Source organism: Streptomyces sp. Ag109_O5-10, assembly GCF_900105755.1.
Classification (GTDB): domain Bacteria; phylum Actinomycetota; class Actinomycetes; order Streptomycetales; family Streptomycetaceae; genus Streptomyces.
Genome location: NZ_FNTQ01000001.1, coordinates 736245 through 846013, shown reverse-complemented (window position 1 = coordinate 846013; position 109769 = coordinate 736245). Strand labels below are relative to the sequence as shown.

The following is a 109769-nucleotide window of genomic DNA, read 5'->3' as shown; positions in this document are numbered from 1 at the left end:
AGGTCCGCTACATGGCCAGCTACGGCGCCGAGTTCCAGCACGAGTCGACCAGCTTCAGCCTCGCGCTGCTGCTCGCCACCCAGCGCCTCAAGGTGATCGCCGCCGTCCACCCCGGTCTGTGGCACCCCGGTGTCCTCGCCAAGCTCGGCGCCACCGCCGACCACCTCTCGAACGGCCGGTTCGCCGTGAACGTCGTCTCCGGCTGGTTCAAGGGCGAGTTCACCGCGCTCGGCGAGCCCTGGCTGGAGCACGACGAACGCTACCGCCGCGCCGAGGAGTTCATCCGGGCGCTGCGCCAGATCTGGACCGAGGACCACACCGAACTCGCCGGTGACTTCTACCGGTTGCGGGACTTCTCCCTCAAGCCCAAGCCGCTCAACACGCCCGAGCGCCCGCACCCCGAGATCTTCCAGGGCGGCAACTCCACCGCGGCCCGCGCCATGGCGGGCCGCGTCTCCGACTGGTACTTCTCCAACGGCAAGGACTTCGACGGGGTCGTCGAGCAACTCGCCGACGTCCGCAAGTCCGCCGCAGAAGCGGGGCGTACGCCACCGAAGTTCGGCCTCAACGGCTTCCTCATCGCCCGCGACACCGAGGCCGAGGCTCGCGACACCCTCCGCGAGATCATCGCCAAGGCGGACAGCGAGGCCGTCGAGGGCTTCGGTGCCGCCGTCAGGCAGGCCGGCCGGTCCGCCGCCGACGGCAAGGGCATGTGGCAGGACTCCACCTTCGAGGACCTCGTCCAGTACAACGACGGCTTCCGCACCGGCCTGATCGGCACCCCGGAACAGATCGCGGAACGGATCGTCGCCTACCGGAAGCTCGGCGTCGACCTCCTCCTGCTCGGCTTCCTGCACTACCACGAGGAGGTCCAGTACTTCGGGAGGCGGGTGCTGCCGCTGGTCCGCGAACTGGAGGCGCAGCTCCCCGACCCGGAGCCTAGGTCCGCCCGGTCCCGCGCCTGACCCTCCCGCCCCGCGAAGCCACGAAAGAGGCAGCCCCATGGCCACCGTCCTGTCCGTCTCCGGCAGTCCCTCCGCCTCCTCCCGCACCGGCCGCCTGCTGCGCCACCTGGACCAGCGGCTGACCGCCCAGGGCCACGAGGTGATCCCGCTCGACGTCCGCACCATCCCCGCCGAGGCCCTGCTCGGCGCCGACTTCCGGCACCCGGCGATCGTCGAGGCGACCGGGCTGTTCGCCCGCGCCGACGGGGTGGTGGTCGGCACCCCCGTCTACAAGGCCTCGTACTCCGGAGTCCTCAAGGCCCTGCTCGACCTGCTCCCGCAGTACGCGCTCACCGGCAAGACCGTGCTGCCGCTGGCCACCGGCGGCTCCGTCGCACACGTCCTCGCCATCGACTACGCGCTGCGCCCGGTCCTCAGCTCCATGGGCGCCGCCCACATAGTCCAGGGCTGGTTCACCCTCGACAAGGACATCTCCGTGGGGGAGGACGGCACCCTGGTCCTGGCACCGGCCGCCATCGAGGCGCTCGCCCCGGTCGTCGACCGGTTCTCGGCCGCGCTCCCCGGCCGCACCCCCGTCCTCGCCGCGGCGAGCTGACCCGATGGCCGCCCACGTCATCGCGGATGCCGCCGAGGCCCTCGCCGTGGCGGCGGCCCTGGCCGACGAGTTCCGGGCCGGGGCCGCCGAACGGGACGCCGCACGCAGGCTGCCCCGAACCGAGCTGGCGCGTCTGTCGGCCTCCGGTCTGCTGGGTGTCACGGTGCCCGCCGAGTACGGCGGCGCCGACGTCGACGCCCTGACCCTCGCGGAGATCTTCCGGCTCCTCGGCTCGGCCGACGGCAGCCTCGCCCAGATCCCGCAGAGCCACTTCGTGTACGTCAACGTGATCCGGCGTCAGGGCACCGAGGACCAGCGGAAGTTCTTCTTCGCCGAGCTGCTCGCCGGCAGCCGCTTCGGCAACGCCCAGTCCGAGGCCGGCACCAAACACGTCCAGGACATCCGCACCCGCCTGGAGCGCCAGGGCGACGGCACCCTGCTGCTGACGGGGGTCAAGCACTACTCCACCGGCGCCCTCTTCGCCCACTGGATCCCCGTCCTCGCCCGCGCCGAGGACGGCAACCTGCACGTGGCGTACGTCCCCCGGGACGCGCCCGGCCTCACCGTCGTCGACGACTGGGACGGCATGGGGCAGCGCACGACCGCCAGCGGGACCGTCCGGCTGGACGGGGTGGCCGTACCCGCCGACCGCGTGCTGCCCCACCACCTCACCTTCCAGGGGCCCCAACTCCATGGCGCCGTCGCCCAGTTGCTGCACGCCGCCATCGACGTGGGGCTCGCCGGGGGAGCGCTGGCCGAGGCCGTGGAGTTCGTACGGACCAAGAGCCGTCCCTGGTTCGAGAGCGGGGTCGAGTCCGCCGCCGAGGACCCGCTGCTGATCCAGCGGTTCGGTGAACTCGCCGTCAGGACGCGGGCGTCCGAGGCCCTGCTGCGGGAGGCCGCCCGCGCGGTCGACGCGGCCGGCGCCGACCTCACCGACGCGTCGGCCGCCGAGGCGTCCGTCGCCGTGGCCGCCGCGAAGGTGCAGGCGGCCGAGACGGCCGTGATCGTCGCCGGGGCGCTCTTCGAGGTGTCCGGCACCCGCTCGGCCCTCGACTCCCTCAATCTGCACCGGCACTGGCGGGACGCCCGGACCCACACCCTGCACGATCCGGCCCGCTGGAAGATCCAGCACATCGGCCGGTACGTCCTCAACGGCACCCGGCCGCCCCGCCACGGCCTCCTGTGACCCCACGCCCCCCTTTCGATCGGAGACCCCCGTGTCCCTCACCTTCCACTGGTTCCTGCCCACCAACGGGGACAGCCGGCACGTCGTCGGCGGCGGCCACGGCACCCCGGCGACGGCCTCCGGACGGGACCGGCCGCCCACGGTCGCCTATCTGAGCCAGATCGCCAAGGCCGCGGAGGACCTCGGCTTCGAGGGGGCGCTCACCCCGACCGGCGCCTGGTGCGAGGACGCCTGGCTGACCACGGCGATGGTCAGCCAGCACACCGAGCGGCTGAAGTTCCTGGTCGCCTTCCGGCCGGGCTTCGTCTCACCCACGCTGGCCGCGCAGATGGCGTCCACCTTCCAGCGGCAGACCGGCGGACGGCTGCTGCTCAACGTGGTGACCGGCGGCGAGAGCCACGAACAGCGGGCCTACGGGGACTTCCTCGACAAGGACGCCCGGTACCGCCGGACCGGGGAGTTCCTGGAGATCGTACGGGGACTGTGGGAGGGCAAGGCGGTCGACCTGGACGGGGAGTACCTGCGGGTCGAGGACGCCAGGCTCGCCCGGGTGCCCGAACCGGTGCCCGAGGTGTACTTCGGGGGGTCCTCGCCGGTCGCGGGCGAGGTCGCGGCCCGCTTCGTCGACGTGTACCTGACCTGGGGGGAGCCGCCGGCCCAGGTCGCCGCCAAGATCGCCTGGATCCGGGGGCTCGCGGCGGAGCAGGGGCGCACCCTGCGGTTCGGCATCCGGCTGCACGTCATCACCCGGGACACCTCCGAGCAGGCGTGGGCCGAGGCCGGCCGGCTCCTCGACGGGTTCGACCCGGAGACCGTGCGGTCCGTGCAGTCGGGGCTCGCCCGCAGCGAGTCCGAGGGGCAGCGGCGGATGCTGGCGCTGCACGGCGGCCGGCGGGACGCGCTGGAGATCCACCCCAACCTCTGGGCGGGCATCGGCCTGGTCCGGGGCGGCGCCGGGACCGCTTTGGTCGGCTCCCACGACGAGGTCGCCGAGCGGATCAGGGAGTACGCGGCGCTGGGCATCGACGAGTTCGTGCTGTCCGGGTACCCGCATCTGGAGGAGGCGTACTGGTTCGGCGAAGGGGTGCTGCCCCGGCTGGCCGGGCAGGGCGTGTGGCGGCACCCTGCCGGGACGGGCGAAGTGGCCTCTGCGCAGGTGCCGTTCGCGTCCTGAGGGCGGGGCACCGGCTCGGTCACCCGAAGAGAGCAGCAGAACGTGCGTCACTCGTCCGGCGGGCCTGGCGTGCAGTCGGCCGGCGCGGCCGGGAGCCTAGGATCCATCACCGGACGTACGGGGCATCTGCGGCCTTGTCGGCATGGTCGGGTCCACCTCACGACCGAAGGAGACGGGATGTCGCACCGCGGCGGAAGAACCCGCTGGAGGCGCTTCGCGGTGGTCCTGGTGCCCGGTGTCGCCGCCTGTGCCGCCGTGGGCGTCGCCATGGCGCAGGGGGCGCTCGCCGCCTCGTTCTTCATCTCCGGACAGCGGTTCCAGGTCTCCGCCGACAGACTGACGGCCCGCGGGTTCAGCCTCTACGGCATGGTGGACGTCACGAGGAAGCACGAACTCGTGCCCGTCGTGGTCTCCGGGTTCCGGCACGCCACGGTCGACGGGCTGTGCCAGTCCGTCGTCGTCGACGTCCCCGTGCTGGGCACCCAGACGCTGCGGCTCACCGGTGGCGGCGGCCGGCCGGCCGAGGCCTCGAACCTGTTCATCGACGCGACGAGCGAGTCGGTCGCCGAGGCGAACTTCGGCAGCCTCGACATCGGCGTCGCACAGGGGGCCGTCACCAAGGGCCCGATCAGGCCGGGCGACCGGGACTCGCGCTTCTTCGATCCCGACGGCGTCGCACAACAGGCGCTGACGACCACCCTCGACGACGTACGGGTGACCGCGGCCGCGGTCTCCGCCGGCACCTTCAACATTCCCGGTCTGCGATTGCGGGTCGAGCACGGCAACCACCCATGCTTCTGACCCGGGCGGCCGCCGTGCACGGGGACCGTACGTTCCGGCGCACCGCCTTCCCGCGGCACCGTATCCGCACTCATCAGGACAGGACGCGTGATCACCAACCCTTTCGGCAGAGGACGTGAACTGCTCGCCAGAGCGCCGGAGTTCCGGCCGAGGTTCCGCAACTGGCGTGGCGAACGCCCCTTCTGGGCTGGGCTGTTCACCTTCGCCGCCGGCCTGCCCATCCTCTACTGGCCCTACGCGAACCTGAACCCGGGCGGGATTCCGCTCGCCCTGTCGACCACCTCCGGCGCCGGTTCCCTGCTGATCGGAACGCTGCTCCTGACCCTGGGCATCTCGCTCTGCTGGCGCCCCCATCTCCGGGTGTTCGCCGGAATCGCCACCCTCCTGCTCGCCGTCGTCTCCTTCCCCGTCGCGAACTTCGGCGGCCTCTTCCTCGGCGTGGCCCTCGGCCTGGTCGGCGGCTCCCTGGCCTGTGCCTGGCTGCCGCCCCCGGCCGGCGAACCGCAGGCGGCACCGGACGACCGGCCCGCGCCGACGGCCGCGGCGGGGGAGGAGCGCGGTGCCACCTGACCCGCGCGTTCTCACGCCCGGCCGCGTGCTCGGTCGTGCGGCCCGGCCCCTGGCGGCCGCGCTGGCCGTGGTCGCCGTGACCGTGCTCCCGCGCGTCGACGTCCCGCACGTGTCCGCCGGCGGCGCGCGGCTCGGTTCGTCGCCTCCGGTCCGTCCCGCGAAGGGCCCGTGCGTGCTCCGCGCCGACCGGCTCGTACTCCGCGGCGCACGCTTCCGCGGGGTGGTCTCGCTGCGCACCGGGACCGGAAGCGTCCGGGCCCTGAAGTTCACGGTACGGTCGCTGGACGCCGTCAACCTCGATCTCACCGCGGGCCGGGGCCGCGCGGCGATGCGCCTGCGGGCGAGGCCGGCGACCACCTCCACGCTGAAGGGACCGGGCACCGGCGGGGTGGCGACCTTCTACGTCCGCAGACTGACCGGCAGGGTCACGGGCCTCGGCGGCAGTCCCCTCCCGGCCGACCGCACCGTCTCCGTCACTCCCGACGCCGTACCCCGCTGGCTCTCGCACCCGGCCACCCGAACCCGCACCATCACGCTCGCCGCCGCCACCGCCTCCCAGATCACCCAGTCCGGCGGCCGGCTGTCCGTCAGGGGCCTGCAACTGCGGACCACGGCGCGGGTCCCGCACGGTGCGTGACGCCGGGCGGAGGCCGGGCGGGGATCGGGCGTCCTGGCCGGGTTCCGTCGGCCGGCCTTCGGGCGCAGGTTCACGGCCGCGTTCCGCCACGGTGCGCGGCACCGCCCTGAAGGCGGCGTACCCCCGCCGTCCGCGGCACCGTCGCGGCCGGTCGCGCAGTTGCTCCACCGGCCTTCGGCCGGGGCTACCCCCGGCGCCACTTGGGGGCCCCTCGCGTCACGCCGTTCGCAGAACGGCGTGGGCGATGCCCGTGAGGTTGCCCTGGACGACGAGGAGCTCGTGGCGGTCCGATCCGTCGAGGGCGGCCGTGTAGACCGATCCGCCCAGGTCGGTCACGTACATGCGGTCACCGTCCGGGTCGAGGGCGATGCCGATGCCCTCCATGAGGTGGGTCATGAGGATCTCGGACGTCCAGCGGCCGTCCGGCGGGTCCAGCGGGGCCCGGTTGACGCTGTTGCCCCGCGGCGGGTCCCCGCGGTCCGTCCAGTACAACATCCTCGCCTTGAGGTCGAGTTCGAGGTCGATCGGTTCCGGCAGTCCGCCGAACAGCACCTCGACGTCGTCGCGCAGGTCCGGTGCCTGCCCGGCGGGCAGGGCGATGCCGGCCCGCAGGATCCGGCCGGCCCCCGCGTCGCTCGGGCCCTTCTGGGACCAGTACAGGTGTCCGCCGACGGGGTCGACGGCGACGCCCACGCACCATCGGGTCTCGTCTCGGCGGTCCTCGTCGCCCTCGCCGGTCCGGACGAGGGTCTCGACGTCCGAACCGTCCAGGCCGCAGCGCATCACGCGCATGCCCTCGCGGTCACCCCAGTACAGCTTTCGGTCGGTGGCTTCGAGATGCAGCTGCTTCGGCGTGTGCGTGGTGCCCTCGGCGACGATCGTCGTCCGGTGGGCGCCGTCCAGGTCCACGCGCTCGACAGAGCCGTCGTTCTCCGCCGGGACCCCCATGTTCGTCCAGTACACGTGCCCGGCGCCGGCGTCCACGGCGATGCCGTCGGGGATCCGGCACCCGGTGACGAGGACCGTCTTGCCGGAGCCGTCGGGCCGCACCGAGAACAGGCGGCCACCGCCACTGGCCTCCAGCACGAACAGTCTCTCCCGGCCCGCCATCACGGCCCCTTCTCCGCGTCCGGCCCGCTCGCGGCCGCGGCCCCGGCCGGGTCGTGCCGCACGCGCACGGCCAGCAGGGCCGCGAGCATGGCGTCACGGCGGGCGGACAGCTCGTCGACCGAGTGCCCGTCCGCCTCCTTGAGGACACCGTCCACGATCGTGTCCCTGAGCTCGGGCGTGAACTGAGGGGAGCGCAACTGGTCCCAGGACGCGACCATGCGCGGCATGAGGGTCTCCATGAAGTGCTGGATACCGCCCTCGCCGCCACCCAGGTGCCACAGCAGGGACGGGCCCATGACGCCCCAGCGCAGCCCCGGCCCCCAGGACACCGCGTCGTCGGCGTCGGCCACGTCGAGCACGCCCTCCTGGATCAGGTACACGACCTCGCGGTACAGCGCGGCCTGGATGCGGTTGGCGACGTGCCCGGGGAGCTCCTTCTTCAGGTGGATAGGCCGCTTGCCGATCGCCGCGTAGAACGACATGGCGTCCCGTACCGTCTCCGGGGCGGTCCCGGTGCCGCCGACCACCTCCACCAGGGGGATGACGTGCGGCGGGTTGAACGGGTGGCCGATGACGGTCCGCTCCGGGTGCCGGCAGCCGGCCTGGATGGCGCTCATCGTGATGCCCGACGAACTCGACGCGATGATCGCGTCCGGTGGCGTGGCCTCGTCGAGGTCGGCGAACAGTTCGACCTTGAGCTCCGGCCGTTCGGGCGCGTTCTCCTGCACGAAGTCGGCGTCCCCGACGGCCTGCCGCGGGTCCGGGGTGAAACCGAGACGGTCGGGTGAGGCGCCGGGGGCGAGCCCGATCGCGGCGGCCGCGTCCCAGGCACCCGCCACGTACGAGCGCAGGGCCGCCTCGGCGGCGGGCGCGGGGTCGGTGGCCGTGACGTCGAAGCCACGGACGAGATAGTGCGTCGCCCAGCTTGCACCGATGGTGCCGGTCCCGACGATCGCCACGCGGTGGACGGGCCTGTGCGATGTCATGGCTGATCACTGCTCCCGATCGTTGGCCGCGGGGGTCTGTGGAGGTGCCGTGCGGCGTCCACGCGACCACCCTCGGACCGGGGACGGGCCGGCGCATCGGGCTGCGCGCCCAGGAGCCGGGCGGGTTCTCGGTCCCGTGGTGCAGCACCCTCCGGCCATGGTCGGAGGCCTCCGAGCCCCGGTGCCTCGGCGACGACGTGGTCCCCGATGTCGCGGCCGGCCTCCAGGAGAGGTGACCCTGCGTTCTCCGCGACCACGGACAGCTGTCCCGCCGCCTCTGGATGCTCCGCAGCCATGTCTCAAAACTAACCGCAGAGGGGTGCGGCGGCACCAATTCGGGCTCCGGGGCCGTACGGGAGCCCCGTGATTTCGCCGCGTTCCGGGTCTGGTCGCGTTCATGCTGCCGAACATTTCGGAGTACGCCGTCGTCTGCCACGGCGTACTTCGGGCCGGCGTCGTCGTCGTGCCGACGAACCACCTGCCCGAGTCCGGTGAGGTCCGGTACCACCTCGGCGACCCCGGGGCCCGGACGCGGAGGCGGACGTCGTCCGTCCCGGTGCCCTCACGGCGGGCGGCCGGTCGCTCCGCACGCGCGACGCGTGAACCGGCCGGTCGCCGCGGGCCGTCAGCCCTCGATCCAGCCGTGGTTCTTCGCGAACTGGGCGAGCGCGCCCCGGACCCGCACGATCTCCTCGGCGGTGAGCGTGGGCGCCGACGCCAGCAGCGTCTCGGTGACCTCGCGGGTGAACTCGTCCGCGCTGAGCAGGTCGCACAGCGAGTCGTCGTCCGGACCGAGCGTGCGGACGTCGGCGCCGCGGGCGAGCCGGACACCGGACGCCTTCGGGCCGCGCTCGCCGGCCTCGATCTCGAACTCCACCGCCACGCCCGGGCGGACGTACGCCTCCGACATCTGCATGTCGTTCACGTGCAGGAAGACGTCGTCGCCACCGCCGTCCGGAGCGATGAACCCGTACCCGCGCGAGCTGTCGAACCGCACCACACGACCACTGACCATGAGAAACCCCCAACCAAACCGGGCCACCTGCCCGGACACCTGGGCCCGATGGTAGTCAGGTCCGGCCCGGCCGTGCGACCCGGCCCGCCCGGTGCGGTCGCCGAGGGCGGAACTCGGTGCGCCGACAAAGAAGTTGATGTGGAAAGCTGTCGCCAGCCGTCGGTGAGCCAAGGGGGGCCGGGACGGTCGTTGAGAGGAGCGCACGTGACGCAGGACGGCACCGGGTCCGTGGAGATCGACACCAGCAAGCCGCATCCCGCGCGGATCTACGACTACCTGCTGGGCGGCAAGGACAACTACGAGGTGGACCGCAAGGCCGGTGACCAGCTCGCCTCCGTCGCGCCCGAGGTGTGGATATCCGTCCGGGCCAACCGCGGCTTCCTGCAGCGCGCGGTCCGGTACGTCATCGACAGCGGCGTCCGCCAGATCCTCGACATCGGCACCGGGCTGCCCACCTCGCCGAACGTGCACGAGGTGGCCCAGGCGCTGGCGCCGGACGTCCGGGTCGCCTACGTCGACAACGACCCGATCGTGAAGGCCCACGGCGACGCGCTGCTCAGCAGGGCCGGCACCACCAGCATCGTCCTCGCCGACCTGCGCGACCCGCAGGCCGTCGTCGAGCACCCCGAGGTCCGCCGGATCATCGACTTCGGCGAGCCCGTCGCCCTGTTCCTCGTCGCCATCCTCCACTTCGTCCGCGACGAGGAGGAGCCCGAGCGGATCGTGGCCGCCCTGCGCGACGCGCTCCCGGCCGGCAGCTTCCTGGTGCTCTCGCACGCCACCGACGACTTCGCCGAGCGCAGCGAGGCCAAGGCCGTCTACAACAACGCGACCGCCTCCATGAACCTGCGCCCCCGGGCCCGGATCGAGCGCTTCTTCGACGGGTTCGAACTGGTCGAACCCGGCGTCACCCAGGTCCCGTTCTGGCGCCCGGAGACCACCCCGCCGGCCGGCTCGGAGGAGATCGGCTTCTACGGCGGAGTGGCCCTCAAGAAGGCCTGAACCGGCGTCAGGGCACTCCGAGTTCGAACAGGGCGTAGCCCGCGTACGAGCCGGAGGCCAGCGCCGCGATGCCCAGCACGAGGCACAGGCAGGGCAGGCTCACGCGGCGCAGTGCGACCGCCAGGGGGAGGAACAGGGGAAAGGCGGGCAGCAGATAGCGCGAGACGTTCGCGAAGTACTGCTGGCTGCCCAGCACCAGGGCGACGGTGAGCACCGTGTGGACGACCAGCACCACCGGCGGCCGCAACCGGCACAGCAGCGGCAGCAGGGCCAGGTCCAGCAGGACCACCCCGACCCCGATGACGTCGGCGAAGGGGAGCGCGAAGAGGTAGCCGAAGTGGCCCACGGGGACGGAGGTCAGAACGTCCAGGGTCTGGCTGCCGTAGTCGAACTCGTGCCCCCACGCGCCCGACTGGAGCGCGAAGTAACCGCCGTAGTCACCCATGCGGTGGCCCACCCAGCCGAGATAGCCGAGCAGGCCCAGCGGGGCCACGAGCATCGCGGTCAGCGGCCGGGCGACGCCGTCCTCGCGGCGGCGCAGCGCCAGGACCGCGGCCAGGGCGAGCGCGGCGACCAGGGCCGCGGCGGTGGGCCGGTTGAGACCGGCCGCGAAGGCCAGCACCCCGGCCGTCAGCCAGCGCCGGGTGAGCACGGCGTACAGGGCCCAGGCGGCCAGGGCCACGTACAGCGAGTCCGAGTAGACCGCCCACTCCACGCCGGAGCCCGGCCACACGGCCCACAGCCCGGCCGCCGCCAGCCCCGCCCGGCGGCCGCCGAACCGGGCGGCGACGGCGAAGATCCCCAGCGCCGCGGCGAACGACGCCACGACCGACACCAGCAGCCCGGCTCCGAACGGGCCGAGACCGGTGACCTCCATCGCCACCCGCATCAGCGCCGGGTAGAGCGGGAAGAACGCGGCCGAATTGCCCTGGAGGGTGATCAGTCCGGTGGCGCCGGGCACCGGGACCAGCGCGGGGTGGTAGCCGTGCAGGGCGATCTGCTGGTACCACCAGCCGTCCCAGGTGCCCAGCACGTCCCAGACGTGCGCACCGCCGCCGAACCGCGGATGCTTCCTGCGGAAGTCGCCCGCCGAGTCAAGCAGATACATGAAGGAGCCGAAGCCGACGAGCTTGAGGACGCCGTACATCGCGAGGACCGGGCCGTAGCGGGTTGCGGTGTCGCGCAGGCGCCGTCCGGGGCCCGGCGCGGTGGTCCCGCAGGCGGCGGGCGGGGGCGGGGCGGTGCTTCTCAGGGGCGTGGTCATGAGGCCGCGGACCCCGTCCGGCACCGCCGTCCGCCCCGGGCCGACCGGGCGACGGCGACGGGCAGGGCGAGGGACAGATGGGCGGCGGCGAGCACGGCGAGTTCCGCGCGGAGCCCGGCGCCGGGGGCCGCGTGCCGCAGGAGGGCGAGCGACCCCGCGGTGACGGCCAGCCGGGCGGCCAGGGCGGGCAGGGCGGGCGGCGCAGGCAGCGGGGGCCGCCCGAGGACCGGTTGCGCGAGGACCCAACAGGCCATCAGGGAAAGCGCGTTGACCGCCTGCGCGGCGGCGGCCGGGCGCAGCGCCGCGTACAGGAGCAGGTGGGCGAGGGCCATGACGGTGACGGGGACCGCGTACGAGCGTGACGGCCGCCCCGACGGCAGCGCGCCCCGGGCCAGCGCCAGGCCGACCCTCGCGATGCCGCGCAGATCGGCGAGGGCCGTGGGCAGCAGGTCGACCCGGCTGTCCGGGTCGTCCACCCAGTCGACCGGCACCTCGTGGATCCGCAGCCCGGCCCGCTCCGCGATCACCAGCAACTCGGTGTCGAAGAACCATCCCGTGTCCCGCACCAGCGGCAGCAGCCGCGCGGCGGCGTCCCGTCGTACGGCCTTGAACCCGCACTGCGCGTCCGAGAACCCCACCGACAGGGTGCAGCGCAGCAGGACGTTGTAGCAGCGGGAGACGGCCTCCCGCTTCGGGCCGCGCACCACCCGGGCGCCGGGCGCCAGCCGGGTGCCGATGGCCAGGTCGGAGTGGCCCGAGAGCAGCGGGGCGACGAGCGGCAGCAGCGCCGTGAGCCCGGTCGACAGGTCCACGTCGAGGTAGCCGACCACCGGCGCCGACGACGCCGACCAGGCGGCCCGCAACGCGCGGCCGCGGCCCTTCTCGGCCAGCCGTATCCACTCCACCTCGGGCAGTTCGGCGGCGAGCCGGGCCGCGATCAGCGGGGTGGCGTCGGTGCTGGCGTTGTCGGCGACGGTGATCCGGAAGGGGTAGGGGAACGTCTCCCGCAGATGGGCGTGGAGCCGCCGCACGCTCGGCTCCAGGTCCGCCTCCTCGTTGAACACCGGTACGGCCAGGTCGAGGACCGGCTCGGCGCGGTGCGCCGGAGGCGGCGGCGCCGGGACCGGCAAGATGACTGGTAGACGATTCATGATGTTTTTTCGCATTCGTACTCGATTTCGAGGCGTGCCGAAGCCACGCCGGTGGGGGAGGGGAACGGCCGACGGGCCGCGGTCTACGTGCCGTTCGACGGGTCGGGGGTGTCGGTCACGGGCGCCGACGGCGGGTGGGCGGTGGCGGTGGAACTCCCGGCCGAGCTCTCCGCGGCGCTCCGGGTCGTGCCCGCGTCCGGGGTGGAGCTCGCCGTCGAGGACGAGGCCGAGGTCGGGGTCGACGAGGGGGACCCCCCGCTCGTCGGCGTCGGGGTGTTCCCGGGCGCGGTCGTGCTCTCGGGCGGCGGCGCCGAGGTCGTGGCGCCGGAGGCCGGCGCATTGGGCGTCAGGCTCCGCGTCGGTGCCGGAGCGTTGGTGGGGCTGGTCGCGGGCCAGGGGTGCGGCGCACCGGGTTCGTCACGGACGTCGGAGTGGGGCCACAGGAACAGGCACAGGCCGAACCCCGCGGCCGTCAGGACGGCGCCCGCCGCCCGCCGGGCCGCCCGGACCCGCCGCCGCGCCTGCACACCGGCCCGCAGCCGCTCCCGGTGCCGGGTCTCGAACGCCGTGGGCTCCCGCTCGTCGTGCATCAACTGCGTCAACTGCCGCTCGAAGTGATCCATGGCCTCTCCCTCACCCCACCGGCTCGATGGCGTCCGCCAGCAGCTCCCGCAGCCGGGCCACCCCGCGCGCCGCGTGCGACCGGGCGGTGCCCACCGGGCAGCCCAGCACCTCGGCGACCTGCCGGTCGGGCAGATCCTGGTAGTAGCGCAGGACGACCGCGGCCCGCTGGCGCGGGGTCAGCAGCGCCAGCGCGGCCTCCAGCCGGGAACGCTCGGCGACGACCGCCGACATGTCACCGGCCGCCGCGACCTCGGGCAGCTCCTCGACGGGGCGCTCACCCCACCACCGGCGCCGCGCCGAGCGGGCCGCGGCGCGGGCCAGGACCTTGCGGACGTACGCCTCCGGCGCCTCGTCGGCGACCTTCGGCCAGACGAACCACAGCCGGACCAGGGACTCCTGCAACAGATCCTCGGCCCGATGCCGATCGCCACCGGTGAGCAGACGGGCCAGGTGGCACAGGCCCGACCAGCGGGCCGCCACGAACTCGTCGTACTCACCGGCCCGAGCCTGCTCCATTCCCACGGTCCCCGCTCTCGCCGACTGCCTACACCTGGGAAAAGGCGCTGGGGGCGGCAGAACGCTGCACCCCGCGGGAGTGATCCGCGTCACGTGCGAGCCGGGTCCGAAATCGCCTGGCCGATCCGGGCGGAGCCGTCGTATGCTCCCGGTGATGACCACTCACTCTGCTGTCAGATTGGGGGTCCCGTCCACGTCAGGTGAGTGCTGATGGCCACTCACCTCACGGACGGGGACACCCGCCTCTCCCTGTGGCGGCGCGTGCGCGAGTACGCCGTGCCGCTCGCCATGATCGAGACCGCGACCGCCCGCCGCACCGCTGGGGACTGGGCGGGGGCCTGTGCCGCCGCCGGTTTCGACGTCGACCTCGACCTGCGCGAACTGGCCCGCGCGCGGGGCCGGGACGTCCGGGAACGGCTCCGCGCCGACCTGCGCCGGCTGGCGCCCGACCTGCTGCGCTGGCATCTGCCGAGAGTCGCCCCCGACGGGTTGCTGCGACCGGGCCTGACGATGCCGCTCGCCCGTTACGACACCGGGGAGGGCCCCCTGTGCCTCGTGGTCCGGACGCCGCCCGCCTGGGCGGACGCCGGACAGCGGATCGGCCTCGCGCTGTGGGACGGCACACCGGGCGGGCCCGCCGCCCGGGGGCATCCGCATCCGCACCCCAGCCGGCGGTTCCGCTTCGACCTGCACCGCCATCTGTGGGACGCGGGTGCCGCGGGCGAGCTGCGCACCCGGTCGGGCGCCGACCTGGCGGCGGGCGGCGAACGGTGCACGTTCTCCAGCCGACTACCGCTCCTCGAACGGTCGTTGTGCGCCGTGGACCGATGGGCGGACGAGGCGCGGATCGTGCTGGGCGCCGCGGGGCGGGACCGCGGGGCCGTCGTCGTACGCCTGGGCGGCCGGCAGCGGTTCGCGGTGCACCTCGCGGCCGACGGGACCGCGACCGCCGGCCCGGACACCGACGCCCGCGCTCCCGGCAGCGGTGCGCGACCCGTCCTGCCCGACGCCGCGACCTGGGTCCTCCCCGATCTGGAACTGCTGCGCGCCGGGCTGGTCGACGCCGGCCGGCTGCATCCGCTGGTCGCCGAGGCGCTCGTCCCCGGGCACCCGCCGGCCCCCCGGGACCCGTACGCCGGACCGGCCCGGCAGCCGGGCCTGGTGGAGTGCCGGGGCGCCCGGCACCGGATCGGCCTGGTCGACGGCGTGCTGTCCCCGCTGGACCACTCATCGGACGAACTGCGGCGCGAGGAACTCCTGGTGGCGCTCGGCGGGCCGCCGCTGCCCTGCCTGCGCGTCATCGACGAGGCGCACCGCCGCCCCGACTGCCTCACCGGCGTCCGCGAACGCCTCGACCACGGGGACCTCGCCGGCGCGCTGGCCGTCGTCGAAGGACTGCTGGGGCCCGAAGCCGTGCTGCGCGACGGGCCGTTGAAGGACGAACTGGAGGCGGCCGCGCAACGCCGGATCGCGTACGGCCTCTACCGGGCGGGCCTCGCCGGATCCCGCGGCGGGCCCGTCCGGGCGCGCCGCCTCCGGTCCGTCCACGACCCGCGCCTGGGCCCGCGTCCCGCCAACCGGCGCTGACACCGCTGACTTGCCATCCACTTGCCCTCTCACACCCCTCAGGTGATCCCTCATGGCCACTCATGCCCCCGACCAACTCGCCGTCGCGGACACCCTGTCGGCGCTGCTCGGCGACTCCACCACCGAACTCCGGCCCGACCCCCAGCTGGAGGCGCTCACCCTGGCCGTCGCCGCCGACCTGCCCGTCCTGCTGTGGGGGGAACCCGGCATCGGCAAGACCGCCGCCCTGAACCGGCTGGCCGAGTCGCTCGGCCTGCCGCTGACCACGGTGATCGCCAGCGTCCACGAGCCGTCCGACTTCTCCGGCCTGCCCGTCGTGGGCGACGACCCCGCCGTCCAGGGCGTCCCGATGGCCCCGCCGGACTGGGCGGTACGGCTGGTGCAGGCCGGCCGGGGCCTGCTGTTCCTGGACGAGCTGTCCACCGCGCCCCCCGCCGTGCAGGCCGCCCTGCTCCGGCTGGTCCTGGAGCGCCGGGTGGGCGCGCTCCGGCTCCCGCCCGGCGTACGGATCGTCGCCGCCGCCAACCCGAGGTCCTCGGCCGCCGACGGCTGGGAGCTGAGCCCGCCGCTGGCCAACCGGTTCGTGCACCTCCAGTGGGCGCACGACCACGAGGTCGTCGTCCGCGGCCTCGGCGGCACCTGGCCCCGTGCCACCCTGCCCCGGCTCGACCCGGACCGGCTGCCCGCCGCCGTGGACTTCGCGCGCCGCGCGGTGTGCGGCCTGCTCGCCACCCGCCCCACGCTGGTCCACCGGCTGCCGAACGGCGAGATGCGGCGGGGCGGCGCCTGGCCGTCGCCCCGCAGCTGGGACATGACCCTGCGCCTGGTCGCCTTCGCACACGCCGCCGGCTCCTCCCGGGACGTGCTCTCCCTCCTGGTCAGGGGAACGGTCGGGGACGGTCCCGGGCTCGAACTGCTGGCGAGCGTCGACCGGATGGAACTCCCGGACCCCGAGACGCTGCTCGCCGACCCGGCCGCGGCCGACCTGCCCGAGCGTGGTGACCTGCGCCAGGCCGTGCTCGACGGCGTGGTCGCCGCGGTCCGCGAACGGCCGGACCGGGCCCGCTGGGACGCGGCCTGGGCCCTGCTGGTGCGCGCCCTGGACACCGGGGCGCCCGACCTCGTGGTCGTCCCCGCCACCACCCTGGCCTCGCTGCGCCGGGACGACTGGGACGTCCCGGCGGCGATCGAACGGCTCGCCGGTGCGGTGTCCGTGTCCAGGCGCGCCGACCGGGCCGCCGAACGCGTCGCGGCCAAGGTGCGCCCATGAGCGCCGGTCCGGGCATCGAAGCGACCGGGGCGCTGGACCTGGACAAGCTCTACGCCGCCCGGCTCCAGGCCGCCCGGGCCCGGCCCTACCTCGCGACGGCCCTGTTCGCCCTGCACGTCGTGGCGGACCGGCGGGTGCCGACCATGGCCGTCGACAAGCACTGGCGGTGCTACGTCTCGCCCGCGTTCGTGGACCTGATGCCGGAGGAGGACCTGGCCGGGGTGTGGGTGCACGAGGTGTCGCACCTGCTGCGCGACCACCACGCGCGCAGCGACCGGGTCGCGAGGGAACGCGGGCTGACCGGGGCCGGCGAGCGGCTGCGGATGAACATCGCGGCGGACCTGGAGATCAACGACGACGCGTACGGCGACGGGCTGGCGCAGCCCCGCGGCGCCGTCCGGCCGTACATGCTGCGCCTGGACGAAGGCCAGTTGATGGAGGACTACCTGCGGCAGTTCCGGCTCGGGCCGCTGACGCAGGACCTGACCTGGCTGGACTGCGGAAGCGGGGCCGACGGCCGCGACCGGGAGTGGGACCAGGGGCCGGACGGCGCGCACGGCCTCAGCGAGCAGGAACGGGACGGCGTCCGGTTCCGGGTGGCACAGGCCATCACCGGCCGCCCGGGCAGCACCCCGGACGGCTGGCGGCGCTGGGCCGAGGACGCCTTTCATCCGCCCCAGCCCTGGCGGGAGCTGCTGGGCGCCGCGGTCCGCTCGGCGGCCTCGGCCGCGGGCGCCGGCGACGACTACAGCTACGGCCGCCCGTCGCGCCGCTCGGCCGGGCTGCCCGGCGTCGTCCTGCCGAGCCTGCGCCGGCGCCCGCCCCGGGTCTCGGTCGTCATCGACACCTCGGGCTCGGTCAGCGACGCCGAACTGGGCAGTGCCCTGCTGGAGGTGGCCGCGATCGCCCGCGCCGTCGGCGGTCGCCGGGACCTGGTCTCCGTGCTGTCCTGCGACGCGGCCGCCCGCACCGTGCAGCCGCTGTGCCGGGCGGAGGGCATCGCGCTGGTCGGCGGCGGGGGTACCGACCTGCGCGCGGGCTTCGCCAGGGCGCTGCGGGCGCGGCCGGCCCCGGACGTCGTGGTGGCCCTCACCGACGGGCAGACACCGTGGCCGGCGACCCGGCCCGCCTGCCGGACGGTGGTGGGCCTGTTCCCCCGGCAGTACGGCGGCACGGGGTGGCGGGAGGACGACTCCGACTACGTGCCGGAGGCACCGCCCGCCTGGGCGCGGGTGGTCGAGATCGGGTGAGTGCGCGGCTGGAAGGGCCGCGGTGTGCCGTGAGCCGTGAGCCGTGAGCCGTGAGCCGTGAGCCGTGAGCCGTGAGCCGTGAGCCGTGAGCCGTCAGTCGTCAGTCGTGAGCCGTCATCCGTCAGTCGTCAGTCGTCAGTCATCTGCGGCGCCGTCGTGGCCGGGCGCGCGGTTCCCCGCGGCGCTTCGGGGGCGGTTCGTGCCGCGGCCAGGTAGTTGTAGGCGGAGGCGCGGGAGATGCCGAGGCGTGCGGCGATCTGCTGGACCGCGCCGCGCACCGCGAAGACGCCCTGCCGGTCCAGGTCCCGGAACAGCTCCAGCCGTTCCTCGCGGCTGAGCTGGGGCCACGGCTCGGGCCGGCGGAGCCGACCGGCGTCGACGATCGCGTCCAGGACGGCGGTGATGTCGTCGCCGAACGTGGTGGTCGGCGGCGCCTCAGGGGCGGCGGCGACCCCGGCGAGGCCGCCGACCAGCGCGTGCACCTGGTGCACGGCCGTGACGTCGAGGTTCACGCACAGCGCCCCGAACGCCGTACCGCCCGAGTCGCGCAGCACCATCGTGGACGACTTGACCAGCTTCCCGTCCCGGGTGCGGGTCAGGTAGTTCAGCTCGTCGCGCGCCTCGTCGCCGGCCGCCAGCAGCTTCATGCCGATCTCGCTCATCGCCCCGCCGACACCGCGGCCGGTGACCGATCCCGCGAGGGCCACCACGGAGCGCTCCGGGCGGCGGAAGTCGTGGACGACGACCTCGCAGAAGGAGCCGAAGGTCGCCGCGATCCCGTCCACGACCGGGGACAGCGCCGCGATGATCGCGTCCTGCTCGGCCCGCGCCGCGTCCGTGCCGCTCGCCGCTGCCGGTCCGTCTGTCATCGGTGCCCCCGCCTGGATCGGGTCTGGACTTCCAGTCCAGATGATAGACAATAAATCCAGACCGTCGACGCTCATCCGGCGTCCGGCGGCGCCCGGAACGGAGGACGAACATGCCCGACACCCCGCCCGTCACTCTTGAGGACGTGTACGACGCGGCGGCGCGGATCAAGGGAGTGGCTCACCGCACCCCCGTGCTGCGCTCGCGCACCCTGGACGAGCTGGTCGGTGCCGAGGTCTTCCTGAAGTGCGAGAACCTCCAGCGCATCGGCGCGTTCAAGTTCCGGGGCGCCTACAACGCCGCGTCCCGGCTGTCGCCCGCGCAGCTCGCCCAGGGCATCGCCGCCTACTCCTCCGGCAACCACGCCCAGGCCGTCGCCCTCGCCGCCCGCGAACTCGGCACCACCGCCGTCATCGTGATGCCCGAGGACACCCCGCGGGCCAAGCTGGAGGCGACCGCCGGATACGGCGCGGAGATCGTGACCTACGACCGCTACACGGGCGACCGGGTCGCGATCGGCGAGGCCCTCGCCGTCGAGCGCGGGCTCGCGCTCATCCCGCCGTACGAGCACCCGCACGTCATCGCGGGGCAGGGCACGGCCGCTCTCGAACTCATCGAGGAAGTCGGCGAGTTGGATGCCCTGGTGGTGCCCGTCGGAGGCGGCGGCCTGATCGCGGGCAGCGCCACCGCGGCCAAGGGGCTGCTGCCCGGGATCCGGGTCGTCGGGGTCGAGCCCGAGGCCGGCGACGACACCCGGCGGTCCCTCGCGGCCGGGCACCGGGTGTCGATCCCGGTGCCCCGCACCATCGCCGACGGCCAGGCGGCCGACATCCCCGGCGAGCTGACCTTCTCCGTCAACCAGCGTCTGGTGGACGACATCTCGCTGGTCTCCGACGACCAGATCCGGGATGCGATGCGGTTCGCCTTCGAACGGCTGAAGACCGTCGTGGAGCCGAGCGGCGCCAGCGGCCTGGCCGCGCTGCTCGCCCACCGGGTGGCGCCGCTGCCCCGCCGGATCGGGGTGGTCCTGTCCGGGGGCAACGTCGGCGCGGAGCGGTTCGCGGAGATCATCGCCGGCTGACCTGGAATCGGGGGCAGCCCTGTTCGTCCTCCGTCGGCTTCGGCCGTCGCGGGACGCCGGCGCGCACAGGGCGCCGAAGAAGACCACCGCGACGCCGACCCGGAAGGGTGTTCAGGACGGCGACGCCGAGCGCGCCGTGGATCTCGCGGACCGGGGTGCCGGCGTGTGCCGGTCCGCCGAAGGCCTGCACGGCGCACACCGCACCGACGGCGCCGTGCCGGAAGGCTCGCTGTCGAAGGTGCGCCGGGAGGGGCGCACCTTCGTGCGCGGCCCGCTCACCGAGGACCGCGGCGGCCTCGGGAGGCCGGTGCGCGCCCCCGCGGTGCCGTGGTCGCCGCCGCGGGAGCGTTCGGCCCGGTCGAGACCGGCCGGCCGCTCGGACTCGCCCCGCAGGTCCGAGCGGCCGGCCGGTCTCCCGGAGCCTGCGGGCCGACCTGGAACTCAGCAGTCGCGGAACTCCGGCGACTGGTTGAGGATCTGGGCGCGCGTCGAGGTGAAGCGGGTGTGCGTCTCGCCGCCCCGCGCCTGAGGCGGGAACACCGCGACCCGGTGGCAGTTCTGGAAGGCGAGGGCGACCCCGAAGTGCCGTTCCAGGCTGCCCCGGATCGCGTCGGAGGACAGCGCCCGCAGCAGCTGCCCGCGCTCCCGCTCCGAGGGCGGCGGGGTCTGGTTGTCGGCGAACTCCGCGCTTCCGCCGTGCAGTTCGGCCGAGAGGCGGGCGACGAGGTCGTACGCGTACGGCAGCGAGGTGCGGACGGTTTCCACGAAGTCCTCCTCCCGCACCGCGCCGTTCTCGGCTTCGGCGAGCAGCTGCGGGGAGACGTCGAGCGACATGTGACGGTGTCCTGTTCTTCTCAAAGCGGTTACGGAAAAGGGGTGTTCGAAGGCGGAACGGGCCGCAGGGGAGGGCGCCGGCTCTCAGGCGAAGGCGGGCAGCGCCGCCGGCCCGTGCCGGAAGTCCGGGTCGACCTGGGCGGCCAGGTCCCTACCCGTCGCCGCGTCGGCCCAGGCGGCGGCATTGCGCAGATGGAACTCCACGGCATGTCGCTGGAAGGCCTCCCAGTCCTTGCCCCGCGCGTCCACCGCGGCCCGCAGCCGGTCCAGGGCCCGGGAGTTGGGCCGCTCCAGCGCGCCGCCGCCGCGCCCCTGTTCCTGGGCGCGGACGTACGGGGAGAGCCCGCAGTGGGCCAGCAGGTCGTCGCCCACCCGCTCGCGCAGGAAGGCGAGATCGTCCGCTCCGGTCACCTTGTTGCCGACCACGGCGACCGGGATCCCGAACTCGGCGGCGTGGTCCCGGTACTGGCGGTACACGGAAAGGCTCTTCCGGGTCGGCTCGACCACCAGGAAGGTCATGTCGAAACGGGTGAACAGACCGGACGCGAAGGCGTCCGCGCCCGCCGTCATGTCGACGACCACGTACTCGCCGGGACCGTCCACCAGGTGGTTGAGGTACAGCTCCACCGCACCGAGCTTGGAGTGGTAGCAGGCCACCCCGAGGTCGCTCCCGGCGAAGGCGCCGGTGACCATCAGCGGTACCCCGCCGACCTCCTGGACGTGCCGGGAGTGCACCTCGTCGTCGCCCAGCAGCCGCAGCAGCCGGGAGCCGCGCCCCGGAGGGGTCGTCTTGACCATGGCCTCCCGGGACGGGATGCGGGGGTTGGTGCCGCGCAGGTAGTCCATGATCTCACCGGTCCGCGCGCTCAGCGGCGGCGCCGCGAAGGGTTCGTCCTCGTCGAGGCCGAGGGCGTGCGCCAGGTGCTGGTTGATGTCACCGTCGATGGCGACGACCGGCGCGCCGGACCGTGCCAGGTGGCGGGTGAAGAGGGCCGACAGCGTGGTCTTGCCGCTGCCGCCCTTGCCGACGAAAGCCACACGCATCGCTAGCGCTCACCCCCATTGTTGAAAATGGATTTCATGAGCACAGATTGGAGGGGGTGGACCGCGGTGTCAAATCGAGGTCGCCCAACCGGGTCGCGGGCCCGCGCCGTTGACGGAGCCGCAGGTCCGGAGGGCCCTTGACCCCCGTCACCGGGCCGACCTAGCCTCCGGTCAACACACCCGGACGGATGGGCCGACGATGGCGGACGCACGGGCACCCGGCAGACAGCTCCGGGTCGAGACGCACGGGCTCGACGTGATCGGCGACGCCGACCGCAAGGGCACCCCGCGCACCCTGTTCTGGCCCTGGTTCGGCGCGAACGTCTCCGTCCTCGGGATCAGCTACGGAGCCTTCGCGCTCGGCTTCGGCATCTCCTTCCGGCAGGCGCTGGCCGCAGGCGTCCTCGGCATCCTGGCCTCGTTCCTGCTCTGCGGCCTCGTCGCGGTCGCGGGGAAGCGGGGCTCGGCCCCCACCATGGTGCTCAGCCGGGCCGCGTACGGCGTCCGGGGCAACCGGCTCCCGTCGGTGGTCTCCTGGGTGCTCACCGTCGGCTGGGAGACCGTCCTGGTCGCCCTCGCCACCATGGCCACCGCGACCGTCTTCGCCCGGCTCGGGCGGGGCGGCGGCACCGGGACCGAGGTGGCCGCGCTGATCGCGGTCTGCGTGCTCACCGTGGTCGGCGGTGTGGCGGGCTTCGACCTGATCATGCGGCTGCAGACCGTGATCACGGTGGTGACCGGCGTCCTCACCGTCGGCTACGTGGTCCTCGTCGCCGGCCACATCCACTGGGCGACGGTGCGCGCCATCCCGTCCGGCTCCGCCCAGCAGTTCATCGGCGCGCTGGTCTTCGTGATGACCGGCTTCGGACTCGGCTGGGTCAACGCGGCCGCGGACTACTCCCGTTACCTGCCGCGCGCCGCCTCGAGCCGGGGCGTGATCGGCTGGACCGCCGTCGGCGGCTCCGTCGCCCCGCTTCTCCTGCTGGTCTTCGGCCTGCTGCTCGCGGGCTCCTCCGCGTCTCTGGACAAGGCGATCGCCGCCGACCCCATCGGCGCGCTGACGACCATCCTCCCCACCTGGTTCCTGATCCCCTTCGCCGTCGTCGCCGTCCTCGGCCTGGTCGGCGGCGCGGTCCTGGACATCTACTCCTCCGGACTGGCCCTGCTCTCCGCGGGCCTGCCCGTGCCCCGCTACCTCGCCGCCCTCGCGGACGGCGTCCTGATGACCGCCGGCGCGGTCTACATCGTCTTCTTCGCCGACGACTTCCTCGGCGAGTTCACGGGCTTCCTGACCACCCTCGGCGTACCGATCGCCGCCTGGTGCGGGATCATGCTCGCCGACCTGGCGCTGCGCCGCCGCGACTACGACGAGGCGGACCTCTACCGCCCCGCCGGCCGCTACGGTGACGTCCCCCTCCTGCCGCTGCTCCTCACGCTCGCGGCCACGGCCTTCGGCTGGGGCCTGGTCACCAACACCGCCGCGAGCTGGCTGACCTGGCAGGGCTACCTGCTGGCCCCGCTCGGCCTCGGCGGCAGGTCCGGCGCCTGGGCGTACGCCAACCTGGGCGTCCTGGCCGCCCTGGTGCTCGGCTTCCTCGGCACCGTCGCCCTCGGCCGCGCCCGGGTCCGGAGCCAGGAGAACCCGCCCGCGCGCGCCCCCTAGTCCCGGCGCGACACCTCCACGTTCTCCAGGATGCCGAGGGCGTCCGGGACCAGAACGGCGGCCGAGGAGTAGGCGGTGACCAGGCAGGAGGTGACCGCCTGTTCAACGGGAACTGCCCCCACACCACCCCCCACACCACCCCGCACTCCGCGCGAACACCCCGGCCGCCGGTCTTCCGGGGCGAGGGACAGCCCCCGGGGTCGCGGGTGCATGCCCTGGCCCCGACCGGGTACGCGGGCCGTGGCCGCCCGGCGACCTGCCGGACCCGCGGCCCGTACCACCACCGCTACCTGGGGATCTGCCATGGAGACACCCGCACACGACGACTTCCCGACGCCGGCCCAGCGGGCGCTCGACACGCTGGCCGTGAACGCCGAGGACACCACCGCCCTGGACACGCTCGCACACAGCGACGTGCTGGTCCCGGTGCCGGACGACGCCGCGGAGTCCGCCGACCCCGCGATGATCGCCCTGCCCGTCCTGGAACGCCCCGACGGCGACCCCGTCGTCCCCGTGTTCACCTCGGAGGGGGAGCTGACCGGCCTGCTGCCGACGGTCTCCCGCTACCGCGTGGTGCCGCTCGGCGCGCTCGCCTCGCAGTGGCCCGAGGACAACCTCTCGCTCGCCATAGACGGCAGCTCCGCACACGCCCTGACCCTCACCTCCGAGGGCGTGCGCACCCTGCTGGCCCGCCCGGCGGGCTGAACGGACCGCTCCGGTCACCGGGAGGGCGGCGCCCGGGCCAGAATGGCGCCATGGAATGGATCTCCGGGGTGGCCGGAGGACTGGTACTGATCCTGGTCCTGCGCAGCATCCTGCGCACGCTCGTGGTCCCCCGGGGCCTGTACTCCGTGCTGGTGTACCGGCTGTGGTGGGGCCTGCGCCGGGTGCTGTGCTTCAGCGCGCACCGCGGCGGTTACCGCGCGATCGACCGCGCCCAGACCTGGCTCGCCCCGCTCATGCTGGTCGGCATGCTCGCCGCCTGGCTCGGCGGGGCGTTCCTCGGCTTCGGGATGCTGCTGTACGCGTTCTCCCCGCTGTCCTGGAGCACCGCGTTCCGGGAGGCGGGCTCCAGCCTGTTCACCCTCGGGTTCGCCAGCGGCGCCCGGCTGCGGCTGTCCGCGCTGGACTTCGTCGCCGCCGCCACCGGCCCGGTCTTCATCGCGCTGCAGATCTCCTACCTGCCCACGCTGTACGCCGCCTACAACCGCCGCGAACTGGAGGTCACGCTCCTCCAGTCCCGGGCCGGCGAGCCCGCCTGGGGACCGGAGATCCTCGCCCGGCAGTGGCTGGTCGACACCGAGACCGCCCTGCCCGAGCTGTACCGCTCCTGGGAGCGGCTGGCCGCGGACATGGGGGAGAGCCACGCCACCTACCCGGTGCTGCTGGCCTTCCGCTCGCCGCGCCCCTACCGCAGCTGGCTGGTCGGCCTGATCGCCGTGATGGACGCGGCGGCCATGCAGCTCGCGCTCGCCCCGCGCTCCGCCCCGCCGGAGGCCCGCCTGGTGCTGCGCGCCGGGTTCACCGCGCTGCGGGACATCGCCGCCTCGGTGCGGGCGAGCTTCGACACCGACCCGGCCCCGGACGCCCCCATCGAGCTGACCTACGCCGAGTTCGAGGAAGCCGTGACCATGCTGGAGAAGACGGGGTTCCACGCCGAACGCGGCACCGCGGAGGCCTGGCCGCACTTCCACGGCTGGCGGGTCAACTACGAGGCGGTCGCCTACGAGCTGTGCCGCCGCTGCGACGCCGTACCCGCGCTGTGGACCGGCGGACGCGACTTCGCGTCGGAGCCGATCCCGCCGCGCCGCCCGGTGGACCGGCGACCGCCCGAAGGACGGCCGGAAGTTCCGCCCGAGTGCGGGTAGCACGGCGCATCCTGAGGGAAGATCCCAGCAGGGGACGGGGAGACCGAGAGGGGCGGATCGTCGTGAGGGTCGTCCTGCTGGGCACCGCCGCCGGGGGCGGGTTCCCACAGTGGAACTGCGCCTGCGCGCTGTGCGCCGCCGCCCGGGACGGCAAGCTGCCCTCCCGCACCCAGGAGTGCGTCGCGCTGACCGGCAACGGCCGGGACTGGTGGCTGCTCAACGCCTCCCCGGACATCCGCGTCCAGCTGACCGCCACGGCCGCGCTGTGGCCGGGACCCGGCCCCCGGGACACCCCGGTGCGCGGCGTGCTGCTCACCGACGCGGAGGCCGACCACGTCACCGGCCTGACCGTGCTGCGCGGCGCACCGGGACTCAAGGTGTACGCGGCCCCGCCGGTACGGACGGTGCTGGCCCCCGCCCGGGGCGCCCTGGACCGCTACGCGCCCTGGGAGTGGGCCGACAGCCTCGCGGACGGCGGCTTCGTGCTGGCCGGCGGTCTGGTCGTCACCGCCCACCCGGTCGGCGCCAAGGTCCCGGCGTACGTCCCGGAAGCGCTCGCCGAGGCCGACGGCCGCTGGGTCACGGCGTACCGCGTCGAGGACCTGGCCACCGGGGGAGTGCTGCTCTACGCCCCCTGCGTCGGCTCCTGGAGCGAGGCCCTGGACGACCTGTGCGCCGAGGCCGACTGCGTCCTGCTGGACGGCACCTTCTACACCGCCGGCGAGATGGGCACCAAGGTCCGCTCCGGCCCCCGGCAGGCCAGGATGGGCCACCTACCGGTCTCCGGCGCCCGCGGCAGCCTCGCCGCCCTGGCCCGCCACCCCCACACCCGCCGGATCTACACCCACCTCAACAACACCAACCCGCTGGTCGACCCCTCCTCCAGGGCCCGCGCCCAGGTGGCCGCGGAGGGCGTCGAGGTCCTCCCGGACGGCATCGCGTTCGCGCTCTGAGCGGGCAGCGCAACGGAGGGGCGCCGGCGGAGGAACTGCGCGACCGGCCACGACGTCGGGGCGGACCGGGGGCGGCCCGTCGCGGCCATTCCGGCGGAGCGCCCGTTGCCGCGCAGGACGACGAAATCCGCCCTGTCGTGCGCGCGGGTCGCCGGCAGCCCACGGCGGCTCACCTCCCTGCCGCTCTAGCCGTCCGCTCCTTCGAGCATCCGTCCCAGCACCGCCCGCTGCAGCGGGCGTACCTCGGCGTGCAGGGCGCGGCCCTTCGCGGTGAGCGCGACCCAGACGCCGCGGCGGTCCTCGGCGCAGACCGAACGTTCCACCAGGCCGTCCTTCTCCAGCCGTCCGATCAGCCGGGAGAGCGCGCTCTGACTGAGGTGGACCCGGCCCACCAGGTTCTGCACCCGGCAGTGGTCGCCCTCGGCCGGGGTCTCCGCGGCGAGCAGGTCGAGCACCTCGAAGTCGCTCGCGCCCAGTCCGTGCGGATGCAGCGCCCGGTCGATCTCGCACATGGTGCGCGCGTGCACCGACAGGATGTCCCGCCACTGTTCTTCGAGCCGGGCCTCGGCCGTCTTCACTGCCATACCCGCACCGTAACACCGATCAAGCCGATTGTTGAGTGCGCAACTAGTGCGGGTGCAAGCAGTCGGATCGGGCCGCCCTCAGCCCACCGGGTCCTGGAGCAGGCCCACCATGTTGCCGTCGGCGTCCTTCACCGAGGCGACCAGCCGGCCGTTGCCGACGTCCCGCGCGTCCTGGACCAGCTCGGCGCCCGCCGCCAGCAGCGCCGCGAGGCGCTCCCGCAGATCGGTGACGTGCCAGAACGGCGTCGGCCCTGTCAGGCCCTGGGCGTGCCCGTTGGGGTCGAGGCCGACGTCCTGCCCGGCGGCCTTGAACCCGACGTAGTACGGCTCGTCGGCATACGGCTCGACGCCCAGCAGCGCGCCGAACAGCGCCTTCGCCCGGGCCGCGTCCTTGACGGGGTAGATGATCGTCTGCACGCCTTCGCTCATGGCGCTCGCACTCCTCGCGATAAGGGAACCGGCGCTTTCCGGCCGGTGATCCCACGCTAGGACGCCCGAGCCCACCCCGGCTTCTCCGATCCTGACCGGTTGGCGCCCCGAAGGCCGGGGGAGGAACTGCACGACCGGCCCCCGCCCGGCCGCAGCCGCCCGACGCGGCGCCCCGGCAGCCCCGACCTGCGCACGGCTCACGCGGACCCGTGTCGCACCACTTCCGTAGGCAGATCACCGCCGCCGGGTCCTCGCCCCCTATCGGGGCGAGCGGCATCCGGACCTCTCGGTGCTGATCCGGTCCCAGGGCTGCCGGACGGGGGTGAGCCGCGGGGTCACCGCGGTGGCCGCCCGGTAGTCGTCGAAACCGGCGACCGCGATGTCGTCCGGCACCCGCCGGCCGGCCCTCCGCAGTACCGCCGGCACGCCCTGCGCCATCAGGTCGGAGGCCACGAACACGGCGTCCAGGTCCGGCGCCCGGGCGAGAGTGGCGCCCCAGCGAGGGCCACGACCCGCGAGAGCGCGCCGACGCCTTCCACGACCACCACCTCACCGTCGACTTCGCCCACCCCGAAAGCGACTTGTCGTCCTATCCCCTCATCGTCGAGGCCGTCCCGAACGGCCGCGGCTCCCCTCATCGTCGAGGCCGTCCCGAACGGCCGCGGCTCCCCTCATCGTCGAGGCCGTCCCGAACGGCCGCCCCCTCGGCGTCTTCTACTGGGAGGTGACCCGGACCGCCGTCACCGGCAACGGCTGGGACCCGACCGATGCCACGTTCGCCAACGGCTGGGAGAACCAGGCCCAGTTCGGCTACGTCGACAAGGCGCTCTCCTCCATGGGATGGTTCAGCCACCGCTGACCCACCACTGACGGGGCCCGGCCACAAGCGGACGGCCGGGCCCCTCCGCCGCGTCCCGCAATTGCTCCGCGGGCAAGGCGCCGACCGGCCGAACTCGTAGGGCCGTTCGGTCTCGGACATCGCGCCGCGACTCCCTCACGTGAGGGCTTCGTCCTGCGCGACAGTGGGAACAGACACTGCGAGGAGGCAGGGGACGGGAGGCCGGTCGGATGCTGAGGAACGCCGCGAGCGCAAGCCGCCTGGAGATTCTGGACTGGCTCAAGGACCCGGTGGCCCACTTCCCGCCCCAGCGCCACGCGGACCTCGCCGAGGACGGCGTCACCGCCCGGGCCGTCGCCGCCAAGCTCGGGGTCTCCCGCAGGGTCGCCGGCACCCACCTGACGCTGCTGGCCCGCCTCGGCCTGCTCCGCACCAAGCGCATCCGGCACCGCGTCCACTACCGGCGCGACGAGGTCCGGATCGCCGAAGTGGCCCGGATGTTCGAGAAGGGCTGGTGAGAGCGGTTACTCCTGCCACCATGGGTCTCATGGACCGACCCACGCGCCTCGTCCCCCTCCACTACGTCGCCGTCGGCGGCCGGGGCCCGGAGGATGTGGTGACGGATCCCGACGGCGGCGTCCTGACCGGCGTCGAGGACGGCCGCATCCTGCGCCTGGACGACCTCGGCGACCCGGACACCGCCCGGGTCCGGACGCTGGCCCGGACCGGCGGCCGCCCGCTCGGGCTCGACCTCCTCCCCGACGGCGACCTGCTGGTCTGCGACGCGGAACGCGGCCTGCTGCGCGTCGATCTCGCCGACGGCACCGTCCGCGTCCTCGCCGACACGGTCGAGGGAGAGCCCCTGCGGTTCGCGAGCAACGTGGTCGCCCTGCCCGACGGCACCGTGTACTTCACCGCCTCCAGCCGCCGGTTCCCCCTCGGCCAGTGGATCGGCGACATCGTCGAGCACAGCGGCACCGGCCGCCTGCTGCGCCTCGCGCCGGGTGCGCGCACGGCCGAAGTGGCCTGGGAGGGCCTCCAGTTCGCCAACGGGCTGACCGTGAGCGGCGACGGCACCTTCCTGATCGTCGCCGAGACCGGCGGGTACCGCCTCATCCGATACTGGCTCACCGGCCCGCGCGCCGGCCGCGCCGAGTTCTTCGCCGAGCTCCCCGGCATGCCCGACAACATCTGGCGCGACGGCGACCTGGTCTGGGTCGCCTTGGCAGGCCCGCGCAACCCCCCGCTCGACGCCTTCCACCACAGCCCCCTCGCCGTCCGCCGGGCGGCCGCCCGCGCCGCCGTGCACGCCCCCTACCGCCCGGTCGGCACCATCGCCGTCCTCGCCCTGGACGACCAAGGCCAGGTCGTCCACCACCTGTCCCGCCGCAACTCCGGCTTCCGCATGGTCACCAGCGTCTGCCGGACCGGCCGGCACCTCGTCCTCGGCAGCGTCTGGGAGCCCGGCGTCGCGGTCTGCGCGGCCCCCACCGCGAAGTGACCGCCGGGTACGCCCGGCGGTACCCTGAGGCACCCGTCAGGGGCGGTGCCGAACAGGAGACGTACGACCATGACAGCCCCGGAAGCCGAGAGCCTCCGCGTCCAGCCGACCCCCCGGCGGCGGTCCGAGTGGCGTGCCCAGGCCCCGGTCGTCGTGGTGGTCGCCGCCGGCGGCGCGCTCGGCGCCGTGGCCCGGTACGCCCTCGCCCTGGCCCTGCCCACGGCCGCCGGGGGATTCCCCTGGGCGACCTTCTGGACGAACGTCAGCGGCTGCGCCGTGATCGGCGCGTTCCTGGTCCTGATCACCGAAGGACTCCCCGCGCACCGCCTGGTGCGCCCGTTCTTCGGCACCGGCGTCCTCGGCGGCTTCACCACCTTCTCGACCTACGCCGTCGACATCCAGAAACTGGTCGACCACGGCCGGCCCGCGGTCGGGCTGGCCTATCTCGCCGCGACCCTGTGCGCGGCCCTCGCGGCGGTGTGGTGCGCGGCCACCGTGACCCGCCGTGTCCTCACCCGGAGGCAGCGATGACGAGACTGACCGGCCGCGCCCTGCGCCTGACCGTCTACACCGGCGAGGACGACATCTGGCACCACAAGCCCCTCTACACGGAGATCGTGCACCGCGCCCACGCGGCCGGACTCGCGGGCGCCAGCGTCTTCCGGGGCATCGAGGGCTTCGGCGCCTCCTCCCGTATCCACACCTCCCGGCTGCTGTCGCTGAGCGAGGACCTGCCGGTGGCGGTCGTCGTCGTGGACACGGAGGAGCGGATCCGGGCGTTCCTGCCGCAGCTCGACGAACTGGTGACCGAGGGACTCGTGACCCTGGACGACTGTGAGGTCATCAGGTACGTCGGCCGCACCGACGGCGCGGGCACAACGGATGTGAAGGGTAAGAAGTCGTTGTGAACTGGCTGTTGGTGGTCCTCGGCGCCATGGTCGGTGCTCCGCTCCGCTATCTCGCCGACCGCGCCGTCCAGGCCAGGCACGACTCCGTCTTCCCCTGGGGCACTTTCGTGGTGAACGTCACCGGATGCCTGATCCTGGGCCTGCTGACCGGCGCGGCGACGGCGGGTGCGGCGAGTCCGCATCTGCAGCTGCTCCTCGGCACCGGGCTGTGCGGGGCGCTGACGACGTACTCGACGTTCTCCTACGAGACCCTCCGGCTGACCGAGACCGGCGCCGGGCTCTACGCTGCCGCCAACGTCGTCGCGAGCCTCGCGGCGGGGCTCGGGGCCGCCTTCGCCGGGGTCGCGATCTCCCAAGCCGTCTGGGCGTAGGACTTGCTTATCAACTACGCCTGTAAGACTGTCTACAGCACTGTCGACCAAACTCTGCAGAACTGGATCTCATGAGCGCCATCTCCGTCGGCCAGGCCGCCATCCTCGGGGTAGTCGAGGGGGTGACCGAGTTCCTCCCGGTGTCCTCCACCGGCCACCTCAAGATCACCGAGGGGCTCATGCACATCCCCGTCGACGACCAGTCCGTCGTCGGGTTCTCCGCCGTCATCCAGGTCGGCGCCATCGCCGCCGTGCTGGTGTACTTCTTCAAGGACATCAAGCGGATCGTCTCCGCCTGGGGCCGGGGGCTGACCAACAAGAACGAGCGCTACCACCACGACTACAAGTTCGCCTGGTGGGTCATCTACGCGACCATCCCGATCGTCCTCGTCGGCCTCGCCGCCAAGCGGCTGATCGACGGCCCGCTCGCCTCCCTCTGGGTGGTGGCCGGCTCGCTGATCGTCGGCTCCGGCGTGATGTGGTGCGCGGACCAGATGGGCCGCCACAAGCGCGGTGAGGACGACACCTCCTTCAAGGACGCGATGCTGGTCGGCTGCTCGCAGATCCTCGCCCTGCTCTTCCCCGGCTTCTCCCGCTCCGGTGCCACCATGTCCACCGCGCTCATCCTGGACCTGGACCGGGTCGCCGCCACCCGTCTCTCCTTCTTCCTCGGTATCCCGGCCCTCACCGGCGCCGGTATCTACGAGCTCAAGGACGCCCTCGGCGCGGGCGTGGGTGCCGCCCCGCTGGCGGTCGGCACCATCGTCTCGTTCGTGGTCGCCTACGCCTCCATCGCCTGGCTGCTGAAGTTCGTCGCCAAGCACTCCTTCAACGCGTTCGTGATCTACCGGATCGTGATCGGCCTGGCGGTCTTCGGCCTCCTCGCCACGGGCACCGTCAACGCCTGACCGGCCGCGTCCACGGGTCACCGCTCCGCCACGGGGTGTGATGCCTGCATTCAGGCGTCGCACCCCGCGATTGTTTCCTTTCTCGAAATCTTGACAGCCTCGTCCCGCACCCCGGAACATCTCATCCGTGAACCTGTCAGACAGCCCGACAGCCGGACAGCCCCTGCGACGCGTGAGCGCCATGGAGGCGGTACTGGCGCACCTGCGCGGCGCCATCGAGCGCGGCGAGTACGCCGTGGGCGACAAGCTCCCCTCCGAGGCGGAGCTCTGCCGCACCCTGGAGATCAGCAGGCCCGTCCTGCGCGAGGCCCTGCGGGCCCTGCAGACGATGGGCCTGACCGTCTCTAAGACCGGCAAGGGCACCTTCGTGGTCGCCAGCGCCGTCGAGGACCCCACCTTCGGCGACTACGCGGCCAGCGACCTGCTGGAGGTTCGGCGCCACATCGAGATCCCGGTCGCCGGGTACGCGGCGCTGCGCCGCACCCCGGAGAACCTGGACCACCTGGCCCACCTGCTCGACCGCATGGAGCGGGAGACGGACACCACCGCGTGGGTCGCGATGGACACCCTCTTCCACCTCGCCGTGGCCGAGGCCGCCCAGAACCCGGTCTTCCGCCGGGTCATCGAGGAGATCCGCGACGCACTGGCGCGTCAGTCGGCCTTCCTCAACGAGCTGGGCGGCCGCCGGGAGCAGTCCAACCGGGAGCACCGGGCCATCGTCGAGGCCCTGGTCGACGGTTCCGAACCCGACGCCGTGGACGCCATGAGCCACCACCTCGACCGCGTCGAGACCACCCTCACCCACATCGTGCGCCCCGCGCGCACGGACCAGCGCCAGGAAGGCGGAACCGAGGCGTGAGCGAACAGCACCTCAAAGACGAGACACGCCCCTCGTCCCGTCACGTCGACGCCGGGGACCACGGCTACAGCAAGTCGCTGAAGCACCGGCACGTCAACATGATCGCCATCGGCGGCGCCATCGGCACCGGCCTCTTCCTCGGCGCCGGCGGCCGCCTCGCGCGCCCGTCCACCGGAACCGACGCGTGACCCGCGAACCGGTCCCTCCCTCCTCACCCGAGACCAGGCAGTGATGTACAGCAGTTCCCCCGCGGCCGCCCCCGTCGTCCGCGAACCCCTCCACGCCCCCGTCGCCCACCTCGTCCGCGGCGGGGTCGTCGAGGGCATCCACTACGGCTCCGTCGTCGTCCTCGGCGCCGACGGGCAGGTCCAGTTCCAGCTCGGCGACATCGAGGCCGCGTTCTACCCGCGCTCGGCCCTCAAGCCCGTCCAGGCCGTCGCCATGCTGCGGGCCGGGCTGCCCCTCGACGGCGACCTGCTCTCGCTGGCCGCCGCCAGCCACTCCGGCGAGGAGCGGCACCTCGCCGGGACCGGGCGCATCCTCGACCTCGCCGGACTGACCGAGGCCGACCTGCGCAACGTGCCCGACATGCCGTACGGCTCCGCCGTGCGCGACGAGTGGATCCGGGCCGGCCGGCAGCCGTCGCGCCTCGCCCAGAACTGCTCCGGCAAGCACGCGGCGATGCTGTGGACGGCGAAGCTCAACGGGTGGTCCCTCGACGACTACCTCGATCCGGCGCACCCGCTGCAGCAGGCCATCGCCGAGATCGTCGAGGACCTGACCGGGCAGCGGGTCGCGGCGACGACCGTGGACGGCTGCGGGGCACCGCTGTTCTCCGTCTCCCTGCACGGGCTCGCGCGCGCGGTGTCGCGGATCGTGTCCGCTCCGCCGGGCACGCCGGAGGCCAGGGTCGCCGACGCGATGCGGGAGCACGCCGAGATGGCGTCCGGGGCCGGGCGTGACGTGGCCGCGCTGATGGCGGCCGTGCCGGGGCTGCTGGCCAAGGACGGCTTCGAGGGCGTCGAGGTGGCCGCGCTGCCGGACGGCCGCGCCGTCGCCGTGAAGATCTCCGACGGGGCGGACCGGGCGCGGGTGCCGGTCGCCGCGGCCGCTCTGGCCAGGGCCGGCGTTGATCCGGAGCTGCTTGCCGGGTTCGCCGGTGAGGCGTTGCTCGGGGGCGGGCGAGAGGTCGGGCGGGTGCGGCCCGTTCGATCGCTGGAGCCGGTGGAGGCGGCTGTGTGCGCCTAGTGGGGCGGGCCGACCCGCCGGTCGGCGGCTGCGCGGCCGTTGTGGCGGGTCGCGCAGTTCCTCCCCCAGCCTGCGGCCGGGGGTGCCCCCAGCTCCCCTTTCGGGGCGCCTCAGTCACGGTCCTGACATATCACTCCCTCCGACAGAGGAATCACCGCCCTCATGACCACCCGAAGCGAACACGACCTGCTCGGCGACCGTGACGTGCCCGCCGACGCCTACTGGGGTGTGCACACCCTGCGGGCCACGGAGAACTTCCCCATCACCGGCATGACGATCTCCGCCCACCCGCATCTGATCGACGCGCTCGCCGCCGTCAAGGAGGCCGCCGCGCTGGCCAACGAGGAACTGGGGCTGCTGGCGCCGGAGAAGGCCGCCGCGATCGTGGCCGCCTGCCGGGAGATACGGGCCGGGAAGCTGCACGACCAGTTCGTCGTCGACGTCATCCAGGGTGGTGCCGGGACATCGACGAACATGAACGCCAACGAGGTCGTGGCGAACCGGGCGCTGGAGCTGATGGGGCACCGCAAGGGGGAGTACCGGTACCTACACCCCAACGAGGACGTCAACCTCGGTCAGTCCACCAACGACGTCTACCCGACCGCCGTCAAGATCGCGACGGTGTTCGCGGTGCGCGGGCTGCTCGGGGCGATGGCGGTGCTTCAGGACTCCTTCGCGCGCAAGGCCGTCGAGTTCCGTGACGTGCTGAAGATGGGCCGTACGCAGTTGCAGGACGCGGTGCCCATGACGCTCGGGCAGGAGTTCTCCGCCTTCGCCGTGATGCTCGACGAGGACCGCAGCCGGCTCGCCGAGGCCGTCGAGCTGATCCACGAGATCAACCTCGGCGCCACCGCGATCGGGACCGGCCTCAACGCGCCCGCCGGGTACGCCGAGTCGGCGCGCCGGCACCTCGCGCAGATCACCGGGCTGCCCCTGGTCACCGCCGCCAACCTGGTGGAGGCGACCCAGGACTGCGGGGCGTTCGTGCAGATGTCCGGCGTGCTCAAGCGGATCGCGGTCAAGCTCTCCAAGAGCTGCAGCGACCTGCGGCTGCTGTCGTCCGGGCCGCGGGCCGGGCTCGGCGAGATCAACCTGCCGCCCGTGCAGGCCGGTTCGTCGATCATGCCGGGCAAGGTCAACCCGGTGATCCCCGAGGTCGTCAACCAGGTCGCCTTCGAGGTCATCGGCAACGACGTCGCCGTCACCATGGCCGCCGAGGCCGGGCAGCTGCAGCTGAACGCCTTCGAGCCGGTCATCCTGCACTCCCTGTCGGAGAGCATCACCCACCTGCGCAACGCCTGCCGCACGCTGGCGGAGCGGTGCGTCGACGGCATCACCGCCAACACCGAGGTGCTGCGGGCGACGGTCGAGAACTCCATCGGCCTGGTCACCGCCCTCAACCCGTACATCGGGTACACGGCGGCCACCGACATCGCCAGGGAAGCCCTCGTCACCGGCCGGGGTGTCGCCGAACTCGTCCTGGAGAAGGGCCTGTTGCCCGCCGAGCGACTCGCCGGCCTGCTGCGTCCCGAGGTCGTCGCCGGCACGGGCTCACCCCTCGCCTGACCTGCGGCTGCGCGCCAGGACCGGTCCGGCGGCACAATGGTGATCATGACAATGACGTCGTCCCAAGCCTTCCTGCCGGTCCTGGAGCGGATCGCCGAGGAGATAGGCCGTACGCCGGGCCGCGGCCGTCCCGCCGACTACATCCCGGCGCTCGCCGCCTGCGACCCCCGCAGCTTCGGCATGGCCGTGGCCGAGCTGGACGGCACGGTCTACGGCGTCGGCGACTGGCGGCAGCCGTTCTCCACGCAGTCCATCACCAAGGTCTTCACCCTCGCCCTCGACCTGGCCCGCGAGGGCGACGAACTCTGGGAGCACGTCGGCCGCGAACCCTCCGGCAACCCCTTCAACTCCCTGGTCCAGCTGGAGTACGAGAACGGCATCCCGCGCAACCCGTTCATCAACGCGGGCGCGCTCGTCGTCACCGACCGCCTCCAGACCCGTACCGGCGACGCGGCCGGCGAGCTCCTGGCCTTCCTGCGCGCCGAGAGCGGCAACCCGTCCCTGGACTTCGACAAGGAAGTGGCCGCCTCGGAGTCCCAGCACGGCGACCGCAACGCCGCGCTGGCCCACTTCATGGCCTCCTACGGCAACATCGACAACGACATCCCGGTCCTCCTCGACCAGTACTTCCGCCAGTGCTCCGTCGCCGCCTCCTGTGCCGACCTGGCCCTTGCGACCACGTTCCTGGCCCGCCACGGCATCCGCGCCGACGGCACCCGCCTGCTCACCAGAAGCCAGGCGAAGCAGGTCAACGCCGTCATGCTGACCTGCGGGACGTACGACGCGGCGGGCGACTTCGCCTACCGGGTGGGCCTGCCGGGCAAGAGCGGGGTCGGCGGCGGGATCATCGCCGTGGTACCGGGCCGGTGCACACTGTGCGTGTGGAGCCCCGGTCTGGACGAGCGGGGGAACTCGGTGGCGGGGGTGGCGGCGCTCGACCGCTTTACGACGTTGACCGGCCTGTCGGTGTTCTAGTGCCGCAACAGGCAACGTTCGCCCCGTCACGACGCCCGGCACGCACTCTCGCCGCACCGGCCGAAAGCCCAAGTACATCCAGTACGAGGACTTCCGGCCGGCACGCCGAGAGCACGCACCGGACGCCGCTCCTTGACGGGCAAACGTTGCCTGCCGCGGCACTAGGAACGGCCCTGGTGCGCCCTTCAGGAGCGCCGGGGGTACCCCGGGCCGAAGGCCGGGGGAGGAACCGCGCGGCCAGCCCCCACCGGACCCGCAGCCGCCCACGACCCACTGGTCGGTCACAGCCAGGTCTCTCGCAGGAAAACACCCCGTCGCTTTCCGGCCACCCGCAATGGACACGCTGACCCAGTGTTGGCCATGGCTTTCCCCGTCGATCTACGCCGCTGCCAGGTGCTTGGCCTGGCCGGCACCGCCTTCCTGGCCCTGGGAGGTGAGACAGCCGGCGCCCTGCCCGTGGCGGATCTGCTCGCACCCAGCTCCGCGCAGGCGGCGTTCGGCCTGGTCGGCGTCTACTTCGGCGTCGTGCTGCTGATCGCGGCATGGCTGCTGCTGGGCCGCCTCGTGCGCGGATCCGAACCGCCCACCCCGCGACAGCTGCTGCTGGTCCTCGCCGTCTGGGCGGCGCCGCTGCTGCTGGCACCCCCGTTGTTCAGCCGGGACGTGTACAGCTACCTCGCGCAGGGCGCGATGGTCGACGCGCACATGGACGTCTACACGTCGGGGCCCGCCCAGCTCGGCGGCCCGCTGGCCGACGAGGTCGCCCCGGTGTGGCAGAACACCGCCGCACCCTACGGCCCCGCGTTCATGGGCGTGGCCTCGCTGCTGTCGGGGCTGACCCGCGGTGAACTCCCGGCCGGGCTCTTCGGGATGCGGCTGGTCGCCCTGCTCGGCGTCGGCCTGATGGCGGCCGCGCTGCCCCGGCTCGCCCGGCACAGCGGCGCCGACCCGGCCGCCGCGCTCTGGCTCGGCGCCCTCAACCCGCTGGTGCTGCTCCACTTGGTCGCCGGCGCCCACAACGACGCCATCATGCTCGGCCTGCTCGGCCTCGGCCTGGTCGCGGCGCTCGGCCGCTGGCCGGTCCTGGGAGCCGTGCTCGTCACCCTCGCGGCGCTGGTCAAGGCGCCCGCCGCCCTAGGCCTGCTCGCGGTGGTCGTCGTGCAGGTGCGCAAGGGCCACAGTCCTGTGCGGGCCACCCTGACGACGGCGCTCGCCTCCGGGGCGACGACGGTGGTCGCGACCGCCGTCGCCGGGACGGGGTACGGGTGGATAAGGGCGCTCGACACGCCCGTCTCCCCGCACAACTGGGCGCTCAGCAGTCTGCTCGGCCGGGCCACGGGCCGGGTCCTCGAACACTTCGGCAGCGATCTCGCGCCGCTCGCCGTACCGGCCTGGCACCTGCTCGGGCTGGCGCTCACCACGGTGACCGTGCTGCTGATATGGGTCCGGCTGCGGCCTCGCCCGGTCTACGCCCTCGGCCTGAGCCTGGCCGCCGTCGCCGCCTTCGGTCCTGCGATCCGCCCCTGGTACGCCCTCTGGGGCCTGTTCCTGATAGCGGCCGCGGCGCCCAGCACCTCGGTACGGCACCGGGTGGCGGCGGTCACCGGCGTGCTCGCCCTCGCCGTACTGCCCAGCGGCGGCCCCGCCGACATCGGCCAGCTGGTCCTCGCCGTCTCCGGCGGGGTGCTCGGCGTGGTCGTGCTCTGGCAGGCCCACCAGGCCGCGCAGGCCCCGGCCGTGGGGCGTACGGCATGAGGGGGCCGACGAGACCGACGACCGGCCGGGGGCGGCTGCTGCTCGTCCTGCTCCTCGTCGCCGCCGTGACCGTGTTCACGGCCACCGTGCCGCTGCTGCGCGACTGGTTCGACCTGCGCGTGTACTACGGCACCGTGCACACCTGGGTGCACCACGGCGGGCGGATCTACGACTACCGGGTGCCCGGCACGGAGTACGGGTTCACGTATCCGCCGTTCGCCGCCGTCGGCATGCTGCCCATGGCGCTGGTGGGACTGCACCTGGCCATCGCGGCCTCGCTGCTGCTGAACCTGGCCGCGCTGGCGTTCGTGCTGCGCATCCTGGCCGGGCCCGGCTGGCGGCGCTGGGGCTGGTACCGGTGGGCGCTCGCGCTGTGCGGGCTGGCGCTGTTCGAGCCGTTGCGGGACACCTTCAGCTTCGGCCAGGTGAACCTGATCCTGCTCGCCCTGGTGCTCGCCGACTGCTGCCTGCTGCGCAGCGGGCGGGGCCGCTGGGCCGGGATCGGGACCGGGCTCGCCGCCGCCGTCAAGCTCACGCCGGCCCTGTTCATCCTCATGCTGCTGATCGGCCGCAGGTGGCGGGCGGCCGGTGTCGCCACGGCCGTGGCGCTGGCCGCGACCGGGCTGGCGGCCTGGGCCGACCCGAGGGCGTCCCGCTTCTACTGGACCCAGGCGCTCTGGGACACCGGCAGGGTCGGCCGGCTCGACTACGTCTCGAACCAGTCGCTGCAGGGCGTGCTGGCCCGGCTGGGCCATCCGGACAAGCCGCTGTGGGCGATCCTGGTGCTGCTCACCCTGGCCGTGTGGGCGTGGCGGACGCGGAAGGCAGTCGCGGCCGGCGACTGGACGGCCGCCTTCGCGCTCACCGGCCTCGCCGCCTGCCTGGTCAGCCCGATCACCTGGGTGCACCACCTGGTGTGGGTGCTGCCGTCGTTCGTGCTGCTGGCGCGCGCCGGGCACCCGCGGATCGCGGGCACCCTCTACGCGGTGATGTGCACCAGCGTGGTGTGGCTGTGGTTCGACGACGCGTCCGGCATCGACGGGTTCCTCGGCAGCAACATCTACACCTGGATCACGCTCGGCCTGCTCCTTGGCCTGCCGGTGGGTCAGTCCCGGTCGGCGCGTTCGCCCCTGAGCCGTACCGCCAGGGTGAGGGCGCCCGCGCCGAGCACCGCGAACCCGGTGACGAGGGCGGTCTCCCACCAGTCGGCGTCGTCCCCGGGGGCCGTGGCCGCCACCATCGGTACGGTGCTCGGGCCCGGCCGGGGCCGCGGCTTGGGCCGCAGGCCGTCCAGCGAGCCGACCGGGTCGACTCGTCCGGCCGCCTCGAAACCCCAGTCGAGCAGCTGACGGGCCTCGTCGTACACGCCGCCGTCCTGAGGGTTCATCACCGTCACGAGGAGGGTGCGCCCGCCGCGCCGGGCGGCGGCGACGAGGGTGTTGCCGGCGTTGGTGGTGTAGCCGTTCTTGATGCCGATCAGGCCGGGGTACCGCCCCACACCGTCCGCGCCGGTCAGCAGCCGGTTGGTGTTCTCGATGCCGAACGACCAGCCGGCGCCGTCCGGGAATCGCGCCTCGGCGGTGGAGCAGTACCGCGCGAAGTCGGGGTTGTGCAGCCCCTCCCTGCCGAACACCGCGAGGTCGAAGGCGGAGGAGACCTGCCCCGGTGCGTCGTAGCCGTCGGGGGACCTGACCTGCGTGTCGAGGGCGCCCAGGGCGCGGGCGTTGGCCTGCATCCGGGCGGTGGTGCGCTGCCAGCCGCCGTCGAGCGCGGCCAGCACGTGCACGGCGTCGTTCCCGGAGCTGAGGAAGACCCCGCGCCACAGGTCGGACACCTGGTAGGTGTGGCCCGCCTCGACGCCGACCACGCTGCTGTCCTCGGGGACGTCCGCCAGTTCCCGGGACGTCACGCGGTGCGGGAGGTCGGCGGGCAGGACCGGCAGCACGGTGAGCGCGAACAGGGTCTTGAGGGTGCTGGCCGGCGGAAGCTGGCGGTGTGCGTGGCTGGCCGCCAGCACCTGGCCGGTGTCCGCGTCGGCGACCAGCCAGGAGAGCGCGGAGAGGTCCGGGAGCTCCGGGGCACCGGGGTGCGGGCGCACCTGCGTGCCGGAGTGGTAGAGCAGCGACGGTCCGGGCACCACCGCCCGCGGGGGCGGGGCCGGGTCGAGCACCGCGGCGCTGGCGGCGGCCGTGCCGGGCGCCAGCGCCAGCAGACCCGCCAGGCAGAGGGAGCAGGTGGTCACCGCCGCTCGCCGCGGGAATCGGTCAGGGAATCCGATCGTCATATGATCAACGTAGGAATGGGGGCGGTGTCCGGCGCGCTGCCAGGGCCGGTCGGAGGCAGTGAGCAACCCGGATGCCGCATGCCGGGCCCCGCGTGCGCCTCCCGGCAGGGGTGCCCGGGTGTCAGCCCGCCGGCAGGGTCGGCTGCACGCGCCGCAGGAAGGTCGCGTTGTCCGGGGTCTCCCGCAGCCGCTCCAGAAGCGTCTCCAGGCCGCCCGGGGCGCCCTCCCGGCTCTGCAGGGCCCGGCGCAGTCCACGGAGGGCGGTCAACTCGCCCGGGGTGAGCAGGAGTTCCTCGCGGCGGGTGCCGGAGGGGGCGATGTCGACGGCCGGGAAGACCCGGCGGGAGGCCAGCTCGCGGTCCAGGCGCAGCTCCATGTTGCCGGTGCTCTTCAGCTCCTCGAAGAAGTAGCCGTCGGCCCGGGAGCCGGTGTCCACCAGGACGGTGGCGAGGATGGTGAGCGAGCCGCCCTCCTCGGCCGTGCGGGCGGCGCCGAAGAACCGCTTCGGGCCGAGCAGCGCGCCGGCGTCGACACCGCCGCTGAGGGTACGGCCGTTGGAGGCGGCCGCGTTGTTGTGCGCCCGGCACAGCCGGGTCAGGGAGTCGAGAAGGATGACGACGTCCTTGCCCTCTTCGACGAGCCGTTTGGCGCGCTCGACGACGAGTTCGGCGAGGGCGGTGTGCTCCTTGGCCGGCCGGTCGAAGGTGGAGGCGTACACCTCGCCGCGCACGGAGCGCCGCATGTCGGTGACCTCCTCCGGCCGCTCGTCGAGCAGCAGCACCATGAGGTGGCACTCCGGGTGGTTGCCGGCGACGGCGGCCGCGAACTGCTGGAGCAGCACGGTCTTGCCGGTCTTCGGCGGGGCCACGATCAGCCCGCGCTGCCCCTTGCCGACGGGCGCGAACAGGTCGGTGACCCGTCCGGCGAGCCCGGCGGCGGGGTGTTCCAGGCGGATCCGCTCGTGCGGGTGCAGCGGGGTCAGGTCGCGGAAGTGGCGGCGGCCGCGCAGTTCGTCGGGCGTCCGGCCGTTGACGCGCGTGACCTCGGTCAGCGTGCGCCGGTCGCCGCGGACGCCCTCGACGAGGTCGCCCTTGCGCAGGCCGTGCCGGCGGATCAGCGCCGGCGAGACCTGCGGGTCGGCGGGGGAGGGCAGGCAGCTCGGGGCCCGCAGCTGCCCCTTCCCGCCCGCGTCGATGTCGAGGACACCGGTGACGGGCCGGGTGACCGGCCGGTCCTGCTGCTGTACCGGGGGTTCGAGTGTGGTGGTCATGGGAGGTGGTCCTTTCGAGGACGGAAGACAGGGGTGAAGGGGGAGTGGGCCGCGAGCGGGAGGGCGTGTGCGCAGGCCTCCGTGCGGCGGGGAACGGCACCTCGGGAACGGCGGGATCACCCTGGTCACGAGGTGGTGCTGAGAAGCCGACGGGCCGGTCGGAGAGCGACGGGCGATGCGGCTGGAGGAGTGGAACCGGCACTCGGCGCCCGATGGAAGGGCGCTCACACGCGCTGATCGCACTATACCCGGGGTTCCGCCACCGTCAACACGGCACCGGGCGCCGGTATTCCCGCCGCCTGCTTCGCGCCGCCTGCTTCGCGCCGCCTGCTTCGCGTCGCCCGCTGTCTGTGGCGCGCTGTCTGCGGCCGCCCGCTCCGTGCCGGGCCGCACTGGGCGGGAAAAGCTCCTTCCCGCAGGCCCGCGGGCGCCTACGATCGGCGGTGCCCGTGTCGTACCGCTGTCAGGAGCCGCTGGTGGAGATCCCGCCCGTGCCGTATCGCCCGGACCCCGCCGGCGGCTGCCCGCACGCCGACAACGCCCGGCTGCTGGCGCGCGGTGCCGTCGCCCCGGTCGTGCTGCCCGGCGGCGTCGAGGGCATGGCCGTGCTCGGGCACGAAGCGCTCAGGGAGTTCCTTCAGCATCCCGGAGTCGCCAAGGACGCCCGGCACTTCACGCAACTCCGGGAAGGCCGCGTCCCCGCCGGCTGGCCGTTGCTGACCTTCGCCACCGTGCGGGGCATGACCACCGCCGACGGTACCGACCACCGCAGACTGCGCGGACTGGTCAGCCGGGCTTTCACCCCGCGCCGGGTCGAGGAACTCCGGCCCCGGATCGAGGTGTTGACCGAGACCCTCCTCGACGGCCTCGAGCGGGCCGCCGCCGACGGTGACGGTGTCGCCGATCTGCGCCGGTACTTCGCGCTGCCCTTGCCCCTGGGCGTCATCGGTGAACTCCTCGGCGTGGAAGCAGAGTTCCGCGACAAGCTGCACCACCTGACCAACCAGGTCGTGGCCACCGACATCGGACCGGACGAGGCCGTCGCCGCCAACCGTGAACTGGTCGGCGTCCTCGCCGCCGTCGCCGCCGCCCGCGCCGAACACCCCGGCGACGACCTCACGAGCGCCCTGATCGCCGCCCGCGACGAGGACGGCGACCGGCTCGGCCAGGAGGAGCTGATCGGCACCCTGGTGCTGATGATCATCGCCGGGCACGAGACCACCCTGAACCTGATCACCAACGCGGTGCGCGCCCTGTGCGGCCACCGCGACCAGCTCGAACTCGTCCGCAGGGGCGACGCGAGCTGGGCGGACGTGGTGGAGGAGACGCTGCGCTGGGACGCGCCGGTCAGCTACTTCCCCTTTCGCTACCCGGTGCGGGACCTCACCGTCGACGGGACGGTGATCCCCGCGGGCACCCCGGTGCTGGCCGGCTACTCGGCCGCCGGCCGCGACCCGGCCGCGCACGGCGCGGACGCCGACCGGTTCGACGTCACCCGGCCCGGCCGCCCTGACGCCGTCCGCCACCTCTCCCTCGGTCACGGCGCCCACTACTGCCTGGGCGCCCCGCTGGCCCGCCTGGAGGCCACGGTCGCCCTGCAGCGGCTCTTCGACCGCTTCCCGGCCCTGGACCTGGCCGTCCCCGAGGGCCGGCTCGCCCGGCAGGCCAGCTTCGTCGGCAACAGCGTGCGCGCCCTCCCGGTACGGCCGCGCCCGCGGCCCCGCGGCTGAGCCGCATACCGGCCGGCACGGCGAGCGGCGCGACCAGCCTGGTCCGCGAGGTCGGCCAGGGCCTCGGCCCGGCCGTGACCAGCACCGTCGCGATGAGCACGGCGTCCCCCGCGCTGGTCGGCAAGCCGTCCGGCGCCGACGCCGGGACGGAGGCCGCGGCCGGTCCGCTCGCGGTGGTCAACGCGGGCAGTGGCAGCGCCAGGGCCGCCGCGCAGGACGCCCTCGTGCAGCCGGCGTCGGCCTGACCGCCGACGTACCGGGAAGGCCGGGGCCGCTGCCCCGGCCAACCCGTCGCTACCGCCCAACTGGCTTGTAGAAAAGGGTGTTTGGCGGGTAACGGTTGTTCCCGGACCATAACGATCCCTGTCCTGACGGGGACTTGACGTCCGGTTATGCCGTATCTTCACGACATGTCCACGCCACCGCAGCAGCCGCCGTCCTCCTCGGAGCCGCCGCCGTCGTCGTCGGCCGCGCAGCAGTCCCCACCGCCCCCGCCACAGCCGGACCAGCCCCCGGCGGCACCGCCGCCGCCCCAGCACACCCAGCCGACCGCGTACCCGTACCCGAGCCCGCAGTCGCCGCCCGCGCAGAACCCCTACGCCCAGCCCACCACCGCGGGCCAGTCCGTCCCGCCGCCGGAGGCCAACCCCTATGCGGTGCCGCCCGGTTACGGCTACCCGCCGCCGGCCGCACCGCCCGCGACGGGCGGCAACGCGGCCGGAAGAGCCGTGCTGTGGGCCCTCGTGGGCGCGGTCGTCGCCTCCGCTGCCTGGGCGGGCGGACTCCTCCTGACCGGAGCCTTCGGGAGCAGTGCGGACCTGCGCGGCTACCGGGCGCCCGCGAACCTCTGCTCCAGCGCGGACTACTCGTCGTTCAAGGACGAGTACCCCGTGGACGACTCGTCCCCGACGAAGAACGTGATGAAGGACCCCGCGCTGGACCAGAGTTACTGCAGCCTCAGCCTCAAGAAGACCGGCTCCAGCTACGGGGACGCCTACCTCTCCCTGGAGATGGACCTGCACCGGAAGACCGACCCGGCACCCGAGTTCACGGCCACCTGGAAGAACTACGGCGACAGCCACAGCGACTACGACGTGACGCCGGTCCAGGGCATCGGCGACGAGGCCTACCTGGTCACCCAGGACACCAGCAACGGCTCCACCACCAGCGGCTCGCGGTACGCCACGCTCGCGGTGCGGGACGGGTGGATGACGTTCACCATGTACTACAGCGCGTACTTCTCCTCGTACGACAGCGACACCGACCCGCCGACCCTCGACGACGTGACCGGCTGGCTGAAGACCGACACCAAGTCCACGCTGGAGCAGCTCAAGGACTGAGGCTCAGTCCTGGCCGAGGGCGTCGGTGATCGCCTTGACCGGTCCGTGCGCCGCGTGTCCGCCGGCGACGGTGATCTCCGCGCCGTCGACGTACCAGGCCTCGTCGGAGAGCAGACGGACGACCAGCGGCGCCACCTCGTCGACCGTGCCCGGGCGGCCCTGGGGGACATGGCGAGGTGGGCGGCGACGAACACGGGGTTGGGCGGGGGACCGACGGGCCCCCGCCCGCGCCGTGTGCTCCCGTAAGCTGGCAGGATGTTCAGCCCCGAAGGCCCGAGCCTGCGTGAACTCGCCGTCCAGGCCCTGTCCTCGGTCGAGCGCGGCTACGACCTGCTGGCCCCGAAGTTCGACCACACCCCGTTCCGGACGCCCGACTCGGTGCTCGAGGCGGTCGCGAAGGCGCTCACCCCGCTCGGCCCCTTCGAGGACGGCCTCGACCTGTGCTGCGGGACGGGCGCGGGCACCGCAGTCCTGGCCCAGGTGTGCCGGCACGGCGTCACCGGCGTCGACTTCAGCGCCGGCATGCTGGAGATCGCCCGCCGGCAGCCCTCGCCCGAGGGCCCGGACGTCACCTACGTGCGCGGCGACGCCCGGGCCCTGCCGTTCCGGCCCGCCTTCGACCTGGTCGTCAGCTTCGGGGCGTTCGGCCACTTCCTGCCCTGGGAGCTGCCCGGCCTCTTCGGCCAGGTCCACGCGGTGCTGCGGCCGGGCGGCGCCTTCGCCTTCCCGGTGCTCGCGCCGCCGCGGCCCAGCAGCCCCGGATACTGGATGCTGCTGGGCTTCGACGCCGTGATGCGGGTCCGCAACGCCCTGTGGCGGCCTCCGTTCGTCATGTACTACCGGGCCTTCCGGCTCGGTGCCGTGCTGGCGGAACTGGCGCGGGCGGGCTTCTCCGTGGAACTGTCCGCGCTGCCCGAGTTCGGCGAGCGCGGCGACGGCAGCCCGCGCGCCCGGCTGGTGGTGGCCCGGCGCGGTCAGCCCGCGGCGGGCACCGTGAACTCGTAGACCAGCGCGTCCTGCTGGGCGTCCACCACCAGGTCGGTGATCTCCAGCGGGCGGGCGTACTGGTCGTGCACCCGGCGGGTCACCCGCACCGACGACGCGTCCGCGACCTGGGTGATGGAGTCCCGGTGGTGCAGGGTGAGGCCCGCCTTGCGCATCCAGTCGTAGGTCCGGCGCAGCTGCGCGGCGGCAGAGCCGTCGGCCCGGTCCCGGTAGCGGCCCAGTTCCTCGACCTCGGTCAGGGCCACGACCGAGAACGACGTCACGGCGGTCCGCAGGGCGTGACCGTCGGGGGAGGCGGACTCGTAGCGGTGCACCAGGGTCGGCCGGTGCGGGGCCAGCCCCAGCGCCGCCGCGTGCTCCGGAGGCGGCTCCTCCCAGGTCACCGTGGCCCGGTCGACCGCACCGTGCTCCGTGGGCCCGGCGCCCACCGGGAAGGCCAGGGAGACCGGGCTCTCCACCGGACGGCCGTGCAGCGTGGCGTGGCTGCCCCGCCGGTCGGTGGCCACCAGTCCGCTGTGCCGCAGCACCTCCAGCGCCTGCCGGACGGTCTCCCGGCTGACCCCGAAGTGCCGAGCCAACTGCCGTTCCGCCGGGAGCCGTTCTCCCGGCGGTAGGGTGCCGTCGCGCAGTTCGCCGAGGAGTTGTGTCGCGATCTGCCAGTAGAGGGGCTGTCCTTCGCTCTCGGAGTGGTCGTGGGGGGTGGTGCGGGCCATGCCGCGCCTCCTGAGGGTGACAGGGCTTGGTCACCGGGCCCGGCGGCGAGCAGGCTGGGGCTCGCCGCCGAGCCGTGATGACAAGACGTAGCCGTGCGGGTTCGTTCCGCGACCACATCTAGCATTGGTCTAAACCATCAGGGAAGAGCGGACGGCGGGTTCGGCCGAAACCGTGCGGGCCTCACAGACACGCGTAAACGGCGTTGACCAGGGCCGTCTTCCGCGGATCGTCCGCGATCCGCGGCCCCATGCGGTTCATGACATAGCCGAGGGAGACCCCCGCTTCCGGGTCGGCCAACCCGCAGGAGCCACCGAAGCCGTCATGCCCGAAGGCTCGCGGGTTCGGCCCGTACGAGCCGTTCGCCCCGCTCAGCCAGAGCCCCAGCCCGATCTCGGTCTCGTGCTCGAAGCCCGCCCCCAGCACCAGGTCACGGCAACTGCCCTGGCCCTCCCGCACCCGCTCGGCGGCCTCCGGCGACAGCACCCGCAGGCCGCCGTACTCGCCCAGGCCCGCGAACACCCCGTACAGCGCCGCGACCGCCCGGGCCGTGCCGTGCCCGTTGGCGGCCGGGATCTCGGCCGCCCGCCACCCGGGGGTGTTCGCCGCGCTCGCACCCACCCCCGGATTGGCCAGGGCGGCGACCGCGGCGGGCGCCAACTGGCTGAAGATCGCGGCCTGTTCGCTGTCCGACACGACCCGGGGATGCACCAGCTCGGCCGCCCGGCCCGCCTCCTTCTCCGGCAGCCCGACCGTGAAGTCGATGCCCAGCGGCCCGGTGACCTCCCGCTCCAGGAACGCCCCCGGCAGCAGCCCCGACACCCGCCGCACCACCTCGCCGACCAGGAAGCCGTAGGTCAGCGCGTGATAGCCGGACCTGCTCCCCGGCTCCCACCAGGGCTCCGTCGCGGCCAGCCGCGCCGTCGTCAGCTCCCAGTCGTACAGGTCGTCGAGCGAGTGCGGCTCGCGCAGCCCGGACAGCCCGGCCCGGTGCGAGAGCAGGTGGCGGACCAGGACCCGCTCCTTGCCTGCCGCCGCGAACTCGGGCCAGTAGTCGGCCACCGGCGCGTCGAGATCGAGCAGCCCCCGGTCGGCGAGGACGTGCGCACACAGGGCCACCGGGCCCTTGGTGGTGGACCAGACGTTGACCACGGTGTCCCGCTCCCACGGCCGGCTGCGCGCCGGATCCGCCCAGCCGCCCCACAGGTCCACCACCGTCTCGCCGCCGGCCGTCACCGCGACGGCGGCACCCAGCTCCTCCCTGTCCCGGAAGTTCTCCTCGAACGCCTCCCGCACCGCCGCGAAACGCGGATCGCAGTGGCCGTGGACCTGGACTTGGGGCTGGGGCTGGGGCTGGGCCTGGGACCGGGGCTGTGACTGCGGCTGTGGCTCGTGCTGGGACATGCGCCCTCCGTGGTACGCCGGAAAACCCGGACCGCGACGCTGCCGCCCGGGCACTCCGAACGTACCGACTGGTCGGACTGGGGGGAAGGTCAGAGCAGGAAGAGCCGCCCGGCCGGCTCCTGGTGCCCGTCCGCGGTGTGCCAGTAGTCCCGGCTCTCCACCGCGAGCCCTCGCCCGTCGAAGCGCACGAACACGCACCCCGCCAGCGTGGCCGCCGCACCCCTCTCCTCGGACCGCACCCGGAACTCCGCCGCCGCACCCCTCTCCTCGGACCGCACCCGGAACTCCGCCGCCGCACCCCTCTCCTCGGACCGCACCCGGAACTCCGCCGCCGCGACCCCGTCCGGGCCCACCAGCGGCGCCGAGAACCTGACGTCCGTCACCCGCTCCGCCTCGAACGACCAGCGCAGATAGGCCGCGAGTTCGTCCCGGCCCCGGTGCGGGGCGCGGAACGGCATCGAACGATGCACACAGTCCTCGGCGTACAGGGCGAGCAGCGCGTCCACGTCGTGCGCGGCCCAGCCCCGCGCCCAGACCCGGACGAAGCGCTCCGCGGCCTCCCACGTGTCCAATTCCAGCGCCTCCTCAGACGTACGAGCGCAGCCAGCGGGCCTTCGCTGCCTCGTGGTACGGGCCGCCGCCCTCGTGGTCGTTGAAGTCGTACACCTCGATGGTCTTGTCGTCGTGTGCCCAGGAGTTGAAGGCTGCGAAGACGGTGGAGGGCGGACAGGTCTGGTCCTCCAGGGCCGCCGAGAACAGCGCCGGGGCCCGGCCGCGCGCCGCGAAGTGCACCCCGTCGAAGTAGGACAGGGTGCGCCGCACGTCCGCGGAGCGGCCGCGGTGCGTCTTCAGGAACAGGGCGATCTCCCGGTACGGGTGACGGTCGGTCAGCGTGGTGGCGCGCGGGAAGTCGCACAGGAACGGCACGTCGGGCGCGACCGCGACCAGGTCGGGCACCAGACCGCCGACGGCGATGGTGATCCCGCCGCCCTGGCTGGCGCCGAGCGCCACGGTCCGCGTCGCGTCGGCCAGCGGATGCGAGCGGGCCGCCTCAACCGCCCGGACCGCGTCCGTGAACACCCGGCGGTAGTAGTAGTTCTCGGGTGCGTCGATGCCCCGGGTCATGAACCCGGGGTACGCCGGGCCGCCGCCCACCGGGTCCGCGGTGCCGCCCCCGCCGCCCCAGGCGCTGCCCTGCCCGCGGGTGTCCATCGTGAAGTGCGCCCGTCCCGTCGACGCCCAGAGCAGGTTCTCGTGCGCCAGCCCGCGTCCGCCGCCGTACCCGACGAACTCCACGACCAGCGGCAGCGGTTCGCTGGTGCCGGCCGGCAGCCGCAGCCAGCCCTTGACCGGGTGGCCGCCGAACCCGGCGAACGTCACGTCGTAGACGTCGACCGTGGACAGCCCGGCGTCGACCGGCTCGAAACGGGCGTCGAGATCGTGTGCGCGGGCTTCCTGGAGCGTCTTGGACCAGAAGGCGTCGAAGTCGTCGGGCGCCACCGACGTGCTGCGGTGCTCGCGGAGCTCGTCGAGAGGGAGGTCGAACAGGGCCATCATCAACCGCCTTGGAGAAGAGGAGGCGCGGATGATCACACCGTACGTGGGTGATCCGATGAATCGCCAGGCCTCTGCCCCGTCCGAAAACTGCCGAACCGTCCAGCCGTCGGCTGTGGAGCCGCTGGTCAGTGGTGCCCGGTCGGCGAACGGGGACGACGGGCGGATGAGCCCTGGGCCGCCGACTGGTGGGGGCGGGTGGTCGGGTCACCTCGGCCGCGGGTGCGGGCGCAGAGTCCGCGGCCCGGGTGCGGACGAGGGCGGGACAGGGGACGGGCGGTGCCATCGGCACAAGGGCGTGCGGTCGGTACAAGGGGGTGCGGCCGGCACAAGAGGGTGCGGTCGGTACAAGGGGTGCGGCCGGCACAAGAGGGTGCGGTCGGCGCGGGCGGGCGTCTCAGGCGCGGCCGCGGGTCCAGTCCGGTCCGGTGCGCGCCCACTCCTGCTCCCACTCGGCGAGCCGGTGGCGCAGCGCCACCCGGCGCACGATGCCGTGCCCGAGCAGCACCACGGCCGCCGCGGCGCTCGCCCCGCACAGGCCCACGGTGACGGTGTGCTGCCAGACGGCGACGTCGTCGGGCGGCGGGGCGACCGCGTGCTGCTGCCGGTCGAACCACACGTCCACCGCGTCACCGGTCCTGGTGCCCGCGGGCACCCGGGCCAGGGCGGTCTGCGTGCCCTTGCCTGGCACGGTCCAGCGGACATTCGTCTGGTAGGCGTGCGCCTGGTCCCCGCCCTGCACCGACGGCAGCTGCTCCGGGGTGCCGCCGACGACCACGGCCCGGACCATGTGCCGCTCGGCGCGCTGCACCGCCGCCACCGACCGCGCCTGATCATGGGCCCAGAGCCCCGCCATCGCACCGACCAGCGGCGCACCCGCGCACAACAGGACCGCGACGGCCAGCGCGATCCACGCTTCCACCACGTCTGACCTGCGCCGCAGCGGGTTGTACCGCCAGCGCCAGCCACGCACCCGGGTACGCATGTCGACCTCCTCGCCGCCACAAGAGCTGGAGGGCCGGACAGCCGGTCCGCAGCTCCCAGCGTGCCCCCGCTCACGTGCGAGCGTCCACACGGGGACTGGTACCCCGTCCGGAGTACCTCGCCCACCGTCCGGAGGGACGGATGCGGCACCGGCTGAAGCACAGGTTCCGGCGCGCGCCGCCCAACGGGTCCCGGCGCCCGGGGCCCGCCGCACACGCGCGCCCCGGACCACGCGCCGCGGCGCCGAACCCACCCGCTGCGCACCCCGCGCCGGCCGCCCTCGCCGCACACCACGCCGGACGCCCGGGGCGCCGCCGGTCAGCCGAAGCGCTCGATGCGGATCCGCTCCACCGGCTGCCCGGCCGCCACGAGCAGCCGGGAGGCATGCTCCGCGAACCCGTTGGAGCCGCACACATAGGCCTCCCACCCACCCGCGGGCTGTTCGGCCAGGAGCGGGGCCACATGTGCGGCGGACATACGTCCCACCGGCACACCCTGGGGTGCGGCGCGGGTGAACACGGTCGTGGTCTCGGCGCCCAGCTCCCGCGCGTAGATCAGCTCCGCGGGGGAGCGTGCCGACACCACCATGCGCAGCGGCACGTCCAGGGTCAGGTTCCGGTGGTGCCGGACCATCGACATCAGCGGTACGACCCCGGAACCGGCGCCGAACAGGAGTGCGGGCCGGTCGCCGGGCCAGGCGAAGAAGCCGCTCAGCGGGCCGCGCACCTCGACGGTGTCGCCGGGCCGGGCCACCGTGTGGAACCAGCCGGAGACCTCGCCGCCCGGTACGTGGTCCAGCGTCAGCTCGATGTGCCCGGAGCCGTCCGGCGCGGAGGCGAGGGAGTAGTGGCGCTGGGCCGTGTAGCCGTCGGCGGCGGTCAGCCGCAGCATCAGGTGCTGCCCCGGCAGATGCCCCGCCCAGGCCGGCACCGCGAACCGGAAGGTCGCCGCGTGCGGGGTCTCACGCCGTATCCCGGTGATCGTGGCCCGCTGCCACACCGCCGCGGCCTGGCCGCCGACCTCGATGCGGCCGGGGACCGCGAAGCGCGTCGGGGGAGCGAAGGCGGTCCCGGTCGTCGTCTCAGTCACCGGCGTACCTCTGCTCCTGCCACGGGTTGCCCCGCGCGTGGTAGCCGTTGCGCTCCCAGAACCCGGGCTCGTCGTGGTCGAGGAGGGTGAGGCCGGCGATCCACTTGGCGCTCTTCCAGAAGTACAGATGGGGCACCAGCAGCCGCGCCGGGCCGCCGTGCTCGGCGGGCAGCGGTTCGCCCTCGTAGTCGAAGGCGATCCACGCCCGGCCGCCGGTGAGGTCCGCGAGTGGCAGGTTGGCGGTGTACCCCGTGTGCGAGTAGGCGACGGCATGTGTGGCGGACCCATGGGGGCGCACCACATCGAAGAACGCGTCGAGCGAGACGCCGCCGAACCGCACCCCGAACTTCGACCAACTGGTCACGCAGTGGATGTCACCCTCGTAGGCCGACGCGGGGAGCGCCTGCGCCGCGTCCCAGTCCCAGGTGCGGGGCTCGGCCACCAGGCCGTCGACGCGGAACGACCAGTCGGCGGGCGCGAGTTCCGGTGTCACCTCGGCGGAGAGCACCGGCCAGTCCTCGCCCGCGTCGTACTGGCCGGGCGGCAGTCCGGCGTTGTGGACTCGGGGGCGGCCGACGAAGCCTCGGGTGACGTTCATGCGTCCACCGTACGGTGTCCGGTCGGGTGCTCCCGCCCAGGTCAGGCCGCCGATCATTGCGGCCGTATGAACGATCCGCGGATGCGGGAATAGCCGCCGAGCGCTGATCCTTGCCGCTGAGTGCCGCTGCCGGGACACCGGCGACAGCACCAGAGAGCGAGGAAAACGATGCCCAAGGCGTACGTCTACACCAGGCACGGCGGGCCCGAGACCGAGGCATTCGCCGAGCTGGACCGGCCCGTTCCCGGCCCCGGTGAACTGCTGATCGCGGTCCGCGCGGCGGGGGTCAACCCCGTCGACTGGAAGCTGCGGGGCGGCTTCCGCCGCCCCGGCGAGGGGGAGGCACGCTTCCCGGTCGTCCTCGGCAGCGAGGCCGCGGGTGTGGTCGAGGCGATCGGTGAGGGTGTCACCGGCTTCGCGGTCGGCGACGAGGTCTTCGGCAACACCTCCGGCGGCGCGTTCGCCGAGTACGCCCTGCTGGCGGCGTCCGTGACGGCGCACAAGCCCGCCTCACTGTCCTTCGCCGACGCCGCCACCCTGCCGGTCGCAGGGGCCACCGCCTACGACGGCGTGCGCCAGCTCGACCTGCCCGAGGGCGCGACCCTGCTGGTCACCGGCGCGGGCGGCGGGGTCGGCGCGGCGGTCCTGCAGATCGCGCACGCCCGGGGCCTGCGGGTGGTCGGTGTGGCGAGCGAGGCCAAGAAGGACCTCGTCGAGTCGCTGGGCGCCCTGCACGTGGCCTCCGGCCCCGGCCTGGCCGAGCGGGTGCGGGCCGTCGTGCCCGGCGGCGTGGACGGCGTCTACGACCTGGTCGGCGGCGAGGTGCTCGCGGAGGCGGCCGGCCTGCTCGCCGACCGCACCAAGCTGATCACCGCGGGTGCCGCGCCGGACGCGGTGGCCGCCCTGGGCGGGGCCCGGGTGGCACGCGCGCGCACCGCCGCCGTCCTGGACGAGGTGGCCGAGCTCGTCGTGGCCGGCGAACTCGACCCGCATGTCTCGCGGACCTTCCCGCTGGACAGGGCCGACGAGGCGCTGCGCGCCGTCGAGGAGGGACACGCCCTCGGCAAGATCGTGATCGAGGTCGGCATATGAGCGTCCCGCAGGGCCGCGAGGGCGCTCCGCACGTCCTGGACAATCCGGCCCGCGCCTCGCTCACCGGCCCGCACGCCCGGTTCGCCGAGCGGCGCGGCCGGATCCTGCGCTATCCGGTCGACGTCTCCCCATGGCTGGCGCTGCCCGACGATCCCGGCGCCGACGACTGGGCGGACCTCGCCGCCCTGGCCGGCCCCGGCACGGAGGTCCCGCTGCCCGGCTACCGCGGTGCACTCCCGGAGGGCTGGGAGCTCACGATGAACATCGCGGGGGTGCAACTGGTGGACGAGGGCATGGACGCCGTCCCGGAACCGTCCGCGGTCCGGCTCGGACCGGCCGACGTACCCGAGATCCTCGACCTGATCGAGCGCACCCGCCCCGGCCCGTTCCTGCCCCGCACCATCGAGCTCGGCACCTACCTGGGCATCCGCCGGGACGGCAGGCTGATCGCGATGGCAGGGGAGCGGCTGCACCCGCCGGGCTGGACCGAGATCAGCGCGGTCTGCACCGACCCCGCCCACCGCGGCGAGGGCCTCGCGACCCGGCTGATCCGCGCGGTCGCGCACGGCATCCGGGAACGCGGCGAGACGCCCTTCCTGCACACCGGCGCCGAGAACACCACCGCGATCCGGCTGTACGAGTCGCTCGGCTTCCGCCTGCGCCGCCGTACCGCCTTCATCGCGGCCAGGGTGCCGGAGCCGCTCGGTCAGTCGTCGGCGGAACCGGCCGGGGTGCCGGCGTTGTAGCGCTCCAGGTATGCGGCGAACCTGATCAGGTCCGCCTCCGGCCAGTCCGCCAGCCGCTCCTGGAAGGCGGCCCGGCGGCTGCGCGTGACCTGGGCCAGGATCTCCTCTCCCGCATCCGTCAGGTGCAGTACCTGGACCCGGTGGTCCTCCGGGTCCAGGCGCCGCTCGATCAGCCCCGCCCGCTCCAGTGCCGCCACCTGCCGGCTGACCGTCGACTTGTCCAGCGCGTAGTGCGCGGCCAGGTCGGTGGCCCGGCAGCCGCCGCGCTCCTCCAGGTGCCCGAGCAGCGTGTACGACACCAGCGACAGTTCGGGGTGCATGCGCCCGGCCGACGCCCGGGCCCGGCGCGCGAACGCCGTCATCTCGCGCTGGATGGTCTCCACCGCCGTCTCCGCCGTCGTCACGGGAACACCTTCGACGGCCGCGCCCTCCACAGCAACGCCCTCACGGGGATACCTCCTCCGACGATCTAGTTGTATAGTACAACTTGACTGTGAGTTGTATAAGCCAACTAATTTGGCCGGAAGGTTCTGGAGGTCGTACGCGATGAGGTCGCCGGCGCTGCGCCATGTACTCACGCACCTGATCACCCCGCTGCTGATGTGCCTGGGCATGGGGCTCGCCTACATGGGCGCGTTCGTCCACCCGGAGCCGAACCACATGCCGGTGGCCGTCGTCGGTGCCGGACCGCGAGCGAAGGTGTTGGCGCAGACCATCAAGGACACCGCAGGCGACAAGCTCGACGTCCGAACCGTGCCCACCCGCGCGGCGGCCGTCGGCCTGCTGAGGTCCCGTACCGTGACCGGCGCCTACGTGCCGAGCGCCAAGGCCCCGGAGCTGATCGTCGCGATCGCCGCCTCGGACACCGGCGCCACGGCCGTCGAGCAGGTCTTCACCACGGTCGCCGCCAAGGAGGGCGTCGCCCTCAAGGTCACCGACGTCGCCAGGCCGGTCGCCGACGACCCCACAGGACAGGGCCTCTTCTTCCTGCTCATCGCCGTGAGCATCGGCTCCTACGCCTCCGTCGCCGCCCTCGGCGCGGCCGGCGCGGCGCTCCCCATGCGGATACGCGCGCTGCTCGCGCTCGGCGTCTCGGCCGTCGTCGGCGGCATCGGCACGTTCCTCGCCGGACCGGTCTTCCACCTCGCCCAGCACGACCTGGCCGAGGTCTGGGGCATGGCCTGGCTCTACTCCGCCGGCATCCTCCTCGTCGGCGTCGGCCTGCACACCTTCCTCAAGCGGTGGACCACGCTGACCATGATGGTGCTCTTCGTGATGCTCAACTTCACCAGCTCCGGCGGGTTGTTCCGCCCCGAGCTGCAGAACGGCTTCTTCGGCACCCTGCACGCCTTCTGGAACGGCGCCGGCTTCGTCGAGGGCGTCCGCAGCCTGCTCTACTTCGGCAGCGACGGCCTGAGCCGCAACGTGTGGACCCTCGCGGTCTGGCTGCTGGCCGGCCTCACGGTCACGGCGATCGCGGCGGTCCACGAGCGGGCCAAGGCGGCGCCGGACGCCGCCGTCGTCGTACCGCAGTTTCCCGCCGGACTGGCCGACGAGATGGCGGCAGCCGAGGAGGAGGCCGAGGAGACGGTCGGCGTCTGACCGGCAGGCCGCCCGGCCGGCGGACCGTCGGCAGGGCGGCCCACCGGCCAGGCGGTAAAGCGTCTGACCGATGCGCCCGGCCCCGGATAGGCTCCCCGGTGATGACCTCACTCTCCGATTCCGACACCACCGCCGCCGTCGTCTCCGCGCTGCGCACCGCCGGCTGCGTCTTCGCCGAGGACGAGGCGGAGCTGATCCTCGCCACCGCCCGCACCCCGGACGAGCTGGCCGCCATGGTGGACCGGCGAGCCGCCGGACAGCCCCTCGAACACGTCCTCGGCTGGGCGGAGTTCCACGGGCTGCGCATCCTGGTGGAGCCCGGCGTGTTCGTGCCCCGTCGCCGTACCGAGTTCCTCGTCGACCAGGCCCTCGCCCAGGCGCCCGGCGCGTCCGTCGTCGTCGACCTGTGCTGCGGCTCCGGCGCGGTCGGCGCGGCCCTCGCCGCCGCGCTCCGGGACGCCGAACTGCACGCCGCCGACATCGACCCGGCCGCGGTCGCCTGCGCCCGCCGCAACATCGCCCCCTACGGAGGCCACGCCCACACCGGCGACCTGTTCGAGGCCCTGCCCGCGGCTCTGCGAGGGCGGACCGGCATCCTCGCCGCCAACGTGCCCTATGTCCCCAGCGGCGAGGTGGGACTGCTGCCCGCCGAGGCCCGTGAGCACGAGCCGCTGGTCGCCCTCGACGGCGGCGGCGACGGACTCGACGTACTGCGCAGGGTCGCCGCGGGAGCCCGCGAGTGGCTGGCGCCCGGCGGTTGCGTCCTGGTGGAGACGAGCGAGCACCAGGCCGATGACGCCGTCCGCACCTTCCGGCGCGCCGGACTCGCCACCCGGCTCGCGGTCTCCGACGAGCTGTACGCGAACGTCGTGATCGGCGTGCGCGCCGACTAGACGCTGCGCCGGGTGCCGCGATCTGCTCGAAGGGCCTTGATCTGCGGTCTGCGGTCTGCGGTCTGCGGTCTGCCGTCTGTCGTCTGTCGTCTGCGGTCTCCGGTCTGCCGTGTGCGGCGCCGTCGTGGCTGGTCGCGCAGTTCCCCGCGCCCCTTAGGGGCGCGGGCCGGCCGCAGGGGACGAGGAGGGGCCGCTACGCAGCCGTGGCGGCCCAGGGGGCGCGGCCCGGCCGTGGCGGCCCAGGGGGCGCTGCCCGGCTGTAGCGGTTCAGGGGGCGCTGCCCGACGGTAGCGGCTCAGGTGGTGGCTCCGTTCCCCGACGCGTTCGGTGACGGTGTGCGGTCGCCGGGGCGGTGGTGCCACGGGCCGCCGTGGTCGTGCATGCCGCCGCGGGGGCCCATGCCGGCGAAGTCGCCCGAGAACGCGCCGGACGCGGTCCGCTTGCCGTCGGCGCCGTGGGTGCCGATCAGGAAGGCTTTCGCGTCCTTCTTCAGCGTGTCGGAATCGCCCCGCACCTTGACGTTCGAGCCCACGGTCCACGTCCAGGCCGTGCCGTCGTCGCTCTGCACCGTGACCTGGTCACCGTCCACGTTCTCGACCGTGCCCCGCTGCCAGATCCGCACGACGTACTTGCCGGTGTGCGGGTCCTTGACGGTCGCTTCGCCGTGCACACCCATGCCGCCCATGCCGCAGCCGTGCCCGGGTCCGCGCCCGTCCGGCGCGGAGGGCGCCGACGATGCGCCGGAGACGGCCGGGGACACGGCGGGGCCGCCGCCGGAGCCCGCGGCGAACGCCACGGTGCCGCCCAGGGCGAGCGCCCCGGCGACGAGCGCCACGGTCACCGCGCGCACGCGGAAGGACTGGCGGCGCCACCGGTCGCGCAGTGGCGCGCCCGGCTCCCGGTCCTGTCTCGGCCCCGACAGGACGTCCGGCGGGGCGCCCCACTCCGGGGCGGCGGCCTGCGGGGGGTGGTCGGGCATCGGCGGGATCGGCGGTTTGGTTCCGTCGACGTCACGGCGGTTTTCCTGCTCCGGTTCGTGCGTCACGGCTCGCTCCCATCGGCGAACGGCGGCACGCGGCATCGCGCTACGCGTGCCTCTCTGTCAATTGTGGGTGGTCGCCGGTAAGAACCCGGTAATCAGTTCCTGTGAATTCGATGCGTCCGCACCGGGGCAGGGGGCCGCATCCGGCGCGTCCCCGGCTACGGCAGTTCCCGGGCCCGCGCGATGAGCAGTGCCACGTCGTCGTGGTTGTCGGGGTGGTGCAGTTCCCGCAGCAGCAGGTCGCAGACCTCCTCCAGCGGGCGGGCCGGGCCGTCCAGCAGGGCCAGCAGTTCGTCGAGGCGTTCGTCCAGGGAGTGCGTGCGCGTCTCCACCAGGCCGTCGGTGTAGAACACCAGCTCGTCGCCGGGCTCGAAGTCGACGGACGTGGTGGCGAAGGCGACCCCGCCGACGCCCAGCGGGACCCCGGTGGGCAGGTCGAGGAGTTCCGGCGGGCGGCCGGGGCGGACCCGGGCCGGGGGCAGGTGGCCGGCGTTGGCGATCCGGCACCGGCGCTGTTGCGGGTCGTACACGGCGTAGACGCAGGTCGCGATGGAGTGGTCGAGGCCCGACGTGGTCTTGTCCAGGTGTTCGAGGAGGACCGCCGGGTCGAGGCCCAGTGCGGCCAGGGTGGTGGTCGCGGTGCGCAGCCGGCCCATCGTCGCGGCAGCGTTGATGCCGCTGCCCATCACGTCGCCCACCACGAGAGCGGTTCGCCCGCCGTCCAGCGGAATGACGTCGAACCAGTCGCCGCCCACCTCGACCGTGGCGCCCGCCGGCTGGTAGCGGGAGGAGACCTCCAGGCCGGGGGTGAGCCGGGGGTGTGCGGGCAGCAGGCTGCGCTGGAGGGTCAGGGCGGTGGTGCGGGCGTTCTCGTACCAGCGGGCGTTGTCGATCTGGACGGCCGCGCGCGCCGCCAGTTCCCGGGCCAGCAGCAGATCGTCGTCGTCGAAGGACGCCGGATTGCGGGTGCGCTTGAGGTCGAGGGCACCCAGCACCTCACCGCGCGCGATGAGCGGCACGGCCAGATACGAGTGCACCCCGGCCCGGTCCAGCAGCACCGCGGCCTCGGGGGAGGGGGCGATCCGCGCCAGGTGCTCGCCCTTGGCCCGCGGGACGACGACCGACTCCCCGGTGCGTACGCACGCCGTGACCAGCCGGTCCGGCGCGTACCTGGCCACCGCCCCCGGCGCGTCTGCGGCCTGGACCGCGTCCGCCTTCTCCTCCGCGCGCACGGCGAGGGTCCGCAGCACGGCGGGCTCGGCCGGCCCGAGGGTGCCGCTGCGGCCCTCGACCACCGCGTCCAGCAGCTGAACGGCCGCCACGTCGGCCAGCTCCGGCACGGCGACGTCGGCCAGCTCCCGGGCGGTGCGCTCCAGGTCCAGGGTGGTGCCGATACGGGTGGAGGCATCGGCGATCACGGCCAGCCGGCGGCGCGCGTTCTCGGCCTCGACACCGGCCCGGTACGGCTCGGTGATGTCCACCACCGAGGTGGCCACCCCCAGCACGTTCTCCAGCGCGTCGTCCAGCCGGTAGACCGACACGGACCAGATGTGCTCCACGTCCGGATCGGCCGGTGTTCGGCCCACCGCGGACTGGTCGATGACCGGCTCACCGGTCTGCAGCACCCGCAGGTAGGCCGACTCCAGCGCGTCGGCGTCCAGCGCGGGCAGTACCTCGCGGATCGTCCGTCCGACGTGCTCCTCGGCCGGGACCCCGTTCATCCGCTCCATCGCCGGGTTGACCGACATGAAGCGCAGGTCGGTGTCGAAGACGGCAAGACCGATCGGCGACTGCTGCACGATCCGTTCGGACAGCGCGACGTCCTGCTCCAGCCGGCGCACCGTCGACTGGTCGGCCGCCAGACCCAGCGCGAACACGTCGCCGTTGTCGTCCATGAGCCGCATGTTGCGGAACTCGACCACATGGGTGGAGCCGTCCTTGTGGCGGATCGGGAAGCCGCCGGCCCAGCTCCGCCCGGTGCTCATCACGTCCGCGAACAGCTTGCCGACCAGCTCGATGTGGCGCTCGTGCACCATCAGCCGGGCCGCGTACTGGCCGAGCGCCTCCTGCGCCGAATAGCCGAACAGCTCCTCGGCCTGCGGGCTCCACAGCACGATCCGTCCCTTGGCGTCCAGCACGACCGAGGCCACGTTCAGGACGTCCAGCAGCCCGCCCGGGCGCACGGGTCCGCGCACGGGCTCCCGGCCCTCCGGCACCGAGGCCTCGGCTGGACTCATCGCACGCACCGCCTTCGGACTTCCGCACGGCACGCCGTCCCCCGTGCGGACTCCCCTTGTTCTATCGCGCTCACACCCGACTCTCCGACGTCACCGCCGACTTTTCCACCATCTCTCAACACGACGGCTTCCGTACCGCGAAGCGACCTCAGGTGCGGCAGGGGCGTGAGTTCACCTTCCCGGCCTTCCGTTGGTATGTACATGTCCATCGGATCCGCGCGAGACTGACCGGCGCACGCGCGTCCCACCCCCCGATACCGAGGAGTAGGCTTCCATGCCCGCGTTCACCCGGCAACGTTGTCACGCAGGCCTGACCGCCCTGGTCGCCCTCGCCGCCACCCTGGTCCTCGCGACCGCCGCCCCGGCCTCCGCGGCCGACACCTGGACCGAGACCGGCTCGGACCACGCCGATGCGCTCAGTGAGAGCCAGGGCCTGACCTCGGTCGAGGTCCCGGCCGGCAGCCCCAACCGCTACACCGGCGTCGGCACCATCCCGCTCGACGTCCACTCCCGCGGCTGGAACCACGTCGGCGACCCCGACGAGTCCTACGACGGTTACTACGTCGAGCCGTACCAGGCGGACTCCGGCACCTACAAGATGTACCGGGTGCAGGCCCCCGACGGCACCTGGTCGGAGTACGTCCACACGCTGGTCTCCGGCGAGGCCCTCAACAACTCCTGGTCCGCCATCACGCCGGACAGCCAGTACATGCTCTCCGGCGAGTACGGCACGATGACCCGCTTCCTGGTCTTCCCGACGCCGGGCGCCAACAAGAGCACCTCGCCGTCCGCGAACCTCCCGCTGGCCTCCGTCGTCAACCTGGACCACGCCGTGCGCGACGTGCAGGGCTGCGACTTCTCCGGCGCCACCACGCTGCTGTGCTCGTCGGACGACCCGGACGGCAGCCTCTTCGGCCACACCAAGCCGCTGCTGCAGATCGACCTGTCCGCCCGGCCCGGCACCACGAACGTCACCGGGCACGTCACGGCGCTGCGCCAGCTCCCGCTGCGCAGCTCCTGCTCGGGCACCTTCGAGGCCGAGGGCATCGACTACGACCGGCGCACCGGCATCCTGCGGGTCATCGTGATGTCGCCCGGCTTCTGCGTCCTCACGGACAGCATGACCTACAAGTTCACCCGGAGCTGAGCCCGCGGCCGCCCTCGACGGGTGGTGCAGGGCTTGGAGATCGGTGCTTTTCTGTTGGCATGGCGCGGTTCGCGGGGGAACCCGTGACACCGCGCCATCGCCATGAGAGGAGCCAGCACCATGGACCGTGTTCCCACGCACGAGGAACCCGTCTCGCTCGAGATCAGTGGATGCAACAAGGAGGACGCCCGGATCGTGTTCGACGCGTTGCGCCAGTGCTTCGAGTCCGACCGGGCCGCCGACGACGTGCCGCAGCAGCTCCACGAGACCCGCCCGATGGTGTGGCTCGGCACGTTCGACGTCACCGCCACCCACGAGTGCACCCCGCCGCCCCGGCTCTCGGCCACGGTCGAGGCCGACGCCCAGGGCGGCTACTGGGCGATCAGCCGGCTGCACCGGACCCTCGACTCCCTTTTCACCGTGCGGGACCTGTCCTCCGCGTCCGGGGACCAGGAGAAGGAACTGCACGTCCTGCTCGAAAGCCGGTGACAGGTGATCTGGCACACGTAACCCCGAGGGTGTTGTGCAACTAGTTGCACAATCCGTGCGCGGTCCTCTACAACTACGGAGACGACACCGCGCACGGAGGCCCCCATGAGCCGTTACCCGAACCTGCTGAAACCCCTCGACCTCGGTTTCACCACACTCCCCAACCGGGTGGTCATGGGCTCCATGCACGTGGGCCTGGAGGAGGCCGAGCGCGGCTTCGAGCGGATGGCGGAGTTCTACGCGGCCCGGGCCCGCGGGGGCGTGGGCCTGATCGTCACCGGCGGCATCGCGCCCAACGACGAGGGCAGGCCGTACGAGGGCGGCGCCCGGCTCACCACCGACGAGGAGGCCGCGCAGCACCGGGCCGTCACCGAGGCCGTACACCGCGCGGGCGGCCGGATCGCGATGCAGATCCTGCACTTCGGCCGGTACGCCTACCACCGCGACCTGGTCGCCCCGAGCCCTCTCCAGGCCCCGATCAGCCCCTTCGCGCCCCGCGAGCTGACCGACGCCGACGTCGAGCGCACCATCGGCGACTACGCCCGCGCCGCCCGTCTGGCCCGGCAGGCCGGTTACGACGGCGTCGAGATCATGGGCTCCGAGGGCTACCTGATCAACGAGTTCATCGCCGCGCAGACCAACCACCGCACCGACCGCTGGGGCGGCTCGTACGAGAACCGGATGCGCTTCCCCGTCGAGATCGTCCGCCGGGTGCGCGAGGCCGTCGGCGACGACTTCATCATCGTCTACCGGCTGTCCATGCTGGACCTGGTCCCGGGCGGCTCCTCCCTCGACGAGGTGATCACCCTCGCCCGGGCCGTGGAGGCCGCCGGGGTGACCATCATCAACACCGGCATCGGCTGGCACGAGGCCCGCATCCCCACCATCGCCACCTCGGTCCCGCGCGGCGCCTACGCCTGGGTCACCAGGAAGCTGATGGGCGCGGTGTCCGTGCCGCTGGTCACCACCAACCGCATCAACACCCCGGAGGTCGCCGAGGAGCTGCTCGCCGGGGGCTTCGCCGACATGGTCTCCATGGCGCGCCCGATGCTCGCCGACCCGGACTTCGTCAACAAGGCCGCGGCCGGCACGCCCGAGGCCATCAACACCTGCATCGGCTGCAACCAGGCCTGCCTCGACCACACCTTCGGCGGGAAGATCACCTCCTGCCTGGTCAACCCGCGCGCCTGCCACGAGACCGAACTGGTCCTCGCCCCGACCCGGCTGAGGAAGCGCGTCGCGGTCGTCGGCGCCGGACCGGCCGGCCTCGCCTGCGCGGTGTCCGCCGCCGAACGCGGCCACGAGGTCACCTTGTTCGACGCGGCGGCCGAGATCGGCGGCCAGCTGAACGTGGCCCGCAAGGTCCCCGGCAAGCAGGAGTTCGACGAGACCCTGCGCTACTTCCGCCACCAGCTCGACGCGCACGGCGTGGACGTACGCCTGAACACCACCGTCGAACCGGGCGACGTCACCGGCTACGACGAGGTCGTGGTCGCCACCGGCGTCACCCCGCGCACCCCCGACATCCCCGGCGTCGACCATCCCCGCGTGCTCGGCTACCTCGACGTGCTGCGCGACGACGCGCCCGTCGGTGACCGGGTCGCGATCCTCGGCGCCGGCGGCATCGGCTTCGACGTCGCCGAATACCTCACCGACGGCGGCGACAAGGCGAGCGAGGACCCGGAGACGTACTTCAGGCAGTGGGGCGTCGACATGGAGTACCAGGGGCCCGGGGGCCTGGCGGCCCCGGAGCGCCCGGCGCCGCCGCGGATCGTGCACCTGCTCCAGCGCAAGGCGAGCAAGGTCGGCGCGGGCCTCGGCAAGACCACCGGCTGGATCCACCGCACCGAACTCAAGCACCGGGGCGTCATCATGGTCCCGGGGGTGCGGTACGACCTGATCGACGACGCCGGGCTGCACGTCACCGTCGACGGCGAGAGCACGGTCCTGGAGGTCGACACCGTCGTGCTGTGCACCGGGCAGGAACCGCGCCGGGGCCTGTACGAGGAGCTGGTCGCCGCCGGCTGCAGCGCGCACCTCATCGGCGGTGCCGACGTCGCCGCCGAGCTGGACGCCAAGCGGGCCATCAAACAGGGCACCGAGCTGGCGGCCGCCCTGTAGCGCCCGTCCCTAGGATGAGCCCATGTCACTCCCGCACGCGATCCTCACCGCCCTGCTCGAACGGCCGTCGTCGGGGCTTGAGCTGACCCGCAGGTTCGACAGGTCGATCGGTTACTTCTGGTCGGCCACGCACCAGCAGATCTATCGCGAGCTCGGACGGCTGGAGGCCGAGGGCTACATCCGCACCCTGCCGGCCGAGCAGCCGGCCCGTGGGCAGAAGAAGAGCTACGAGGTCCTGCCCGCGGGCCGCGCAGAACTGGCCCGCTGGACCGCCGTCTCCCAGGATCCCAAGCCGCAGCGGGACGTGCTGCTGCTGCGGCTGCGCGCGGCCGCCGTCGTCGGCACCGCCGGCATCGAGGCCGACCTGCGCCGCCATCTGGAGCTGCACCGGCGGCAGTTGGCCGAGTACGAGGAGATCCAGCGCCGCGACTTCCCGCCGGGCAAGGACGCCCCCGAGGACCGGCTGCGGCACCTGGTGCTGCGGGCCGGCATCGACCTGGAGACGTTCTGGACGCGGTGGCTCGGTCATGCCCTGGAGGAGTTCGGCGAACCGCCCGGCCCGTCGGCGTCCTAGAGCCGGTAGGGCTTCGAGCGCTTGCGCAGGTACCAGCCGGTGGCGATGACGCCCGAGCCGACCAGCGCGGCGCCGATGCCCAGGGTGAGCGGCCCGTAGTCGCGGGCGGCGCCGCCCAGGCCGCCCATCACGCCCCGGGCGGGCGCGGGCACGGCCGGCTTGGTGGCCGAGTTGACGGTCGAGTTGGCGGTCGAGTTGGCGGTCGAGTTGGCGGTGGGGTAGGTCGTCGGCGCGGCGGGGGCGGACGAGACGATCACCGACTGCGTGCCCGCCGTACCGCCGTTGGAGCAGACGACGACCACCGTGTAGGTGCCCGGTGACACCCCCGACCAGGCGGCGGACTGGCTCACCGAGGTGCCCGCCAGGGCCACCTGCCGCCCCTGGGCGAAGGCGGTCTGGCCGCTGTTGAGCAGCGAGGCGTTGCCCCAGCTGCCGTTGGACTGGGTGCAGGCGCTGGTGACCACCGACACCGTGCTGCCGATGGTGCTCACCGAGATGCCCGAGAGTGCGGCGGACGGGCCGGCGAGCCAGGTCGGGACAGCGGCGGCGGCCGCCAGGGTCAGGCCGGAGCGGAGGAGGAGTCGGGTAGTGCGCATGGTCTGCCCTCCGGCGGCACGGTGGCGGAACGTCCCGTGCGCCGCCGAGGGTGGGGAAACGTCCGTGCCGCCTCAGGTTCAGCGAAAGGGTCCCCGGCGGGTCCCGCACCCGGAGGGCGACCGGCCAGGTGACTTCTTCCTCCGCCCGGCCCAGGCCGGGACGCGCGCCCGCTCTCGTCAGGCCCCGGTCGCCACGGTCCGCTCCGCCGACCAGCCGCCCCAGGTGCCGTCCGGCAGCCGCGCCCGGAGCCGCACCTGGTGCCGGACCCCATGGTCCCGGCCCACATAGAAGCTGTAGGTCGACCGTCCCTTCGGCGGAGTGCCGCCCCACACCAGGGAGGTGGTCGTCCCGGAGTCCAGCTGGATCTGGTATTCGGTGACCACACCGTCCACCTGTGGCGGGTCCCACGCCAGATCGAGGTACCAGGCCCCGCTCTCCTCGTGGGTCCGCGCCGTGAACGCGGTCGGCTCGGTGTCCCGGCCGTCACCGCTGCCGGGCGTGCTGAGGCGTACCGCCGCGCTCGCGGGCGAGAGGTTGTCGGCCGCGTCCCGGGCCCGGACGGTGAAGACGTAACGGGTGCCCGGCCGCAGCCCCATGACCACGGCCGCGGTCTGGTTCCCGCCCACACTGTGGATCTTGGCGCCGCCCTGCCAGATGTCGTACGACACCACGGCCCGGTCGTCCGTCGAGGCGTCCCAGGACAGCTGTACGGCACGGCTGCCCACCGCCCGGCCCACCGGCCGCGCGGGCCGGGTCGGCGCCGCTCGGTCGGCCGCGACCATCGCGGGGGTGGTCGCCCGCACCGCACGGCTGCGCGGCCCGAGGCTGCCGTCCCCGCTCCGGGCCCGCACGGTGAACACGTACGCCGTGGACGGCCTGAGCCTGGTGACGTCCACCATGTGCTGGGAGCCGGGCACTTCCTCGACCTTCGTGGTGCCGCGATACACCTCGTAGCCACGGATCCCGGAGCCCTCCGGCAGCCCGTTCCACATGACGTGCACGCTGGTGGCGCTCCCGGCGGCCGCGGTCACCCCTGTCGGGGCACCGGGCAGCCGGCCGCTGTCGCCGTCGGCGGCCCGCCCCCGGCCGCAGGACGTCACGCACAGCAGGGCGCAGACCACGACGGCAACTCGGCGCACGGTTCCGCCTCCCCTGGGACGGCAGCACGGCAATGGTCCGGACCAATATGGACCGCCCGGGATGCGGACATCAAGAGGGCCGTATTGCGGACGCCGGGGGAGGGTTACGTATGCTGAGGATCCTGCGGTCGAACTCCCCGGAAGGACAGGGGAGTTCGCGCTTGCGGCGCGGAACGCTGTCGTCGCTGATCCCGCGCCGGCACGGGCGGCCGGGGCAGTCCGGGCCGATACCGGCCCGGCGCCCCGGTCCTCGGCGGCCGCTCACGAAGTGTCAGTTTCGTTGCGCCGAACGGCCCTGTACAGCCTCCATGTGCTGGCCCGGCCGCCGGACCCGCACCATCTTGTTCCGGGTGACTCCATGTCCCCCACGAAAAGGGTCCCTCATCGTGCGTGTCCAGTCGCTGACGCTGGCCGCGGCCGGCGCCGCCCTGCTCGCCCCGGCCACACTGCCCACCCCCGCCGCCTCCTACGCGGTCCCCGGTGTCCGGCACCGTATCTCCGCCGCCGACCTGCTGGCCCGGGTGCGGGAGTGCACCCAGGTCTCCAGGGGCCGCTACCGCTCCGATGCCGACACCGCCGCCACCGTCCCCGTGTGCGGCACCCGGCAGGCCGTCTTCTGGAAGGCCGACCTCGACATCGACTGCGACGGCCAGCGGACCGCCCACTGCAACCGCGCCGCCGACCCGGCGTTCACCGCCGCCACCGCCTACCAGCAGTCCAACGGCCGCCAGCTCAACGCCGAGAAACTGCCCTACGTCGTCGTACCCGGCCCCAGCCGGCGCTGGAACCACCGGAAGTCCGGCGTCCGGGGCGGCGCGATCGCCGCGGTCATCTACAAGGGCCGGGTCCAGTACGCCGTCGTCGGCGACACCGGACCGCGCGACATCATCGGCGAGGCCTCCTACGCCACCGCGAAGGCGCTCGGCGTGAACCCCGACCCGCGCGTCGGCGGGGTGCCGTCCGGCGTCACCTACATCGTCTTCAAGCACTCGGCGATCCGGCCCATCCAGGACCGTGAGGCGGCGGAGGCGGAGGGGGAGCGGCTGGCGGAACAGTTCATCGAGGGCGGCTGATCGGGGCCGGCCGCCCCGGCGGTGCGGCTCGGACGGCCGTCCAGCCGTTGTCCACCGGCAGGACGGCGCCGTTGATGTCACTCGCCGCGTCCGAGGCCAGGAACACGGTCGCCGCCTGCTCCTCGGGCTCGGAGACCTGACCCACGTCGCCGACGCACGGGCCGGGCGCGGCCGGCTCGTGCGCACCGTCCTCCGGGTCGACCTGGACGGGAGTGACATGAAGTCGCGGCCTGAATTTCCGTCACCCCGCCGCCTCGGGGACAATCCCGGTGCAGCAGCCACCGGCACGGGAGGGACAGATGGCCGCAGGGGGACGCACGGGACGCCCACCCCTGACCGAGGAACGCAAGGCCGAGACCAGGCTGGAGATCGCCCGCGCCGCGGTGGACCTGTTCGTCGCCCAGGGGGTGTCCGCGACCACCGGCGAGCAGATCGGGCAGGCGGTCGGCGTCTCGGCACGCACGGTCTGGCGCTACTTCCCGAGCAAGGAGGCCTGCGTGCGGCCGCTGTTCGCGGCCGGTATCGAGGCAATCGCCGACTGCCTGCGCGCCTGGCGCCCCGGCCGGCCGCTGGAGGAGGCCTTCGCGGACGCCGTGCCGACCGACAGCCGGCTGGCGCGCAGCCCGGACCGCGCCACCATGGGCGCCCTGGTCCGGCTGACCCGCGACGAACCGGGACTACGCGCCGAGTGGCTGCAGTCCTACGACGAGGCCGAACCGGCGTTCGCCCGCGCCCTCGCCGAACGCTCCGGGCTGCCCGCCGACGGCCTGCGGCCCACCATCCAGGCGGCCATGTTCAACGCGGCCCTGCGCGCGGCCGTCGAGCACTACGCCTGGCGCGTCGCCGACGAGAGCTCGGACCCCGCCACGGCGGAGGCCGAGCTCACGGCGACCATGCGCTCGGCCCTCGCGGTGGCGGCGGAGGGGCTCGCCTAGGGACGGCTGTTGTACGCCGCCGCCCGCAGCGCCGGACGGCCCGCGGGAAGGGCCCGCGACGGCCAGGACACACTCACCGTCTGTGCTTCTCCGGGCAGCAGCCACAGGTAGTTGTGGCTGTAGAGCGTCGGCAGCACGCGGTCACCGGTCGCCTCGTCCACCAGGGACAGCCGGACCATGGCGGCGACGGCCGTGCCGCGGTTGCGGACGGTGGCCGTCAGCGTGCGCCGGTCTCCGGAGCGGGACGGCTGCCCGGCCGAGACGGACACGTTCACCCGCGGGGCCTTGCCGAGTGCCCGGAGGTCGGCGGGGTCACGGTGGCGCCAGTACGTGTTGCGGGACAGCTCCCTGCCGTCCGCGTCCGCCAGGGTCAGCCGCAGCAGGTGCAGGCCGGGCAGGTCGTCGGTCCATCCCGCGGTGAACGCCTCGGCGGTGGCGGCCCGTGCCACGTCCACCGTCGCGGTCCGGGCGCTGCCGAGCTGCCGGCCGGACAGGTCGTACAGCCGGGCGGTGACGGTGGCCCCGTGCAGGTCCGCGCGGGTGTGGTTGACCGCGAGGACCCGCCACTGCACCGGATCGGCCTGGACGTGCAGCGGCTCGCAGGCCGAACGGGCTCCGTAGTACGTGCCGTTGACGTCGAAGTCGTAGTCGTAGGTCTGCCAGACGGTGCTGTGCCAGGCCGGGTGGGACATCCACAGCATCAGGCCGGTTGCGTTGTCCCAGAGGTTGGCGTTCCAGGCCTCGAACATGGCGCGTGTGTTCTCGAAGTTGACGAACTGTGCCTTGCGCGCGAAGTCGTCCAGGCCGGTGGCCGCGCCGAGGCGGGTCTCGACGGCCGCCTTGTAGTTCTGCGGCGCCTGGTTCCCGTGCTCGCTCCAGTCGTGGTAGTACCAGGCGCCGCCGATGGGCCACTCCGGCTCGTCGCCCGTCAGGTTGCGCAGGCTCGCCGCGGTGGAGACGACCGGCATGCCGATCTCGGTGTGGAAGCCGAAGTCCTTGCTGCCGTAGGTGGCCGGGTCGAAGTACTTCTCCGGCTCCACCCAGCCGTAGGGACCGCCGCCCGTGACGATGCCGCCCGCGGAGTTGTTCTGGTAGAGCAGCCCCGGCACCTGCTGCTCGACGGCCTCGCGCATGCCCTGGTCGATCGCCGCCGGCGGATTGCCCTCGTTGGCCCCGCACCAGACGGCGACGCAGGGGTGGATGCGGTACCGCAGCACGGTGTCCCGGGCGACCGAGTTGAAGGCGTCGTGGTCCGGCGGGTCCATGCCCCAGGCGTTCGGGAAGTCGTTCCAGACGAGGATGCCGTACCGGTCGCAGGCGGCGAAGAACTCCTCCCGGTCGCTGCTGCCGACCCAGTTGCGGATCATCGTGAAGTTCATGTCGCGGTGCATCCGCACCGCCGCGTCCATCCGCTCGGGCGGCATCCGGCGCAGCAGCTCGTCCCAGCCCCAGTTGCCGCCGCGGGCCAGCACCGGCACGCCGTTGACCGTGATCCGCAGCGGATCGGGGGCGTTCGACACGGACTTGACGTCGGTCCACCGCTCGCCGTCGTCGGACACCCGGATGACGTACGTCTTCGGGTACGCCGTCTCCCAGACGATCGCCACCCGGTCGAAGTCCCGCGCGGAGCCCAGATCCACCTGGATCCACTGGTTGTCCTCGTACGCCGAGGACCAGCGGGTGCCCGGGTCGCCGTCGGTGGCGTGGGCGGCGGGATGGTCGGACTCCTCCGTGGAGGCCGTCGCCGTACGGTGCAGGGCGAGGTCGGTGCCGGGGTCGGCGCTGTCGATGACACCGAGCGACCACAGCGAGTTGCCCCAACTGGTGTTGCGCAGCCCGCAGTCGATACGGACGTAGCGGGCGGTCTGCCGGTCGAGGTCCTCGACCTGGAGGCTGGCGTTGCCGTCGTTGAACGGCAGCGGCACGGCCGAGTTGTCCACCGCCCGCACGTCGGTCCACTCGGCGCCGTCGGCGGAGACCTGCACCACGAAGGTCCTCGCGTACGCCCGCTCCCAGGTGAGGTCGACCCGGTCGAAGGACTGCGCCGAGCCCAGGTCGACGCTGATCCACTGGTCGTCCTCGTACGCCGAGGACCAGCGGGTGCCCGGGTCGCCGTCCGTCACGTTGGCCGGGCCGTGGTCGTCGCCGTCCGTGCTGGAGGCGTCGGCGGGTGCGTGCAGGGCCAGATCGGTGGTCTGCCGGGTGCTGTCGCGTACGGCCAGGGTCCACAGTGAGCTGCCCCAGGAAGTGGCCCGGGTACGGCAGCTGATGCGGACGTGCCGGGCCTGCTGCCGGTCGAAGCTCACGGTCTGGGTGTACGCGTCGCCGGTCGCGGTGAACGGCAGCGGGACCCGGTACTCATAGCCGAACTGGCGGACGCCGAACCGGGTGGTGCGCCGGTCGCTCTCGGTGCCGTCGGCCGACACGGTGAGCGTGAGGTCGTACAGGTCCGGCTCGCCCACGCCGTTCGGCCACCACAGCCGGGGGTTGTGCAGCCGCAGCTGCGCGAAGGCGTCCGGGGCGAAGACGACGTCGACGCCGCCACCGGCCGGCACGGTGACCGCCCTGGAGACCCGGACGTCGCCGAACGCCGCGGTCACCGTGGCCGTGTGGTCCTTGGTGTCGGCGTTGCGGACCGGGACGACTACGGTCAGCTCGGCGACGGAGACGTCCGGCAGGTTCGGCAGGTTCGTGTCCACGCGCGGGTCGCCGATGACGATCTGCCCGGTGGATCTGAGCCGGACGTGGTTCCAGATGCCCGCCGCGCGGTCGCGGACGGCCGGCATCCAGTCCCAGCCCGAAGAGGCCAGGTAGGTGGGGGAGTTGAGGTTCATCTGTCCGGCGCCCGCGTCCACCCACGACTCGCCGAGGGGGCCCTTGTCACCGGGGCTGCCCGGCACGGGCATCGGGGTGATCCGCACGGCCAGCGCGTTCGCGCCGTCCGTGGCGAGCAGCCGGGTCACGTCGTGCGAGGAGCGGGCGAACGGGTAGGTCAGACCGCCGACCTGCTCGCCGTTCAGCCAGATGTCGGCCTTGTGGTTGACGCCGTCGAACTCCAGCCAGATCCGGCGGCCGGAGCCCGTGCGCAGGCCCCGCGGCAGCTCGAAGTCCCGCTTGTACCACCAGGAGTGCCGGGACAGCGCCTCGGGGATGCGCAGGTTGTTCAGGCCGGACACCGGGTCGGGCAGCATGCCCTGGTCCACGAGGGAGCCCAGCACCGTGCCGGGGACGACGGCGGGCAGCCAGCCGCTCGTGTCGACGCCGGTCCTCGACAGACCGGCGCCGTCGCCGCCCGCCCAGTCGTCCAGGGTGAGCCGCCAGCCGGACTCCACCGGCACGGTGCCGTCGTCGGCCACGGTCAGCGCGGGCGCCGCGTCGTGCCGGGTGCCCCAGTCGGTCCAGCCCGTCGCCGTGGGGCGGTGCCCCCGGGGGGTGCCGTACACCTCGAAGCCGTTGAGGCCGAGCGGCAGGGGACTGGAACGCCTGCGGCACGTCATCCGCACCCAGCGCGCCGTGACCGGACGGGGCAGCTGGACGTCCACCAGGCCGCCGGTGCCGGCGGTCGTGCGGTACACGCTCGTCCAGGACTTCTCGTCGAGGGACGTCTCGACCACGAAGTCGAGCGCGTAGCTCGACAGGATCTCCTTGCCGGTGGTGCCGTCGGCCGGATTCCCCGTGGCGGGGGGAGTGAACACCGGGTCGGCAGCGTCGGCTTCGAAGGTCAGCCGGATCCGGGTGACCTCGCATGCTGCCTGCAGGTCCACGGCGATCCACTGCGGGTCGCCGTCCCCGGCGCGCCACCCGCTGCCCCGCACGCCGGGTGCGGTGAGGCTGTCGACGGCGAAGGACCCCGGGGTGGCGGCGTAGGCGGTCGAGGAGACCGAGACCGGCCGGTAGAGGGCGAGTTCGCGAGGCGCGGCGGGCCGGGCCGGGGCGCCGGCGGGGGCGGCCGCGGCGGGCACCGGGAGCACCGGGCCGAGTCCGAACCCGGCGAGCAGGGTGGAGCCCGTGGCGACTATGGAACGCCGCGACGGACTGCGCGACGGAACCGGCTGATCGGTCATGATTCTGACGTCCCATCAGAAAGCGGCGCAGCGGGCCGGATCGGCTCCGGACGCGCCGTGTCGAGCACAATGACAACGTTGCCAAAGGCTGTGTCGCCGAGGGCTTCCTGTCAAGACCTGAGGCGTGGATCGACAGCCGTCCCGGAGGTGCACGGTCCGGGCCGCCGCGAGTGGCGGGTGTGGCCGGGACATTCGCGAACGTGAAGCTGGCATCGGGCGGAGGAACACGGCCGGACCTCCGGCGGGCCGTGCGCGGCCCGGCCCGGACGTCGCGGCTGGTCGTCCGATGGGGTGGCGGTCACGGATATGACGGAGCGGCAGCCCGCGAAACGGGTAGAGCAAGCCGGAGCGACGGACTTCGTGCAACCCGGCGGTGGTCGAGGTGATGACAGTTACAGACGTGAACGAGCACGGCCGTAGGATGTCTGGTGCGTCGCGGCTTCCACATGCCGAAGGAAGGCTCGCGCCGTGACGGACACGCTGGACGTGCTCGCGCGGTACCTGGCCGCGGCCGGCGATCCGCCGCAGCTCCTCCCCGCCCGCCAGCAGATGGCCTTCACCCTCGGGTTCCACATCATCCTGGTGCCCTTCGGTGTCGCGCTCACCACGCTGATGCTGGTCGCCAACCACCGCGGCCTGCGCAGAGGGGACGCCGAGGCCCTGCTGCTGGCGCGGCGCTGGTCCAAGGTCGCCGCCGTGCTGTTCGCCGTCGGCGCCATCACCGGCACCGTCCTCTCCTTCGAACTGGGCATCCTCTGGCCCGGCCTGATGGGCCGGTTCGGCGCGGCCTTCGGCTTCCCGTTCGCGATCGAGGGGCTGTTCTTCTTCCTCGAAGCGATCTTCGTGTCGATCTACATCTACGGCTGGGACCGGCTGCCGCCGTGGGCGCACTTCTGGACCGGGGTCCCGGTGGCGCTGTCCAGCATCGGAGGCGCGGCCGCCGTCATCGCCGCCAACAGCTGGATGAACCAGCCCGGCGGATTCACGCTGCGCGGCGGCCGGATCGTCGCCGTACGGCCCGCCCAGGTCTTCTTCAACGGGGCCTTCTGGTGGGAGTTCCTCCACATGCTGCTGGCCGCCTACATCGTCGCGGGCTTCGTGGTGGCGAGCGTCTACGCGGTGGGCATGCTGCGGGGCCGGACGTCCCGCTACCACCGCACCGGCTTCCTCATCGCGTTCGTCACCGCCGCCGTGGCGCTGCCCCTCCAGATCATCGTGGGGGACACCATCGCCCGGTACGTCTTCCAGTCCGAGCCCGCCAAGTTCGCGGCCGTCGAACTGCTGCCGGCCACCGGCGCCCACGTTTCCGAGACCCTGGGCGGCGTCCTCGTCGACGGCCGCGTCCGGTACGGGATCCCCGTGCCCGACATGGCATCGCTGCTCGCCGGGTTCCGGCCCTCCACCCGCATCCTCGGGCTCGACGCGATCCCGGCCCGGGTACGCCCCTCCGACCAGGCCGTCAGCACCGTCCACCTCGCCTTCGACGTCATGGTGGGGCTGTCCTTCGCCCTGCTCGCGCTGGCCGTGTGGTTCCTCTGGCTGTGGTGGCGGCGGCACCCGCTCGTACGGCAGCGCTGGTTCCTGCGCTGCTGCGCGGTCAGCGGCCTCGCCGCGCTGGCGTGCCTGGAGACCGGCTGGATCGTCACCGAGGTCGGCCGCCAGCCCTGGACGGTCGTCGGCTACCTCCTGACCCGGGACGCGGCGACCACCCAGGGCAACCTGTGGTTCCTCTTCGCGGCGGTCCTCGTCATCTACCTGGCCGTGGGGGCCGGCGCCGTCACCGTGCTCCTGTCGATGAAACGCCGGTGGGAGGCAGAGGGCGACGACAGTGTGGCCGTCCCCTACGGACCCGGCTCCGATCCGGCCGGCCTGCCCGCGGGAGCCGGGAAGTGATCGCGGACCTCGTCGCCGTCTTCCTGTTCATCGGCGTCATCGCCTACAGCCTGCTGGGCGGCGCCGACTTCGGCGCGGGCTTCTGGGACCTGACGGCGGGCGGAGCCGAGCGGGGCCGGCGGCCGAGGCATCTGATCGACACCTCGCTCGGCCCGGTGTGGGAGGCCAACCACACCTGGCTGGTCTACTGCCTGGTGTTCCTGTGGACGGGCTTCCCCACCGCGTTCACCGCCATCACCACGACGCTGTACCTGCCCCTCGGGATCGCCGCCCTGGGCATCGTCCTGCGCGGCGCCGGCTTCGCCTTCCGCAAGGCCACGCTGCGCACCCGTGAGCAACGCGTGTACGGCGCGGCGTTCGCGGCGTCCTCCGTGCTGACGCCCTACTGCTTCGGCTCCATCGCCGGTGCGATCGCCTCCGGACGGGTGCCCACGGGGGGCGACGGAGACGCCGTCGGCAGCTGGCTGAACCCGACGTCCGCGCTCGGCGGCGTGCTGGCCGTCCTGGTCTGCGCCTACCTCGCCGCCGTGTACCTGAACGCCGCCGCCAGGCAGCAGGGCGCCCCGGCTCTGGAGCGCTGGTTCCGCGACCGGGCGCTGCTCGCCTCGGTGCTGACCGGGGTCGTCAGCGTCGCGGGCATCTTCGTTCTGCGGCAGGACGCCCCTCGCCTGTTCCACCAGCTCAGCCACCGCGCGCTGGCCCTGGTCGTGCTCGCGGCGCTCTGCGGCCTCGCCACCGTGCTCCTGCTGCTCCGCGACCGCAGGACGGGGCTGCGTGTGCTCGCCACCGCGGCGGTCGCCCTGGTCGTCCTCGGCTGGGGCGTCGCCCAGTACCCCTACCTTCTCGGCACCCACCTGCGGATCGACGCGGCGGCCTCACCGGACGCCACCCTGAAGGTCACCATCGGCGTGGCGATCGTCGCGGGGCTCCTCATCTTCCCCTCCGTCGGGCTCCTTCTCCTGCTCGCCGGACGGGGACGGCTCCGACCGGGAGCGCAGGAGGACCTCCCCGGCCCGTCTCCCCGCGACTCCTGAACCCGGCGCGGCGTCACCCCCGCGGTCTGCGGCATCCCGCCCTGACCAGGGTGTTCTCAGACCTTCCGGTAGGTGTACGCCTCGGCTGCCGCCGCCTCCACGGCGTCGAGGCCGGCCCCGGTGCTGGCCGTGACGACCGCGGCGACCGCGCCCTCGACGAACGGGGCGTCCACCAGGCGGGTGCCGTCCGGGAGTTCGTCGCCCTCGGCCAGCAGCGCCTTCACGGTGAGCACCGCGCTGCCCAGGTCGGTGAGGACGGCGACCCCCGCCCCCCGGTCCACGGACGCGGCAGCGGCGGCGATCAGCTCGGCGCTGGTGCCGAGCCCGCCCCCCTCGGTACCGCCGGCCGGGGCGACCGGCACCGCCGTGGCACCGCCCGCCAGCCCCTTGGCCAGCTCCGCGACCGACGCCGCGACCTCCGCGCTGTGCGACACCAGTACGATCCCGACCAGCTCGCCGTCACTCATCGGCTGCCTCCGCGAGTCCCGCGACGAGCAGTGCCGACGAGGTGGCCCCCGGGTCCTGGTGGCCGATGCTGCGCTCGCCGAGATAGCTCGCCCGGCCCTTGCGGGCCTGCAACGGGATCGTCGCCTCGGCGCCCTGCTCGGCGGCGGCCCGCGCCGCGCCGAAGCCGTCGCCGAGCGCGTCGACCGCCGGCACCAGGGCGTCGATCATCGTCTTGTCCCCGGGCGCGGCCCCGCCGAGCGCCATGACCTTGTCCACCCCGGCCCGCAACGCCTCGGCCAGCTGGGCCTCACTGACCTCGGCCGCGTCGCCGAGCGTCTTGCCGGTACTGCGCAGCAGCGTGCCGTACAGCGGCCCGGAGGCGCCGCCCACCGTGGAGATCAGCTGCCGTCCGGCGAGCGTCAGCACGGCACCCGGGGTGGCGGGCGCCTCCTTCTCCAGCGCGGCGGTCACCGCCTTGAACCCGCGCTGCAGGTTGCTGCCGTGGTCGGCGTCCCCGATGGGCGAGTCGAGGGCGGTGAGCCGCTCCGCCTCGCGGTCGACGGAGGCGGCGGTCGCCGCCATCCAGCGGCGGAAGAAATCGGCGTCGAGCACTGGATCTCCTTGCGTAGCGGTACGGGCGCGGGTCGGTGCCGGTCGGTGTCGTCCCTTCCTCACATGCCCCAGCGCAGCGCCGGCGTCCGCACCGGCGCGTCCCACAGCCGCAGCAGTTCCTCGTCGACCTGACAGAGCGTGACCGAGGCACCGGCCATGTCCAGGGAGGTGACGTAGTTGCCGACCAGTGTGCGGGCAACGCTCACTCCGCGCTCGGCGAGCACCCGCTGGACCTCGGCGTTGAACCCGTACAGCTCCAGGAGCGGGGTCGCGCCCATGCCGTTGACCAGGACGAGGACCGGGTTGTGCGGGGGCATGTCCTCCAGGACGGCGTTGACCGCGAAGTCGGCGATCTCGCCGGACGTCATCATGGCCCGCCGCTCCCGGCCCGGCTCGCCGTGGATGCCGATGCCCAACTCCAGCTCGCCCGACGGCAGATCGAAGGTCGGGCTGCCCTTGGCCGGGGTGGTGACGGCGCTCAGCGCGACACCGAAGCTGCGGGAGTTCTCGTTCACCTGGCGCCCGACGGCCTCCACCCGCTCCAGTGGCCGCCCCTCGGCGGCGGCCGCGCCGGCGATCTTCTCGACGAAGAGGGTGGCGCCGGTGCCGCGCCGGCCCGCGGTGTAGAGACTGTCGGTGACGGCCACGTCGTCGTCGACGAGCACCTTCGCCACCTGGATGCCCTCGTCCTCGGCGAGCTCGGCGGCCATGTCGAAGTTGAGCACGTCACCGGTGTAGTTCTTCACGATGAACAGCACACCGGCGCCGCTGTCCACCGCCGCGGCGGCCCGGACCATCTGGTCGGGGACGGGGGACGTGAACACCTCGCCCGGACAGGCCGCCGACAGCATCCCGGGGCCCACGAATCCACCGTGCAGCGGCTCGTGCCCGGAACCGCCGCCCGAGACCAGGGCGACCTGGCCCGCGACGGGGGCGTCCCGCCGTACGATCACCCGGTTCTCCACGTCCACGGTGAGGTCGGGATGTGCCGCCGCCATGCCCCGCAGCGCGTCCGCCACCACGGTCTCCGGGACGTTGATCAACATCCTCATGCGGTCCTCCAGGTAACGTTACCAGAATAGTCTCTGACCTGCTTCTTTGCAGTTCGGAGCGGGCTTCACCGGTCTCGATCCGGGCGCCCCGTGGTGGTCCGGAGCGGGTGTCGGTGAGGCTGACGCCGACTCAACGCCGGGTGGGTGACTGTTCGTCAGGTGCGGGTGGGGGCCGTGACCGCAAGCGGCGAAGTGCTCATGAGCGCATTATCAGCCTTGCGTGCGCGAAGGTCACCTGGTCGGACTCGGGAAGCGCGCCCGAGAGGTCGGCCACCTGCTCTGTTCCCGGTGTCGCGATTTCCTCGGCATCTGCGGCGGCTCCCGTGCCCGTGCTGCGTCGCCGGTCGAGCGGTCGCCGGGCGACCGCGCCTCCCGCGAACACCGGGCCGCCGAGGGCGGCCGTCGCAGTGGCGGCGAGGAAGCCCGATTCGATCGCGGCTTCGGTGGGGTCCGGTGGTGCCGAGGTGAGACGGCCACGGCCGTCCTGCCGGACCGTGACCTTGGAACCCGCCTGGAGGCCCGTGTCCACCAAGGTCCGGCCGGGGTGCGTCGAACCGTCGGACGTGGTCCAGCCCACCGCCGCCGTCCGGCGATCGGTCGTCGTGCCGATCGCCGGTGTGGCGCGCGGGACGTCGTCGAGGAGTACCGCTCGGACGGACCGCCGTTCGGCTCGCTGCTGCGCGAGCACCGCGTCCGCGGCGTGCGCCGTCACCAGTGCGGTGGCGGCACCTCCCGCGGCGAGGCCCACACGGCCAGGACGATCCAGGACTCCACAATGTCGTCGTGACGCCGCAGCGGGTTGCTCCGCCGGTGCCACAGCCACCTCCTCCCGTACTCGCCACTGGGCGTCGGCCCGCACCTCCTCCTTGTCGTCGCCGTGGTGACCTTCACGAAGGTGACAGCCGGTGCCCTGGTGGCGCATGAGCCGACCAGGCGCCGTCGCACGGCCACTCGGCACCGACTCCACTCATGGGGGGTGCTGTTCGGCCCCGGTCCAGCCGCACCGTGTGTCCCTGACTGGTCCTCGGCGACCGAACGGCCCTTGACGCAAGGGCCGTTCGGCGGTCGCTGGGGCTCGACCGGCATCTGACCGGGGTGACGGCGCACGAGGAGCATCGTCCGAGGAATCCGCCGTGCGGTGCCGAGCGGCGCTGCCACCGCACGGCCGGCCGAGGGAAGGAGAGGTACGACCATGACCCTGCAACACATCGTCGTCGGAGTCGACGGCTCCCTGACCTCTGTTCGGGCTCTGGACTGGGCCGGGGCAGAGGCCGTACGCCATGGCAGCGCGCTGCGCGTGCTGTACGCGGTTCCCGACCGGGACGAGGCCACACCGGTTCTGGCCTACGCCGTCTCGCGCACACGGGAGCGGTACCCGGGGCTGCTCGTCGAGACCGTCGCGGCCGAGGGAGGCGTGGTGCACGCCCTGGCGCGCGAGAGCGAGCGCGCGGTCCTCACCGTGGTGGGGACACGCGGTCTTGGCACGGTGACGGGTTCGGTGCTGGGCTCGGTGAGCCTGCGACTGGCCGCTGTCGCGCAGGGACCGCTCCTTGTCGTCCGGGGGGACCACCGCTGCGGGGAGGGCCGGCCCGTGTTACTCGGCTTTGCCGACGACTCGGACCTGCCAGCGGCGGAGTACGCCTTCCAGGAGGCCGAGCGGCGCCGGGTGAGCCTCCGTGTCCTGCACTCCTGGAGCCACCGGCACATCACCCCCGAACTGCCCTCCCTCACCGGGGCGCGCAGTCCCGGGCAGGAACGGACGGTCAGGGAGAGCCTGTCCGAGGAGGCCGTGGCGCACTTCGCCCTCAGCCGTCTGGAGGACCGCCATCCCGATGTCGTCGTGGAGTCGCACACGGTCCGTTCCGCACCGGCTCCCGCACTGCTGAAGGCGTCCCAGGACGTCGCAGTAGCGGTCGTCGGCGCTCATCGTCGTGCAGGTGTGTTCGCACACCGCCTGGGTCCGGTCGCCCATACGCTGCTGCACCGGTCGCACTGCCCCCTGGTCGTCATACCGGAGAGGTGAGGCCGCACGCGCCACGACCGACTCGTTCACCACGCGAGGTTTCCGGTCGGGATCTCGGTGCGTGCGGAGGACCCGTGGGTCCGGACGGCTGCCCGGCCGGCCGGACCACACCGCCGGATGCGTGAGCCGGACAGCACGGATCCACCCGGCCGACCCAAGAGACGTCAGAAGCGGCCTAGTCGGAGGGGGCACCGGAGGAGCGGGTGCTCCCGACACCGAGGGCGCCATCGGTGCCGAAGGTCAGGTCGTTGACGACGCCGACCACTCCGTCCACCCGGTACGTCATCCGGATCGCGGTCGGAATGTCGCCGTGGCGCGGTACGGCTCCGGTCAGGGTGACCATGCCGTCCCGGACCGAGACGGCCACGCTGTCGGGCGCGAGCCCGAGCGTGAGGTCCAGTACCTCGTCGCGGACTTCCCGCCCGATCTCGTCGTCCGTGCGCAGGAAGACCCGCAGCAGGTCACGGCGGGTGGCGATGCCGATCAGGCGGTCCTCCTCGTCCACGACGGGCAGGCGCTCGACGCCGTGCCGCTCCATCACCCGTGCGGCGTCGGCTATCCGCTGTTCCGGATGCACGGTGATCGCGGGCGTCGACATCAGGTCCCGGGCCGTCACGGTGCCGGCGGCGGCACTGGGCCGAGGGCGCTTGAGGCGGCCCGGCGAGTGGCGCCGCGACCGTGGAGACCGGCCGTCGGACGGCCGGGCCGCCTGGCGACGGACCAGGTCCGTCTGCGAGACCACGCCGACGACCTTGTCGTCGTGGTCCACGACGGGCAGGCCGCTGATCCGGTGCCGGTCCAGCAGGCGTACGACGTCCTTGAACGTCGTCTCCGGGTGCGCCTCGACGACGTCGGAGGTCATCACCTCACCGACGATGCGGGCCATGGCGGCCACCTCCTTTCCGTTCGGGCCCGGGCTCGGGAACGCGAGCCCGGGCCCTGTTCTCACCTGCTGTCGCTCGATCCTGTCCAGGACAGTTCGGCCCGCCCGGCCTCCAGGCGGGCCACCGGGACGCGGAAGGGCGAGCAGGAGACGTAGTCCAGTCCGGCCGCGTGGAAGAAGTGGACGGAGTCGGGGTCGCCGCCGTGCTCGCCGCACACGCCGATCTTCAGGTCGGGGCGTGCGGCGCGGCCCTCGTCGACGGCGATCCGGACCAGCCGGCCCACGCCGTCACGGTCGAGGGTCTCGAAGGGCGAGGCGGCGAAGATGCCCTTGTCGAGATAGGCGGAGAAGAACGCCGCCTCTACGTCGTCTCGCGAGAAGCCCCAGGTGGTCTGGGTCAGGTCGTTCGTGCCGAAGGAGAAGAACTCCGCCTCCTCGGCGATCTTGCCCGCGGTGAGCGCGGCCCTCGGCAGCTCGATCATGGTGCCGACGGGGCAGTGCACGGGGACGCCGGTCTCCTCGGAGACCTCGGCCAGGACCCGTTCCACTTCGGTCCGCTCGATGCGCAGTTCCTCGACGGCGCCGACCAGCGGCACCATGATCTCCGCCTCGGGGGAGCCCCCGCACCTCGTGCGCGCCACGACCGCCTCGGCGACGGCCCGTACCTGCATGGCGACCAGACCGGGCACGACCAGGCCCAGACGTACGCCCCGCAGCCCGAGCATCGGGTTCTCCTCGTGCATCCGGTTGACCGCGTCGAGGAGTTCGGTGTCATGCGGGTCCGCGTGTTCGCCCCGGGCCTCGGCGGCGGCGATCCGCACGGCGAGGTCGGTGCGGTCGGGCAGGAACTCGTGCAGGGGCGGGTCGATGAGGCGGACGGTGACGGGCAGACCGTCCATCGCCTCCAAAATGCCGATGAAGTCCTGGCGCTGGAGCGGCAGCAGCGCGCTGAGCGCCTCCTTCCGCTCGGCCTCGTCACGGGCCAGGATCATCGCCTCGACCAGCTTGCGCCGCTCGCCCAGGAACATGTGCTCGGTACGGCACAGCCCGATACCCCGGGCGCCGAACCGCCGGGCGCGGGCGGCGTCCTCCGGGGTGTCCGCGTTGGCACGCACCTCCAGCCGGGCTGTGCGGTCGGCCTGTTCCATGGCGTCGGCCACGGCCTCGACCAGCCCGGCCGGCCGCTCACCCGTCTCGAAGTACCGCATGACCGCGGAGTCGACCAGCGGAGCGGCGCCCGGGTACACGGCCCCTTCGAAACCGTCGACCGAGATCACCGTGCCCTCTTCGACGACGGTCTCACCGACGGTGAAGCGGCGCCCTGTTGCGTCCACGGTGAGCTCCTCCGCGCCGCAGACGCACACCGTGCCCATGCCGCGGGCGACCACGGCGGCGTGACTTGTCTTGCCGCCGCGGCTGGTCAGCACCGCCTGCGCGGCGATCATGCCCGGGAGGTCGTCGGGGGTGGTCTCCTGGCGGACGAGCACGACCTGCTCACCCGCGGCGGCCCGGCGGACGGCCTCGGCGGAGTCGAACACCGCGGCGCCCACGGCCGCGCCCGGCGAGGCGGGAAGACCGTGCGCGAGCGCCTCGCCGACCGCGGAGGTGTCGAAGCGGGGGAACATCAGCCGCGCGAGCCCCTCCCCCGTGACCCGGCCCAGCGCCTCGGCGGGGCTGATCAGACCCTCGTCCACCAGTTCGGAGGCGATGGCGAACGCTGCCTCGGCGGTCCGCTTGCCGACCCGGGTCTGCAGCATCCAGAGCCGGCCGCGCTCGATGGTGAACTCGATGTCGCACAGATCCCGGTAGTGCGCTTCCAGGGTCTCCATGTGATCGCGCAGCTGAGCGTAGGAGACAGGGTCGAGCTCTTCCAGGTCGGCCAGCGGCACGGTGTTGCGGATGCCGGCCACGACGTCCTCGCCCTGGGCGTTCGGCAGGTAATCGCCGTACAGGCCGGGGCGTCCGGTGGCGGGGTCGCGTGTGAAGGCGACGCCGCTGCCCGAGTCGGAGCCGAGGTTGCCGAAGACCATGGTCTGTACGGTCACCGCGGTGCCGAGATCGTCGGAAATGCGTTCACGGTGGCGGTAGATCCGGGCCCGCTCGCCGTTCCAGGACTCGAAGACGGCCAGGACGGCCCGGCGCAGCTGCTCGTGCGGGGACTGCGGGAATTCCTCGCCCGTTTCCCGGCGGATCAGGGCCTTGTACGTCTCGACGAGCTCGGCCAGGTCGGCGGCTTCCAGGCCCAGATCGTCGGCCGCGCCCCGGGAACGTTTGAGGTCGGCGAGGGCGTTCTCGAACACCCCGCTGTCGACGCCCATGACCGTGCTGCCGAACATCTGCACCAGGCGGCGGTAGGAATCCCAGGCGAAGCGCTCGTTCCCCGACACCTTCGCCAAACCGAGCACGGAGTCGTCGCCGAGGCCGATGTCGAGGATCGTCTCCATCATGCCGGGCATGGAGAAGCGTGCCCCGGAGCGGACGGACAGCAGCAGTGGGTCGTCGGACTGCTCCAGCCTGCGGCCGGCCGAGTTCTCCACAGCCGCCAGATGCTCGGAGATCTCCTCGGCCAGCCCGTGCGGCTCGGCGCCGGTGCCGAGAAACGTCCGGCAGGCCTCGGTCGTCACGGTGAAACCCGGCGGCACCGGCAGTCCCAGCCGGGTCATCTCGGCCAGGTTCGCCCCCTTGCCGCCGAGCAGTCCGGCCAGGTCACGGCTGCCCTCCGCGAAGTCGTACACGTAACGGACCATGATGTCGGTCTCCTCCGTCGGCCTTCGGCTGGATGCTCTCTCCAGCGTCTGTCCGCCGGTGTCGGAGGGGGCAGGTGCTTGTCGGTCCCCTCCGGTGGGCCGGTCGGCCCAGGCTGATCCGGCGCTGCCGCCGGGGCGTGCCGCAGCCGGTGTACGGAGAGGTGCCGGCGCCTCGATGACGGCCCATCGCCGGAGGACCAGGGCACAGGCGTCCACGAGCCATCGCGACCGGCTCGTCGGCGCGTCCGGTTCGCGGACCAGGTGGGCAGTGCCACGTTCAGGACGGTGTTGTCCAGCGTCACGATCAGCAGCGACACACAGGGCACGAGCAGCGCGGCCCAGCGGTTGGCCGGACCGTGGTTCCCCGGTACGGAGGCCTGTTCGGGTACGTCTCGTACATTCGTCATGGGTCCGTGCAAGGCCGCGCACCGGGTGGCGGGGCACATACCGAACGTCCCCGGGACGGCCCGAGCGGCCCTCCCGGGGAGGTGCCTCAACGGCGGTGCATGGTCTCCATGGCCGCGGCCAGGACGTGGGGATCGTGGTGGCCCTTGTAGACGGCCGGCGGCCGCGTGTCGAGGTGGAGCAGCCGGGACACCGCCGTCCACGCCGTGCGCACGGAGTACTCGACCGTGAAGACGACGTCGTCCGGTACCTCCGCGAACTGCCCGATGAAGGCGAGGTTGACCGAGCCCTCGGGCACGACATCGGGCCGGTCGTCACGGCGGCGGTTCAGGAACTGGCTGGTGATGTAGGGCATCACGCACGGGATGACCGTGGACGTTTCGAGGACGCGGGCGCTGGTGCGGTCGTCGAAGTGCAGGTGGTGCAGGACCTCTTCGAGGATCTCCCGGCCCGAGCACATGGTCATCGGCTTGGGCGTGCTGTTCCCGGCACGGCCGGGGAAGAGGCCGTAGCCCCACCAGACCGAGACGTCCTCAGGCTGGTCGCGGTAGACGGGCTGGCGGTTGGCGACGATGGTGAGCAGCCAGTTGGAGTCCGTGAACGTCATCAGCCCGCCCCTGCCGGTCTCCCGGCCGCTCAACTCGGCCAGGGCGTCGAGGAAGGCGGGGTCCTTGGCGGTGACGGTGAACGACTCCCAGCGCGACTCCCTCACGTGCTTGTCGAAGGTGTCGGGGTTCCCGAAGTTCTCGCGCCCGCGGGCCAGTCGGTGCCACAGCAGCCAGGCGTCCGAGCGCTGGGGAGGCGGCGGCGGGGGAGAGGTGTGCGTGCCGCGGCTGGAGGCGTCGGTCATGGAGCCGTTGGTCACCAGGACCAGGTCCTCGGGGGCCACGGCGATCCGCTCCTCGCGGTCGGCCCGGCACAGGCGGACGGCTGCCACCGTCCTGCCGTCCCTTTCCGGGGCGAACTCCAGGTCGGTGACCGTGCATCCGGGGTGGATGGTCACGCCGCGTTCGCGCAGCCAGGCGCTCAGGGGGCGCACGATCGAGTCGTACTGGTTGTAGCGGGTCCGGTGGATGCCGGACATGGAGCCGAACTCCGGGAACAGGTGGATGAAGCGGCGCAGGTAGCGGCGGAACTCGATCGCGCTGTGCCAGGGCTGGAAGGCGAACGTGGTGCACCACATGAACCAGAAGTTCGTGGTGAAGAAGTGCTCGCCGAAGCAGTCGGTGATCCGCTTGTCGTCCAGGTGGCCCTCGGGAGCGGCCAGACAACGGACCAGGTCCAGCCGGTCGCGCTCCGAGAACCCCATCGAGCGGGTGTCGACGATCTTCCCGTCCCCGTCGACCAGCCGCGCGATGTCGTCCCAGGCGAACTCCTCGTGTCCGGCGAGGATCTCCTGCGTCACGGACACCGAGGCATCGTCCAGCGTGGGAATGCCGGACAGCAGGTCGTACGTGCAGCGGAACTCGGCCTCGAACATGCGGCCGCCGCGCATGGTGTAGCCGGCCTCGGGGGTGCCGCCCGCGTCCAGGCTGCCCCCGATGCCCATCTGTTCCTCGAAGAGGTGGACGTCCGGGCCCGCGAAACCGCCGTCGCGGATCAGGAACGCCGCCGCGGCGAGCGCCGCGATCCCGCTGCCCACCAGATACGCCTTCGCCATCGGAACACTCCTCGTCGCTCGCGCCCGTGATCGGGAACCGCATCTCCTACGGTGTCCCGCGCGAGCGGCGCGGTCAGTGGGCCGTTCGTCACCGGCGGGGTCCGGACGGCCCCGGTGGACCGGCGGGCATCACTTCAGGAAGCGTGCCTCGGGGTCGGGACGGGCAGACGCGGAGACGGAGGTCCGTCCTGGCCGTGTCCGGCACGTATCACCATCTGTGCGTGGCGAGGCCGTCCGTTCGTCGGCGGGATCAGCCGGTCACGCAGATCAGGCCATTCCAGCGCCTGGTGGAGCAGCGAGGTGCGCACGCCGTGCGCGGTGGCCACCAGCAGGACGTGTTCGAGAGCCTGCCCCGCGCGCAGCCAGTCGGCCCGGCGGTCGTGGTCGGTCGACAGGACGAAGAGGTGCGGATGACGTTCGAAGGGCACGGCGGTCAGGGCGCTCGGATGCCGATGAGCGCCGAAGTCCCGCATCGGGACGTGCTCCAGGAAGTCCTGGGGGCCGAGGACCTCGGGCGTCAGTCCGTCGGTCGCACGAGCGGTCGCGCGGACCCAGCGGCGGCTTTCCACCGCTCGGTCGGTGTCGGCGATGTTGCGGCGTTCCGCCTGGCCGATCAGCCCGAGCAGGGGGTCGACGTCAGAGGGCGACACGAGGTCGAGGTGCGCGCCGTCGGCACGGGCGGCGTCGCGGAGTTCCGTCACCACGGTGGTCGGCAGCGCGCGGTCCGAGAAGGGGAAACGGCTGCTGTGGCGCCGCCATACCGCTTCGTACAAGGCTGGGAAGACCGATGACCTGGTCGCACCGGCCAGCCGCACCGTGGCCAGCAGATCCGGTTGCTCCGGGCGCGGCAGGAGCCGGGGCACCGGCTCCCAGCCGAAGTGCGCGGCCGCGACCCTGAGGTTGAAGAGGGCACAGCCGACCGAGACGTGCAGGGCCCGGCCCATGGGGTCGGTGTGGCGCAGGGCACGGTCGGTGGCGGCGCGTATCTGGAGGGTGAGCGTGCCGAGGTCCAGGCGGAAGCGCCAGGGCTGCGTGTTGTGGATCGACGGCGCGGCAACGGCGGCGGCGACCAGCTGCTCCAGGGTCGACGCGTTCAGAACCGTGGCGGACATGGTGACTCCTTCCCCCGACCGGGACGCACCGTGGCGGCGCGGCTGCTTCGAGCCTTCCCGGCGGCGATGAGCGACGGCAGGGGCCGTTCGGCCTCACCAGGCCCTCCGCACGGCTCACCGCACCGGGTGGCCCCCGTTCTCCGGCTGTTCGAGGTGGGTGGCGAGGACGGCGGCCTGGACGCGGCGCTGGACGCCGAGTTTGGCGAGGAGGCGGGAGATGTGGTTCTTGACGGTCTTCTCGGAGAGGTAGAGCTTCTTGCCGATCTCGCGGTTGGTGAGGCCGTCGCCGATGAGGGCGAGGATGTCGCGTTCGCGGGGGGAGAGGCCGGCCAGTTCGGGTGGCGTGGACGGGGTCTCGGCGGGGTCGGCGCGCAGGGAGCGCATGAGGCGGGCGGTGGTGGCGGGGTCGAGCATGGACTGGCCGGAGGCGACGGTGCGGACCGCGGAGACCAGGTCGGAGCCCTTGATCTGTTTGAGGACGTAGCCGGAGGCGCCGGCCATGATCGCGTCGAGGAGGGCTTCCTCGTCGTCGAAGGAGGTGAGCATGAGGCAGGCGAGGCCGGGCATCTTGTCGCGTAGTTCCCGGCAGACGGTGATGCCGTCGCCGTCGGGCAGGCGGACGTCGAGGACGGCGACCTGCGGGCGCAGGGCGGGGCCGCGGGCGAGGGCGTGCTGGACGGTGCCGGCGTCGCCGACGACCGTGATGTCGGGTTCCGCGTCGAGCAGGTCGGTGATGCCGCGCCGGACGACCTCGTGGTCGTCCAGCAGGAACACGCGGATCGGGTCCTGCTCCGAGAAGGTGCGCGGCTCTGCCATGTCGTCCCCTGATATCCCGGATGAAGGGCAGACTGCGCGTGCTGCCCGGAACGACCATTGCCCGCCCGGGCCGGTCGGGCTAGGGCCTACCGGCCCCACTTGGCTCTTCCGGGCGGCCGGACGTCAGCTCGAACTGCACGTCCACCACCCCTTCGACGGCCCGGACCAGCCGCGCCGCCACGGGGACGAGGGCCGTGTCCAGGATCCGGCCGACGAGCGTCACCACTCCCTCCCGCACGTCGACGCGCAGCACGGAGCCGGGCGGCGGGAAGAGGTGGGAGACGACCTCGCGCCGTACCTCCTCGGCGATCTCCTCGTCGCCGCGCAGGAAGACCCTGAGCAGGTCGGCGCGGCTGACCACGCCCTGGAGCAGACCCAGCTCGTCCACCACGGGGAGCCGCTTGACCTTGGACCGTGCCATGGTGCGGGCGGCCTGCGCGAGGGTGGCATCGGTGCGTGTGGTGAGTGCCGGTGAGGTCATCAACTGTTCCGCTGTCAGCGCGCCGGCCTTCGTCAGGTCGGTGGTCCCGTGCAGCTGGGCGTACCGGTCGGGGTCGCCGTCCCGGACCTCCTCCTTGTGCAGGAGGTCCGCCTCGGAGACGACACCGACGACCCGGCCCTCGCCCTCGACGACCGGCAGGGCGCTGACCCGCCAGTCCCGCATCAGCCGGACGAGTTCCTTGAAGGACGCCTGGCGTCCGACGCTGATGACGGTCTGCGTCATGACGTCGCTCACGATGTGTGGCGTGCCGTGCATGGTCACTCCCAGGAGAGCCGAAGGGGCCGGGGCGGGTCGTCAGACACCGGCGCCGGCCCCGTACGGGGCGTACAGGTCCAGCAGCCGGGTACGGGCGGCGCGCAGGCGGTGGGCGAGCACCTGGCCCACCCACTGGCTGACGGTGTTCCCCAGTACCGGGTCGTCCCGGCACATGGAGCGGACCGCGACGGCGTCGAACTCGTAGGCCCGGACCGGCGTGGTGGTCTCGGCGCCCAGGTGCCGTGCGTGGGGTGCGAACAACCAGGACCAGCCGATCAGTTCGTCGTGCCCGAGGTCCTCGACGACGGCGGCCCGACGGCCCGGAACGTGCATGTCCAGGGCGACGCGGCCGGAGCGGATGATCCAGAACCGGTCGGCGTGAGCGCCTTCCTCGAAGATCCGGGTTCCCTGCGGGAAGGAGACCTCGCGGGCGAACCTCATCAGCCGTTCCCGGTGCTCGTGGGGAAGGGCGCGCAGCATGGTGGGGGTCGGTGCGGTGCTCATGGCGTACCTCCCGGGCAGGCGTACTGACTGCTCCTCCCAGCGTGCGGCGAACGCCCACGAGGAGGCATGGGCCGAACGGTCCCGGCCGTCCCCGCGGCCGGCGCACGGGGCCGGACGGCAAGGGCCGGCGCCGCGTCGTGCCCTCCCCGTCCCCGCAGGGCATCGTCGAGATCGAGACGCTCGGCGAACTTCTCAACGCCGGCACGCTGGTGATCTGCGCCGGCGGCGGAGGCATCCCCGTCACCGCCGAACGGGACCGCAGGGCCCTCACCGGCGTCGAGGCGGTCGTCGACAAGGACCTCACGGCCGCCCTGCTCGCCGAGGAGCTGAAGTCCGACTTCCGGCTCATCCTCACCGACGTGCCCTGCGTGTACGAGGGCTACGGCACCCCGGGCCAGCACCCCGTGCCGGACGCCACCCCGGCCCGCCTGCGCGGCGCCGGCTACTCCTCGCCGACACCGACCTGGTCCTCCTGGACATCAAGTCCTTCGACGTCCCCACCTACCGCGCCCTCACCGGCGGCGAACTCACCCCCACCCTGAACTTCGCGACCCGCCTCGACCACCTCGGCGTCCCCATGTGGATCCGCTACGTCCTGGTCCCCGGCTGGACCGACACCCCGGAACCCGTCGAGGGCCTCGCCCGCTTCGTCTCCGAGCTTCCTGCGGTCCGGCGGGTCGATGTCCTCCCCTTCCACAAGCTGGGCGCGTCGAAGTACCCGGCGCTCGGCATTCCCTTCGCGTTGCGGCAGACGCCCGTTCCCTCGGAGGAGCTCGTCGAGCGGGTGCGCGGGCAGTTCCGCGGACACGGAGTGGAAGCCTACTGACGTACTGCGCGTCCGGGCACGAAACGGCGCCGCGGACCGAAGCGTCAACCGGCGGTGCCGATCCGTGGGGATGGCAGCCGGGGCCCGAGCCGTTCGGCCTCGGGTTGAACCGATCCTGGAGCCTACGGCTCAGCGGCAGTTCGTGCTGAGTCGGGAACCCGCGCCTCCTGGCGTCCCGTTCTGGTGAGGTCCCGGGGCGTATCAAGGCGCTTCGGCGTGTTCCGTCGGCCACTGACGGAACGCGACCTCCATGGCGGCCAGGATCGCCCGCAGGCCGACGACCGTAGGCAGCCCGGCCACGCCGGTTGGCGACCGCCCTTGCAGGTCTGGTGAGGGCCTCCGCCTGCTGCCCCCGGCATCCGGTGGACGGACCGGGCCGGGCTACGAGACGGACGTCGTGTGCATGCCCAACAGGCCTCGCGGACAGGGCCGTTCAGCCCAACGGGTGCGGACCTTCGGCATCGGGTGCGGGAGTTGGCATCCCGCGAGAGTGAAGGCGTCAGACAACCAAGGACCGTCCCCCGACTCCCTGAAGGGATCACCACCATGGCCGTGCACGAGCACCCTCACCGTAGCTCCGGCTTCCACCTGCCCTCCTTCCGCCGGACCGGGGCCGCCTCCCGCTCCGGCTCCGCGGTGGTGGCGACCGACACGCACATCGCACGGGCCTACGTCCTCGCCTCCCTGCGTCTGCTCACCGGGTTCGTCTTCCTGTGGGCGTTCCTCGACAAGACCTTCGGCTTCGGCTACGCCACCCCCTCCGGCAAGGGCTGGATCGACGGAGGCTCACCTACCAAGGGCTTCCTGAGTTCCGTCGCCGCGGGACCGATGGAGTCCACCTTCCACACCTGGGCCGGCGACACCTGGGCCGACTGGCTGTTCATGCTCGGGCTCCTCGGCGTCGGCCTGGCCCTGACCGCCGGCGTCGCGCTGCGCCTGGCCGCCGTCGCGGGCACCGCGATGATGGCGCTGATGTGGATGGCCGAGTGGCCGCCCGCCAAGCACCTCTCGGACGGCTCCGTGAGCATGTCCACCAACCCCTTCGCCGACTACCACCTCATCTACGCCGTGGTCCTGATCGCCCTGGCCGTCGTGGCCGCCGGGGACACTCTCGGCCTCGGGCGGCTCTGGGCCCGACTGCCCTTCGTCCGCACCAACGGGTGGCTGCGCTGATCGTCCGCCGGGCGGCGGACCCCCGTCGGGTCCGCCACCCGGAGCCGGGCACAGGGGCGAACGGCCCCTGTCCGGGACTTGTGACCCCTGCCCCCGGAAGCTCTCGAACACGACGCTGGAACCGGATCCGCCCGGAGCAGCACGGCGGGATCCCTCGCGCCAGGAGGTGCACATCATGACCCGCACTGTCACCGTAGGTCTCGACGGCTCGGCCGAGAGCCGGGCGGCAGCGGAATGGGCGGCCCGCGAGGCGGAACTGCGCGGTCTGCCCCTGAAGATCGTCCACGTCTGGGAACCCGTCCCCGACCCCATGGCACAGGCCCCGCTGCTCGGCCCCGAGACCCACCAGCACTGGACCGAGCGCATTCCGCGGGAAGCCGCAGAGGGCCTGCGGACGAGGCACCCCGGCGTCGAGGTGGCCGGCGAGCAGCTTTCCGGCCATGCCGGCGAGGTCCTCGTCGAGGCGTCGAAGACGTCGGCCCTCCTCGTCCTCGGCTCCCGGGCCCTCGGCGGTGTCGGAGGCCTCCTGGTCGGTTCCGTGAGCCTGAGCGTGGTGGCTCACGCCGCATGCCCCACGGTGCTGGTGAGGGCGGGGGAACAGGCCGCCGACGAGCACGAGGCCGACCCGGCGGGCATTCCGTCCGCCGCCACGGCCTTCCGGCCCGTCGTTCTCGGTCTCGACACCGACCACCCGGACGAGACGTTGATCGAGTTCGCCTTCGACGCCGCCCTGCGCCGTGCCACCTCACTGCGGGTCGTGCACGCCTGGTTCCCGCCCCCGTACTACGCGTACGGGATGCCGGTGAAGCCGCCCCTGCAGGAGGCACTGGCCCTGGAACAGTCCCGGGCCCTCGCCGAGGTACTGAGCCCCTGGCGGCAGAAGTACCCGGACGTGCGGACCGTCGAGGAGTCCCGCTACGGCAGCGCCGCGGAGGACCTCGTCGAAGCGTCCCGGGAGGCCTCGCTGGTCGTCGTCGGCCGGCGGATCCGCCGCGCTGCCCTGGGCGCCCACATCGGTCATGTCACCCACGCCGTCCTGCACCACTCCACCGCCCCCGTCGCCGTCGTGGCCCACGGCTGACCCACCTCCGAGGAGAGGACAGATCATGAAGGCAGCGGTCGTACGAGCCTTCGGCGAGCCCCTGGTCATCGAGGACCGCCCCGACCCCGAGCCCGGCCCCGGCCAGGTCCGCATCCGCGTCGAGGCATCCGGGCTCTGCCACACCGACATCCACGCCGCCCACGGCGACTGGCCCGTCAAGCCGAACCCGCCGTTCGTCCCCGGACACGAGGGTGTCGGCATCGTCGAGGAACTCGGCGACGGCGTCACCCACCTGAGCGTCGGTCAGCGGGTCGCCGTGCCCTGGCTGGGCAAGGCGTGCGGGCGGTGCGAGCACTGCCTGTCCGGCTGGGAGACCCTGTGCGAGCAGCAGGTCAACACCGGCTACGGCTGCGACGGGGGCTACGCCGAGAAGATGCTGGCCTGGGCCGACTTCGCCCAGCCGGTCCCGCCGGGCGTCACCCCCTTCGACGCCGCCCCGCTGACCTGCGCCGGTGTCACCACCTACAAGGCTCTCAAGGTCGCCGGCGTACGACCCGCCCAACTCGTCGCGATCTCCGGAGTCGGCGGACTCGGCCACCTCGCCCTGCAGTACGCGAAGATAGCCGGTGCCCAGGTCGCCGCCATCGACGTCACCGACGACAAACTCGAACTCGCAGCCGAACTCGGCGCCGACCTCGTCATCGACGCCCGCAAGGACGACGTCGGCGAGGTGCTCGAGCGGCACGGCGGCGCGCACGCGGCGATCGCCCTCGCCGTGGACGACGCCGCCTTCGAGGCTGCCAACTCCGGCCTGCGGCGCGGCGGCAAGCTGGTGATGGTCGCGCTGCCCGCGCACGGCACGGTCCGGGTCCCGATCTTCGACACCGTCCTGAACGGCACCAGCGTGATCGGTTCGATCGTCGGCACCCGGCAGGACCTCGCCGAGGTGTTCCAGCTGCACGCGGCCGGCCGGACCAGGGTCGTCTACGAGACCCGTCCGCTGGCCACCGTCAACGAGTCGATCACGGACGTGCTGCGCGGCCAGGTCAAGGCCCGGATCGTGTTCGACATGGGCGTGGGGCGGTGAGCGCCGTGGACCTGCCCGTCGTGGTCGGCGTCGACGGCTCCGAGTCCAGCCTGCGGGCCGTCGACTGGGCGGCCGACGAGGCCGTCCTGCGCGGGGCGCCGCTCCGGCTGGTGTTCGCCTCCCTGTGGGAGCGGTACGAGGGTGAGTCGCTCGCCGAGGACCTGGTCGCCAAGCCGTCCGAGCAGCTGATGGCCGAGGATGTCGTGGCCATCGCCGCCGGGCGTGCCCACCGTCGGCACCCCGGTCTGAAAGTCACCACCGACGTCGTGCCGGAGGAGCCGGAGTACGCGCTGGTGCACGAGAGCCGGGAGGCCGCCGTACTCGTGCTGGGCTCCCGGGGACGCAGCGGCTTCGTGGAGACGCTGCTCGGCTCGGTCGGCCTGGCCGTCGCCGCGCACGCCCACTGCCCGGTGATCGTCCTCCGGGGCAGCCACGACAACCAGGTCCGGGCGGGGGGCGGCCGGATCGTGCTCGGCGTCGGGGGGAAGGAAGCCGTGCGCTTCGCCGCCCGGGAAGCCGGACTGCGGGGTGCCGAGGTGGACGCGGTACGGGCCTGGCGGGCCCCGGCCCGTGAGACCACCGACCACCCGTTGCTGTCGGGAGAACCCGCCCGGCTGCACGAGCAGGAGGCCGCGGACACCCTGGAGAAGGCGCTTCGCGACGTACCGGAGCCGGTGCGCGTGCATCGCCAGACCGTCGAGGGCCCGGCCCGCCAGGTGCTGTTGGCCGCCTCCCACACCGCCGACCTGCTGGTCGTCGGTGCCCGGCGCAACACCGGGCACCTCGGGCTCCAGCTCGGCCGGGTGGCCCACGGAGTCCTGCACCACGCCGCATGCCCGGTCGCCGTCGTACCCGAACGGACGTGACTGCGGTGGCCTGCCGGGCACAGGCCGCCTGTCCACCGCCGACAAGCCGGTGATCTTCGCCTGCCACGGCTGCCCCTGGCTGATCCACCGTCTCGCCTACCGCCGCACCGGGCACCAGCACCTGCACGTGCGCGGTCACAAGGAGTCGGGGACCACGACCACGCCGTTCGACATGGTCGTCCGCGACGACCTGGACCGCTACCGGCTGGTCATGGACGTCATCGACCGGGTGCCCGGCCTCGCGGTCCGCGCCGCCGCCGTCCGCCGGCCGACGGCCGACGCCCGCACCCGCCACCGGGCCTGGATCCGCGAGCACGGCACCGACCTGCCCGAGGTCGCCGACCGGACCTGGAACGCCTGAACCCATCCGCTCCCGAGAGGAGTCCGTCACCATGACCGTACGCGTGGGCATCAACGGATTCGGCCGGATCGGCCGTACCTACCTGCGGGCCGCCCTCGACCGCGCCGAGGCGGGCACGCAGGACGTGGAGGTGGTCGCGGTCAACGACATCACCTCGCCCGCGACGCTCGCCCATCTCCTCGAGTACGACTCGACGTTCGGGCACATCGGACGGGACGTCGCCCACGACGACAGCTCGATCACCGTCGACGGGCGCCGCATCGCCGTCTCCGCGGAACGCGACCCGGCGGCCCTCCACTGGTCCGACCACGGCGCCGACATCGTCATCGAGTCCACCGGCCGCTTCCGGGACCGCGACGCGGCCGCCCTGCACCTGAAGGCCGGCGCCCACACGGTGCTGCTCTCGGCGCCGGGCAGGAACGCGGACGCCACCATCGTGATGGGCGTCAACGACCGGGTCTACGACCGGCACCAGCACCGGATCGTCTCCGCCGCCTCCTGCACCACCAACTGTGTCGCCCCCATGGTGAAGGTGCTGCACGAGACCTTCGGCTTCGAACGCGGCGTGATGACCACCGTCCACGGCTACACCAACGACCAGTCCCTGCTGGACGGCCCGCACAAGGACCTGCGCCGGGCCCGCTCGGCCGCGTCGAGCATCATCCCGACCAGCACGGGCGCCGCCCGCGCGGTCGGTCTGGTGGTGCCGGAACTCGCCGGGGCCCTGGACGGGATCGCGGTGCGGGTGCCGGTGGAGGACGGCTCGCTCACCGACCTCGCCGTGGTGCTGGGCCGCGAGGCGACTGTGGACGACATCAACGCCGCCTTCGAGGCGGCCGCCGAGGGACCGCTCAACGGCATCCTGCGGGTGTCGAAGGCCCCGATCGTCTCCCGTGACGTCATCGGCGACCCCTCCTCCTGCGTCTTCGACCCGGCCCTGACCCAGGCCAACGGCACCCTGGTCAAGGTCTTCGGCTGGTACGACAACGAGTGGGGCTACACCAACCGGCTCCTGGACCTCACGGCCCTGGTGGCCGACGGCTGACCACATGCCGCGGAAGGGGCCGGTGCCGCCGATCACCGGCCCCTTCCGTGTGCCCGGGACCCCGGGCGACCAGCGCAGAACGTTGGGCCGACCGGCCCTCGGCGGACCCCGGACAGCCCATGGGGCCCGAGCCCGCCACGCCGGATGCTCGAAGTGCCGACCGGTTTGGAGGAGAACCGCGATGACCGAATTCCTGCTCGAACGATCCCCCGCCCACGCGTTGCTCGCGGACGGGACCACCGTCTGCATCCGGCCCGTCACCCCGGGCGACCGCGACCGGCTGAAGGGGTTCTACGACGAGATGTCCTCTGAGAACCTCCGCCTGAGGTTCTTCTCGGCGAGCCGGCGCTCGGGCGCGACGGCCGCCGACCGGGCCTGTGCCCCGGCTCGCCCCGGCTACCGGGCACTGCTGGCCGAGGCGCAGGGCCGGGTGCTCGGCCTCGCGGAGTACGAGACCGGAGACGACAAGGAATCGGCGGAGATCTCCATCGCCGTGGCCGACGGACTGCATCACCGCGGGGTCGGCACCCTCCTCGTCGAGCACCTGGTCTCGGTGGCCCGTGCCGACGGAGTCACCGTCTTCACGGCCGACGCGCTGAGCGAGAACCGCGAGGTGCTCCGGCTCTTCGCCGACCTGGGCCTGCGTACCTCCCGCCGCTTCGAGGGCCCGGAGACGCGGTGCACCATCCACCTCGACGAGGACGACGCCTACCTCTCGGCCGTCGAGTCCCGGGGCCGCTCCGCCGATGTGGCGAGCCTCGTGCCGCTGCTCCGCCCGGACGTGGTCGCCGTCGTCGGCGCCGGACGTACACCGGGCTCGGTCGGCCGGGCGATCCTCCACCACCTGCACTCCGGCGGCTACACCCGCCGCCTGTTCGCGGTGAACCCGAACGTGACGTCGGTGCTCGGCGTGCCGTCGTACCCGAGCGTGCGCGCCCTGCCGAAGACCCCGGACCTCGTGATCATCGCGGTGTCCGCCGCCGGAGTGCCTGCCTGCGCCGAGGAGTGCGGCAAGGCCGGCGTCCGCGCACTCGTCGTCGTCACGGCGGGCCTCGACGCGGCCCAGTCGAGGGCGCTCCTGGCGGCCTGCCGCACCTACGGCATGCGCATGGTCGGCCCCAACTGCCTCGGCGTCTCCGATACGGACCCGCAGCTGCGGCTCGACGCCACGTTCGCCGCCGACCATCCGCGTCCCGGCAGCGCCGGGGTGGCCGTGCAGTCCGGCGGTGTCGGGATCGCCCTGCTCGACGGCCTGTCCCGGCTCGGCATCGGTGTGTCGTCCTTCGTCTCGCTCGGCGACAAGTACGACGTCAGCGGCAACGACATGCTCCAGTGGTGGGAGGCCGACGGCCGTACCGACCTCGCACTGCTGCACCTGGAGTCCTTCGGCAACCCCCGCGCCTTCTCCCGTACCGCCCGCCGGGTCGCCCGCCGGATGCCCGTGCTGACCGTGGACGCAGGACGCTCGCAGGAGGGCCGCAGGGCCGCCGCCTCGCACACGGCAGCGGCCGCCACTCCCACCATGACCCGGCAGGCGCTGTTCGACCAGGCCGGTGTCACCGCGACCCGATCGGTCGGTGAACTCCTCGAAACGGCAGCGCTGTTGTATTCACAGGTACTGCCCGAAGGCACGCGCACAGCGATCGTCACCAACGCGGGCGGAGCGGGCGTCCTGGCCGCCGACGCATGTGCCGAAGCCGGCCTCACTCTGCCGCAGTTCACGCCCGGCGCCGTCGACGAGCTGGCCGTGGTCCTGCCCGACGGTGCGTCCTTCGGCAACCCCCTCGACGTGACGGCCGCCGTGAGCGAGGAAGAACTCCGGCGGTGCGTCGACCGGCTCATCCAGAACCCCGGGGTCGACGCCGTCCTGGTGGTCCTCGTCCCGACCGCGGTTGCCACCGCCACCGGCGACGATCTGATCCGCGCCCTCACCTGGGCACCGGGCCGCCGGACGAAGCCCGTCGCCGCCGTGCGCCTGGAGCAGGACCTGCCGGTCAAACTGCTGCCCGCACTCGACGACGGCACGATCCCGAGCTACGCCGAACCCCAGGCGGCCGCCCGTGCGCTGGCCCACGCTGCCCGTCGTGCGGCGTGGCTGGCCAGGCCCGCCGGCACCGTGCCGGCCCTCGACGACGTCGACACCCTACGGGCTCGGGCACTGTCGGACGCCTACCTGACCGCCCACCCGGACGGCGGCTGGCTCGATCCGCGCACCTGCGCCGAACTCCTCGCCTGCTACCGCATTCCGCAGATCCGCTGGGCCTGGGCCGAGACCGAGGACGAGGCTGTACACGCCGCCGAACGGCTGCGCGGCGCCGACGGCCGGGTCGTCATGAAGGCCCACTGGCCCGGCCTCCTCCACAAGAGCGAGGAGCACGCAGTCCACCTCGACCTGCGCGGCGAACAGCAGGTCCGGGCCGCCTTCCGCGACCTGGAGACCCGCTTCGGCGGTCTGATGACCGGCGCGGTCGTCCAACCGCTCGCCGACCGTGGGACCGAACTGTTCGCGGGAGTCGTCCAGGACGAGGTCTTCGGCCCGCTGGTCCTGTTCGGGCTCGGCGGTACCGCCACCGAGGTGCTCGCCGACCACGCGGCACGAATCGCTCCGCTCACCGACCGCGACGTGCACGACCTGATCACCGCTCCGCGCTGTGCGCCCCTGCTGTTCGGCACGCACGGCAACGGACCGGTCGACCTGGAACGTCTGGAGCAGCTGCTGTTGCGGCTGTCCCGGATGGCGGCGGACCTGCCGCAGCTCGCCGAGGCCGACTTCAACCCCGTCCTGGCCGCACCCGGCGGCGTCACCGTGCTCGACGCACGGCTCCGCCTGCTCCCGCGCCACTCCCAGGACCCCTATCTGCGCCGGCTCCGCTGACAGCGGGGGAGGGAACCGAGATGAGGCACAACAAAGTGGGGTCCGTGATGACCACGGACGTCGTCCACGCCGGTTACGGCACGCCCTTCAAGGAGGTCGCCCGACTCCTCTCCGACCACCGGATCAGCGGACTGCCGGTCCTCGACGACGACAAGGTCGTCGGGGTCGTCTCCGAGACCGGCCTGATGGTGCGCCGGGCCGCCGTCCCCGACCTGCACGGGGGAAGGCGCCGCACGCCGCCGGCCCAACTCACCGGTCACACGGAGTGCAAGGCCGAGACCGAGATCGCCGTCGCCATGACCCGTCGGATCGACGGGGTGGTCGACGTCGTCGACAAGTTGACCTACCGCCTGGACGACGCCCGCGTCCGCGAGGAGCAGGCACTGCGCGGCGCAGCCGACGACCGGCTGCGCGGACTGTGAGAGGAGGGCCATCCCATGACCGGCACCGTGTTGGTCACCTACGGCACCAAGAACGGATCGACGGCGCACATCGCCGAGTCGATCGCCGACGCCCTGCGGGAGAAGGGGCTGACCGTCGAGACGATGCGGGCCGGTTCCGTGCCCTTCGTGGACCGGTACGACGCGGTCGTGGTCGGCGGTGGACTGTACGCCGGCCGCTGGCACAAGGACGCCCGGTCCTTCGTCCGCCGGCACCGCAAGGACCTCGCCGGGCGGCCCGTGTGGTTCTTCAGCAGTGGCCCGCTCGACACCTCCGCCTCCGAGCGGGACATCCCGCCCGTGCGCGGAGTGCGCCGCGCGATCCAGGACCTGCACGCCCGCGGCCACGCCACCTTCGGCGGCTGCCTGGACGACGACGCGGACGGCTGGCCGGCACGCTGGATCCTCCGTTCCGGGAACGGCGGGGACTTCCGTGACTTCGAGGCCGTGACGGCGTGGGCGTCCGGGATCGCCGGGGAGCTGAAAGGCTGACGAGAACTCGCCACGCCCCGGCCTCGCCCGAAGCCGCGGGCCACGCGTTCGGCACGAGTGGGCCTCACCAGGACGCCCTGGTGAGGCCCACTCCGCGAACCCGCCTACTCCTCCGCCGGCGTGATGCGGCGGCCCGTGAGACTTCTCGGCCGGATCGACACCCACACCGTGCGCTCGCCGCCTGCCCAGGGAGTGCCGTGGGCGCTCTCCACGAGCCGGCGCACCGCCGCGGGTTCCGTCACGATGCTCGCCCGCCCGAGGGCGAGCACGCTCCACCCCACGCTCATCTCCTCGTCCAGGCGGTCGACCTCGAAGGCGACCTCCTCGTCGACCACCGCCGCGGTGACGGAGCCCGGCATGCTCCTGAACACGATGGCACCGTCGACCACGTCGTAGTTGACCGGGACGACGGCCGGGTGCCCCTCCGGCGTCGAGACCGTGACCCGCCCGACCCCGTGCGTGGAGAGCAGGGTCCGGCACTCCTCCGGTGCGAGGTCCCGCAGCCGTGGGTGGAGCAGGGCGCGTCCCTGGCCGGGCGGGAGATCCGCACCGGCACCGTACAACGCGTTCACACCGGTACCCAGTGCGGCCGCCAGTCTCGTGACCGTCCCCAGGGCCGGGGCCGTGCTGCGCTGTTCCAGCCGCGCGAGGTATTCGGGGGCCATACGGGCCCGGGCGGCCGTCGTTTCGAGGCTGAGGCCCCGTCGTCGTCGTTCAGCGGCCACCCACCGGCCGAAGTCTCCGCTGCCGGCGGCCGGGCCCGATGACGAGGGCACGGACCGGTTCCCGGCCGCATCCGCGGTCCCCGGCGACTCGATCGGGGACCCGGGACCTGCGTGCGGGGAAGGGTGGACGTGCGCGTCGGGTCCGGGAAAGACGAGCGTGACCTCGCCCGAATCCGACCAGCGCACGTCATAGGGGGGTGTGCCGTCCTCGTGGTGGAGACCGATGATCTCCCCGTCGCGCCTGGCGGCGCCTGTGGCCGGGCTTTCGATGACGAGCTGGTCGCCGAGGTGAGCTCGCATGGTTGCCGCCCTCTCCTCAGAGTGGTGCTGTGTTCACCCTGCCACGCGGGACCGCACGGGCGGGGTGGCGTTCGGGGGTGCCTCAGAGGAGCCACCCGCTCGTCCGAGTGCTGCCCGGACGGTCCGCCCCGACGCCCTGGACGTCCCGCTCGGCGATGTTCAGAAGCTGCCGTCCCAGGTCGTTCATGGCCCGGCCTGCCGCCAGCTCGTCGCCGATCTCCGGCACGTTGCTGTCCGCGGGATGGCAGTGCGCGGATCCGTGGGCGGTGAGTGACGTGGTACCGGTCTTCAGCACCACGCGGGCCTTGGTCGTTCCGTCGTTCTCCTCGAAGAGGTGGAGATCCACCTTCCACTGCGCCGTGTGCATCACTGTCCTCCTCACTCCGGCCTGTCGCTCGAGGACTGCTCCCTCCCACCGTCGAACGAGGCCGGACCGCGTTCACAGGGCCGAAGGTCCCTGCTGGAGAGGCGAACGGCCCCAGGCCGTATGCGTCCTCCGTAACGTCAGGCGAAGGGGTCGGTGAACTGCGCGGCCAGGCGCCGTCAGACGTGTCCCCGGCCCACGGCGGCGAAGACCTCGGGGCCGGCGCGGGGACGGAGATGGCGGGCGGTCCCCGTTCTGCGGCCGGGAACAGTCCGTTTCCGGCGCGCACGGCAGCGCCGGGCGGGTCGTCCTCGCGCAGTGCGGTCGTCCCCGGTCGACCCGGTTCAGGCTGCATGCCGACCACCTCTGGCCGAGGGCGGTCCGGGCGGCTCCTGGAGCACGCTCCACGCCACGGGGCCGAGCAGATCGGCCAGTTGCCGGAAGACGTCCAGGAACAGGTCGTCGATCGTCAGCACCCCGACCAGCCGGCCCCGGTCGAGGACCGGCAACCGGCGTACGCCCGCGCGGCCGAAGGTGCGATACGCGGACCGGAGGTCGTCATCGGCGTCGACGGTGACGACGTCGGCGGACATCACCGCGTCCACGGTCGAGTCCGGCGCCAGGCCGCCGCCGAGGCCGCGCAGCGCGAGGTCGCGGTCGGTCACGATGCCGCACAGCTCCCCGTCCCTGACGACGAGGACGGAGCCCACGCCGCGCTCGGCCATCCAGTCGGTCACCTCCTTCAGGGAGACGTCGGGGTCGACGTGCACGGGAGGCGCGGTCATCACCTCGGACACCTTCATGCGGCTGCTCCTTGTCGTCGAGTGGTGCTGCGAGGGTCTGTGCGGGGCGAGTCGGCGGGTCTCACATGACGTCGAGCACGTCGCCCAAGGACCGCCGGGGGCTCGGCTGCCCTTCGGGCCCGTGACCGAGCCTGAGCACCATCTGCACGTGGCCCATGGCGGAGAGGGGGTCGCGGGCCGCCCACCGGAGGTCCGGCCATTCGAGCGGCTGGGAGGTCACGGAGGCGACCAGTCCGTCCGCGGTGGCCCGCAGCAGGACCCGTTCCAGCGCCTGCCCGGCGCGCAGCCAGTCCACGGGACGGTCATCGGTCGTGCCGAGCAGGGCGATGTTCGGCGTCTTCTCGAACGACGCGCGGGGACGGTCCGGCATCGGGCGTCCGGCGGCGAAGTCGCGCACGGGAGCACCGCCGCCACGGCGTACCGGGCCGAACGCCTCTGCGGGGATGCCGTCGGTCGGCCCTTCGTCCCCCGACGGTTCCGCGTGGGCCCACAGCGCGGTCTCGCCGCGCACCCCCGCGTCCAGCGCCTCCCACTCCTCGGCGTCCCGCACCAGTTCCAGCACCGACTGCACGTGCCACCCACCGGGGAACAGCAACTGTGCGCCTTCGGCGTCTGCCGCCTCGCACAGGCCCTCGCGTAGCGCCGCCGGGATCTCCTCGTCCTGGAACGGGTAGCGGCTGGAGTGACGGCGGCCGACCGCGGGACGCAGCAGAGCCAGCGCGGTGTCCGGCGGTCCGCTGCCGCACAGGTGCACCTCGGCGAGCAGATCCGGGTAGTCCGGTTCCGGGAGCAGCCGGACGACCGGCGCCAGCGCCTCCGCGGCGGCGGCCACCCGCAGGTTGAGCAGTGCGGCTCCGCAGCTCAGGTGCAGACCGCGGTGCTGCGGATCGGTGCGCGGCAGGGTGCGCGCGAGGTCGGCGTACAGGCGCAGGACACCGATGTCGCGGAGGTAACGGAACTTCCACGGCTGTGCGTTGTGCTGCGAGGGCGCGGCAACGGCGTCCGCCACGAGCGTCGCGACGGTGCGCGCGTCGACGGGTTGTGCGGTCATGGTGGGTTCCCTTCGCTTCGTCCGTGGGATCACCGGGGCCCGGACGGCACGGCGATGACCGGGCACCGCGCGTGATGCAGCACTCCCTGGCTGACCGAGCCGAGCAGCATGCCGGTGAACCCGCCCCGGCCCCGGGTGCCCACCACCAGACCCAGCGCGTGGGCCGAGGCGTCGGTGAGCACCTGCACGGGGTGTCCGGCGACCAGTTCGTGGCGCAGGTCCACCTGCGGGTAGCGGGCGCCGCGGCCGGCCACGATCTCGGAGAGCAGCCGCCGGGCCTCCTGCTGCGGTTCGTACTCGTCGAAGATCCTCAGCGGTCCCGGCTCCCAGACGCACACGGCCCGGACTCCGGCGCCGCGCAGTGCGGCCTCCTCGAACGCCAGGTCCACGGCGGCCGCCGAGTGCGGGCTGCCGTCGACGCCGACGACGTAGTACGCCGGGTCCTGGGTGACGTGTTCGGGTTCGGGTACGACGACCACCGGACAGCGGGCGTGCGCCATGAGGGGCACGGCGACCGACGCGGAGCCGAACACCTCCTGGGCCCGGCTCAGATGCCGCGAGCCCAGCACGACGGCCGTGGCGCCACGGCTCTGCTCCCGCAGCACCCACGCCGGATCGCCCTCGGCGAGCAAGGGGTCCACCCGGAGCCCCGGGTGGTGCTGCGCGACGAACTCCGTGACCTCGTCCAGCACTTGTCGACCCGCCTTGTGCAGCGCCTCGTTCCACTCCTCCCAGGACGCCGGGATCCGGCCCCTCCCGTAGCCACGGGTCGGCACGCCCTCGGCGAGGACCGGACGCAGCGGCAACCGGCGCCGGGCCGCCTCGTCCGCCGCCCAGGCCAGTGCCATCCGGTGAGCCGGGTCCGGATCGACGCCGACCACGATCGGCAGGTGATCACCGGGCCCGGTCATGACGGCCTCTGCTCCGCGGGTTCCCGGGTGCGGGGGGCCGCGGCCGTCAGATGCCGGACGCGGGAGTCGGGCCCCGGGAAGTACACGGTCACCCGTCCGCTGTCGGCCCACCGCACGTCGTAGGGCGGGCTGCCGTCGGGATGGTGGAGCCCGACGACCTCGCCGTCCCGTGCGGCGACTCCGGCCCTGGTACCGCGTACGACGATCTCGTCGCCGATGGCGGCGTGCGTCGAGGCGCCGGTCGCCCCGGACCAGGTGTCCGCCGTGGCCCGGTCGGTCTGCTTCGCTGATGCGGGAGCGGACATCGCCCTCGCCTCCTCCCTGCGGCGGCGCCGGGGAGTGCCGCCGCCGATTCCCCTTCCATTGCAGGTGGCGGTGCGGGCGACGGACCAGGGGCCATTGGTCCCTGTGCCGGGTCCGATGATCCCGCGGGGAGCCGGGCACCGAAGCCCGTGCGCAGCGGGGCGGCCACCTCACGACTGCAACAGCTGCCCCTTCCGGGTCAGCACGCAGTCGACGTCCACCACCCCCTCGACGGCTCGCAGGAGGCGAGCGGCCACGGGTACGAGGGACGTGTCGCCGGTCTCGCCCCTGAGCGTGACGACGCCGTCGTGCACGTCCACGCAGACGTCCGAGTCCCGCGACGGGAAGAGAAGCGGGACGATGTCACGCCGAATTTCGCCGGCGATGTCGTCGTCCTCGCGCAGGAAGACCTTGAGCAGGTCACCGCGGCTGACCACACCTGTCAGCAGACCGTGCTCGTCCACCACGGGCAGTCGCTTGACCTTCTTCCGGGCCATGACGCGCGCGGCCTCGGCCAGGGTGGCGTTCGGCCGGACCGTGATCGCGGGCGAGGTCATCAGGTCTCCCGCGGTCACCGCACCGGCCTTGACCACGTCGGCGGGCGGCAGCAGCGCATAGCCCGCCTCCGGGCTGTCCCGCAGTTCCTCGGTGGGCAGCAGGTCGGCCTCGGAGACGACGCCGACGACCCGTCCCGCGCCCGCCAGCACCGGCAGGGCGCTGACCCCCCGGTCGTGCATCAGGTCGACCACGTCCTTGAACGAGGCCCAGCGGCCCACGGAGGCGACCGGGGAGGTCATGATGTCGCCGACGAGATGAGGGGTCCCGTACATGATGACTCCGCAGGGTCCGGGACAAAACGGAATGACTACTTCAAGCATGCGCCGACAGCCGGCGGTGCGGCGGCCCGCTGCCCCGTCGACGCGCGGGTGGGCCGGTCGGTCCTGCCGGGGGACGGACGGCCCTTACCGTCCCGGGAGCGTGCCGTCACGCTGGTAGGGAACGGTCGCCGGAGGTGGAGATCATGTCCCGAACCGTCACTGTGGGACTCGACGGGTCGCCCGAGAGCCGGGCCGCCGCCGAGTGGGCGGCGCGCGAAGCCCTGCTGCGCGGCCTGCCGCTGAAGCTCGTGCATGTCGCGGAGCCCGCCCCGGCACTCGTGTCGCAGGCTCCGCTGGTGGGTCCCGAGACCCGTCAGCACTGGACGCGGCGGATGCCGGGCGAGGCCGCAGAGGGTCTTCGCCTGCGGCACCCCGGCCTCGAGGTGCTCACCGAACAACTGACGGGTCCCGTGCCCGACGCCCTCTGCGAGGCCGCGGACTCCGCCGAGCTGCTCGCGCTGGGCTCGCGGGGTTTCGGCGGCATCGGCGGCTTCGTGGTCGGCTCGGTGAGCCTGGCCGTCGTGGCCCGGGTGGCACGGCCCGTGGTGCTGGTGCGTGAGGGCGAGCAGGCCGCCGACGAGCACCGGATGGATCCGGCGGGCGTGCCGTCCGCCGCCACCCCGTTCCGGCCGGTGGTGCTCGCCCTCGACGCCGATCACCCCAGCGACACGCTGCTGGAGTTCGCCTTCGATGCCGTCGCCCGCCGGGAGACACCGCTGCGCGTGGTGTCCGCCTGGCCGGAGACGGCCACGACCTACTACCGCTTCCCTGGCGACGCGGAACTCCAGGACGACCTCGAACGCAGCCACCGCACCGCTCTGGCCGAGGCGCTGCGCCCCTGGCGGCAGAAGTTCCCGGGCGTCGACGTCATCGAGGCGAGCCGCTGCGGCAGCGCCGCGCAGGTCGTCGTCGGCGCGGCCCGCGACGCGTCCCTGGTAGTCGTCGGCCGGCGCATCCGTACCGGTTCCCTCGGCGCCCACATCGGTCATGTCACCCATGCCGCCCTGCATCACGTCAGTGCGCCCGTCGCCGTCGTGGCCCACCGTTGATCTGGCAGCGCGAGGCCTGAGCGACCGGGGAGGGGGGCGTACCCGGAGCAGGTGAACGGCGCGCCTCGGCCGCCGTCAGGAGTCCGCCGCGGTGAGGCGGCAGTCCACGCCCACCACGCCCTCGACGCCGCGGACCAGGCGCACCGCGAGCGGGATACGGGTGCCGTCGGTGACTCGTCCGGTCAGGGTGGCGACGCCTTCGGTGACCATGATGTGCACCGGCTCGACGGGGGCGGGGAAGAGGGGGTCGACGACGTCGCGCCGGATCTCGTCGGCGAGGTCGTTGTCGGGCCGCAGGAACACCTTGAGCAGATCGCCACGGCTGACGACCCCTTCCAGCACGCCCTCGGCGTTCACGACGGGCAGCCGTTTCACGTGCCGTATCGCCATGATCCGGGCGGCCTCCGGCAGCGTGGCGTCGGCGTGGACGGTGACGGCCGGGGTGCTCATCAGCTCTTCCGCGTGCACCGCCCCGGCCTTGGCCAGGTCGGACAGCCGGCGCAGCTGCGTGAACCGGTCCGGATCGCCGTCCCGGAACTCCTCCTTGGGCAGCAGATCGGCCTCGGACACGACCCCGACCACCCGTCCGTCGCCCTCCAGCACTGGCAGGGCGCTGATTCTCCCGCCGTCCATGCGGCCGACGATGTCCTTGAACAGGGCCTCGCGGCCCACGGCGACGACGGCACGCGTCATCACGTCGCCTACCTGGTGCGGGCCGCCGGTCATGGTGTTCTCCTCACAGTTGCCGGGAGCCAGGGCTCGAAGGAGACCTCTCGGGTCCTGCTACCAGCGTGAACGTGTTCACGCTCCCGCACTACCGGTCGGCCGGCTGCGGCAGGGGCCCCGGCTCACGACGGTACGACGGCCACGGCGCACGTGGCGCGTCGCAGCAGGGCCCGAGCGGCCGCCTCCCAGACGGTGGCCCCTGAATCGCACGGGACCACGACCAGTGCGGCCCGCTCGGAGCAGCGCAGCAACGCCTCCACGGGGCCGAGCAGCCGGACGTCCTCCAGCACCCGCACGTCGGGGAACTTCTCGCGCCATGGGCGCAGGGCGTCGGCCAGCAACTGGACCTCGTGGTCCTCCCAGGTGGCGCGGTCCCTCTCCGGGACGCCGAAGGGCCGCTCGACGGCGCCCGCGGGCAGCCCCCAGACATGCACGACATGCAGAGGCACGCCCCGGAGCCGGGCGCTCTCGAAGGCGAAGCCGAGGCCCGCGCCGGAGGGATCACGCGCGTCCACGCCGAGCGTGACTCCAGTCCGCCGGCGGGAGGCCGCGAGCCGGTCGGGGACGAGGACGACCGGGGCGTGAGCGGCGCCGACGAGCGTGGCCGACAGGGAGCCGGACCGCAACGGCGGCGCGCCGTCGTCCCCGGCCACGCCGCAGACGATCACCGAAGCCCGGCCGGGCTCCCGCAGCGGGTTGCGCGGCACGCGCAGCACCACACCTCGCATCTCGGCCTCGCGGGCTGCCCAGTCGACCGCGGCCCGGCAGGGCTTCGACGCGTCACTGCGGGCAAGGATCACGGGTTCCATCGCCGTTCGCCTTCCGAGTAGGTGCGGATTAGAGGGGGTGCTCGACTTCAGCCGGTCTTGTGACCCCAGCGAGGCCCGACGGTCGTCCACTCGCGGTCCCAAAGACCGAGCCGCTGCTGCTCCAGCCGCCACCGGACGACCGCTCCGGCCCCGAAGACGGCTCCGGCCAGCGCGCAGCCGGCCGCGGCCCCCAGGACACCCGCCTCGACGGCGGCCGCGCCGGCGCTCGGCGGCCTGGTGACCAGACGGCCCTGGCGGTCCTGCCAGACCACGACGGGGGAACCGGCCTTGGTACCGGTGTCCACGAGGGTCCTGCCGGTGCGCCTGGAGCCGTCGGACGCGGTCCAGGCCACGGTGGCCGGCGTACGCTCGCTCTCCGTGCCGATGCCCGAAGTGCTCGTCGGGACATCGACGAGCAGCACTGCCCGCACGGGCTCCCGCTCCTCCCGCTGGTGCGCTAGGACCTCGTCCGCGGCCCCGGCGGCGACCAGTCCGGCGACCGTTCCTCCCACCACGACGAGCGCCCATACGGCCAGGACCACCCAGGCCTCGACGACATCGACGCGGCGTCGCAGCGGGTTGCTCCGCCACCGCCACAGGGGCTTCTTCACACGCCGGGTCCTGCGCATCCGTCCGCACCTCCTCCTTGTCGCGGCTCCTTGCCGTGGTGACACTGCCGAAGGTGTCAGCCGGCCCCGCGCCGGGACATGGGCCGACCAGGGACCGCCGTAGGGCTGCTCGGGGTCAACTCCACCGGGCAGATGGGCCGTTCAGCCCTCACCGGGACTGGCTCAGGCGGCCGCGGAGGAGACCGGTCCAGGGGTCGGGGAGGCCGGGATGCAGCTCGAAGGCGTCGCGCAAGCCCGTGCAGCGCGGCAACCGAGGGAAGCCGCGGCCCGGCGTGACCAGGCGCAGTCTGCCGAAACGTCAGCGGAGCCGGTTGCGGGCCCGGCACAGCAGCCCCAGGCCGGAGCAGTCGATGAAGGAGACGGGGCTCAGGCCGAGCTCCGGATCGGGCTCCGCACCGGACGTCAGATCGGCGAGGGCCGGAGAGTACCGGAACCGCCAGGGCCGTTCGGTCCCTCCTGGACTCGTGCCGGCGGGCTCGAACGACCCATGTCCGGTTGTCCCGGGGGAGCGGCCGCCCGGCAGGCGATGAGGGCCGGACGGCCCAAGCGGACCCGCACGGGAGAGGACAAGCTGGAAGTGCGGGGCAACACCGGCGATACCCCGGCATCCGCAGACCCGGGCCCCGCAGCGGACCAAGGACGGTGAGCGACCCCATGAAGGCCTTCGTCTTCCACGGCCCCGGGCAGTCCGCCTGGGAAGAGGCCCCCGATCCGGCCATCAAGGAGCCCACCGACGCCGTCGTGCGCGTGGACGCCGTCACGATCTGCGGGACCGACCTGCACATCCTGAAGGGCGACGTCCCCGAGGTGCAGCTCGGCACGATCCTCGGTCACGAGGCCGTCGGCGAGATCGTCGAGGTCGGCAGTGACGTCCGGACCGTACGGCCGGGAGACCGCGTGCTGGTCTCCTGCATCAGCTCCTGCGGGCGCTGCTCCTACTGCCGGGAAGGGATGTACGGCCAGTGCCGCGGCGGCGGAGGCTGGATCCTCGGCCACCTGATCGACGGCACCCAGGCCGAGTACGTCCGTGTCCCCTTCGCGGACCTGTCCGTCCACGCGCTGCCCAGCACGGTCGACAGCAGGGACGCCGTGCTCCTCGCCGACATCTTCCCGACCTCCTACGAGGTCGGCGTCCTCAACGGCCGGGTGCACCCAGGCGACACCGTCGCCATCGTCGGCGCGGGCCCGATCGGCCTCGCGGCGATCACCACAGCCCGGTTGTTCTCCCCCGAGCGGATCGTCGCCGTGGACCTGGCCCCCGCCCGGCTGGAGGCCGCCAAGCGCCTCGGCGCGGACGCGGTGGCCGACGCCAGGGAAGCGCCGGAGCAGTTGATCGCCGACCTCACCGACGGACTCGGCGCGGATGTCGTCATGGAGGCCGTCGGCGTCCCGGAGACCTTCGAGCTGTGCACGCGCATGGTCCGGCCCGGCGGCCGCGTCGCCAACATCGGCGTGCACGGCAAGCCGGCCACGCTGCACCTCGAAGACCTGTGGATCAAGAACGTGACCATCACCACGGGCCTGGTGGACACCCGGTCCACCCCCACCCTGCTGCGGATGGCCGCCGCCGGCCGGCTGCCCACGGCACAACTGGTCACCCACACCTTCCCCCTCGATCACATGGCCGAGGCGTACGACGTCTTCGCCCGCGCCGCCCACACCGGTGCGCTCAAGGTCGTGCTCGGCGGGGAGCAGCACGAGGTCGCCGTCCGCGGGACCTGACCGACGAGAGGACGTGACCCGTCATGACCGAACAGGTACGGCCGCACACGGCAGAAGGACCGGCGCTGGGCGACCTGGGGCGCCGCGTGGCGGCCCGCCGCAACGAACTCGGCCTCACCCGCGAGCAGACGGCCGAACGGTGCGGCATCGATGCCGGCTATCTGGGGTACCTGGAGGAACACCCCGAGGCCGCGCCGGGCACGGGCGTCCTGCTCAGGCTCGCCGACGTCCTGCACACCACCATGTCGCACCTCAGCGGAGGCGACATCGACACCCCGCCCGGACCCGGCCGGGCGGGATACCGCCCCGAGTTCACCGAACTGAACCCGGCCGAGTGCAGGACCTTGCTCGGCTCGCACGGCGTCGGACGCCTCGGCGTCGACACCGCCTCCGGCCCGGTCATCCTCCCGGTCAACTACAGCGTCGTCGACGGCGCGGTCGTCTTCAGGACCGCGGACGAGACCACACCGTCCATGGCGGCGGGCCGTCAGGTGGCCTTCGAGGTCGACCGCATCGACGACGCCTTCGGCGAGGGCTGGAGCGTCCTGGTACGCGGACCGGCCAGCCGGGTGAACGAGGCGGAGGAGGTGCGCCGGCTCACCTTCTCGGCCTACAGCACCCCGTGGGCGGGCGGCGATCGCGATCTGTGGGTGCGGATCGAGCCCCGCTCCGTGACCGGGCGCCGCATCACGGTCGGAGCCGGGCCGGGCCGGGCGACGGAATAGCCACGCATCCACACAGGGCGAAACGGCGGACGGACGAGACCACGGTCGTACCGCATGACTGACCGGTGAACGAGCGGAGCGACACCGGGGAGGGGAGTCCGTGCTGATTCCGTCGTCACGAGAGTCCGAGTTCCCGTGCCGACGCAGGTGTTGCCCGTTCGCCCAGCACGAGCGTGCGGCTCCGTAGCACATGCCGACTACTTGACCCGATCCGGATGTCCACGCCGGTCGGCTCGCATTACGGTGGGCGTTGACCGGGCCTGCCGGTGTGTGGGTGGACGGGGTCGGGAGGAGTGCGGTGGAGGGTGATGAGGCGGCCCGGGTGCGGTTGCCGCAGCTCAGGCTGGATGAGTTGCTGGGGGAGTTGCAGGCGCGGCTGGATGCGGCGCGTGGTACTCGGGATCGGGTGCACAGTCTGCTGGAGGCGGTGCTCTCGGTGGGCCGGGAGTTGGATCTGGAGCAGGTGCTGCGGAGCATCGTGGAGGCGGCGGCGGTGCTGGTGGATGCCGAGTACGGGGCGTTGGGTGTGATCGGGCCGGACGGCAGGCGGTTGTCGGCGTTTCACACGGTGGGGGTGAGTGAGGAGGAGATCGCCCGGATCGGTTCTTTTCCGGAGGGTCATGGGATTCTCGGTGAGTTGATCCGTGAGCCGGAGCCGTTGCGGCTGGCGAAGTTGTCCGGGCATCCGGCTTCGTATGGTTTCCCGCCGAATCATCCGCCGATGAACTCTTTCCTTGGGGTTCCGATCCGGGTGCGTGAGCAGGTTTTCGGCAATCTGTATCTGACGGAGAAGCGGGGTGGGGGTCAGTTCGACGAGGAGGATGTGTCGGTGACGTCGACGCTGGCGGTGGCGGCGGGGGTGGCGATCGACAATGCCCGGTTGTATGAGGAGTCGCGGCTGCGTGAGCGTTGGTTGCGGGCGAGTGCGGAGATCACGAACAGTC

Annotated in this window: 105 protein-coding genes and 9 pseudogenes (2 of these 114 cut by a window edge); 62 read left to right on the top strand and 52 right to left on the bottom strand. The window is 73.0% G+C overall.

What is annotated here, in order from left to right; genetic code table 11:
- The 7 genes from sfnG to BLW82_RS03965 form a co-directional block, all read left to right on the top strand.
- Positions 1 to 965, top strand: partial view of a dimethylsulfone monooxygenase SfnG gene (sfnG, locus tag BLW82_RS03995; protein WP_093497492.1) — the 3' portion only. It extends 157 nt beyond the left edge of the window; only the last 965 of its 1122 coding nucleotides appear in the window; the start codon falls outside the window, past its left edge; its stop codon occupies positions 963 to 965.
- Positions 966 to 1002: 37 nt separating this feature from the next.
- Positions 1003 to 1560 carry an NADPH-dependent FMN reductase gene (ssuE, locus tag BLW82_RS03990; RefSeq protein WP_093497491.1) on the top strand — a complete coding sequence of 186 codons (558 nt, stop codon included), beginning with the start codon at positions 1003 to 1005 and terminating at the stop codon, positions 1558 to 1560.
- Between the two features lie 4 nt (positions 1561 to 1564).
- Positions 1565 to 2749, top strand: a complete 1185-nt coding sequence (locus BLW82_RS03985) for an SfnB family sulfur acquisition oxidoreductase (RefSeq protein WP_093497490.1) — start codon at positions 1565 to 1567, stop codon at positions 2747 to 2749.
- A gap of 31 nt (positions 2750 to 2780) precedes the next feature.
- Positions 2781 to 3923: an LLM class flavin-dependent oxidoreductase gene (locus BLW82_RS03980; protein WP_093497489.1), complete on the top strand. Its 1143-nt coding sequence runs from the start codon at positions 2781 to 2783 to the stop codon at positions 3921 to 3923.
- 177 nt (positions 3924 to 4100) lie between these two features.
- Positions 4101 to 4724, top strand: coding sequence for a DUF6230 family protein (locus BLW82_RS03975; RefSeq protein WP_093497488.1), 624 nt, complete (start codon positions 4101 to 4103; stop codon positions 4722 to 4724).
- Positions 4725 to 4811: 87 nt separating this feature from the next.
- Positions 4812 to 5294 carry a DUF6114 domain-containing protein gene (locus tag BLW82_RS03970; protein ID WP_256215626.1) on the top strand — a complete coding sequence of 161 codons (483 nt, stop codon included), beginning with the start codon at positions 4812 to 4814 and terminating at the stop codon, positions 5292 to 5294.
- 25 nt (positions 5295 to 5319) lie between these two features.
- The gene (locus tag BLW82_RS03965) at positions 5320 to 5931 is read left to right on the top strand and encodes a hypothetical protein (RefSeq protein ID WP_093497487.1); all 612 of its coding nucleotides are present in this window, start codon (positions 5320 to 5322) and stop codon (positions 5929 to 5931) included.
- Between the two features lie 216 nt (positions 5932 to 6147).
- Here the strand turns inward: BLW82_RS03965 and BLW82_RS03960 are convergent, their stop codons facing one another.
- From BLW82_RS03960 to BLW82_RS03945, 3 genes are all read right to left on the bottom strand, one after another.
- Positions 6148 to 7041 carry a 3-hydroxyacyl-CoA dehydrogenase gene (locus tag BLW82_RS03960; protein ID WP_093497486.1) on the bottom strand — a complete coding sequence of 298 codons (894 nt, stop codon included), beginning with the start codon at positions 7039 to 7041 and terminating at the stop codon, positions 6148 to 6150.
- A complete protein-coding gene (locus BLW82_RS03955; RefSeq protein ID WP_093497485.1) occupies positions 7041 to 8027 on the bottom strand; it encodes a 3-hydroxyacyl-CoA dehydrogenase NAD-binding domain-containing protein in 987 nt (328 codons plus the stop codon). Before BLW82_RS03955 ends, BLW82_RS03960 begins: the two co-directional genes overlap by 1 nt.
- Positions 8028 to 8652: 625 nt before the next feature.
- Positions 8653 to 9042: a cold-shock protein gene (locus BLW82_RS03945; protein ID WP_093497483.1), complete on the bottom strand. Its 390-nt coding sequence runs from the start codon at positions 9040 to 9042 to the stop codon at positions 8653 to 8655.
- A 204-nt stretch (positions 9043 to 9246) separates the two neighbouring features.
- On the opposite strand from BLW82_RS03945, the gene BLW82_RS03940 reads away from it, so the two are divergent.
- Positions 9247 to 10044, top strand: coding sequence for an SAM-dependent methyltransferase (locus tag BLW82_RS03940; RefSeq protein ID WP_093497482.1), 798 nt, complete (start codon positions 9247 to 9249; stop codon positions 10042 to 10044).
- A 7-nt stretch (positions 10045 to 10051) separates the two neighbouring features.
- Here the strand turns inward: BLW82_RS03940 and BLW82_RS03935 are convergent, their stop codons facing one another.
- From BLW82_RS03935 to BLW82_RS03920, 4 genes are all read right to left on the bottom strand, one after another.
- Entirely contained in the window at positions 10052 to 11308 is a 1257-nt protein-coding gene (locus tag BLW82_RS03935) for a glycosyltransferase family 39 protein (protein WP_093507841.1), read from the bottom strand.
- Entirely contained in the window at positions 11305 to 12459 is a 1155-nt protein-coding gene (locus tag BLW82_RS03930; RefSeq protein WP_093497481.1) for a dolichyl-phosphate beta-glucosyltransferase, read from the bottom strand. Before BLW82_RS03930 ends, BLW82_RS03935 begins: the two co-directional genes overlap by 4 nt.
- A gap of 83 nt (positions 12460 to 12542) precedes the next feature.
- Positions 12543 to 13082, bottom strand: a complete 540-nt coding sequence (locus BLW82_RS03925; RefSeq protein ID WP_093497480.1) for a hypothetical protein — start codon at positions 13080 to 13082, stop codon at positions 12543 to 12545.
- A 10-nt stretch (positions 13083 to 13092) separates the two neighbouring features.
- Positions 13093 to 13599 carry a SigE family RNA polymerase sigma factor gene (locus BLW82_RS03920; RefSeq protein WP_093497479.1) on the bottom strand — a complete coding sequence of 169 codons (507 nt, stop codon included), beginning with the start codon at positions 13597 to 13599 and terminating at the stop codon, positions 13093 to 13095.
- A gap of 210 nt (positions 13600 to 13809) precedes the next feature.
- Here BLW82_RS03920 and BLW82_RS03915 point away from each other — a divergent pair, with 210 nt between their 5' ends.
- The 3 genes from BLW82_RS03915 to BLW82_RS03905 are packed head-to-tail and all read left to right on the top strand — an operon-like array spanning position 13810 to position 17706.
- Positions 13810 to 15186 (top strand): hypothetical protein, encoded by a 1377-nt coding sequence (locus BLW82_RS03915; RefSeq protein WP_093497478.1) that lies wholly within the window; start codon positions 13810 to 13812, stop codon positions 15184 to 15186.
- A gap of 52 nt (positions 15187 to 15238) precedes the next feature.
- Entirely contained in the window at positions 15239 to 16456 is a 1218-nt protein-coding gene (locus tag BLW82_RS03910) for an AAA family ATPase (RefSeq protein WP_093497477.1), read from the top strand.
- A complete protein-coding gene (locus BLW82_RS03905) occupies positions 16453 to 17706 on the top strand; it encodes a vWA domain-containing protein (protein ID WP_093497476.1) in 1254 nt (417 codons plus the stop codon). The genes BLW82_RS03910 and BLW82_RS03905 overlap by 4 nt, the downstream gene beginning before the upstream one ends.
- Positions 17707 to 17834: 128 nt before the next feature.
- Here the strand turns inward: BLW82_RS03905 and BLW82_RS03900 are convergent, their stop codons facing one another.
- Complete coding sequence (locus BLW82_RS03900) at positions 17835 to 18575, bottom strand: helix-turn-helix transcriptional regulator (RefSeq protein WP_093497475.1); 741 nt, start codon at positions 18573 to 18575, stop codon at positions 17835 to 17837.
- Between the two features lie 110 nt (positions 18576 to 18685).
- Between BLW82_RS03900 and BLW82_RS03895 the strand changes: the two genes are divergently transcribed.
- Entirely contained in the window at positions 18686 to 19654 is a 969-nt protein-coding gene (locus BLW82_RS03895; RefSeq protein ID WP_093497474.1) for a threo-3-hydroxy-L-aspartate ammonia-lyase, read from the top strand.
- Between the two features lie 441 nt (positions 19655 to 20095).
- Here the strand turns inward: BLW82_RS03895 and BLW82_RS03890 are convergent, their stop codons facing one another.
- Together BLW82_RS03890 and BLW82_RS03885 are read right to left on the bottom strand one after the other, a co-directional pair.
- Positions 20096 to 20488, bottom strand: coding sequence for an SCO5389 family protein (locus BLW82_RS03890; protein ID WP_093497473.1), 393 nt, complete (start codon positions 20486 to 20488; stop codon positions 20096 to 20098).
- 84 nt (positions 20489 to 20572) lie between these two features.
- Entirely contained in the window at positions 20573 to 21532 is a 960-nt protein-coding gene (locus BLW82_RS03885; protein ID WP_093497472.1) for an ATP-binding protein, read from the bottom strand.
- 199 nt (positions 21533 to 21731) lie between these two features.
- Here BLW82_RS03885 and BLW82_RS03880 point away from each other — a divergent pair, with 199 nt between their 5' ends.
- Complete coding sequence (locus BLW82_RS03880; protein ID WP_093497471.1) at positions 21732 to 23195, top strand: purine-cytosine permease family protein; 1464 nt, start codon at positions 21732 to 21734, stop codon at positions 23193 to 23195.
- Here the strand turns inward: BLW82_RS03880 and BLW82_RS45110 are convergent.
- Positions 23192 to 23299, bottom strand: a pseudogene (locus tag BLW82_RS45110) (hypothetical protein); the annotation flags it as partial. The gene BLW82_RS03880 and the pseudogene BLW82_RS45110 sit on opposite strands and share 4 nt — an antisense overlap.
- 199 nt (positions 23300 to 23498) lie before the next feature.
- Between BLW82_RS45110 and BLW82_RS03875 the strand changes: the two are divergent.
- The 3 genes from BLW82_RS03875 to pqqB all read left to right on the top strand — a co-directional run bounded on the left by BLW82_RS03875 (position 23499) and on the right by pqqB (position 26016).
- A complete protein-coding gene (locus tag BLW82_RS03875; RefSeq protein WP_093497470.1) occupies positions 23499 to 23900 on the top strand; it encodes an SseB family protein in 402 nt (133 codons plus the stop codon).
- A gap of 50 nt (positions 23901 to 23950) precedes the next feature.
- Entirely contained in the window at positions 23951 to 25063 is a 1113-nt protein-coding gene (locus tag BLW82_RS03870) for a hypothetical protein (protein ID WP_093497469.1), read from the top strand.
- Positions 25064 to 25125: 62 nt separating this feature from the next.
- Positions 25126 to 26016, top strand: coding sequence for a pyrroloquinoline quinone biosynthesis protein PqqB (gene pqqB, locus BLW82_RS03865; protein ID WP_093497468.1), 891 nt, complete (start codon positions 25126 to 25128; stop codon positions 26014 to 26016).
- 185 nt (positions 26017 to 26201) lie between these two features.
- Here pqqB and BLW82_RS03860 read toward each other — a convergent pair whose 3' ends face one another.
- The 3 genes and pseudogenes from BLW82_RS03860 to BLW82_RS03850 form a co-directional block, all read right to left on the bottom strand.
- Positions 26202 to 26600, bottom strand: a complete 399-nt coding sequence (locus tag BLW82_RS03860) for a MarR family winged helix-turn-helix transcriptional regulator (RefSeq protein WP_093497467.1) — start codon at positions 26598 to 26600, stop codon at positions 26202 to 26204.
- A gap of 78 nt (positions 26601 to 26678) precedes the next feature.
- Positions 26679 to 27029 carry a VOC family protein gene (locus tag BLW82_RS03855; RefSeq protein ID WP_093497466.1) on the bottom strand — a complete coding sequence of 117 codons (351 nt, stop codon included), beginning with the start codon at positions 27027 to 27029 and terminating at the stop codon, positions 26679 to 26681.
- 197 nt (positions 27030 to 27226) lie between these two features.
- Positions 27227 to 27515 (bottom strand): annotated as a pseudogene (locus tag BLW82_RS03850) (substrate-binding domain-containing protein); the annotation flags it as partial.
- 187 nt (positions 27516 to 27702) lie between these two features.
- Here BLW82_RS03850 and BLW82_RS03845 point away from each other — a divergent pair.
- From BLW82_RS03845 to BLW82_RS45105, 14 genes and pseudogenes are all read left to right on the top strand, one after another.
- Positions 27703 to 27888: pseudogene (locus tag BLW82_RS03845) on the top strand (glycosyl hydrolase 53 family protein); the annotation flags it as partial.
- Positions 27889 to 28097: 209 nt separating this feature from the next.
- Positions 28098 to 28385 (top strand): helix-turn-helix domain-containing protein, encoded by a 288-nt coding sequence (locus tag BLW82_RS03840; protein WP_093497465.1) that lies wholly within the window; start codon positions 28098 to 28100, stop codon positions 28383 to 28385.
- Positions 28386 to 28414: 29 nt separating this feature from the next.
- The gene (locus BLW82_RS03835) at positions 28415 to 29368 is read left to right on the top strand and encodes an SMP-30/gluconolactonase/LRE family protein (protein WP_093507840.1); all 954 of its coding nucleotides are present in this window, start codon (positions 28415 to 28417) and stop codon (positions 29366 to 29368) included.
- Positions 29369 to 29437: 69 nt separating this feature from the next.
- Positions 29438 to 29899 carry a fluoride efflux transporter CrcB gene (crcB, locus tag BLW82_RS03830; protein WP_093497464.1) on the top strand — a complete coding sequence of 154 codons (462 nt, stop codon included), beginning with the start codon at positions 29438 to 29440 and terminating at the stop codon, positions 29897 to 29899.
- Positions 29896 to 30276: a DUF190 domain-containing protein gene (locus BLW82_RS03825; protein WP_093497463.1), complete on the top strand. Its 381-nt coding sequence runs from the start codon at positions 29896 to 29898 to the stop codon at positions 30274 to 30276. The genes crcB (BLW82_RS03830) and BLW82_RS03825 overlap by 4 nt, the downstream gene beginning before the upstream one ends.
- A complete protein-coding gene (gene crcB, locus BLW82_RS03820) occupies positions 30273 to 30647 on the top strand; it encodes a fluoride efflux transporter CrcB (RefSeq protein ID WP_093497462.1) in 375 nt (124 codons plus the stop codon). The genes BLW82_RS03825 and crcB (BLW82_RS03820) overlap by 4 nt, the downstream gene beginning before the upstream one ends.
- 71 nt (positions 30648 to 30718) lie before the next feature.
- Entirely contained in the window at positions 30719 to 31555 is an 837-nt protein-coding gene (locus BLW82_RS03815; RefSeq protein WP_093497461.1) for an undecaprenyl-diphosphate phosphatase, read from the top strand.
- A gap of 181 nt (positions 31556 to 31736) precedes the next feature.
- Positions 31737 to 32414: a FadR/GntR family transcriptional regulator gene (locus BLW82_RS03810; RefSeq protein ID WP_093497460.1), complete on the top strand. Its 678-nt coding sequence runs from the start codon at positions 31737 to 31739 to the stop codon at positions 32412 to 32414.
- A pseudogene (locus BLW82_RS03805) lies at positions 32411 to 32575 on the top strand (L-asparagine permease); the annotation flags it as partial. The gene BLW82_RS03810 and the pseudogene BLW82_RS03805, both read left to right, overlap by 4 nt.
- A 70-nt stretch (positions 32576 to 32645) precedes the next feature.
- Positions 32646 to 33662, top strand: a complete 1017-nt coding sequence (locus tag BLW82_RS03800; protein ID WP_093497458.1) for an asparaginase — start codon at positions 32646 to 32648, stop codon at positions 33660 to 33662.
- A 162-nt stretch (positions 33663 to 33824) separates the two neighbouring features.
- On the top strand, positions 33825 to 35228 hold the full coding sequence (aspA, locus tag BLW82_RS03795) for an aspartate ammonia-lyase (RefSeq protein ID WP_371131293.1): 1404 nt from the start codon (positions 33825 to 33827) through the stop codon (positions 35226 to 35228).
- A 36-nt stretch (positions 35229 to 35264) separates the two neighbouring features.
- Positions 35265 to 36203, top strand: a complete 939-nt coding sequence (locus tag BLW82_RS03790) for a glutaminase (protein ID WP_093497456.1) — start codon at positions 35265 to 35267, stop codon at positions 36201 to 36203.
- A 360-nt stretch (positions 36204 to 36563) separates the two neighbouring features.
- Positions 36564 to 37958: a polyprenol phosphomannose-dependent alpha 1,6 mannosyltransferase MptB gene (gene mptB / locus BLW82_RS03785; RefSeq protein WP_093497455.1), complete on the top strand. Its 1395-nt coding sequence runs from the start codon at positions 36564 to 36566 to the stop codon at positions 37956 to 37958.
- Positions 37955 to 39307: a glycosyltransferase 87 family protein gene (locus BLW82_RS45105; protein WP_093497454.1), complete on the top strand. Its 1353-nt coding sequence runs from the start codon at positions 37955 to 37957 to the stop codon at positions 39305 to 39307. The genes mptB and BLW82_RS45105 overlap by 4 nt, the downstream gene beginning before the upstream one ends.
- 89 nt (positions 39308 to 39396) lie before the next feature.
- Here the strand turns inward: BLW82_RS45105 and BLW82_RS03775 are convergent.
- Together BLW82_RS03775 and rho are read right to left on the bottom strand one after the other, a co-directional pair.
- Positions 39397 to 40242: pseudogene (locus BLW82_RS03775) on the bottom strand (D-alanyl-D-alanine carboxypeptidase family protein); the annotation flags it as partial.
- 121 nt (positions 40243 to 40363) lie between these two features.
- Positions 40364 to 41512 carry a transcription termination factor Rho gene (gene rho, locus BLW82_RS03770; protein WP_093497453.1) on the bottom strand — a complete coding sequence of 383 codons (1149 nt, stop codon included), beginning with the start codon at positions 41510 to 41512 and terminating at the stop codon, positions 40364 to 40366.
- A 473-nt stretch (positions 41513 to 41985) separates the two neighbouring features.
- Here rho and BLW82_RS03765 point away from each other — a divergent pair, with 473 nt between their 5' ends.
- From BLW82_RS03765 to BLW82_RS03755, 3 genes are all read left to right on the top strand, one after another.
- Positions 41986 to 43242 (top strand): cytochrome P450 family protein, encoded by a 1257-nt coding sequence (locus BLW82_RS03765; protein ID WP_093507839.1) that lies wholly within the window; start codon positions 41986 to 41988, stop codon positions 43240 to 43242.
- A 74-nt stretch (positions 43243 to 43316) separates the two neighbouring features.
- Positions 43317 to 43487 (top strand): hypothetical protein, encoded by a 171-nt coding sequence (locus BLW82_RS03760; RefSeq protein WP_256215624.1) that lies wholly within the window; start codon positions 43317 to 43319, stop codon positions 43485 to 43487.
- A 165-nt stretch (positions 43488 to 43652) separates the two neighbouring features.
- Positions 43653 to 44582 carry a hypothetical protein gene (locus BLW82_RS03755; protein ID WP_256215623.1) on the top strand — a complete coding sequence of 310 codons (930 nt, stop codon included), beginning with the start codon at positions 43653 to 43655 and terminating at the stop codon, positions 44580 to 44582.
- Between the two features lie 3 nt (positions 44583 to 44585).
- Here BLW82_RS03755 and BLW82_RS03750 read toward each other — a convergent pair whose 3' ends face one another.
- On the bottom strand, positions 44586 to 44717 hold the full coding sequence (locus BLW82_RS03750; protein WP_352094649.1) for a hypothetical protein: 132 nt from the start codon (positions 44715 to 44717) through the stop codon (positions 44586 to 44588).
- A gap of 120 nt (positions 44718 to 44837) precedes the next feature.
- Here BLW82_RS03750 and BLW82_RS03745 point away from each other — a divergent pair, with 120 nt between their 5' ends.
- Positions 44838 to 45587, top strand: coding sequence for a class I SAM-dependent methyltransferase (locus BLW82_RS03745; RefSeq protein ID WP_093497452.1), 750 nt, complete (start codon positions 44838 to 44840; stop codon positions 45585 to 45587).
- Here the strand turns inward: BLW82_RS03745 and BLW82_RS03740 are convergent.
- The 7 genes from BLW82_RS03740 to BLW82_RS03710 form a co-directional block, all read right to left on the bottom strand.
- Entirely contained in the window at positions 45557 to 46300 is a 744-nt protein-coding gene (locus BLW82_RS03740) for a GntR family transcriptional regulator (RefSeq protein ID WP_093497451.1), read from the bottom strand. The genes BLW82_RS03745 and BLW82_RS03740 overlap by 31 nt on opposite strands.
- Positions 46301 to 46481: 181 nt before the next feature.
- Positions 46482 to 47702, bottom strand: a complete 1221-nt coding sequence (locus tag BLW82_RS03735) for a serine hydrolase domain-containing protein (protein WP_093497450.1) — start codon at positions 47700 to 47702, stop codon at positions 46482 to 46484.
- Positions 47703 to 47791: 89 nt separating this feature from the next.
- Positions 47792 to 48274, bottom strand: coding sequence for a nuclear transport factor 2 family protein (locus tag BLW82_RS03730; RefSeq protein ID WP_093497449.1), 483 nt, complete (start codon positions 48272 to 48274; stop codon positions 47792 to 47794).
- A 13-nt stretch (positions 48275 to 48287) separates the two neighbouring features.
- Entirely contained in the window at positions 48288 to 49256 is a 969-nt protein-coding gene (locus BLW82_RS03725) for an acetylxylan esterase (RefSeq protein ID WP_093507837.1), read from the bottom strand.
- Positions 49257 to 49653: 397 nt separating this feature from the next.
- Positions 49654 to 50241: an Rv1733c family protein gene (locus BLW82_RS03720; RefSeq protein WP_093497448.1), complete on the bottom strand. Its 588-nt coding sequence runs from the start codon at positions 50239 to 50241 to the stop codon at positions 49654 to 49656.
- Positions 50242 to 50558: 317 nt separating this feature from the next.
- Positions 50559 to 51329, bottom strand: a complete 771-nt coding sequence (locus BLW82_RS03715) for a ferredoxin reductase (protein WP_093497447.1) — start codon at positions 51327 to 51329, stop codon at positions 50559 to 50561.
- The gene (locus tag BLW82_RS03710; RefSeq protein ID WP_093507836.1) at positions 51322 to 51927 is read right to left on the bottom strand and encodes a sulfite oxidase-like oxidoreductase; all 606 of its coding nucleotides are present in this window, start codon (positions 51925 to 51927) and stop codon (positions 51322 to 51324) included. The genes BLW82_RS03715 and BLW82_RS03710 overlap by 8 nt, the downstream gene beginning before the upstream one ends.
- Before the next feature lie 168 nt (positions 51928 to 52095).
- Here BLW82_RS03710 and BLW82_RS03705 point away from each other — a divergent pair, with 168 nt between their 5' ends.
- Together BLW82_RS03705 and BLW82_RS03700 are read left to right on the top strand one after the other, a co-directional pair.
- On the top strand, positions 52096 to 53019 hold the full coding sequence (locus tag BLW82_RS03705; protein ID WP_093497446.1) for an NADP-dependent oxidoreductase: 924 nt from the start codon (positions 52096 to 52098) through the stop codon (positions 53017 to 53019).
- On the top strand, positions 53016 to 53765 hold the full coding sequence (locus BLW82_RS03700) for a GNAT family N-acetyltransferase (protein WP_093497445.1): 750 nt from the start codon (positions 53016 to 53018) through the stop codon (positions 53763 to 53765). Before BLW82_RS03705 ends, BLW82_RS03700 begins: the two co-directional genes overlap by 4 nt.
- On the opposite strand, the gene BLW82_RS03695 is transcribed toward BLW82_RS03700, so the two are convergent.
- The gene (locus tag BLW82_RS03695) at positions 53726 to 54127 is read right to left on the bottom strand and encodes a MarR family winged helix-turn-helix transcriptional regulator (RefSeq protein WP_371131471.1); all 402 of its coding nucleotides are present in this window, start codon (positions 54125 to 54127) and stop codon (positions 53726 to 53728) included. The two genes, BLW82_RS03700 and BLW82_RS03695, sit on opposite strands and share 40 nt — an antisense overlap.
- A gap of 184 nt (positions 54128 to 54311) precedes the next feature.
- On the opposite strand from BLW82_RS03695, the gene BLW82_RS03690 reads away from it, so the two are divergent.
- Together BLW82_RS03690 and BLW82_RS03685 are read left to right on the top strand one after the other, a co-directional pair.
- The gene (locus BLW82_RS03690) at positions 54312 to 55367 is read left to right on the top strand and encodes an ABC-2 transporter permease (protein ID WP_093497444.1); all 1056 of its coding nucleotides are present in this window, start codon (positions 54312 to 54314) and stop codon (positions 55365 to 55367) included.
- Positions 55368 to 55468: 101 nt separating this feature from the next.
- Positions 55469 to 56260: a putative protein N(5)-glutamine methyltransferase gene (locus BLW82_RS03685; protein WP_093497443.1), complete on the top strand. Its 792-nt coding sequence runs from the start codon at positions 55469 to 55471 to the stop codon at positions 56258 to 56260.
- Between the two features lie 295 nt (positions 56261 to 56555).
- Here BLW82_RS03685 and BLW82_RS03680 read toward each other — a convergent pair whose 3' ends face one another.
- Positions 56556 to 57305 (bottom strand): hypothetical protein, encoded by a 750-nt coding sequence (locus BLW82_RS03680; protein ID WP_093497442.1) that lies wholly within the window; start codon positions 57303 to 57305, stop codon positions 56556 to 56558.
- Positions 57306 to 57460: 155 nt separating this feature from the next.
- A complete protein-coding gene (locus BLW82_RS03675; protein ID WP_093497441.1) occupies positions 57461 to 59539 on the bottom strand; it encodes a SpoIIE family protein phosphatase in 2079 nt (692 codons plus the stop codon).
- A 274-nt stretch (positions 59540 to 59813) separates the two neighbouring features.
- On the opposite strand from BLW82_RS03675, the gene BLW82_RS03670 reads away from it, so the two are divergent.
- From BLW82_RS03670 to BLW82_RS03655, 4 genes are all read left to right on the top strand, one after another.
- Positions 59814 to 60686: a hypothetical protein gene (locus BLW82_RS03670; protein WP_093497440.1), complete on the top strand. Its 873-nt coding sequence runs from the start codon at positions 59814 to 59816 to the stop codon at positions 60684 to 60686.
- Between the two features lie 120 nt (positions 60687 to 60806).
- The gene (locus tag BLW82_RS03665) at positions 60807 to 61175 is read left to right on the top strand and encodes a hypothetical protein (protein ID WP_093497439.1); all 369 of its coding nucleotides are present in this window, start codon (positions 60807 to 60809) and stop codon (positions 61173 to 61175) included.
- Positions 61176 to 61280: 105 nt separating this feature from the next.
- Positions 61281 to 63296, top strand: a complete 2016-nt coding sequence (locus BLW82_RS03660) for an NADPH-dependent 2,4-dienoyl-CoA reductase (RefSeq protein WP_093497438.1) — start codon at positions 61281 to 61283, stop codon at positions 63294 to 63296.
- 22 nt (positions 63297 to 63318) lie between these two features.
- On the top strand, positions 63319 to 63870 hold the full coding sequence (locus tag BLW82_RS03655; protein ID WP_093497437.1) for a PadR family transcriptional regulator: 552 nt from the start codon (positions 63319 to 63321) through the stop codon (positions 63868 to 63870).
- Here BLW82_RS03655 and BLW82_RS03650 read toward each other — a convergent pair.
- Positions 63867 to 64466 carry a hypothetical protein gene (locus BLW82_RS03650; RefSeq protein WP_093497436.1) on the bottom strand — a complete coding sequence of 200 codons (600 nt, stop codon included), beginning with the start codon at positions 64464 to 64466 and terminating at the stop codon, positions 63867 to 63869. The genes BLW82_RS03655 and BLW82_RS03650 overlap by 4 nt on opposite strands.
- A gap of 177 nt (positions 64467 to 64643) precedes the next feature.
- A complete protein-coding gene (locus tag BLW82_RS03645; protein ID WP_093497435.1) occupies positions 64644 to 65606 on the bottom strand; it encodes a fibronectin type III domain-containing protein in 963 nt (320 codons plus the stop codon).
- A gap of 386 nt (positions 65607 to 65992) precedes the next feature.
- On the opposite strand from BLW82_RS03645, the gene BLW82_RS03640 reads away from it, so the two are divergent.
- Positions 65993 to 66679 (top strand): glycoside hydrolase family 75 protein, encoded by a 687-nt coding sequence (locus BLW82_RS03640; RefSeq protein ID WP_093497434.1) that lies wholly within the window; start codon positions 65993 to 65995, stop codon positions 66677 to 66679.
- Here the strand turns inward: BLW82_RS03640 and BLW82_RS44215 are convergent.
- A complete protein-coding gene (locus tag BLW82_RS44215) occupies positions 66663 to 66824 on the bottom strand; it encodes a hypothetical protein (protein ID WP_177232824.1) in 162 nt (53 codons plus the stop codon). The genes BLW82_RS03640 and BLW82_RS44215 overlap by 17 nt on opposite strands.
- A 154-nt stretch (positions 66825 to 66978) precedes the next feature.
- Here BLW82_RS44215 and BLW82_RS03635 point away from each other — a divergent pair, with 154 nt between their 5' ends.
- Positions 66979 to 67614, top strand: a complete 636-nt coding sequence (locus tag BLW82_RS03635) for a TetR/AcrR family transcriptional regulator (protein ID WP_093497433.1) — start codon at positions 66979 to 66981, stop codon at positions 67612 to 67614.
- On the opposite strand, the gene BLW82_RS03630 is transcribed toward BLW82_RS03635, so the two are convergent.
- Complete coding sequence (locus tag BLW82_RS03630; RefSeq protein ID WP_093497432.1) at positions 67611 to 71678, bottom strand: discoidin domain-containing protein; 4068 nt, start codon at positions 71676 to 71678, stop codon at positions 67611 to 67613. The genes BLW82_RS03635 and BLW82_RS03630 overlap by 4 nt on opposite strands.
- 468 nt (positions 71679 to 72146) lie before the next feature.
- Here BLW82_RS03630 and BLW82_RS03625 point away from each other — a divergent pair, with 468 nt between their 5' ends.
- Together BLW82_RS03625 and BLW82_RS03620 are read left to right on the top strand one after the other, a co-directional pair.
- Positions 72147 to 73571, top strand: coding sequence for a cytochrome ubiquinol oxidase subunit I (locus tag BLW82_RS03625; protein ID WP_256215621.1), 1425 nt, complete (start codon positions 72147 to 72149; stop codon positions 73569 to 73571).
- Positions 73568 to 74605 (top strand): cytochrome d ubiquinol oxidase subunit II, encoded by a 1038-nt coding sequence (locus BLW82_RS03620; RefSeq protein ID WP_256215620.1) that lies wholly within the window; start codon positions 73568 to 73570, stop codon positions 74603 to 74605. The genes BLW82_RS03625 and BLW82_RS03620 overlap by 4 nt, the downstream gene beginning before the upstream one ends.
- Before the next feature lie 56 nt (positions 74606 to 74661).
- Here BLW82_RS03620 and BLW82_RS03615 read toward each other — a convergent pair whose 3' ends face one another.
- From BLW82_RS03615 to BLW82_RS03600, 4 genes are all read right to left on the bottom strand, one after another.
- Positions 74662 to 75072, bottom strand: coding sequence for a PTS-dependent dihydroxyacetone kinase phosphotransferase subunit DhaM (locus BLW82_RS03615; RefSeq protein WP_093497431.1), 411 nt, complete (start codon positions 75070 to 75072; stop codon positions 74662 to 74664).
- Positions 75065 to 75664, bottom strand: a complete 600-nt coding sequence (gene dhaL / locus BLW82_RS03610; protein WP_093497430.1) for a dihydroxyacetone kinase subunit DhaL — start codon at positions 75662 to 75664, stop codon at positions 75065 to 75067. The genes BLW82_RS03615 and dhaL overlap by 8 nt, the downstream gene beginning before the upstream one ends.
- A gap of 59 nt (positions 75665 to 75723) precedes the next feature.
- Positions 75724 to 76716, bottom strand: a complete 993-nt coding sequence (gene dhaK, locus BLW82_RS03605; protein ID WP_093497429.1) for a dihydroxyacetone kinase subunit DhaK — start codon at positions 76714 to 76716, stop codon at positions 75724 to 75726.
- 196 nt (positions 76717 to 76912) lie between these two features.
- Positions 76913 to 77638 carry an Rv1733c family protein gene (locus tag BLW82_RS03600; protein WP_177232823.1) on the bottom strand — a complete coding sequence of 242 codons (726 nt, stop codon included), beginning with the start codon at positions 77636 to 77638 and terminating at the stop codon, positions 76913 to 76915.
- A 270-nt stretch (positions 77639 to 77908) separates the two neighbouring features.
- On the opposite strand from BLW82_RS03600, the gene BLW82_RS03595 reads away from it, so the two are divergent.
- On the top strand, positions 77909 to 78739 hold the full coding sequence (locus BLW82_RS03595; RefSeq protein ID WP_177232822.1) for a universal stress protein: 831 nt from the start codon (positions 77909 to 77911) through the stop codon (positions 78737 to 78739).
- A gap of 175 nt (positions 78740 to 78914) precedes the next feature.
- On the opposite strand, the gene BLW82_RS03590 is transcribed toward BLW82_RS03595, so the two are convergent.
- The 7 genes and pseudogenes from BLW82_RS03590 to BLW82_RS03560 form a co-directional block, all read right to left on the bottom strand.
- Complete coding sequence (locus BLW82_RS03590; protein WP_177232821.1) at positions 78915 to 79625, bottom strand: CBS domain-containing protein; 711 nt, start codon at positions 79623 to 79625, stop codon at positions 78915 to 78917.
- A gap of 59 nt (positions 79626 to 79684) precedes the next feature.
- On the bottom strand, positions 79685 to 82369 hold the full coding sequence (ppdK, locus tag BLW82_RS03585) for a pyruvate, phosphate dikinase (RefSeq protein ID WP_093497428.1): 2685 nt from the start codon (positions 82367 to 82369) through the stop codon (positions 79685 to 79687).
- 493 nt (positions 82370 to 82862) lie between these two features.
- Positions 82863 to 84452 (bottom strand): annotated as a pseudogene (locus BLW82_RS03580) (oleate hydratase); the annotation flags it as partial.
- A 116-nt stretch (positions 84453 to 84568) separates the two neighbouring features.
- Positions 84569 to 85546 (bottom strand): Acg family FMN-binding oxidoreductase, encoded by a 978-nt coding sequence (locus BLW82_RS03575; protein WP_093497426.1) that lies wholly within the window; start codon positions 85544 to 85546, stop codon positions 84569 to 84571.
- Positions 85547 to 85660: 114 nt separating this feature from the next.
- The gene (locus BLW82_RS03570; protein WP_093497425.1) at positions 85661 to 86362 is read right to left on the bottom strand and encodes a response regulator; all 702 of its coding nucleotides are present in this window, start codon (positions 86360 to 86362) and stop codon (positions 85661 to 85663) included.
- A 79-nt stretch (positions 86363 to 86441) separates the two neighbouring features.
- On the bottom strand, positions 86442 to 87119 hold the full coding sequence (locus BLW82_RS03565; protein WP_093497424.1) for a CBS domain-containing protein: 678 nt from the start codon (positions 87117 to 87119) through the stop codon (positions 86442 to 86444).
- A gap of 39 nt (positions 87120 to 87158) precedes the next feature.
- Positions 87159 to 87623, bottom strand: coding sequence for a Crp/Fnr family transcriptional regulator (locus BLW82_RS03560; RefSeq protein ID WP_093497423.1), 465 nt, complete (start codon positions 87621 to 87623; stop codon positions 87159 to 87161).
- A 113-nt stretch (positions 87624 to 87736) separates the two neighbouring features.
- Between BLW82_RS03560 and BLW82_RS45100 the strand changes: the two are divergent.
- From BLW82_RS45100 to BLW82_RS03505, 11 genes and pseudogenes are all read left to right on the top strand, one after another.
- A pseudogene (locus BLW82_RS45100) lies at positions 87737 to 88069 on the top strand (carbamate kinase); the annotation flags it as partial.
- Positions 88069 to 88449: pseudogene (locus BLW82_RS03550) on the top strand (pyruvate formate-lyase 1-activating enzyme); the annotation flags it as partial. The pseudogenes BLW82_RS45100 and BLW82_RS03550, both read left to right, overlap by 1 nt.
- A gap of 546 nt (positions 88450 to 88995) precedes the next feature.
- Complete coding sequence (locus BLW82_RS03545) at positions 88996 to 89622, top strand: DoxX family membrane protein (protein ID WP_093497422.1); 627 nt, start codon at positions 88996 to 88998, stop codon at positions 89620 to 89622.
- Between the two features lie 175 nt (positions 89623 to 89797).
- Positions 89798 to 90703, top strand: a complete 906-nt coding sequence (locus tag BLW82_RS03540; RefSeq protein ID WP_093497421.1) for a universal stress protein — start codon at positions 89798 to 89800, stop codon at positions 90701 to 90703.
- A gap of 25 nt (positions 90704 to 90728) precedes the next feature.
- Complete coding sequence (gene adhP, locus BLW82_RS03535) at positions 90729 to 91751, top strand: alcohol dehydrogenase AdhP (protein WP_093497420.1); 1023 nt, start codon at positions 90729 to 90731, stop codon at positions 91749 to 91751.
- A 5-nt stretch (positions 91752 to 91756) separates the two neighbouring features.
- Positions 91757 to 92617, top strand: coding sequence for a universal stress protein (locus BLW82_RS03530; protein WP_093507829.1), 861 nt, complete (start codon positions 91757 to 91759; stop codon positions 92615 to 92617).
- A 28-nt stretch (positions 92618 to 92645) separates the two neighbouring features.
- A pseudogene (locus tag BLW82_RS03525) lies at positions 92646 to 92978 on the top strand (phosphoketolase); the annotation flags it as partial.
- 31 nt (positions 92979 to 93009) lie between these two features.
- Entirely contained in the window at positions 93010 to 94023 is a 1014-nt protein-coding gene (gene gap, locus BLW82_RS03520; protein WP_093497419.1) for a type I glyceraldehyde-3-phosphate dehydrogenase, read from the top strand.
- 181 nt (positions 94024 to 94204) lie between these two features.
- Entirely contained in the window at positions 94205 to 96898 is a 2694-nt protein-coding gene (locus BLW82_RS03515; RefSeq protein ID WP_093497418.1) for a bifunctional acetate--CoA ligase family protein/GNAT family N-acetyltransferase, read from the top strand.
- A gap of 20 nt (positions 96899 to 96918) precedes the next feature.
- Positions 96919 to 97320 (top strand): CBS domain-containing protein, encoded by a 402-nt coding sequence (locus tag BLW82_RS03510; RefSeq protein WP_093497417.1) that lies wholly within the window; start codon positions 96919 to 96921, stop codon positions 97318 to 97320.
- 15 nt (positions 97321 to 97335) lie between these two features.
- Complete coding sequence (locus BLW82_RS03505) at positions 97336 to 97830, top strand: flavodoxin domain-containing protein (RefSeq protein ID WP_093497416.1); 495 nt, start codon at positions 97336 to 97338, stop codon at positions 97828 to 97830.
- Between the two features lie 104 nt (positions 97831 to 97934).
- On the opposite strand, the gene BLW82_RS03500 is transcribed toward BLW82_RS03505, so the two are convergent.
- The 7 genes from BLW82_RS03500 to BLW82_RS03470 form a co-directional block, all read right to left on the bottom strand.
- Positions 97935 to 98855 carry a DUF1918 domain-containing protein gene (locus BLW82_RS03500; RefSeq protein ID WP_093497415.1) on the bottom strand — a complete coding sequence of 307 codons (921 nt, stop codon included), beginning with the start codon at positions 98853 to 98855 and terminating at the stop codon, positions 97935 to 97937.
- 82 nt (positions 98856 to 98937) lie between these two features.
- Positions 98938 to 99225 (bottom strand): DUF1876 domain-containing protein, encoded by a 288-nt coding sequence (locus BLW82_RS03495; RefSeq protein WP_093497414.1) that lies wholly within the window; start codon positions 99223 to 99225, stop codon positions 98938 to 98940.
- 338 nt (positions 99226 to 99563) lie between these two features.
- Entirely contained in the window at positions 99564 to 100022 is a 459-nt protein-coding gene (locus BLW82_RS03490) for a CBS domain-containing protein (RefSeq protein ID WP_093497413.1), read from the bottom strand.
- 61 nt (positions 100023 to 100083) lie between these two features.
- A complete protein-coding gene (locus tag BLW82_RS03485) occupies positions 100084 to 101073 on the bottom strand; it encodes an Acg family FMN-binding oxidoreductase (RefSeq protein ID WP_093497412.1) in 990 nt (329 codons plus the stop codon).
- A gap of 29 nt (positions 101074 to 101102) precedes the next feature.
- The gene (locus BLW82_RS03480) at positions 101103 to 101984 is read right to left on the bottom strand and encodes a universal stress protein (protein WP_093497411.1); all 882 of its coding nucleotides are present in this window, start codon (positions 101982 to 101984) and stop codon (positions 101103 to 101105) included.
- Positions 101981 to 102289, bottom strand: a complete 309-nt coding sequence (locus tag BLW82_RS03475; RefSeq protein ID WP_093497410.1) for a DUF1918 domain-containing protein — start codon at positions 102287 to 102289, stop codon at positions 101981 to 101983. Before BLW82_RS03475 ends, BLW82_RS03480 begins: the two co-directional genes overlap by 4 nt.
- A 168-nt stretch (positions 102290 to 102457) precedes the next feature.
- Positions 102458 to 103117 carry a CBS domain-containing protein gene (locus BLW82_RS03470; protein WP_093497409.1) on the bottom strand — a complete coding sequence of 220 codons (660 nt, stop codon included), beginning with the start codon at positions 103115 to 103117 and terminating at the stop codon, positions 102458 to 102460.
- A 191-nt stretch (positions 103118 to 103308) separates the two neighbouring features.
- Here BLW82_RS03470 and BLW82_RS03465 point away from each other — a divergent pair, with 191 nt between their 5' ends.
- Complete coding sequence (locus BLW82_RS03465; RefSeq protein WP_093507828.1) at positions 103309 to 104214, top strand: universal stress protein; 906 nt, start codon at positions 103309 to 103311, stop codon at positions 104212 to 104214.
- Positions 104215 to 104289: 75 nt separating this feature from the next.
- On the opposite strand, the gene BLW82_RS03460 is transcribed toward BLW82_RS03465, so the two are convergent.
- The 3 genes from BLW82_RS03460 to BLW82_RS03450 form a co-directional block, all read right to left on the bottom strand.
- Complete coding sequence (locus BLW82_RS03460) at positions 104290 to 104940, bottom strand: CBS domain-containing protein (RefSeq protein ID WP_093497408.1); 651 nt, start codon at positions 104938 to 104940, stop codon at positions 104290 to 104292.
- 122 nt (positions 104941 to 105062) lie between these two features.
- A complete protein-coding gene (locus tag BLW82_RS43070) occupies positions 105063 to 105749 on the bottom strand; it encodes a universal stress protein (RefSeq protein ID WP_143063635.1) in 687 nt (228 codons plus the stop codon).
- A 47-nt stretch (positions 105750 to 105796) separates the two neighbouring features.
- Positions 105797 to 106360 (bottom strand): Rv1733c family protein, encoded by a 564-nt coding sequence (locus tag BLW82_RS03450; protein WP_371131289.1) that lies wholly within the window; start codon positions 106358 to 106360, stop codon positions 105797 to 105799.
- A 672-nt stretch (positions 106361 to 107032) separates the two neighbouring features.
- Here BLW82_RS03450 and BLW82_RS03440 point away from each other — a divergent pair.
- The 3 genes from BLW82_RS03440 to BLW82_RS03430 form a co-directional block, all read left to right on the top strand.
- Positions 107033 to 108100 (top strand): zinc-dependent alcohol dehydrogenase family protein, encoded by a 1068-nt coding sequence (locus BLW82_RS03440; protein WP_093497405.1) that lies wholly within the window; start codon positions 107033 to 107035, stop codon positions 108098 to 108100.
- A gap of 23 nt (positions 108101 to 108123) precedes the next feature.
- A complete protein-coding gene (locus BLW82_RS03435; RefSeq protein ID WP_093497404.1) occupies positions 108124 to 108825 on the top strand; it encodes a helix-turn-helix domain-containing protein in 702 nt (233 codons plus the stop codon).
- Between the two features lie 298 nt (positions 108826 to 109123).
- A protein-coding gene (locus BLW82_RS03430; protein WP_093497403.1) for a GAF domain-containing sensor histidine kinase crosses the window boundary here: on the top strand, positions 109124 to 109769 show its beginning. Its footprint extends 1085 nt past the window's final position; the window shows 646 of its 1731 coding nt (coding positions 1–646); the start codon lies at positions 109124 to 109126; its stop codon lies off the right edge, out of view.

Excerpts from the sequence above, each read along its gene's own strand:
- BLW82_RS03500 (WP_093497415.1), bottom strand. The coding sequence starts at position 98,855 with ATGCGAGCTCACCTCGGCGACCAGCTCGTCATCGAAAGCCCGGCCACA.
- BLW82_RS03735 (WP_093497450.1), bottom strand. The coding sequence starts at position 47,702 with ATGTCCCAGCACGAGCCACAGCCGCAGTCACAGCCCCGGTCCCAGGCC.
- BLW82_RS03565 (WP_093497424.1), bottom strand. The coding sequence starts at position 87,119 with ATGCACGGCACGCCACACATCGTGAGCGACGTCATGACGCAGACCGTC.
- BLW82_RS03440 (WP_093497405.1), top strand. The coding sequence starts at position 107,033 with ATGAAGGCCTTCGTCTTCCACGGCCCCGGGCAGTCCGCCTGGGAAGAG.
- aspA (WP_371131293.1), top strand. The coding sequence starts at position 33,825 with ATGACCACCCGAAGCGAACACGACCTGCTCGGCGACCGTGACGTGCCC.
- BLW82_RS03655 (WP_093497437.1), top strand. The coding sequence starts at position 63,319 with ATGTCACTCCCGCACGCGATCCTCACCGCCCTGCTCGAACGGCCGTCG.
- BLW82_RS03935 (WP_093507841.1), bottom strand. The coding sequence starts at position 11,308 with ATGACCACGCCCCTGAGAAGCACCGCCCCGCCCCCGCCCGCCGCCTGC.
- BLW82_RS03480 (WP_093497411.1), bottom strand. The coding sequence starts at position 101,984 with ATGACCGGGCCCGGTGATCACCTGCCGATCGTGGTCGGCGTCGATCCG.
- BLW82_RS03460 (WP_093497408.1), bottom strand. The coding sequence starts at position 104,940 with ATGACCGGCGGCCCGCACCAGGTAGGCGACGTGATGACGCGTGCCGTC.
- BLW82_RS03650 (WP_093497436.1), bottom strand. The coding sequence starts at position 64,466 with ATGCGCACTACCCGACTCCTCCTCCGCTCCGGCCTGACCCTGGCGGCC.
- BLW82_RS03615 (WP_093497431.1), bottom strand. The coding sequence starts at position 75,072 with ATGAGTGACGGCGAGCTGGTCGGGATCGTACTGGTGTCGCACAGCGCG.
- BLW82_RS03740 (WP_093497451.1), bottom strand. The coding sequence starts at position 46,300 with ATGGCCCGCACCACCCCCCACGACCACTCCGAGAGCGAAGGACAGCCC.
- BLW82_RS03930 (WP_093497481.1), bottom strand. The coding sequence starts at position 12,459 with ATGAATCGTCTACCAGTCATCTTGCCGGTCCCGGCGCCGCCGCCTCCG.
- rho (WP_093497453.1), bottom strand. The coding sequence starts at position 41,512 with ATGACCACCACACTCGAACCCCCGGTACAGCAGCAGGACCGGCCGGTC.
- BLW82_RS03890 (WP_093497473.1), bottom strand. The coding sequence starts at position 20,488 with ATGTCGCTCGACGTCTCCCCGCAGCTGCTCGCCGAAGCCGAGAACGGC.
- BLW82_RS03670 (WP_093497440.1), top strand. The coding sequence starts at position 59,814 with ATGCCCGCGTTCACCCGGCAACGTTGTCACGCAGGCCTGACCGCCCTG.
- BLW82_RS03470 (WP_093497409.1), bottom strand. The coding sequence starts at position 103,117 with ATGTACGGGACCCCTCATCTCGTCGGCGACATCATGACCTCCCCGGTC.
- BLW82_RS03705 (WP_093497446.1), top strand. The coding sequence starts at position 52,096 with ATGCCCAAGGCGTACGTCTACACCAGGCACGGCGGGCCCGAGACCGAG.
- BLW82_RS03435 (WP_093497404.1), top strand. The coding sequence starts at position 108,124 with ATGACCGAACAGGTACGGCCGCACACGGCAGAAGGACCGGCGCTGGGC.
- BLW82_RS03490 (WP_093497413.1), bottom strand. The coding sequence starts at position 100,022 with ATGAAGGTGTCCGAGGTGATGACCGCGCCTCCCGTGCACGTCGACCCC.
- BLW82_RS03925 (WP_093497480.1), bottom strand. The coding sequence starts at position 13,082 with ATGGATCACTTCGAGCGGCAGTTGACGCAGTTGATGCACGACGAGCGG.
- BLW82_RS03835 (WP_093507840.1), top strand. The coding sequence starts at position 28,415 with ATGGACCGACCCACGCGCCTCGTCCCCCTCCACTACGTCGCCGTCGGC.
- BLW82_RS03685 (WP_093497443.1), top strand. The coding sequence starts at position 55,469 with ATGACCTCACTCTCCGATTCCGACACCACCGCCGCCGTCGTCTCCGCG.
- BLW82_RS03840 (WP_093497465.1), top strand. The coding sequence starts at position 28,098 with ATGCTGAGGAACGCCGCGAGCGCAAGCCGCCTGGAGATTCTGGACTGG.
- BLW82_RS03725 (WP_093507837.1), bottom strand. The coding sequence starts at position 49,256 with ATGGCCCTGTTCGACCTCCCTCTCGACGAGCTCCGCGAGCACCGCAGC.
- BLW82_RS03920 (WP_093497479.1), bottom strand. The coding sequence starts at position 13,599 with ATGGAGCAGGCTCGGGCCGGTGAGTACGACGAGTTCGTGGCGGCCCGC.
- BLW82_RS03825 (WP_093497463.1), top strand. The coding sequence starts at position 29,896 with ATGACGAGACTGACCGGCCGCGCCCTGCGCCTGACCGTCTACACCGGC.
- BLW82_RS03505 (WP_093497416.1), top strand. The coding sequence starts at position 97,336 with ATGACCGGCACCGTGTTGGTCACCTACGGCACCAAGAACGGATCGACG.
- BLW82_RS03635 (WP_093497433.1), top strand. The coding sequence starts at position 66,979 with ATGGCCGCAGGGGGACGCACGGGACGCCCACCCCTGACCGAGGAACGC.
- BLW82_RS03690 (WP_093497444.1), top strand. The coding sequence starts at position 54,312 with ATGAGGTCGCCGGCGCTGCGCCATGTACTCACGCACCTGATCACCCCG.
- ppdK (WP_093497428.1), bottom strand. The coding sequence starts at position 82,369 with ATGGTCCGTTACGTGTACGACTTCGCGGAGGGCAGCCGTGACCTGGCC.
- BLW82_RS03815 (WP_093497461.1), top strand. The coding sequence starts at position 30,719 with ATGAGCGCCATCTCCGTCGGCCAGGCCGCCATCCTCGGGGTAGTCGAG.
- BLW82_RS03510 (WP_093497417.1), top strand. The coding sequence starts at position 96,919 with ATGAGGCACAACAAAGTGGGGTCCGTGATGACCACGGACGTCGTCCAC.
- BLW82_RS03570 (WP_093497425.1), bottom strand. The coding sequence starts at position 86,362 with ATGGCAGAGCCGCGCACCTTCTCGGAGCAGGACCCGATCCGCGTGTTC.
- BLW82_RS03895 (WP_093497474.1), top strand. The coding sequence starts at position 18,686 with ATGCCCGACACCCCGCCCGTCACTCTTGAGGACGTGTACGACGCGGCG.
- BLW82_RS03720 (WP_093497448.1), bottom strand. The coding sequence starts at position 50,241 with ATGCGTACCCGGGTGCGTGGCTGGCGCTGGCGGTACAACCCGCTGCGG.
- BLW82_RS03880 (WP_093497471.1), top strand. The coding sequence starts at position 21,732 with ATGGCGGACGCACGGGCACCCGGCAGACAGCTCCGGGTCGAGACGCAC.
- BLW82_RS03545 (WP_093497422.1), top strand. The coding sequence starts at position 88,996 with ATGGCCGTGCACGAGCACCCTCACCGTAGCTCCGGCTTCCACCTGCCC.
- BLW82_RS03910 (WP_093497477.1), top strand. The coding sequence starts at position 15,239 with ATGGCCACTCATGCCCCCGACCAACTCGCCGTCGCGGACACCCTGTCG.
- BLW82_RS03800 (WP_093497458.1), top strand. The coding sequence starts at position 32,646 with ATGTACAGCAGTTCCCCCGCGGCCGCCCCCGTCGTCCGCGAACCCCTC.
- BLW82_RS03790 (WP_093497456.1), top strand. The coding sequence starts at position 35,265 with ATGGTGATCATGACAATGACGTCGTCCCAAGCCTTCCTGCCGGTCCTG.
- BLW82_RS03700 (WP_093497445.1), top strand. The coding sequence starts at position 53,016 with ATGAGCGTCCCGCAGGGCCGCGAGGGCGCTCCGCACGTCCTGGACAAT.
- BLW82_RS03710 (WP_093507836.1), bottom strand. The coding sequence starts at position 51,927 with ATGAACGTCACCCGAGGCTTCGTCGGCCGCCCCCGAGTCCACAACGCC.
- BLW82_RS03465 (WP_093507828.1), top strand. The coding sequence starts at position 103,309 with ATGTCCCGAACCGTCACTGTGGGACTCGACGGGTCGCCCGAGAGCCGG.
- BLW82_RS03665 (WP_093497439.1), top strand. The coding sequence starts at position 60,807 with ATGGACCGTGTTCCCACGCACGAGGAACCCGTCTCGCTCGAGATCAGT.
- BLW82_RS03985 (WP_093497490.1), top strand. The coding sequence starts at position 1,565 with ATGGCCGCCCACGTCATCGCGGATGCCGCCGAGGCCCTCGCCGTGGCG.
- BLW82_RS03560 (WP_093497423.1), bottom strand. The coding sequence starts at position 87,623 with ATGAGCACCGCACCGACCCCCACCATGCTGCGCGCCCTTCCCCACGAG.
- BLW82_RS45105 (WP_093497454.1), top strand. The coding sequence starts at position 37,955 with ATGAGGGGGCCGACGAGACCGACGACCGGCCGGGGGCGGCTGCTGCTC.
- gap (WP_093497419.1), top strand. The coding sequence starts at position 93,010 with ATGACCGTACGCGTGGGCATCAACGGATTCGGCCGGATCGGCCGTACC.
- BLW82_RS03885 (WP_093497472.1), bottom strand. The coding sequence starts at position 21,532 with ATGCGTGTGGCTTTCGTCGGCAAGGGCGGCAGCGGCAAGACCACGCTG.
- crcB (WP_093497464.1), top strand. The coding sequence starts at position 29,438 with ATGACAGCCCCGGAAGCCGAGAGCCTCCGCGTCCAGCCGACCCCCCGG.
- BLW82_RS03595 (WP_177232822.1), top strand. The coding sequence starts at position 77,909 with ATGACCCTGCAACACATCGTCGTCGGAGTCGACGGCTCCCTGACCTCT.
- BLW82_RS03915 (WP_093497478.1), top strand. The coding sequence starts at position 13,810 with ATGGCCACTCACCTCACGGACGGGGACACCCGCCTCTCCCTGTGGCGG.
- BLW82_RS03745 (WP_093497452.1), top strand. The coding sequence starts at position 44,838 with ATGTTCAGCCCCGAAGGCCCGAGCCTGCGTGAACTCGCCGTCCAGGCC.
- BLW82_RS03660 (WP_093497438.1), top strand. The coding sequence starts at position 61,281 with ATGAGCCGTTACCCGAACCTGCTGAAACCCCTCGACCTCGGTTTCACC.
- adhP (WP_093497420.1), top strand. The coding sequence starts at position 90,729 with ATGAAGGCAGCGGTCGTACGAGCCTTCGGCGAGCCCCTGGTCATCGAG.
- BLW82_RS03675 (WP_093497441.1), bottom strand. The coding sequence starts at position 59,539 with ATGAGTCCAGCCGAGGCCTCGGTGCCGGAGGGCCGGGAGCCCGTGCGC.
- BLW82_RS03955 (WP_093497485.1), bottom strand. The coding sequence starts at position 8,027 with ATGACATCGCACAGGCCCGTCCACCGCGTGGCGATCGTCGGGACCGGC.
- BLW82_RS03960 (WP_093497486.1), bottom strand. The coding sequence starts at position 7,041 with ATGGCGGGCCGGGAGAGACTGTTCGTGCTGGAGGCCAGTGGCGGTGGC.
- BLW82_RS03875 (WP_093497470.1), top strand. The coding sequence starts at position 23,499 with ATGGAGACACCCGCACACGACGACTTCCCGACGCCGGCCCAGCGGGCG.
- BLW82_RS03540 (WP_093497421.1), top strand. The coding sequence starts at position 89,798 with ATGACCCGCACTGTCACCGTAGGTCTCGACGGCTCGGCCGAGAGCCGG.
- BLW82_RS03945 (WP_093497483.1), bottom strand. The coding sequence starts at position 9,042 with ATGGTCAGTGGTCGTGTGGTGCGGTTCGACAGCTCGCGCGGGTACGGG.
- BLW82_RS43070 (WP_143063635.1), bottom strand. The coding sequence starts at position 105,749 with ATGGAACCCGTGATCCTTGCCCGCAGTGACGCGTCGAAGCCCTGCCGG.
- BLW82_RS03590 (WP_177232821.1), bottom strand. The coding sequence starts at position 79,625 with ATGGCCCGCATCGTCGGTGAGGTGATGACCTCCGACGTCGTCGAGGCG.
- BLW82_RS03855 (WP_093497466.1), bottom strand. The coding sequence starts at position 27,029 with ATGAGCGAAGGCGTGCAGACGATCATCTACCCCGTCAAGGACGCGGCC.
- dhaK (WP_093497429.1), bottom strand. The coding sequence starts at position 76,716 with ATGAGGATGTTGATCAACGTCCCGGAGACCGTGGTGGCGGACGCGCTG.
- BLW82_RS03900 (WP_093497475.1), bottom strand. The coding sequence starts at position 18,575 with ATGACAGACGGACCGGCAGCGGCGAGCGGCACGGACGCGGCGCGGGCC.
- mptB (WP_093497455.1), top strand. The coding sequence starts at position 36,564 with ATGGCTTTCCCCGTCGATCTACGCCGCTGCCAGGTGCTTGGCCTGGCC.
- BLW82_RS03630 (WP_093497432.1), bottom strand. The coding sequence starts at position 71,678 with ATGACCGATCAGCCGGTTCCGTCGCGCAGTCCGTCGCGGCGTTCCATA.
- BLW82_RS03905 (WP_093497476.1), top strand. The coding sequence starts at position 16,453 with ATGAGCGCCGGTCCGGGCATCGAAGCGACCGGGGCGCTGGACCTGGAC.
- ssuE (WP_093497491.1), top strand. The coding sequence starts at position 1,003 with ATGGCCACCGTCCTGTCCGTCTCCGGCAGTCCCTCCGCCTCCTCCCGC.
- BLW82_RS03860 (WP_093497467.1), bottom strand. The coding sequence starts at position 26,600 with ATGGCAGTGAAGACGGCCGAGGCCCGGCTCGAAGAACAGTGGCGGGAC.
- BLW82_RS03475 (WP_093497410.1), bottom strand. The coding sequence starts at position 102,289 with ATGTCCGCTCCCGCATCAGCGAAGCAGACCGACCGGGCCACGGCGGAC.
- BLW82_RS03695 (WP_371131471.1), bottom strand. The coding sequence starts at position 54,127 with ATGACGGCGTTCGCGCGCCGGGCCCGGGCGTCGGCCGGGCGCATGCAC.
- BLW82_RS03515 (WP_093497418.1), top strand. The coding sequence starts at position 94,205 with ATGACCGAATTCCTGCTCGAACGATCCCCCGCCCACGCGTTGCTCGCG.
- BLW82_RS03870 (WP_093497469.1), top strand. The coding sequence starts at position 23,951 with ATGGAATGGATCTCCGGGGTGGCCGGAGGACTGGTACTGATCCTGGTC.
- BLW82_RS03755 (WP_256215623.1), top strand. The coding sequence starts at position 43,653 with ATGTCCACGCCACCGCAGCAGCCGCCGTCCTCCTCGGAGCCGCCGCCG.
- BLW82_RS03600 (WP_177232823.1), bottom strand. The coding sequence starts at position 77,638 with ATGCGCCACCAGGGCACCGGCTGTCACCTTCGTGAAGGTCACCACGGC.
- BLW82_RS03485 (WP_093497412.1), bottom strand. The coding sequence starts at position 101,073 with ATGACCGCACAACCCGTCGACGCGCGCACCGTCGCGACGCTCGTGGCG.
- BLW82_RS03810 (WP_093497460.1), top strand. The coding sequence starts at position 31,737 with ATGGAGGCGGTACTGGCGCACCTGCGCGGCGCCATCGAGCGCGGCGAG.
- BLW82_RS03975 (WP_093497488.1), top strand. The coding sequence starts at position 4,101 with ATGTCGCACCGCGGCGGAAGAACCCGCTGGAGGCGCTTCGCGGTGGTC.
- BLW82_RS03575 (WP_093497426.1), bottom strand. The coding sequence starts at position 85,546 with ATGTCCGCCACGGTTCTGAACGCGTCGACCCTGGAGCAGCTGGTCGCC.